The sequence below is a fragment of the Mucilaginibacter gossypii genome (assembly GCF_017569325.2).
In the GTDB taxonomy this organism is placed as follows: Bacteria; Bacteroidota; Bacteroidia; order Sphingobacteriales; family Sphingobacteriaceae; genus Mucilaginibacter; species Mucilaginibacter gossypii.
Window position 1 is genome coordinate 4,379,692 of the sequence record NZ_CP071878.2, and the last position, 115,343, is coordinate 4,495,034.

The window sequence follows — 115,343 nt, forward strand, 5'->3', positions numbered from 1 at the left end:
TGGCGCAGGAAAAAGCGCCGGCGCAGGTATGGTCGCAGGAGAAGGCAAAAACATGGTATGCGCAGCAGCAATGGCTGGTTGGTGCCGATTTTATTCCAAGTACGGCCATCAATCAGTTGGAAATGTGGCAGGCCGATACTTTCGATCCAAAAACGATAGATAGAGAATTAGGCTATGCGCAAGGGATTGGTATGAATGTAATGCGCGTTTTCCTGCACCATTTAGCCTGGAAACAGGATCCGGAAGGTTTCAAAAAACGCATGGACGAATACCTGACTATTTCAAGTAAACACGGCGTAAAAACCATGTTTGTATTTTTTGATGACTGCTGGAATAAAGTACCTAAAATAGGTAAACAACCAGAGCCAAAACCGGGTATTCACAATTCGGGATGGATGCAGGATCCGGGACAGCCTGCATCTGATAACGCAGCCAACTCTCCTGTGCTTGAAAAATATGTAAAGGATGTATTGAAGCGCTTCGCTAATGATAAACGCATTTTGCTTTGGGACCTGTACAACGAACCGGGCAACTCGGATAAAGGGAACAAAACCTTACCGTTACTTAAAAGTGTGTTTAAATGGGCAAGACAGGTAAATCCGAGTCAACCAATTAGTGCCGGTGTTTGGCGTTGGGACCTGGAGGATTTGAACAAGTTTCAGATAGCTAATTCGGATGTTGTAACCTATCATGATTATACGCCTGAAGGTGATCATCTGAAAACAGTACAATTTTTGAAAATGAACGGTCGCCCTTTAATTTGTACCGAATATATGGCCCGTCCGCGCAATAGTCTGTTTGGCACAGTATTACCAATGCTAAAAAAAGAAAATGTGGGTGCTATAAACTGGGGTTTTGTAAGCGGTAAAACCAATACTATTTACGCCTGGGATACCCCAATGCCTGATGGCAAAGAACCTAAACTCTGGTTCCATGATATTTTCCGTAAGGATGGTACTGCCTACATCCCGGAGGAAACAAACCTAATCAAGAAATTGACCGAAAGATAGTTTCAGATGTGCGAATTTCACATGTGCGGATATGCAGATGATTTCCGAATGCTGAAACCACCGTTTTAAATATAGACGCATCCATTCCTGTTCGTCTCCCGCGTTAACCTATCACACAAATCTGCTTATCACCTGAAATGCAGGTTTATTACAGACTTACGAAGTTTTAAAAACTTCGTAAGTCTTGGTCCGAGTTATAAACCAATGACACCTATGAAGAAGTTTTTTAATTATCTGATGCTGGGCATGCTCGGCACTATGACCGCCTGCCGCAGCCATGCTCAGCAAGTTGAGCCAGCTAAGCAGTCAGCACCCTATAGCGGCCTTATCCACGTTGTGCTTGACAGGGATTTCCCCGATCCTACAGTGATCAGTCACAATGGCAAGTATTATGCCTACGCAACCCAATCGCCGGGTGGTGATGGAAAGATGATCAATATCCAGGTGGCCTGGTCAACCGATCATGAACACTGGACATATGCGGGTGACGCTTTGCCTCAAAAACCTTCATGGGCTTCTAATACCCAAAACTTTTGGGCACCGGATGTTTTCTTCGATGCCAAACTCAACAAATTCGTCATGTTCTTTTCCGCCGATCCCAATGAGTTGACCGGCAAATGGATGGGGATAGCCTATGCTGATAACCCGCTTGGCCCGTTCACTGACCGGGGTACACCATTTATGAAAGGCCCGAGTTTTCACTGTATTGATCCAAAAGCTTTTGTTGACCTTAAAACCGGGAAACATTTTCTTTACTGGGGATCGGACTTCCAGCCTTTGAGGGTACAGGAAATGAAAGATGACTGGTCGGACTTTAAAGAAGGTTCACAGCCAACAGTTGTGGTTGAGCCGGGCAAGGATAAAAGTTACAGCAATTTGGTTGAAGGATCATGGCTTGATTATGATAACGGGACCTATTACCTGTATTATTCGGGCGATAATTGTTGTGGTGCCGGTGCCAATTACGCGGTTATGATAGCGAAGGCCGATAATCCGCTTGGCCCGTTTTTAAGGTTGGGTGAAAGTGATAAAACCCTCAATAGCGCTATATTGGTTAAAGATGCTGTTTACACGGCTCCTGGTCATAATTCTATTTTTACCGACGAAAAGGGAAACAAATTTATAGCTTATCATGCAATTGAAATAGCCCATAAGGAAAAGGGAAGGGTAATGTGTACCAGCCCTATCAAATATCAAAACGGCTGGCCGGTAGTAACTAAATAAATACAACATGGTTCATCAATTAAAACATCTTGCACTTTGCGGATTACTGTCGCTGGCTTTTTTTAAAGTTCAGGCGCAGGTATCAGGTAATAAAAACTTTAAACCGGCAGCCGGCGTAAGTGTAATGGCAAATACCGCAAACGTAACGGTAACCTGGCCGGCAGGGATTAACAGCAAGGCTAAACTTGTTTTAAATTTAAAAAATGGCCAACCGCTATTTACCAGCGTACAGTTAAGTAAAAGAGGTATTTACAAGCCGATAATTGAAAATATCGATCCGCAGTTTATCCTTACAGAAGGTAAGCGTGACCTCATCTCTCAAAACGGCTGGAACATCTTTTTTGATAAAGTACCGCTGAAACCTCACCATTCATACAAAATAGATTTTCATAAAAAGGGCATCAGCGTAAGCAACAAAGGCACCCGAACAGTAATTACCATACCCGGATTAGAAGCCCCCAATTTTAAGGGCGATCTGGAAATTACACTTTACAACGGGCAACCCTTATTTAACGTTGCAGCAGTTGTATCAACCCAAATTGATTCGACAGCTATTTTGTATGATGCCGGCTTGGTAGCGAAAACCAACCCGGTTAAAGCTGTCAATTACAGTGACGTGTATGAACACCTGCAAACAGAAGATGTCAGTAAGCCTGATACTGCTAAAAATCTTGCTGTAAAATACCGTACTATCATCGGGAGCAACGATAAGGGCAGCATAGCCGTGTTTCCCGCGCCGCACCAGTATTTTTATCCTTTGGATGAAGCCTTTAATCTCAAATTTGTATGGTATGGCAGTAATTATCGCAACCTGCTTCCGGGTTTTGGCCTTGGTATCCGGCAGGAGTTACAGGGTGATAAACGTTTTGTGCCCTGGTTTAATGCCCCTCCGGGAACCAAACAACGGCTCAACTTTTTTTGTCTGTTAGGAACTGATGGCCCAGATGCTTTGCTGACGAATGTTAAGCAATTTACCCATGATGACAGTTACAAACCTTTGCCGGGTTATAAAACCATGGCCAGCCATTTTCATAACGAGTTTATCATGAGCGTTGTACTGGCGGGTAAGCCTGTGCCTGATAGCCCATCGTTTGTAAAAGTATTAAAGCGTCAAGGCATCAACATAGTTCATTTGGCTGAGTTTCATTACACAGCGCACCCTAAAGGACCGGATGAGCAGCGCCTTAAAGAATTAAAAGCGCTGTTTGATCAGTGTAACCGCTTGTCTGATTCTAATTTTTTGCTGCTGCCCGGCGAGGAGCCTAATGAGTTTTTCGGCGGGCATTGGCTGGCATTTTTCCCTAAGCCGGTTTACTGGATCATGTCGCGCAAGGCGGGTACGCCTTTTGAAAGTACCGATGCCGAACATAGCAAAGTTTACCACATTGGTGACAAAGCCGATATGCTGAACCTGCTTAAAGCCGAAAATGGTTTGGCGTGGACAGCGCATGCCCGTACAAAGGGATCAACCGGTTTCCCGGATGCTTATAAGAAGGAAGATTTTTACCTGTCCGACAGATTTTTGGGCGCAGCCTGGAAAGCCTTACCGGCCGATCTGTCCGAACCGCGTTTGGGTAAACGGGTATTTGACCTGATGGATGATATGAATAATTGGGGGCTGAAAAAGAAAATACTTTCCGAAGCAGACTTGTTCAGCATCGAACCTGAAAACGAAATGTACGCACATCTCAATGTAAACTACCTGAAACTTGCCAAACAGCCGCAATATAAAAATGGCTGGCAGCCGGTGCTTGATGTTTTGGAGCAAGGCAAATTTTTCTCTACCACCGGCGAAGTTTTAATCGAAGATTTTACAGTGAATGGCCATTCATCAGGCGAAACCATTACTCTTCCGGCTGATGGCAAATGCACTGTGAGTTTTAAAACCAGCTGGACATTCCCGCTCAACTTTGCTGAAATCATTTCAGGTGATGGTAAAAAGGTTTACCGTGAGCGGATCGATTTAACCTCAACCCAGGCCTTCCGCACAAAAACTTTTAACAAAGTGTTGAACATGAAAGGCCGCAAATGGGCACGATTGGAAGTTTGGGATGCCGCCGTTGATGGTGCTTACACGCAAACGGTTTGGTTGAAGTAAAGAATCAGATAAAAAATGTCATTATAAGCACAGCGTGGCAATCTCGTAGCCATGCGTATCCGATCTGTATAGCTACGAGATTGCCACGTCGCCCCAGATGCTCTTTACCCATGCGGCGCCTCGCAATGACATCGCTTTTATAGTCTACGCCGTTGTTGGTGTTGTCACCAACAACTCTGCGCCATGCAATTATTGCGTTGCATGGGCAAATAATAATTTCGTGATTATAAGGGTAACCGGGCATGAAAAGTTGTTGGTGACAACACCAACAACGGCATAACGGCATAGCTACAAGATTGCCGCGTCGCGCCCGATGCTCTCACCCATGCGGCTCCTCGCAATGACATAATTTTATTTTACAGGGACTTTAACCAACGCCCGTTCTGTAAAGAAACTTTTAAGGGCGGCAATTTTCCCGGTGCGGATTAGATAGCTGATGAATAAGGCAATTAACATAAATTTTTACTTAACAATACTTGCAAAACGTTGATAAAAGGCGGTAGGGCTGTCGGCATGCTTTGGCTCATATTTGCCTGCAATAATGGGGATATATATTACCCTGCGGCGGCTTGCTTCACCAATTACGGTTGACTGGGCTACGCGGTGCCACAAGCGGCCATCATGTATGGTCAGGTCGCCCGCAGTGGGGATAATAGCTACCTCATTTTCGTCGGTATCATGGTCAAGGAAATACTTTTTACGGAAAAGCATCTGGTAAAGGTTTTGCTTATGTGTACCGGGCAGGATGCGTAAACCGCCATTCTCCGGTTTTAAAGTGCTCAGGTGAATCCCAACATTCAGCATCGGGTTTAACTTTTGGCCGTGAAAAATATCGCGCAGGCCATCGGTATGCCATCCCATTTTGGTAAAACTGCTTTCGGGGCCGTTAACGTAGTGGTTAAAAACCATGCCGTCTTTTTCATCAGTTCCCAGCCGGGATCCTTCACCTATCAGGTTAAGTAATACCTCGAAACGCGGATCTTTGGTGAATTCATTTAACAGGTTATGGTGCTGATTAATAAAAGCAAAACGCTGCACAATAGGCGACCCGTCAAGGTCTTTACCATATTTAATGGGTACACCATTAACCTTTTCGGTGTTATTATTTATCCAGGTGTTTTCAACCTGTTTTGATGCATTGATGATGTCGGTAACAGTTTCGGGCTTGATGAAATTCTTGAAATGGATAAAGCCGTGCTGATTAAAAAAAGCCTTTTGTTCGGGCGTAATTGTTGAGCCTAAGGTGAATTTTTGATATGACGCTGCCATGTGGTGGAAAGATATTATTGTAACCTAAAAATGGATTTGTAAACGCTGTTACCGCTTAAGCGGCAGGGTAAGAAAGGAGCCGGTCCTTTTAAGGGAAATTAACAACAACAGCTGCACATGACCCTTGTTATGAAGGGCATTCGCATTGAGGATGCAAATAATATGTTGCGCGTATTGTTCAATGTATATTAAATCTATCTTTTTAGTAGATTAATACAAATGTAAACAAATTGTTAATCACTCCAAATATTTATGAAAATATTTTTTAATGCTTGTAAAGCCCTGCTGTTACATGTTCAATCAGATTTTTAGGGCCATGTGTTGCCGCTACGGCCGAAAGCTTGTTTAAAAATCCGGGTACTATTTCGGCCTTCTTTTTCAGCATTCCCTTGATGCCGATAGCGGCTACCTCATCAGCTGTCATATTGAATTTTGCAGCAAGCTCAGCAAGGGCATCCATACCGGCACTGTGGGCAAAGCCTGTGTCTGTAGGGCCGGGGCAAAGGCAGCTTACTGATACCGGCGTTTCCTTAAGCTCATATCTTAAAGCCCGGCTAAATGATAAAACAAACGCTTTGGTGGCTGCATATACAGCCAGCGTTGGTACAGCCTGGTAAGCCGCGGTGCTGGATATATTGAGGATAAAAGCCCGCTGCTGCAATTTTAAAAGCGGGATAAAATGATAGGAGAGCTCGGTAAGGGCATTCATATTGACCTGCATCATCCGGGTTTGTGCGCTCAGATCCAGCTCATCGAAATTTCCCCACGCACCATGCCCCGCGTTATTTATTAATATCGATACAGGTACATCTAAGTTTTTAGCCCAGTCAAAGACCCGGAGGGCCGCACCTGCACCGGAAAGATCAATCGCGAGATAATGAGTCTGAACATAAAAGTCGGCTTTTATTTGGGCAGATAAAGCAATGAGGTCATTTTCTGACCGGGAAACCAGCAGTAGGTTATATCCTTTTTGAGCCAGCGATATAGCCATTGACCGCCCAATGCCTTTACCTGCTCCCGTAACTAAAGCGTACTGATCCATTATTTTTATGAGTTATATCTGCGATGCAAGTTTAAATAAAATAGTCTACTAAACTTGTAGACTATTTAAAATATTGTTACGTTTGTATTGATATGAAAACTATACTGCCCCGTTTTCGTTTTTTAAGCTATAACCAGCAAGGTTATTGTTGTTGCCGGTAAATCGTAACCGCTCCCCTACCCGTTATTATATCTGTAACACAACAATTATCACAAGCTTAAAATTGATCATGACCGCTTATCGTACAAAATATTTATTCAGCGCCTTTGTAGTCATTGGTTCTATGTTATCTGTACTTCCTGCATCGGCCCAGTTCTCGGCTTCGGTAAGATATAAGCTCAACCTGCGGCCCGATACATCTGCCCATAGTATAATTGATGACAGTTATTCGTCCAAACTGCTTGCGGGGGTATCAAACAAATCTGTTATTGATAAAGCCAATGCGGTTTTTGAAACTGATCTGGAAAGTGAGCTGGATACCCATGCCGGTCGCAAAAAGGTTTTGAGCTATTTAAAAGAGCTATCGGCCAACAATACCGGCGAAAGTAATTATAACCAGGCCAAAGTTAAATCATATTATAAGCTTGCCAATGTATTTGCCAGGCTGCATTTGTATCCTTTGGCCATGAAGTGCTTTTTTAAGGCGATGGTATCCAAAAAAGCGGGGAGTGATCTTGTACCCGCTGCGCCGGATTCTGTTATTGCTGATACAACCAGCCGGCAGTTACATTTAAACAGCGGATTGTTGGCTATCAGTGCAAATGACGATTCGGTATTTGTAAACACGCCGGTTCAATTAAAAGATAAAAAAGAAAAAAAGAGCAAGTCTATCACTTATAACCGCATCCTGAACACATTTAATGATGGTAAAAAAGCGGCTGCTTACGCATTGTTATTTCATGTAAAACAACCAAAACCGGGTAAACCGACTGTATTTGTACGGACCAACACCGGTCATACTTTTATCACCCTCATCAAGTACAACGCCGATTCAAGCTCGGTTTCTGTTTCCTTCGGATTTTATCCTAAAAAGGACAATATATTTTCAGCCACTCCATGGGAGCCGGAAACCTCGGGCACTTTTAAAAACGACGAGGCGCACAAGTGGGATGAAGTAATGGGCAAGTTTATAACCGAGCGCCGGTTTAAAAGGATCCTGAAACTAACCCGCTTATATGACGGATTGGAGTATCATCTGTCAAAAAATAACTGTACCGATTTTGCATTGCAGGCAGCTTCCTATGCCGGATTTGGGGTTACCAACTCAAAAGGCTCATGGCCGCTGGGCCAGGGAAACAATCCCGGAACAACCGGGCAAAGCATTATAGCAGGTGGTATTTATGATAATGATAAAGCCGATCTGTTTATTGATTTTGATGAAAATCTGAAATAAAGGTTAAACAGATTTAAGCACACTTCCTTCCGTTCCAACCTCAAGTATGTGCCTTAACCCGCATGTAAGGGCGAAATTGTTTCTTTGATGACCCACCGGAAAATCAAAGCAAACTGGATAGTCATAGTCTTTTACTTTTTCGGTAACGATATCATAAATGCTGTGGCCAAATTCTTCGCCTTCAATATCGGGCGTTAGTTGAAAGCCTCCTATAATTAGCCCGGCCAGGTGCGAAAGTTTACCGCATTGCTTTAGGTTCCAGAACATGCGGTCGATATTGTAAAGGCGTTCATGGGTATCTTCAACAAATAAGATTTTTCCATTCGTATCAAGGTCAGACGGCGTACCCGAAAGCGTCGCGATCAGGCTCAGGTTACCGCCAACCAATAGGGCTTCGGTTTTTCCGGAGCGGTTTTGGGGGCAAGCAGGTGACGAATAATTAAGGCTTTCGCCGGTAAGCGCCTGCCTTATGGATTGAATAGTGGCTATCTGCATAGCATCGGCCTTTGCCCAGTCATCAGGAAAACTGTTGCACATTTTTGAATGCAGTGTTGCAATACCAAAATTCCGGTTGATATGGCAATGCAGGGCAGTAATGTCGCTGAAGCCGATAATCCATTTAGGATTTTTCTTAAACTGTTTGAAATTGAGTCGGTCAATGATCCTCACCAATCCGTAACCCCCTCTTGCACACATAATGGCTTTAATCTCGGGGTTATCCAGCATCTGCTGCAGGTCTGCCACGCGTTCTTCATCTGTTCCTCCGTATATAAAATCCTTTTTGCCGGTGTTATCGCCAATCTGCACCTTAAAGCCCCAGTTTTGTATAAGTTGTACAGCCGGCATAAGGTCGGCCAGGCTCATATATCCCGATGGACTAATAATGCCTATGGTATCTCCGGGTTGCAAATAAGGAGGGATTTTGTGACGGGCTTTAGTATAGGGATTTGTTGGAGTAACCGACCATGCCCCTGAGGTTGATAAAGCGGCGCCGGCCGTGACTAAGGAGGATATGAAGCGTTTTCGGTTCATTTTAATAAGTCCGAATAAAATGATAGTAGATGGCGTATAAAAGTATAAAAATGGACAGTTAATTATGCCAACCTTGCTATTATAATTAAGAGGTTTTTTATATTTAACGAGTCGGGATATAAGTTGCCTGGACTTAAATATATCACGTTTGATCAATGACTGCCAATATAAAAACCTACACCGCAATCACATTGCTGAATGAAGTTTTTGAGTTTATTGAAATGACGCCCAATTCAAATGATTGGAATTTAAGATCGTTACAGGCTAACCCGTCCCGTTTTTTAAGATTCAGGAAAATCGAATCTTTGTTGCATGCGTTTGGTATTGCAAACATCTATCCTGGCCTGCTTAATAGAATAAAATCTAGGTTTTTTTATGATCGCAAAACACCTATCGAAGCTCTTTTGCACGGCGATTTTATCAAACAAAGGGAAATAGATGAGTATGCGGTTGTTATTGATTATATCGATAATTTCATAAAAGCGAATGGTATCCAAATTGAATCGGCGAGGAGTATCCATGTGCATGACCTTGCTTTTATCTATCCTAAGTTAATCAGTTTTAAGAAAAAACTTCATAGTATCCTTACGCATAATTCGGGATGGCTGGAGGCAGGGTCTAAAACATCAGTTTTTTCTATTGGCGTTACAGAAGCAATATCGAAAAATCTTATAGGGAAATATCAAGATCTAGACTGCACTATCGAATTGTTTATTAATCCGCGAGGGCTATCCTTTACCGAAATTGAACTCATTGAAAAATATAATTTTCCAGTTAGGGATTTGAGTAAGGAAAATTCGGATTTTGTTTGAAAGACGGGAATCGATGACGTAAATTTTCGATTTGGAAAGCGTGTTCTACCAAAGTATCCACATGCTTTATTTTAAAGATCATTAAGTTTGTTTTTGATGAAAACTAAGCTCAGCCTATTTCGCCCAGTTACTCTACTGAAAATATCAGCCATTTCATTATTGCCCTTTGTTTTTGAAGGCTGCAACACCGCAGAGCACAAGAACGCAACCGATAGTACAAGCTCAAGGCCCGCGGCAAATGCCTCTGCCACCGGATTTAAAGTTAAAGCGGCCATTTCCTGTACCAAAAACGGGATGATCAGGGAAGACAGCATTTTATACATGCAGCAAGGCGGGGAGGCATTTAAACCCACAATAGTTAACTTGAACGGTACATCTGCCAATAAAGCTGATCAGGATATGGCATGGATTCCTGGTGGTACCTTTAGCATGGATGGGGTTAATCCAAGGGGTATGACCGATGGCGGTATGGAAGCCATGGACGATGCCAGGCCTGTTCACCAGGTATTTGTTGATGGTTTTTACATGGATAAAACCGAGGTAACCAATAACCAGTTTGCCAAATTTGTAAAAGCTACCGGCTATATAACCGTGGCTGAACAAAAACCCACCGAGGCAGAATTTCCCGGGGTTCCGGCCGAAAAACTGGTTGCCGGATCGGTTGTTTTTACGCCTCCGCATCAAAAAGTGCAATTAGATGATATTTCGCACTGGTGGTCGTACCAAAACGGGGCCGACTGGAAACACCCGCTTGGACCGGGTTCTGACTTGATAGGTAAAGAAGATTACCCGGTAGTACAGGTAGCCTGGGAAGATGCTGCTGCCTATGCCAAATGGGCCGGAAAACGCCTGCCCACAGAGGCCGAATGGGAGTTTGCAGCAAGAGGAGGTAAAGCCGGTGAACTATATCCCTGGGGCAACCAGTTAAAACAGAACGGACGCTGGATGGCCAACACATTCCAGGGATCTTTTCCTGATCATGATAATGCCGAAGATGGTGAAACCGGCCTGGGGCCGGTAAAAAAATACCCGGCGAATGCTTACGGTTTGTATGATATGGCCGGCAACGCATGGGAATGGTGTGCTGACTGGTACCGAAATGATTATTATAATAGTTTTAATCCTAATATGGTTGCGCGCAATCCTAAAGGGCCTTCTGATTCTTCAGATCCGCAGGAGCCGGGGCAAAAAAAGAAGGTTCAAAGAGGCGGCTCATTTTTATGTACCGACCAGTACTGCACCCGCTATATGGTAGGCTCGAGAGGTAAAGGCGAATATCGCTCGGCAACAAACCACGTTGGCTTTAGATGTGTAAAGGATGTTAAGCATGGTAATAATACGACACAGGACACCCAAAAAGCACTTTAATATTTTTCGTGATATTTATATATAAGAATTTATCGGGAACAATGGGTAACAAGTTCAAAAGCTTTCTGCTTTAAGTATTCCGCCTTCCGCTTCAAAAAGGGCATAAAAAAAAGAAGCACTCCTGATGGGCAGGAATGCGTTCTAACCAATTATAAACCTAAATTATGAGAAGAGATGTAAACCCGGAGTCGAACCGGTGGCGCTGCCTGTCAGCCATTCACATGATGTTACAAATATACGTGTAATCTTTACATTTATTGTCATCTTAATATGAAAATTTTATTTTCATTGGTATATTTTTATAGATAACGATTGGTTTATAGATAATTGGCAATGAATTGCAATAATTTAAAAACTGCCGGTTTTTTTGCAAAATATAGTATAGCTCTAACGTCTCTTCCGCTTAGTCAGTAAGACAATGCTGCTAAATTTAAGTGACAGGTGGCTGTACCCCTCCTGGCTATTGAGTTCGTCTAATAAAAACAATTGTCATTTCGAAACAAGGAACGAGTGAGAAATCTTATACGAGCTATAAACTTTGCATGGCAGCTTAGCACAATGTAGAAGATTTCTCCTCACTCTTGCGCGCTGCCCCACCCGTGTTCGCTCGAAACGACATCTTCTTCGATTCTCAATTAATATTTAAAAGATATACATACATCAACTGATTCTAAAGAGGGTTTCCTGGTTCTATGTCACTGCCAATAAGTATTCAGGATCAGGTCCTGCGGCTTTCAACAGTGTATACGAAGCTTTCGGCCTTGTAATAGCCAAGGTTATACTCCATGGGGCGCTCGCCCTGATCGTAAACAAATCTTTTTCTGAATAATACGGGGCTGCCGGTTTCAATTTCAAGCTTGCCGGCTATGAACTTATTAGCTTCCAGCGCACTGATTTCTTCTTTTGACAGGTTTGCTATCGTAGAATATTCTTCCTCCAGCATTTCATAAAGCGGGCGTTTAAAATCCTCTTCGCCTGTAAGGCCTATGCGCGGGTGAAAATAAGATATGAAATAAACAAAAGGGTTGTCGCTGCTGCCCCGTAGCCGCTCCATTTTCACAATTTTTTTCTCTGTACTGATATCGAAAAAGCTGGCGGTGCTTTCATCAGGAAATACCCAGCTTACATGCAGCTCATAATTTTTTACGGTAATACCTCTCGCTTTCATTTCCTGCGAAAAACTGAGCCAGTTCATTGATTTTGAACTGATCCTGGAGTTGGCAACTTTAGTACCAAAACCCTTTTTGCGGATCAACAGTTCTTCGTAAACCAGTTTGTTAATAGCCTGGCGCAGTGTTGTGCGGGATATAGCCAACTTTTTTGCCAGCTCTACCTCGTTAGGTAATAATTTACCCGCCTGGTAAACCGGATCTTTGATCAGTTCGCGAAGCAATTGCTCGGCCTGTATATGGAGAGGAATAGGGCTTTTATGGTCGATGGCTAATTTCATAATGGCTTTTACTAACCTTAATGAGGAAATAAGTATGGCTAAAGATAGTAAAAAGGTTAATTATGTATTTACATGGTTTAAGCGTGTGTTTTAATTCGCCAAACAGGATAGTTATACATTGTATGGAACGTTAATAATTCAATGACTTTATTCTATTTCTACCAACCTAACTACGCAGCAGTTATTGGTATCGACTATTTACTTTCAGATCTTCATAACTTAAATGTTCATACAAATGGTTGCTTTATTGTTTTAATATTATAAATTGTCCCATAATTACCCCTCGACTAAAGGTTCAACTGATGGAAAATAACCTTTTAATTACTTATAAATTCGCCTTGATTATGCCTTTATGAATTTGCTAAAAAAGTTACTTCCCATACTTCCGGCTACCTCTTAGTATGTAGTTTAGTTAATGCAAATTGCCCTATCCTATCGCCCTCATCTACACCGTTAGTTATGGATGGCATATAATGGATACCACCATAAAACCTGCTGATAGCAGCCTCTTCGGCCGCGGCTTTAAAGGATTTAAAATTGCGCGCGGGGATAGCAAACTCCATTTCTGTAGAGTCAATGAACGAAAATTCATCGCCAAATAATTTGCTTAACACGGCTGCTGACGCGGTAGATACAACACTATGCCCGCTGGTATACTCGGGGAAAGGCGGCGTTTGCAGCAATGGCATCCAGCTTTGATCAATATACTGGTTAATGTAAGTTTCGGGCCTGATCACCTTGCTCCGGTATTTTTCGTCCCAGCAGTTTATAAAACTATCTGCAATAACTACAGCTATACAGGCATAAGCTTCAGCGCTTTTCACGTAACCGGCCTTAGCCTTACGACAAGCCAGCGCCGTGATATTGATCCAATGCCCTCCCGGCGAGATTTTTTTTGTGGCAAACATAGTGTGCCCGTTGATATTCACCTTAAAGGGGTTATCATCCCAAAAAGTAGCAATGGTAGCCTCATCATCGGTGAGGTGCTTGCCTGTATCATATACTTCCATAGCCAGCTTGTAAAAATTACTACCGGGAATGTTGCTGAAGGTAAACGGATGAGCTGGTTTAAATTGCTGTGCCGAATCAAGCAAAAATGGGCGGATCTCGTTCCAGTGCGGTTCAATACCTTTCATGTAGGCCGGTGGGGTGGGCTTCCAGCTTGCGTCATCTGTTTGCACATCATATTTTGATAATGAGCGGGTATGTTTATAGTTATCCTTACCCGCCCATTTTATGATCCTGTCGGCAATAAGTTTACCGTACGCTATCGAGTTATCATAAACACTATCGGGCATGCCGGTATTTTTAAACTCCTGCATCAGTTTGTCATGAAAACCCTCTATCCTGCCCTCACTCATCACCAGGATCTTGCCAACGGTTAAAATAGCATGCGATGCCGATAACGTGAAGCAATATTTTTTACCGGCTATAGGCTTAGGTACCGAGTCGAGCCCTTTCAGTTGCCCTTCAAGCGATTGGTAATGATCATCGCCATTTCGCGCAGCTTCATATGCAGCCACACTGATATAGGCATAAATACGACTGGCAACCGGCGGCGAATAAATATCATGCCTTACCACATCAGTAACATCTTTGATAGACCGGTGAATAAAATCCGGGTTTTCGGCTGGTTTTTCCCAGCTTTTTTTGCCGCATGATGAGCAAGTTATAATAACAATAAGGGCAAAATATAGTCTCTTCATCATGATGAAACAGCAAAGGCTTGATCAGTTTAATTGGTCTGCCCCTCAAATCAGGGGTTCAGATCAAAGCTAACAGTTAATCAATATTTAAGTATGGCCCGATAGTAATTAACTAACTTTTGATACAATTTGCAGAAACAGGAATTGTAAAATCCGTTTTCTTTACACTGGCTTATTGCATTATAACCAATAAGTTAAAGCTTAACCAAAGCATAAACCATCAATCAATTATTAACCATATCTGCATGATAAAAAGTTTACCCCAGGCGTTTAAACTATCTACCTTATTGTTACTTTTTTTTGGTGCCGGATGTTCAAAAAAGTCATCGGGCCCAACGCTCTTTAAACTGCTCGAGGCTTCACAAACCGGTATCGATTTTAAAAATACCATTACCGAAAGTGACAGTATCAACATCCTTAACCACCCCTACCTGTACAATGGCGCCGGTGTTGGTATCGGCGATTTTAACCGTGATGGCCTGCCCGATGTTTACTTTGCCGGCAACATGGTCGCCAATAAATTATACATTAACAAAGGCTTACTTACTTTTAAAGATGTTACCGATGCAGCTGGTGTAGCCGGTAATGGCGACTGGTACGCAGGTGTATCAGTAGTTGATATCAATAACGATGGCTGGCCGGACATATACGTCTGCTCATCGTTTAAAAGCGATCCCAACCATCGCAAAAACCTGCTTTTCATCAACCAGGCAACTAATAAAGATGGCGTGCCAACCTTCAAAGAATCGGCAGCAGCCTATGGACTGCAGGATACCGGCTACAGCACACAAGCCGTATTTTTTGATTACGATCATGACGGAGACCTTGACATGTACCTGCTCACCAACTTTTTAGGCAAAGAAACGCCGGTGGCCTATCGCCCTAAATTAACCGATGGCAGCGCACAGAATAATGACCGCCTTTACCGTAACAATGGTAATGGTACCTTCACCAATGTAACCAAAGAAGCAGGGATATTGATAGAAGGTTTTGGCAACTCCGTTTCCATATGCGATGTGAATAACGATGGCTGGCCGGATGTTTATGTTGGTAACGACTTTATATCGAACGATGTATTATGGGTGAACAATAAAAACGGCACCTTCAGCAACCGCGCGGGCGAATATTTTAAACACACGGGCTGGTCGGTAATGGGATCGGATATGGTTGATATCAACAATGATGGCAAGGCCGACCTGGTATCATTAGAGATGCTGCCCGAAGAAAACGTGCGTAAAAAAACCATGCTTGTAGGCGATAATTATATCACCTATATCAACAATAACAAATTTAAATACGAGCACCAGTACATCCGCAATGTGCTGCAGCTTAATCAGGGGCAAACACCCGCCGGCCATCCGCAATACAGCGAAATAGCTTACCAGGCCGGTGTTTATCAAACCGACTGGAGCTGGACACCTCTTGTGGCCGATTTTGATAACGACGGTTATCGTGACATGATGATCACCAACGGCTATCCCCGCGACGTTACGGACCTTGATCACGCCCTGTACAGTAACGATCAGGGCCGTACAGTTAAAGAGAATACTACTTTAGCTGCTGCCGATTCATTTCCGGTTGTAAAAACACCGAGTTATGCTTTCAGGAATGCGGGCGGGTATTTGTTTAAAGATCAATCGAAAGACTGGGGAATTGTGAAACCTACCTTTTCAACCGGCGGTGTTTACGCCGATCTGGATAATGACGGCGATCTTGACCTCGTGATCAATAATATTGATGACGATGCTTTTATTTATGAAAACACCGCTAACAGCAAAACGCAGGTAGCCAAAGATCACAACTGCCTAACTGTTGCACTACAGGGCGACAGCAAAAATATTGGAGGTATTGGTTCTACCGTCCGTATCTATTACAAAGGCAAGCAGCAGTTTTATGACCAGCAACCTTGTCGCGGTTATATGAGTACAGATGATGCCCGCGGGCATTTTGGCATAGGGGCCACTACATCTGTCGACTCATTGCGGATACGCTGGCCCGATGGTAAAACCCAGTTGCTCACCAATGTTAAGGCAAACCAAACGCTTACAATGCAATACAAAAATGCGTCGGGCTATCTTCCGACATACGCATCCGGCAAAATCATCCCGGTGTTTCAGGAGGTTAATAACCAAACAGGCATAAAATATGTGCACCAGGAAAAAGACGCTATCGATTATAATATACAGCCTACCCTGCCGCACAAGCTAAGTCAGTATGGGCCCGCTATTGCTGTTGGCGATGTGGATGGAAATGGTTACGATGACCTTTTTATAGGAGGTTCAGCAGGTAACAAAGGGGTATTTTTTATGCAGGATGCAACCGGTCATTTCGCTATGGATAACAACCGTTTTGTGCACGAAGATTTTAAAGAAGAGGAAGACATGGGTGCATTATTGTTTGATGCCAATAGCGATGGGTTCCCCGATCTGTATATCGCAAGTGGTAGTTACGAATTCCAGAAAGGGCATACCACGGCTCAGGACAGGCTTTACATCAACGATAAAAAAGGCCATTTCACCCGCGACCTTGCCGCGGTGCCCGTGGAATATGATAACGGTTCATGTGTACGTGCTGCTGATTTTGATGGCGATGGCGATTTGGACCTTTTTGTAGGTTCAAGATCGGTTTCAGGCGCTTATCCTTCATCACCCGTTAGCCATTTACTCAGGAACGATGGCGGTAAATTTACCGATGTTACCAGCCAGTTTTGCCCCGACCTGATACATGGCGGCATGATCACCGACGCGCTTTGGTCGGATTTTGACAAGGATGGCAAGGCGGACCTGGTGGTGGTTGGCGAATGGATGCCGGTTACCTTTTACAAAAACACCGGCCATGGCCTTAGCAAGATCAAATCGGGAATTGATGATCATGTGGGCTGGTGGAACAGCATAGTTGCAGGTGACTTTAACAACGATGGCAACGTTGATTACGTAGCCGGCAACCTGGGCCAAAACTCAAACTACAAAGCATCATTTGAACAGCCCATGACCATTATGGGTAAAGACCTGGATGGTAACGGCTCCTTCGATGCCATGATATTTTGCTTTTTGAAGGATGAGGACGGCTCACAGAAACCCTTCCCCATGCATACCCGCGATGACCTCATCAGCCAGGTGATCTCCATCCGCAAAAAATATCCAAGCTATCGCGGCTTTGGCCATGCGACAATGAATGATCTTTGGAGCGAAAAAGACAAAGCAGGTGCTGTGGTACTTAAAGCTACAGATATGAACACCAGCCTTATCACCGGCAAAGGCACTGGTACTTTTAGTATCAGTGCATTACCGCAAGATGCACAAATGGCCCCGGTGTACGGCATAATAGCTGAAGATGTTGACCACGATGGCAACCTCGACCTGGTAATGACTGGTAACGACTTTGGTATGGAACCTTTTACCGGGAGGCACGATGCTTTTATGGGTTTATATATGAAAGGCAATGGAAAAGGCAGCTTTGCTCCGCTATCAGTAGCTAATAGCGGTATTTATATCGCGGGCGACGGTAAAGGGCTGGCAAGTGTACAATCGGCTAAAGGAGGCAGGGTTTTAGTAGCTACCCAAAATCAGGATAGCATTAAAGTATTCCGGAAAACGGGCGCTAATTCTGCCAGGCGATATATTAAATTAAAGCCCGATGATTTTTATGCTGATATTACGCTCAAGAACGGAGGCAAAAAGCATATTGAATTTTATTATGGATCAACCTATCTATCGCAATCGTCAAGGATATTGGAATTGGATGCTAATACAGCAGAGGTAACCATAACAAATTATAACGGTAGGAAAAGGAAGGGGAGCTGATAGTTATAAATCCATTCATATCCGTTATGCCATGCTAAACCGGCGCCCGATAGCCAAAGGGAGGGATATTGGTAAGTTAAACTCCAATCTTCCTCCCTTAACCAACCAACTCACTCACAATTTTTGCCGACAGCAAACACAACGGGATCCCTCCTCCCGGGTGTACGCTTCCCCCGCAAAAATATAAACCTTTTAGTTTAGACGATTTATTGGCATGCCGTAAAAATGCTGCAAACTGGCTGTTGGAGCTGGTACCATAAAGGGAGCCCTGGTATGAGGACGTGCGGCTTTCGATACTCCGCGGATCAAGGATGCTTTCATTAGCAATAAGTTTGCGGATGTCTTTATTTAGCAAACGGCTTAACTTATTTAATACATTTTCCCTCGCCCCGGCTATCAGTGCATCCCAATCCTGCCCGGTATTAGCAGGTACGTTGATCATCACAAACCAGTTTTCGCAACTCTCGGGAGCATCGTCTGGTTTATATTTGGAGCTGATGTTAAGGTAAACGGTAGGGTCATGATAAATCTCCTTTTCCTTCCAAATGTGATTAAACTCCGCCTCATAATCAGCACTGAAAAAAATGTTATGCAGGTCAAGTTCCCTGAACTGATCCCTGATCCCCCAATAAAATATCAGGGCCGAACTGCTTCGCTCCTGGTTTAATATTTTTTGAGGATGAAGTTTGGGATAATTGCTTAGCAACTTGTGATAGGTGAACCAGATATCCATATTGGATACCACAAGATCCCCTTCAATTACTCCATCATTCGTCTTGATCCCTTTTACTTTGTGTCCTTGCAATACAATTTCTGCTACCGGGTTATTGTAGTAAAACTTTACACTTAATGATTCGGCCAGCGCCACTAAGCAAGAAGTTATGTCATACATCCCACCCTCCGGAAAATAAGCGCCGAAATGCTGCTCCAGGTGCGGGATTACGTTCAGCGTGGCCGGTGCGCTATAAGGATTTGAACCATTATAGGTTGCATACCTGTCGAAAAATTGCACTATCCTTTTATCCTTGAAAAAGACCTCATTGGCCTTGTGCATAGTGCGAAAGGCATCTATCTTACCAAACCGGAATATTGATTTGACGGTATCCCAGCGCAGATAGGTTTTAAACCGATGCAGGGAGCGCTCTAAAAAAACGTGGTTGGTAACGTTATAGACCGTACTGCTGTTATCAAGGTAATGCTTTACAGCTGCAGCAGGTTCTCCTGTCTTTTCCTGTATCTCATCACTAAACTTGCCTGCATTAGCGTAAGCGGTTAAACGCGTACCATCTTCATAAAAATATCTGCAAACAACATCGAGCTTTTGATACCTGAAATAATCAGACGGATTTCTTCCCGCCAGCTTAAAAAGCTCGTTAACATATTGCGGCATGGTAAACAGGCTCGGCCCGGCGTCAAAGCGGTAACTATCCTGCTCAAACTGGCTTAACTTACCACCGGGGTAACTATTAGCTTCATAAACTTCAACCTGATATCCTTTTACCGCCAGGCGGATAGCTGTCGCAATGCCCGCTATACCGGCACCAATAATTAAAGCTTTTTTGGGGAGAGGCATGGGGTAAAGATAACCGGGATTCGGGGGATTTTTAGGATTAACAGGATTTTTTCTGACCTGATTAGAAAAATCCAACTAATGTCAAATGTTATAAACTGCAATCACATTGATCGGATCTCTTTAAACCAGAGAAAAATCCTGTACTCCCAAAAATCCTATAAAAATCCCGGCTCAAAAACTACACATGATGAATGCCTTCGCCAATCTCTTCAATAGCTTTGCGGTTAAATGCTTCAAGGTCGTCAGGGCGGCGACTTGTTACCAGGCCATTATCAACCACCACCTCTTCATCAACCCAATCAGCACCGGCGTTTTTAAGATCGGTTTGTAAAGATGGATATGACGTTAACCTTCTGCCGTTGATCATGCCTGTTTCTATCAGCAATTGCGGGCCGTGGCATATTGCCGCTACCGGCTTGCCCTCATCCAAAAACGCAGATGCAAAGGCAACGGCATCTTTATTTTGTCTCAACTTATCGGGATTAAGCACACCGCCAGGTAAAACCAGCGCATCGTAATCATCAGGGCTTACTTCATTAAGCTGTTTATCAACATTGATTTCGATACCCCAGTTAGTTTTATCCCAGGCTTTGATTTTTCCGCTTTTGGGTGATATCACATGTACTGTTGCACCTGCCTGCTCAAGGGCTTGTTTTGGGCTCGTTAATTCAACCTGCTCAAATCCTTCTTCGGTAAGGATTGCCACCTTACGACCATTTAAACTTGCCATAATTTATAATTTATTAATTAATGATTATAAAAATTAAATACAATATAAATACAGACCAGAACAGGGATAGTTTCGGAATTTTTAAAAGAGGTTATAACAGCTTGATTAGTACCTATCTTGATTAGGCTCCATAAATTTGTTCCCGGAAACGCGAAAACACAACTTTCTTTCCTTGTGTTTTTGCGTACTTAATTATTCAGACGATCGTCCGATATGTTGCAATGCGTAGTTTATAAAATTGCTCGTCAGTCCATAATCCTCAGTCCCCTTACGGCGGATAAAAAAGAAATCACGCTTAATTTTCAAACCTTCAATTGGCACTTCAACCAAATCACCTTCGGCCAACTGCCGGATGATAGATGGGCGCGGCATAAAGCCGAGACATTGATCGGCCAGCAGGAAATTTTTCAAAGCCTCGGTACCACCAAGGCGGATCTTTACCGACAGATCGGCCGGTTTAATATGCAAAGCAGACAAGGCTTTTAATACAGCATTCAACGTGCCCGAACCTCGTTCACGCACGGCCAGAGGTGTTTTTACAAACTGCTTTAATGTTAATGACTTGCCTGCCAGCGGACTTTTAGCAGAGCAAACGGGGATCACCTCATCACTCATAAAAGGCTTGTATGATACGGTAGTGAGTTTGTTATCAACCTCAATTATACCAATATCAACCTCATGATTTAACAAAGCGTTCAGGATGTACTCGCTGTTACGGTTTACAAGCTGTACATCAACATTGGCGTACTCGCGCTGAAAGCCAGAAAGTATCGAAGGTAAAATATACAGGGCAATAGTTGTACTTGCGCCCAAACGCAAATGCCCGGCAGCCTGCGAAAGATTACTTAACACCGAAAGATCATACTCTACCTTCCGCTCTATCTCTGTTGCCTGCTGTAAATACTCATTTAGCTTATTTCCGGCTTCAGTTAATAAGATACTGTTGCCTTTACGCTCAAACAGGGGCACTTTATATTGATCTTCAAGCGCCTTCACATGCTTGCTGATGGCCGGCTGTGTAATAAACAGTACCTGGGCTGCCTTACTGAAACTCAGGTTGGCGGCAACTTCCATAAATACACGGTGGGCAAAAGAGATCATGGGGCAAAGTTAATTTTTTACCCGTTCAAAGTACTTACCTGTAAATTTATATACGATATAGTCGCGGGTAACCTCTCGGTTTGCATTAACTAACGGACTATGGATGCTTTGTGTTTTAGCATCATAATAAATAGTCGGGATCACTTTCATATTAACTACCGAAAGGAAGTTATAATCAAAATACAACTTACTATGCATGCCGGTTTGGGTTTTAACCAGTAACACGGTACCGTTTAACTTCCCGTTTTCGATAGTAAAAAACTGGATGCCCTGGGTAGCATCAACACTTGAACGTACCGAATTATATCCGGCCAGGTAATAAACTTTGTTATTGGCCTTAAGCGTATAAATTTTGGAGTACCAGTAAACCGGGTTATGCTTTTTGCCAACGGAATCCATTTTAAGCGATGACGATACTTTGCCGCTAACCTTGTATTGCAAAACATTGTCAAAATCATAGCCGGTGCTGCCCAGCCTGGTATCCCAGGAATAAGTACGGAACAAACCATCGGCAGATGTGGCTATCACAACCCGCTCTTTCACCAGTTCGGTAAAGGGATAGTTAATGGTTCCGGGATATTTGGAGGTATAGTACTTCAGCTTAAAGCCAAAGATCTTGTTCATTTTTTCTAATGAATCAATTGCTTTCCACTCTTTTTTGTGGGAGCCGTAATAGTTTACCCTTTTAAAAATCCGTAACAGATCGGCCTCAATAGCCTGCGGACTTTGAGCAAACAAATTTGCTGAGTAAAAGCAGCAGCAGAAAACAATTATTAACTTAAAGGTTTTCATCGGTAAACAAGATACACAAAAAAAGCAAATCCGGCAGACATTCTGTTACGATGATTGCCAGTTAGCTGTTTTTTAGCTTTTTATTTTTTCAAAATACCGTCCGTTGAATTTGTATTTGATAAATTTTGAAGTAACCTGTGCTTTGGCATTTACCAACGGTACATGTATAGTTTGCGTTGTTTGATCAAAAGTGATAGTCGGCCGTTTTTCAAACGGCAGATCAACCACTGATCCAAAATCATATTCATAAAAAATTTCATTATGAAAACCCGATTGCGTTTTAATGATCTTTACATCATTATTCAAAACACCGTTTTGAATGGCAAATAACCTGATCCCGGTACCGGCATATCTTGATGATTCAATAACTCCATAAATGCCAAAATAGTAAGTTTTATCGCCGGCTTTGAAAGTATATAAGTTTGAATAAAAAGGAGCGCCGCCGTCCCCTGGGTTGTTCATCAAAGATGACTTTGTTTTATCGCCGGCTTTGTATTGTAACACGTTGGCACAAATGTGCATAGTGCCTCCAGTCCATGTATCCCACGAGTAGATCCTGAACAATCCATCCGCCGAAGTGAAAATATCAAGTTGCGCTTTTTTTAGCGAGTTAAAAGGTAAGTTTATAGTATAAGGATAGGTTTCTGTATAACGTTTTAATTTATCACTAAAAGCATCATTGGCTTTAATAAGGGAATCGCCCGCATTTTCATTCCCTTTGCCTTGCTGCTCATCCCAATAGTCTATCTTTTTAAATGATTTGAGTAAGTCGGCTTCAATAACTTGCGGTGTTTGCGCGAAGAGTTTAACCGATGTGATAAAACAGAAAATAACAATCAGGTTCAAGGCTTTCATACCCAAATATTACAGCATAAAAATAGGGATAATCAAACGACTATCCCTATCCTATAATTTATTGATAATATCTTCTTTATTAATTTTCAGCTGTTCCGCAACGTCATTGATGATCGCCATAAGTGTTCCTAACTTTATAGGATCGTGATTTGGGATGGTAATATTCTTTACGCCATCATTAAGCGTAATCGATAACCTGATATGGCTTCCGGTTTGTCTTATAACCTCGTAACCATATTTCAATAAAACTTTGATCAGATCTTTTCCTGAAACATCACGGGGAGCTCTTGGAGACATAGCTATTTTCAGAAAAATTAAACGGTTATCACTTCCTCCTTAACCAAATGGAGCCGAATGATTTTAGGAAGCTTATCTTCATCAAAATGACAATGGACAGCATCGCGAATATTGGCTTTTAGCTCATCAAGCGTATCTCCTTCTGTAAAAATCGACTCGCCGATTGCCCTCGCGTTATAACCGCCCTCTATCGCTTCTTCAACAAGGAAAAATATTTCGTTCATATTCAAATTTAAGAAATATTCTTCACAAAAAAACCCCATAGCATATGTGCTATGGGGCCTATATTTTCTCATTTACTTATGCCTCAACCGGCTGGCCAATCAAGTGCTGAGCAGCAAGGTACTCGGCAATTTGCACGGCATTGGTAGCTGCACCTTTACGCAGGTTGTCAGATACTATCCAGCAGTTAAGTGTATTGTCCTGGGTTTCGTCACGACGGATACGGCCTACAAATACCTCATCTTTATCATGCGCGTCGAGCGGCATAGGGTATTTCAGGTTAGCAGTATCGTCAACCACAACAATGCCGGGAGCATTAGCTAATAATTCACGAACTTCCGCCAGGTCAAAATCATTTGCAAACTCAATGTTAACCGACTCCGAGTGGCCACCCATAACCGGGATCCGCACGGTGGTAGCAGTTACTTTAATGCTATCATCGCCCATGATCTTTTTGGTTTCGAGGATCATTTTCATTTCCTCTTTAGTATAACCGTTTTCGGTAAATACATCAATCTGCGGGATCACGTTTAAATCGATAGTGTAAGGGTAAACTTTCGGTCCGTCAATACCTTTACGCTCGTTAAATAACTGGTCAACAGCTTTAACACCGGTACCGGTAACCGACTGGTAGGTTGAAACTACCACCCTTTTAATTTTATATTTATCGTGCAATGGTTTTAAAGCCACTACCATTTGTATGGTTGAACAATTTGGATTGGCGATGATCTTATCTTCGGCTGTAAGTACATCAGCATTTACTTCGGGTACAACCAATTTTTTTGTTGGGTCCATGCGCCATGCCGATGAGTTATCAATAACAGTTGTACCAGCAGCTGCAAATAAAGGAGCCTGCTGTAATGAAGTGCTTCCGCCGGCCGAGAAAATTGCTACGTCCGGCTTCATCTTAATCGCATCCTCAACAGAAACCACCTTAAACTGCTTACCCTTAAAAGTAATTTCTTTACCAATACTTTTTTCTGAAGCTACGGGAATTAATTCTGTAACGGGGAAGTTGCGTTCTGCAAGAACCTGCAACATTTTGGTGCCTACTAATCCTGTAGCACCTACTACTGCGACTTTCATTTTTTAAATTGTTTTTGAAATGTATCAGGCTGCTTCACAGCGCCTGTTTTTAATTAATTATGTGTTTTAAAAGTTAAACCCTCAAATATGCACATTTTTTTGGTATCCTGAAAATATTAAGTCTATGGTTTTTATCGGGTTTCTTTTGGGGTGAGTGGTTGATTGGGTTGATGAAGTGAGTGGTTTGTTTGTCTGAATCAAAATTTTCCCTTACTGGCGCAAGTCTTGAGCGAAGGCCTAATGGGTGGCTGACTTGTGACTTCTAAAAAACGATTAATTTGTCTGAACCGGAATTTTTAGAATTAAGTGAATACCCTGCAAAATTTCAGAAATTCAAACAATTCGTTTAATTGGAGTTTCAGACAACATCCTGACAATCCTTAAATCGTAAAAATCCAGGTTCAGAATAATGGCGTTGCCTTCGGCCCGCGCTATACGCTCATACGCCTTTAGGCCTTATTCACAGGCCGGTATCCGCTACTATCGCTAACGCAGCACCCGTAACCATTCAAGCAACAGCCAAACAAAAAAATCTACGTAATCAATCCCCTAATCGGCGTAATCTCTAAAAACAAAACAACCACTCACCTAATCAACTCAATTAACCACTCACCTAAAAACCCTACCTTTGCGCGGTAAACTCAATATTGCATGAGCGAAAAGATCTTAGTGATAGGCGCTAACGGCCAGATCGGTACCGAACTGGTAATGGCTTTGAGAAATATCCACGGGGCCGAAACGGTTATAGCTTCGGATATTAACAGCCCAACATATGCTATGCGTGGCAGCAGCGGACCATTTGAATTAATCAATGTACTTGATAAAGACAACCTGCACCACATATTTGATAAGCACCGCCCAACACAAGTTTACCTGCTGGCTGCCATTCTTTCGGCAGTAGGCGAGCAAAAACCCAAAATGGCCTGGGACCTGAATATGACCGGCTTGCTGCATGTGCTTGATTTTGCAGTTGAGTTTAAAGTAAGTAAAGTTTTTTGGCCAAGCTCAATAGCGGTTTTCGGTCCGCATTCGCCGCAGTATAATACACCGCAGTATTGTGTAATGGATCCTAACACGGTTTATGGTTTTAGTAAATTGGCCGGCGAGCGCTGGTGCGAATATTATTTTAATAAATACGGTCTTGATGTACGCAGTATCCGTTACCCGGGCCTGATCGGCTGGAAAGCCAATCCGGGCGGCGGCACTACCGATTATGCCGTACATATATTTCACCAGGCATTAAAAACGGGCGGCTATGAAAGCTTTCTGGCAGAAGGGACTGCCCTGCCCATGATGTATATGGATGATGCCATCAGGGCTACCATCAGTTTGATGGATGCACCTGCCGAACAGATCAGCATCCGCTCATCATATAACCTGGCCGGCATTAGCTTTACGCCCGAACAACTGGCGGCTGAAATCAAAAAACTGATCCCTAAATTTGAAATCAGTTACAGTAATAACGACCCGCGACAAGCCATCGCCGATAGCTGGCCAAAGTCAATAGATGACAGTTACGCGCAAAACGACTGGGGCTGGAAACTGGAATATGACCTACCAAAAATGGTGGCCGACATGTTGACCAATTTGAAAACGATAATTTAAGGTTAAAGGCGAAAGGATAAAGGTTTTTATCCGTCATTATATAAACAAATATTATATTTACCGCCTTGTCTTTATAAGGCAAAGCTTTGTAATACAACAAGGTTGATCTATCACTATCAACCATGAACAATGAACTAAAAAAACATGGGAAGAGCATTTGAATTCCGCAAAGAAAGAAAGTTTAAGCGCTGGGCCAAAATGGCAGTGCAGTTTACCCGTTTAGGTAAGGAAATTGTAATGGCTGTAAAAGCCGGCGGCGGCGATGTTAACACCAACTCACGCTTACGTACCGCGGTACAAAACGCCAAGGCTGTAAACATGCCTAAAGACCGTGTTGAAGCCGCCATTAAACGCGCCAGCAGCCGCGACGAAAAAGATTACGAAGAGCTTGTTTACGAAGGTTACGCGCCTTACGGGGTTGCCGTGTTGGTTGAAACCGCTACCGATAATACTAACCGTACTGTTGCCAACGTACGCAGCTACTTTACCAAGTACGGTGGCTCATTAGGCAAAACCGGCTCGCTTGATTTTATCTTTACCCGTAAATCAGTTTTCACTTTTGAGCCGGGCGACCGCGACCTGGAAGAGCTTGAACTTGAATTGATAGACGCAGGTTTGGAAGAAATATTTGTTGAAGCCGATGAAAATGGCAACGATATTGCGGTAATCCATACAGCTTTTGAAGATTTTGGTAAAATGCAAAAAGCGTTAGAAGAGATGGGTATCGAAGTAAAATCGGCCAAGCTGGAGCGTATCCCGCAATCATTCCATGCTGTAAGCGAAGAGCAGGTTCCTGAAATTATGAAACTGATTGACCGTTTGGAAGAAGACGACGACGTGCAGGCTGTTTACCATAATATGGCGGAGTAATTCTGGTATCGGATTTGAGAATTTCGATTTCGGATTTAGTTCCACTCAAACAATAAACACCATGTAATTGCGAGCGATAGCGTGGCAATCGCACAGAAGCATCATCGCTCTGTACAGCATGCGATTGCTTCGTCGTTCCTCCTCGCAATGACATAAAGAAGAAACATCATGCCACTATTCAACACACGTAAAGGAGAGAAAAAAGTAAAGGTTACCTTTGCCAACGGCCTTCTTTTTGTGGAAACTGATGGTGGCAAACCACAGGCTTTCCCGTTGGAATGGTTTCCACAGTTATTAAACGCTACCGATGAGGAGCGTGAAGACTGGAGCCAAACCGAAAAAGGCATCCGTTTTAACAAGCTGGGTGTGGATGTAAAACTATAAGATTTGAGATATGAGACGTGAGATATGAGACAAGGCTCTAAACCTTCAATTATCTCAAATCTCATATCTAACATCTCATATCTAAACAAAAATGGTTTTTGAAGAATTTTTAAAGAAGAAAAGAATTGACCTTGTAGCGCTTGAACAGGGCGAACCGGCATTGTTTTCTGAATTTAAAGACCATTTTGAACAAATGGGCGAAAAAAGTTTTGACCATACCAAAAAATACTGGTTTAATAAACTAAGGCGGCGGTTCCCGGTTCCGCTTGAAGTTAAAACCGAAAAAGCACATATCAAAAACGCGCTTGCCGAACAAACCATAACCGAAAGTTTAACAGAACCCGCTACGCCGGGCAAAGTTGGCTTTACGCCGAAGTTCCGTCCGGCTGCACCAAAACCTGCAGCTCCAGTCGAAGAATCTATACAACGGGCAGTTGAACCCCCAACGTCAGAAGCTTCATCCCCTGAAACTGCCCCCAAACCAACGTTCAAGCCTCGCTTTAACCCGGCTATGGCAAAAGCTAAACCAGCAGTAAGCGAAGCATCACCTGAAAACGAAAAGGAACAACAAGCTGGGGCTCCTGCTACAGAAACACCTGCACCAACTGCCAAACCGGGCTTTAAACCACGTTTCAACGCTGCCATGGTAAAACCCAAACCAGCTGAAACAGAAACACAGGCAGAAGACAAAAAGGAAGACACTCCGACAACTCCACCTGCGGATGCACCAGCAGCTAAAATGGGATTTAAACCACGCTTTAATGCCGGTATGGTAAAACCCAAACCGGTAGAAAATGAAGCGCCTGCTGAAGAGACAAAAGAGGATGCTCCGCCTGAAGAGCTTCAAACGCCGGTAACCGAAGCACCTGCCCCTAAAGTGGGATTCAAGCCACGCTTCAACGCCGCTATGATGAACCCTAAACCGGCTGAATCGGAACAACCAGTTGAGGAGGCAAAACCATCAGCCGAGATTCCGCAACCAACGATTGAAGAAGTAAAACCGGGTTCTGAACCTCCCGCACCAAAGCTTGGCTTTAAACCACGCTTTAATGCAGCTGCAATGAAGCCGACAGTTCCTGAAGCCGAAGCATCCGCAGAAGATAAAAAAGAGGATACGCCAACTGAAGAACCTCAGTCGCCGGCTAAAGAAACTCCGGCACCTAAATTGGGATTCAAGCCACGCTTTAACGCCAAAAATCTTCCCAAGAAATCAGAAGGGGACGAATAGGTCGATAACTTTCAACAAATTTATTGTCATTTCGAGCGAGGAGCGAGTGAGAAATCTTATACTCCCTGCTGAGCAAACATGCTTATCGGACTTGCGTGGTATATAAGATTTCTCTTTCGCCCCAGCGCTATTGCCAACCTCTGCTCAATCGAAAGGACATTTTTTTTAAAGCAATTTTCATTTTGTTTAGCGTGACCGCCCTGTATAGCATGCGATTGCTTCGTCTTCCCTCCTCAATGATATGATTTTTATGTTACCCGCCTCTACTTACTATGCGAAAACAACCAATGCAACAGATCAGGCTCGTTGAACGCGTTGTCCCAACTATTGTGCCCTACACCTGGATAAAGCGTAAACCGCGGCTTGCCTCCCGCCTCTTTAATAGCATCAACCATTACCTGCGAATGATCAGCAGGTACTACCGGGTCATTATTACCGTGAAAGATCCAGAGCGGAACTTTTTTAGCGTATTTCTTCGCGTTCAGCGTATTATCGCCGCCGCAAATGGCAAAGGCTGCTGCAAATACTTTAGGTTCACGGCCAATGATTTCAAATGTCCCCATACCACCCATGCTCAGGCCCCCCACATAAACTTTATGCTTATCAACAAATGGTTTCTCCAAAAACTGGTCTACAAGCCCCATGAGCATGATCATGGCCATTGTTGGCGGTGCATCTTCCTGAAAAATGAATTTGCGCTTATTGGTTGCCGAATCCGTAACCTGCTTTACATTGCTCCAATAACTTTTTGCCGGGCATTGCGGAAAAACAACGATGGACTCGTATAACTCCCTGCAGCTGTCCTGCAAAAACCGTTGTGCCCCATAAGCCAGTTGCGACTCATTATTGTTTCCCCGTTCGCCCGAACCGTGTAATACAAACAATAAAGGGTACTTTTGACCCGGATTAAAATGCTTTGGAAATAAAATTCGGTATGGTAGTGTGTCTACTTTAAAAATAAAGCTGCCCCTATCAAACGAGGTCAAATTTTGGGACTTGGCTAAAAAAGAGAATGCTAAGAGTAAGCTTAGCATTCCTGTAATTCGTATTGTTTTGATCATGGGTTAAATACTTCTTTGTTTTACAACCGGCGTAATTACCGCCGTTGACTTAAAACAAATTTAACCTCTTTAACGGCCTTTTGTTTATTTTTTATGCCGAATTAATTTTTCACGATAGCGGGGCTTTCAAAACCCAGTTTTTTCAAACCACCCTGAACCTCGGGGCAGCTCATGAAAAGTTTCCAGAGCAAACCTGTCCGGTAGTTTTCAATCATCACAATGATCGGGCCCTGGTCGATGGCCAAATAGGATTTCGCGTACCAGTTATGCGATTCGCTGAAGGCATCGGTAAAGCCATACTCGCCCCAGATCTTATCGCCCAGGTCATAATAAAAATGGCGCAACGCTTTCATCGAATATTCCGGGGTGTATGGGAATGCGGATAGCGCGGCCGTAGGCGTAATTACGCCGAGGTCGTTAGTTGGCGAATGTGCATTGTACCCCTCAAAGTTATCGCTGGCAGTTAATCCCCAGCAATTTTCACCGTAGCCCTTAAATTTTTTAGGATTATCAACACAGTAAGCGTGATTGATCAGGGTGTGATTTTTGTTTTGTTCCCAGTAGTCGGCATATTCGTCCTTTAATCCCTTAGGATTAAGGCCGAGGAAAGAATATTGCGAGAAGAATAGCGGACCTCCATAATCAAAACCAAGCGGCAATTTAAAGCCATAAAAATTTCTGCCGTTTTTAAAGAAATCGCTTTGCGCCCAACCATTATGGTAAACATTGGCACTAACGGGGTAACGTTCGGCAGATGCGGCAAGCACGTAAGTGATCAAACATTCGTTAAAACCGTGGATCGGGAAGTTCATGGCCCAGCCATTGTTCGGACTCCAGTGCCAGTAAAGGTAGTCGCGGCCATCGCGGGTAAACCAGTTCCATTCCATTTCGCCCCACATCCAGTTAATCACATCGCGGATTCGGCGTTCTTTCGGATCATCGGCAGTAAAATACTGCCTCGCGCACAATAAACCCTGAAAAAGATAAGCCGATTCCACAATGTCAGCCCCATCATCTTTACGGCCAAAGCGGATCACTTTACCGGTTTCGCCGTTTAACCAGTGCGGGAAAGCGCCGTGAAAAGCATCGGCCTTGTATAAAAAGTTAACGATCTTAACCATACGGTCAACCGCCTGCTCATGGGTGATCCATTTGCGGCTATCAGCCACAATAAGCGACATAATACCGAAGCCCGAACCACCGGTAGTTACCACCTCGTTACCGTAATCAAAAGAAGTATTACTGCGCTCACGGGCAAGGCCGCTAACCGGGTGGCCAAAATCCCAGAAATAACGGAATGTTTGGCGCTGCACCACATCAAGCAAAGCACTATCCGTAAGGTTTTTGATAATACCTACAGGCTTAATGCCGTCTTCTGTTTTTTTTGTTTGCTTTTGGGCGAAGGCGCTCAGTACAAGCATCATTAACAAGGAGGATAATATTAGTTTTTTCATTTAATATATCATTAATCACATTATAAGTTTGGTCCGCTAAAGCCTAAATTCTTCATTCCCGTTTTTATTTCCGGCGCGCTCATGAAAAGTCTCCAGAGTAACCCGCTTCTGTAGTTTTCGGTCATAACCACGATAGGACCCTGGTCAATAGCCAGGTACGAATTGGCAAACCAGGGGTTGGTTAAGTTAAAAGCATCATAAAAGCCATATTGGCCCCATAACTTATCACCAAGGGTATAATAAAAAAAGCGTAAGGCAGCCATCGATTGGGTTGGCGTATAAGGCAATGACGCAATTGCGGCAGTTGGCGCTATAACCCCTACATCATTAGTTGGTGAGCTTGCCGTATACCCTCCGTCAATATCGCTCGCTGTTAATCCCCAGCAGTTGGCGCTATAACCGCCATTACCCAGGGGATTAGCCACACAATAGTTGTAATTGATCATGGCGTGAGCTTTGGTTTGCGTTTCGTAGTTGGCATAAGCATCTGTTAAACCTGTTGGGTTAATACCCAAAAATGAGTAATGCTCAAAAAACAATGGTCCTCCCCTGTCAGGCCCAAGCGGAAGGGTTACGCCATAAAAGGTTTTACCATTTTTAATACTGCCGCTACCTGCCCATCCCTGGTCATAAACTGTCTTTGGGATGTTGTGTGTTGTTGACGACGCTCCGAGTACATAAACAATAAGAGCCTCATTCCAACCGGTTATTTTCATGTTGATGGCCCAGCCCTGATCTGGGCTCCAATGCCAGTACAGCGCATTCTGATCATTTTGCCTAAACCAATCCCACTCCACACCATTCCATAAAGTATTGATGTCTGCACGCAATTGAGTTTCGGCTGCATTGGCCGAGCTGAAATATTGTCGGGCAGTGATTAATCCCTGCATCAGGTATGATGTTTCAACCAGGTCGGCCCCGTTATCCTGCGTGCTGAATGGCACTATCGCACCTGTAGCGCCGTTTAGCCAATGCGGAAACGCGCCATGAAACTTTTGAGCTTTGGTATTTAAAAAGCTTACTATTTTCTGCATCCGGGCCAGGCCGTCGGCGTAAGAGATATAGCCGCGGCTTATACCTGCAACAATAGCCATAATGCCAAAACCCGACCCTCCCGAAGTAACTACATCGCCCGATGAGTTACGTTCGCGGGCAAGGCCGCTGGTGGGATGGCCAAAATCATAAAAATATTTAAGTGTTTGCCTTTCAACCAGATCAAGCAATTGTTCATCGGTTATGGTCGGAAACTTTGCAGTACTGTCTATTGCGGTAGTAAGCTGTACCTCAAGTGCCGATTGCAGATTACTGCCTTTTGCAGATTTTAAAGCCGTTGAAACTTTAAGTGAGTATTGCGTAATGGGCAAAAGCCCCGTAGGTGTTATCACAACGGTACTATCATGATGCTGAAAAGCCACACTATACGCTGCAGCTGCTCCGGCTTTAGTAGCAAGACTAACACTCCCCGTTACTGAAGCCTGGCCAAGCGGGGTTGAAAATGAAATAGCTATAGCCGGCTTTGCATTTACGTTTGTATAACTGAAACCGCTGGCCTGTCCATTAACTTTAAGTGCGCTGAAAGTAAATGACGATGACACAGGGGTAACCGGATCGGGGTTGCTTTTTGAGCTTTTACCGCAGGCAAAAAACAAAACGATGGCTCCAAATACCAAATTGCTTTTAGTATTCATCATTGTAGAGAGGGTGTAAAAAGGTTGCCTGCCCCCAGGCAGGACAACCCAAATCAATCAACTGTGTGTTATCTTCCGGCAGCTTCGAGGTTGTACAGGGCCGAAACCTGCGATGCTGTAAGCGCTTTATTATAAAACCTGATATTATCTAAAGTGCCTGTAACATAGCCTGCCCAACCCTGCGCGCCTGTATTTGCGGTAAGCGAAGGCGTGGTTTGAAACTGTAAAGTACCGAATACCATTTTCGCAGCCTTGCTCCAATCCATCGGTGCAAAACCGGTAACTGTGTTTTTACCAGCCTGCGCGCCGTTGTAATAAACATAAATGGTTGAGCTTGCCGCATCAAACGAAACGGTTACGTTGATCCATTTATTCCATGGATCATCTACGCTGTAGCCACCCTCCCAGCCATCAACACCGGCCGAGCTGCCTGCTACGTTAAAGGCATGCACCTTAAGTACACCTTTTGATGCCGAGCCGCCATTATCGAAAAATATGGCGAGGCTGCCCCAAAAACCGGCACCGCCGGGCTGATCATTTTGAATATCCATTAAACCTATGGCGGCGTTGTTCTGAGGCATATTCACCCAGATACTGGCAGTAAAACTTTTCAACGCTTTAATGCCGGCAGGGGTATCATAAAGCGCGTAAGCGCTGGCTGCTCCTTTTAAGCCGTTACCGTTTAAACCTTTGGCAAAACTGGTTCCGGTGGCTACACCGGTACCACCTGCAATGCTATCGGCCAGGTTGGTTGTGAATGGGTAATATGCCACAAGGCTGGCCGGCTCGATATCTTTACTGCTGCTGTAACCGCCATAAGTTGGCAACGGTTTTGACGGCGCGTACGATTTAGCGTCGAAGCTTTTTTGGCACGATGTAATCCCGGCACACGCTACAGCACCGGCCAGCAGAATTGCTTTTATTTTATTGTTAAGTAGTAATTTCATTGTTGCTGAATTTTTGATGATCAATAACCCGGATTTTGTGTTAAGGTGCCGCCACTAATGTCAATTTCATTTTGCGGCACAGGCCATACCTCATTTTTGCCAGCCTTCCAGCCTCGTGAACCAAATACGGCAGCGCCTCGTCCCTGGCGGATCACGTCAAAATAGCGGTCAAACTCCATAGCAAATTCAACACGGCGCTCTTTGTAAATAGCGGCGCGTAAATCGGCCTGTCCTGTAACTGTTACCTTAGGCAATATAGCCGCGTTGCCGGCCCTTGCGCGGGCGCGAACCAACTCAAGCGATGCTAAGGCAGGTGCTGAGTTACCTAACTCATTATTGGCTTCGGCATTCATCAGCAACACATCAGCATAGCGCAAAACAATTTTATTTTGCTGACAGCCTTCGTTAAAACCAGATACATACAGGCTAAATGGCACATACGATTTCTGATTGTACATCGGGTTATCGCCATCGGCCGGGATCTTATCACCTTCGGGCGTAGTTTCACCGCGGAAGATGATGGTAGCATCACGGCGTGGATCGCCTGTTTCATAGGCAGCCGCCAGATCGGCAGTTGGTACATTAAAGCCCCAGCCGCCGCCTGTTGAGCCACGTACGCCTTGTACCTGCGAATACTGAGAATTAGAAGCATCCGGGTTATTAGGTACCAGCATGCACTGTACCTCGAAAATAGATTCCTGGTTATTTTTATGCGTAGTGCGGAACAACTGCTCATAATCAGGATACAGCGAATAACCCAATCCCATTACCTGGGTAGTATAGGTAACCACATCGGTCCATTTTTTTTGATACAGGGCTGCTTTTGCATGTAAAGCAAGCGCGGCGCCTTTGGTAGCATGTCCTATATCGGCCGAAGCGTATGATTGCGGTAAAACCGATGCCGCATCATTCAAATCGCTTTCAATAGCTGCCCAAACCTGCGCCTTTGCAGTACGTGGAAGGTTGTAATCAGATGCATTTTTGGGTAACGATAAACGCAGCGGCACATCACCGAAAGCGCGTACCAGCCTGAAATAAGCATAAGCGCGGATAAATTTGGCTTCGGCAAGGTATCTTGCTTTCAGGCCCTGATCCATAGTTATGCCGGGCACGTTGCCCAGTATTTGGTTGGCGAAGTTGATGGTTTGATACTGACCTGCCCAAAAATCGGAAACCTGGCCTTCGCCCGCTGTAACCGTAAAATTGTGAAAGTTGTTCATAAAGGTAGCATCGGTAGGGCTGCTGCCTTTTTCTGCATCGTCCGATCCCATGCTTTCAACAGCTATCGGGGCAAAGGCGATGTTTTTCCACTCGCGCAGGTTTGCGTACATGGCATTTACGGCCTTGGTAGCATCATCCTGTGTTTTCCAAAACTGTGTGGCAGATTGATTACCCGCCGGGGCCACATTTAAGAAGCTCTTTTTACAAGCCTGAAATGATATTGCGGATGCAACGAGGCCTAAAATAACAGCCTTTTGCAATAAAGTTTTTTTACTGTTTTTCATCTTTATATTGATTAAAAAGTAACGTTAACACCAAAATTGTAGGTTGCGTATAATGGATATACATTAGCATCGATACCCATATTGCCTATAGAGCCGCCAACTTCGGGGCTGAAGCCTTTGTAGCCGAAAAAGTTAAGGGCGTTTTGAGCGTTGGCAAACAGCCTGACTTTTTGAATTTTCCATTTGCTTAAGATGCTGCCCGGCAAGGTATAACCCAACTGCGCATTTCTGAGCCTGAAGTAGGCACCGCTTTCTACATAAAATGAGTTAGGTTTTGCATTGTCTGTCGAGCCCACGTTTACTGATGGATAGGTATTTGAAGTACCCGGGCCATGCCAGCGATGATCAAAAAAATCTTTGGTGAAGTTTTCGTTACCAAAACGGTAAGCAATATTGGCGTTATAAACACTTACATCGGCAGTACCCTGAAAATCCAGAGCCAGGTCAAAGTTTCGGTAAGTGAACGAGGTATTGATACCGTAGTTATATTTTGGCAGCGGGCTACCTAAAACTACGCGGTCTTTGCTATCAATTACACCATCATTATTGGTGTCCTGGTATTTAAAGTCGCCAGGTTTGGCGCTGGTTTGTTTTGATGCCGCAACTTCCTGTGGCGTTTGGAAAATACCGGTTACCTGGTAACCATAAAACTCGCCGATGGGCTGACCAACCACAGTACGGGTAGCCAACTGACCATTGGCAATGCCATTACCGCCCTGGTAAATAGGAATATTTCCTGATAATACATTTAACACTTTATTGGTGTTAATGCCAAGGTTAGCGCTGATGCTGTAATAAAAATCCTTGGTAGCCTGGTCTTTCCAGCTTAACAAGAACTCGACGCCGCGGTTTTGGATGGTAGCCTGGTTGCCAAGCACTACGCCGCCATTTGTACCCAACGATCCAAGTATTGGAAGAGGATAGATGGCATCTTTGGTTTTACGATCATAATAATCAGCCTCAAACGATAATTTGCTATTAAGAATCGCACCCTCTATACCAAAATCGGTCGATTGGGTTTTTTCCCAAAATATAGTTGGCGGTACTACTGTGTTAACGCTTGCACCAGGGAACGTTGTTTGAGGTGTGCCAAATATCGCTGTTAAGTAAGGATCGGCAGATACGGTTAGGATGCTCGGGTTAATAGGTACACCTGAGTTACCTACTTTACCCCAGCTGGCACGTAATTTTAAAGTGTTAAACACCTTCTGATCTTTCATAAAATCCTCGTTGGTGATAACCCAGCCACCGCCTACCGACGGAAAGTACCCGTAGGTATGGTCGCCGTAAAACTGCGATGCACCATCGCGGCGTATAGAGGCGTTTAAGAGATATTTATCTTTAAACGAATAGTTAACACGCGCAAATTGCGACAAAGCGCGGGTATATACCTGCGAGCCCGGAGTAGCGTAATAAGTTACCTTAGCCGTATCAGGGAACGAACCGCGCTGGCTGCCGCTACCAACGTAAGGTACATTTTGCGCATGCGCATCTAACTGTTTGGTACGATAATTTTGCGCGCTGTAACCTAATAAAGCGGTTATTTTATGATCCTTGATTTTCACATCGTAGGTAAGTGTGTTTTCCCAGATCCAGTTACGGGTTTCGCTGTGGTTAACATCCAGGTTTGATACAAGGCTTTTTTGTGCAAATGTGGCGGCATAAACCGGAGTGTATCCTCTAACTTCGGCCTGACCTATATCGCCGCCAAAGCTTGTTTTAAATTTAAAGTTTTTGAGAAAAGATACTTCACCATACCCATTGTAAGTAAAGCGCATGTTTCTTGATTTCTGATTGAAAAAATCAAGTGTAGCCTGCGGGTTATAGTTATTACCATCACCTGTATGGTAATCGTTAGGATCGCCATAAGCACCATCTTTATAATAAACAGGTAAGGTTGGGGCCACACCAAACAACTGATGGAAAATTCCGCCGTTTACATCGGCCGATTTCCCGGATAAACCACTTAATGTATATCCCAATTTAAGCCCTTTTACAGGTTTAAAATCGTTTGATAAGTGAAGTGTGTAACGCCTGTAATTGTTTGTTTTAGCCAAACCATCCTGGTCAAGGTAACCGAATGAAAGGTGGTATGTTACCTTTTCGGTGCCTCCGCTTACTGAAAGTTCATGATTTGTTACGAAAGCATTGCGTAAGATTTGCCCATACCAATCAGTACCTTTTCCGTAGCTTGCCGGATCGCTGAATAATACCGGGCTTACGTTATTAGAAGTATAAAGCTCATTAATAGCCGTTGCGTACTCGGTAGCATTAGCCATTTTTACCTGGTTGGTAACCGACTGCCAGCCTGCATAACCGTTATAATTAATAACAGGTTTGCCTTTGACCCCGCGCTTGGTTGTAACCAGTACAACACCGTTGGCTGCACGGATACCATAAATAGCAGTACTTGAGGCATCTTTTAAAATAGAGATATTCTCGATATCCTGCGGGTTAAGAAAACTGATATCATCATACCAAACCCCGTCAACCACAAACAATGGGCTTACATTACCAAATACAGTACCTAAACCGCGAATACTTACCGCAGGTGAAGCGCCCGGAGAACCGCTGTTGGTGATCTGCACACCGGCAACCTTACCCTGTAAACCGCTTATTGGGTTTACCGAAGCCTGTTTTGAAATTTCGGTACCTTTTACCGATGCTACCGAACCGGTAACATCAAGCTTACGCTGAGTGCCGTAACCAACCACAACAACCTGTGCCAATTCGTTTGCTTGTGCCTGCAGCGTTACATTCAATGTGGTCTGTTCGTTTACCGGTACAGACTTGGTTGCATAACCGATATAAGTAATGGTTAAGATTCCATTTTTTGATGCCTTAATTGAGTAAAGGCCGTTAACATCTGTTTGGGTCCCGTTAGTTGTTCCTTTTTCTTGTACCGATACGCCTATCAAGGCTTCGCCGGTAGCAGCGTCGGTTATTTTTCCTTTTACTGTAACGTTTTGTGCAAACGCAGCGTCAAAAGAAAAAAGAAGCAATAACATCAACCCTGAAATAGTAAAAATTCTTTTCATAGTGGTTAATTAAATAAAAAGCGGATTAGAAATAATTGGTTTATTATTCTACAAAGCTGAACAGATAATGTTTTCTTAACAAATATTGATACTCAACATTAATACATCATCATAAAAATACTTTCTCAAGAGCAATTTTATTAATCTGTAATGAACTGACAATTAAATATATACATACAAAAAGCATATACCATACATACTACACAACCGGCTACACCGGATTGATGTATTAAAGACACGATGAGAGGTAATGATGTAGTATTAAAGCTCAATGAGAAACTCGGTTAGGTTTTTATCATGCTCCAGATTGAGCTTTTTGCGCAGCCGGTAACGACGAATTTCGACACCCCGCAAAGAGATGTTGAGCAGTGACGCTATCTCCTTACTATTCATATTCATGCGCAGGTACGCGCATAGCTTAAGGTCATTTGGCACCAGGTCGGGGTGACCGGCTTTTAATTTTTTAAAGAAATTTTCGTGCGCTTCGTTAAAACTGGTTTCAAAAATGTTCCAGTCACGCTCATCGCTCATGCCTTCATCAATCACTTTTTGGATACGGCGCAATTGCTCGTCGGCAAGCTTCTTACCGTCGCCCCCCTTGAGGTGGGTTAACTCGTCGCTTATTTTTTGCAGCAATTCATTTTTATAAACTATGTTCATGGCCGAATTTGCGAGTTCACGGCTTTTACTGGCCAGGTCGGCTTGCAACTGCTCGTTCTTTATATTGATGATGTGCTGCTCATTTGCAATAGCTTCCTGCTTCAAAAATTCTTCCTTCTCTTTCTGCAGCTTTTGTTGAATCTGCTGCTGATGTTTTTTCAATTTAAGCCCGTAGTAATACCTGATCACATAAAATAGCAATACAGCCAGCAATACATAAAACACCAGCGCTATTTTGCCGGCATACCATGGCGGCAATACTGTAAAAGTTATTGTTGAAACGGCAGATTGGTACTGATCATTGATCTTAGCCCTCACCTTAAAATTATAAGTACCCTGGTTAAGATTCGTAAACTCCTTTTGGCTTTGCGGCATCCACTCACTCCATTGATGCGAATAGCCTTCCAGATAATACTGAAACCTGATTTTAGCCTGGGTATAATAAGGCAGAGAATAACTTATACGGATGTTATTTTCGGCGTAAGGTATTTCAATGTTATTGTTCTGTTCTGCTGCTTCAGTTATCAACGATACCTTATCGGTAACATTCTCTATCCTCCTGATCAAAACATCAGGTATTTTGATCCTATTGGGCAGTTGAGCATCTGCATCGTTTAATATCACAAACCCATCATCAACACTTATCAAATAGGTTGAGTTGTTGATACGGTTAATGGTTTCATAATGCTGTACCATCTGTCCGTTCAGGATTGAAAACCTGTTGGTATCGATGGTTAGCTTCCCGGTAACAGACATATCGGCCAAACCAACCCTGCCCTGGTTAATGAACCAGTATTTTTTGCCTATGGCCTTAATGATCTTACTTGAGGTAGCAAATGTGCCCAGTTTGCTATTAAGCTGCTGATATTTATAAAACCTGTCGGTAATATCATCATACACATAAAAACCCAAATCTGACGAGAAAACCGTGCGGTTGTCGAGATCAAATACATTAATGTTGTAACTACCCGGCAAACCATGTTTTTGGTCGTAATAAACGTGCGATACCACAGTGCGCTGATCGGCGCTTAAAGTGAGCTTATAAATACCCTTATAAGCGTGGCTTACCCAAATTTGACCTTTGGCATCACGTTCAACATAGCGTGAAGGTTCACTGAAACCCGCTAATTTATGGCTGAATTGCCAGTTGCCAGCGGCATCTTTCCGGTAGATCACCAGGCCGGTATAAGTGCCCTGCATGAGCATATCGGGGGCCATTTTCTTAATGGTCCAACCGCCTGTTACATCCGAGATCTTTTTTAACGAAGCTCCGTTTACCTGGTAGGTTCCGTCGTTATGGCCGCAAAGTAACCTATTATCCTGTAAGGACAAATCCCACACCTGCCCCTGCGAACCGGGGATCAGTTTAAAGTCGAATGTTTGAAAGGGGCTGTTATGATTATCGGGCAGCCAATCGCTATAAAATAGTCCCTGATTAGTGCCGAGATATATCTTTTTATCAAAAATGATACTTGAATAAACCGTACCGAATTTGCCGGTTTTGTCGAAATAAAAATACAAAGGCGAGTTAACCTCAATTCTATCGATACCATTATCCAGTCCGGCCCAAAGGTTTTGGCTGGCATCGGTATAAAGGCTTAACACCGTATTGTTTTGCATACCGCTTGCTTTATTGATATGCTGCACTACACGACCGGCAGTATCAACGATCACAATACCATTAAGAATGGTACCATAGGCGAAATACTTATCGGCAGTGGCCGCGCCATTATTCAGCTGGTAGGTTTTTAAAAAATCATTTGCCTGGCTCACCCATGGCTTAACTGTTTTACCATCGTAGATAAATAAACCATTTTTTGCCGTACCGATGAGATATTTACCGTGTTGAAATGGCAAAATAGATAACACACCACTTGCACCTAAAATATTGCTGCCTTCAATATATTCAAGCTTTAAACCTTTAAGCTCAAAAAGCCCTTTTGTTAATTGCTCTACAAAAAAGCGGCTACCACATTTAAAAAGGAACAAATACGGCTCATGCGCTTTTACAACTTCAATTTTACCAGCCGAATAAATATAGATAGCCCCGAATGATTGGAAAAGCACCCTGTTGTTATCGCAATATATTTTCCAGATCTCTTCGGTTACCGGTAAAAAGTTTTTCGGTACCAGGTTAACGAGTGAGGTATATTTTAAAATGCCCTTACCATCGTTATGCCAATAGCCAAATTCACCGTATCCACCGGCATACACCCTGCCCTTGCCATCAGCACTAACTGAGCGTACAATTAAGCCATTGGGCATGTGGTACTGCTGCCAGTATTTACCATCAAAGGTGAGCAGGCCTTCGGCATTACCAAAGTACATGATATCGTGCTCATCGCGCGTTACCGACCAGTTTTGGTTACCAAACTGGTAAAGGGCCTTTGTATAATTTTGCACATACGGAACACCTACGCTCTTAATATCTACCGACCACGCGGGCCAAACCGATATAAAAGCAAGAACGATAATAATAAACAGGGTTTTACGCATAGGATGTAGCGGCTCAATTTGCTAAAGTAGTGTTTGTACCCGACAAAATAAAAAAGCCTACCCTTGAGGGTAAGCTTTATATAATTAATTGTGCCACAGCTGTTATGCTATTGGCTGCAGTTTGTTTTTACTCAAATTACCGGTTGAGGTACTTTTACATAATACCCGGTACCATCATAAACCCGTTTACGCGGATGCTCTTTACAAGCATCGCTGCAGCAGCCGTCCATAGCGGTTCCGCATTCATCGCACTGGGTAAAATGCTCGTTGCACTCGGGATTGGCGCAATTGATCATTTTTGGTGTGGTTTTGCCGCAATTTAAACAGGTTGAAATAACAACCGGGTTCACGCTGTTTACATCAACCGAAAGGCGGTTATCAAATACATAGCATTTGCCCTCAAAATCCTCGCCGCCGGCTTCCTTACCATATTTAATGATACCACCATGCAACTGGTACACTTCCGGGAACCCCTCGTGCAACAATAAGGCCGATGCTTTTTCGCATTTGATGCCACCGGTGCAATAAGTCAGGATCTTTTTATCCTTGTACTTGGCCAGCTCATTGATCATGGCCGGAAAATCACGGAAGTTTTCAATATCAAGGGTTACCGCGTTTTTGAATTTGCCTAATGAGTGCTCATAGTTTGAACGTACGTCAAGCACAACTACATCGTCCCTGTCTTTCATCGCCAAAAACTCTTTCGGCTCCAGGTGTTTCCCTGTTTTTTGTTTCGGGTCGATCAGATTCGGATCACGAAGACCTGAATGTACAATCTCTGATTTATAACGCACATGCATTTTTACAAAGGAAGGCGTATCTACTTCATCAATTTTAAAGTCGATACCGGCAAAACGCTCGTCGGCGTGTACGGTATCTATATAGGTTTTACATGCCTCAACAGTACCAGAAACAGTACCGTTAAGCCCTTCATCGGCCACAATAATGCGCCCGGTTAAACCTAAACTTTTACAAAATTTTAAATGATCGGCAGCAAATTGCTCCGCATTAGCTATTGTTGAATAACAATAGTATAGTAGGGTATTATACATTTTCATAAAATCATTGATACTGCTGCAAACAGTGTTAAATGAGCGGCGCAAAGATACGTTTTTGAGCTGAAAGCTCAAAATGAGGCGAAAGGTAAAAGGTTAAAGGCGAAAGGTAGCTGCAATATTTTAGGCGAAAGGCAGCTAGGACTTTCTGCCTTAGGCAAAAAACCTTTTACCTTTCGCCTTTAACCTTTTACCTTAAAAACTTATCTTATCCCATAAAAGATCCTGAAGCCCTGGATGTATTTTTTATCGCCGGCGTAGGAGATACCGTAGTCAACACGGAAAATTAGGCGCTGTACACCTACGTAAAACTCGCGGTAATTGCGGTTATTTTTCGTGGTGAGGTAGTTGGCACCGATAATTTCTTCAAGCTTCCACTTTCTTAACAACGGGATATGATTAAATAGTGAACCTGCAAAATTATGTTGGTAATGCGCCTCTAAAAACGCACCGTTGGTACTGTAGGTATAAAAAGGCAGGAAGTGGAAACTACCTACATAGGTAGGATCAAAAGTGGTACCCTGGTTACCTAAAAAGTGGTTATAATCCATGTAGTACAGGTTGTTGTTATTAAAAAAGCCTCCGCCCGATACTTTAAATGATGAATAGCCCGAAAGGCCTACGCGGATATGGTCTTGTGAAAGATCAACCGAAGCAAAATCGTAATCTACATCCGAGCCAATAATATTTTTAAATCCCTTGCGGTAGTTTACCGTTAAGGTTGGATATTTTGAAGGCAGATTAAACTTGCCGGTGGGCCGTGTTTCATACCGCTGATCAAAAGTAAAAGTAGCCGACGCGTTAAATACAAGCGCCTGATTATCCGGAAACAAAAAAGAATGGTCATCAGCCGGAGTACCCGGCGGGGCTAATGGGTTATTTGATGTAAACTGGCGGTCCTTAATGTCCTTTATCTTACTAAAAGACGTATTATACAACTGTGAACGACTTGAATACGACAAACCTCCTTTTAAAAACACGCCGTTTAGCACTTCGCGCTGGTAGCCAAAATCGCCATAATGGCTTCGGTAATATTTGACATAGTTATTTTCGCTCAGAAGCGTACTCAGCGTGTTGAAATATAACGAACGCGTGCCTACATTGTTAAGATCAAGCACATCACTCCCAAAATCAGCATAAAACTTAGCGTTATGGAAAGGATCGTTCTTATACTCAAAACCCATATTAGCGCTAAAGGTCTTATTGGAGAAACCGTAGCGAACAGCCGGTGTAACGGTTAATGAATGAAAATCATCAATTGTACGGATATAGCTTACCTTTGCGTTAATGCCAAAGCCCTCAACCGTGTTGTAGTAAAAGGTTTGTATAAATGGGAAGATGTATAATGAATCCCTGTTGCTTTTATTGCTGGCCGCATAACCAAAAATCAGATAACCCGGGTAATTAATATGATTTTTATGATGCTGAAGCGAATCCAGGTAGGCGTCCGTCTTTTTATATTCTTCAAAGGCATCCTTTTTTTTGTAATCACGATCCTCAAAAGCGGTTAAAGGTATGGGCCTTGCATCGGCCCAGTAGCCCGGCTTTTTACTATTAGCTACCGTATCAATTTTCAGAATCTCACCGGTAAAAAAGTTATCAGGAAATGTCGGGTTGATTTTGTAGTTATTATAAACAGCGGCGTAATATCCGCCAAATTTAAATCCGAAAACGGCCCCTTTAAAACTGTATTGGGTTGATGCAGGCATCCATACGCTATCGGTTATGGCTACGTATTGCTGCCTGATCTTTAATGTATCAACCAGATTGAGGTTGCTCGTTTTATTTTCAACAAACAGGTCAACGCTGTAAATGCGCCAGTCGCCGTCAACAATATAAATATCGCCCTGAAAATACTGACCATGCCCGCGTTTCGGAATCACCTGGATTTTGTGGATGGTATGGCCATTTTCTACAGAAGTTCCCAGCAATTTATAATTATAAAACCTGGGACCATATGAAGCAACCGGAGAAACAAAGCCACGGGTAGCTAACCCGTTTATAGTAAATACATTCTGGTAAAAATCAGCCTGTAGATCAGATGCCTTTTTGTAGCCAAATGCTGTATTCTGGCCAGCCATCCGGTTGGCGATAGTAATCTCCCGTACTTTGTTTGGTTTTTGAAAATTGTATTCAGATATTGATTCGGACTGGTAGAGTATCCCCCTACCGTTTGTATCCAGATCGAGCGTTTTCCTTACCTCCTGCCCCAACAATGATTTAGGTACGCTCAGTAATTTTTGCACTCCTTTGATGTAAACCGCGCAGGAGTACGAAGTAGCTTCCTCAATATAGTACTTGCGTTTTTTTAGCACCTGTTTCATGATGGTATCGGCAGCATCCCGGTTTTTACGATAGGTTTCGGCTACCCTGTTGGTGGCAAATACTTCATCGGCCATTTGTACATTATGCTCCTGGTCATGATCAGCTATGGTAACCTCTTCAATCTTTTCAGTATAACCAACATAACGATATATGACGTTATAGGTACCGGGGGCAAGTTTAAACTGGTAAATTCCGTTTTCGTTGGCCGTTGTACCATAGGTGGAATTGCGGATATAAATAGAAACAAATGGAATAACCTGTCCATTTTTATCGGTTATCTTCCCTGTTAAAAGTGATTGCTGTGCGGAGGCCCTTATTACGCAAAAAGCAGTGATTAATAGTAGTATATATTTTCTCATATGTTACTTATGGGTAATGTGTTATGGCTTAAAAATGTTTTATTATTCAGTTAATAATTATTTAAGGTTTAATAAACCCTATCAAATGCCCGCGAATGCTTAATTTTGCCCTCTTTAAAACACGCATGCTATGTACAATACACTAAAGCCGGTTTTACAACAGGAGTTAACCGAAATTGAAAACGCCGGGTTATACAAAAAGGAACGGATCATTACTTCGCCCCAGGGCGCCGATATTACTGTTCAGGGCGGTGCCGAAGTAATTAACTTTTGCGCCAATAACTACCTCGGCCTATCGGGTAATGCCAAAGTAGTACAGGCCGCCAAAGATGCCATGGATACGCATGGTTACGGTTTATCGTCTGTACGGTTTATATGTGGTACACAGGACATACACAAAGAGCTTGAAAAAAAGATAGCTGAATTTTTGGGCACTGAAGATACCATACTTTACGCTGCGGCTTTTGATGCCAACGGCGGCGTGTTTGAACCTTTATTTAACGATCAGGACGCTATTATATCTGACGAACTGAACCATGCTTCGATCATTGACGGCGTGCGCCTTTGCAAGGCCCAACGCTACCGTTACAAACACGATGATATGGCCGACCTGGAAGAAAAATTAAAAGCTACACAGGAACTGCGTCACCGAATCATCGTTACCGATGGCGCTTTCAGCATGGACGGCACCATTGCCCAGTTAGATAAAATCTGCGACCTGGCCGATAAGTACAACGCGCTGGTCATGATAGATGAGAGCCATTGTTCGGGCTTTATGGGCAAAAATGGCCGCGGTACGCATGAACATCATAATGTGATGGGCAGGATTGATATCATCACCGGTACATTAGGTAAAGCTTTGGGTGGCGCATCGGGTGGTTTTACATCTGGTCGTAAAGAAATTATTGATATGCTGCGCCAGCGCTCGCGCCCGTATTTGTTTTCAAATACTTTGGCGCCAGCAATTACCGGTGCTTCAATTGCGGTACTGGATATGTTAAGCGAAACCACAGAGCTTCGCGACAAACTGGAAAGCAATACGCAATACTTCCGTCAAAAAATGACCGAAGCTGGTTTTGACATTAAACCCGGCGTGCATCCTATAGTCCCGGTTATGTTATATGATGCCAAGCTGGCCCAGGAGTTTGCAGCCAAAATGCTTGACGAAGGTATTTATGTAATAGGCTTTTACTATCCGGTTGTACCGCAGGGTAAAGCAAGGATCAGGGTACAGATCTCGGCAGCGCATGATATGCACCACCTTGATAAAGCTATCGCAGCGTTTACTAAGGTGGGTAAGGAACTGGGAGTGCTTAAATAACACGCGTAGTTTTTTTATATTTGTAGATATAATTCCTTTTTATGGAAAGTACAAAGTTAACTTTGAGTGTCAAGGCCGATTCGCTGTCTCTTGTTAAGGAGTATGCAAAACGGCAACACACCAGTGTATCCAAACTGGTGCAGGAGTTTCTTGATGGCATAGCAGAGCAGGAAAAAAAGGACGATCCGATAAAAGAGAAGTATAAAAATGTGGAAATACCTGAATGGATCAAACAACTTACAGGTATAGTGAAGGATCCTAATCCGGATATGAGCTACGATGATATGAAACACGAATATTTCAAAGAGAAATATGGCATATAAACGCCTCTTTCTGGATAGCGATGTTTTACTGGACATGTTTTTGAAAAGGGAACCTTTTTTCTTTCACACTCAGATACTGCTAATTGAGTGCATAAAAAGAAATATCGAATTGCGAACCTCCTCATTGGTGATAGCAAACATAGTTTACGTGTTGAGGAAACAGGTTGGGATATTGAAAGCCAAGGAGAATTTAAAGAATCTGTTTAATTCTGCAAAAGTGTTGCCTTTTGAATTCGATGCAATAGAAACAGCTATATCAAGTGATATCACGGATTTTGAAGACGCTATTCAATTTCACATCGCCCAAAAAGATAATTGCGACGCCATCATCACCCGAAATATAAAAGACTATAAAAACTCAACCATACCGGTTTTAACAGCCGAACAATTTTTAAATACATTATAATGCAAGCTCAGATAGACCAATATACCGCCGAGATCAATGCTTTTTCGCCAGCTAATGCCGACGAACTGGAAGCGTTCCGTATTAAATTTTTAGGCACCAAGGGTATTATTAAAGACCTTTTTGAGCAGTTTAAAAGCGTTAGTCCGGAAGAGAAACGCACTTTCGGCAAGGTACTTAACGAGTTTAAACAACTGGCCGAAACTAAATATAACGAACTGAAGGAAAATTTAACATCCGACGTCCAAAATTCGAAATCCGAAATCGATCTTACTTTACCCGGCGATGGCTTTACTGTTGGCTCACGCCATCCGTTATCATTGGTGCGTAACGAGATCATCGATATCTTTAAGCGCTTAGGTTTCGTTGTTGCCGAAGGCCCTGAAATTGAAGACGACTGGCATAACTTCTCGGCCCTGAACTTCCCGGAAGAGCACCCGGCACGTGACATGCAGGATACCTTCTTTATTAAAAAGAATAATGGTAAAGATGATATTGCGCTGCGTACCCACACCTCATCGGTACAGGTACGGATGATGGAAGCCGGCAAACCACCGTTCCGTGCAATTATGCCGGGCAGGGTTTACCGTAACGAGGCAATTTCAGCCCGTGCACATTGCTTTTTCCACCAGGTTGAAGGTTTGTATGTTGATGAGAATGTATCTTTCTCTGATCTGAAACAAACGCTTTATCACTTTGTACAGGAGCTTTATGGCGAAGGTACAAGGGTACGCTTCCGTCCGTCATACTTCCCGTTCACCGAGCCATCAGCCGAAATGGATATTTCGTGTACCATTTGCGGTGGTGCCGGTTGCAACATGTGTAAACACAGCGGTTGGGTAGAGATTTTAGGCTGCGGTATGGTTGACCCTAACGTTTTGGAAAATTGCGGTATCGACAGTAAAAAATATACAGGCTTTGCCTTTGGTATGGGTATGGAGCGTATTGCCAATCTTAAATATGTGATCCGCGACCTGCGCCTGTTTTCAGAAAACGACGTACGTTTCCTCAAACAGTTCCAAACTGAAATTTTATGAGGAAACTCACTATAATATTATTGGTAGTTATCGGTTGCTTTTCGTGCGGAAAAGCAACCGATAATGTCCCGAGCGTACCTGTTAATTTCCAGGCCGCGTTGGGCACACCGGCATTGAGCCCCCTTAACGTTGCGGGCGGCGCGGTGGCCATTAATGGTTATGGTGTGTCCGGATTGATCATTTACCGTAAAGTGAACGGCACTTATGCCGCCTACGACCGATGTAGCAGCTATCAGCCCGAAAAAAAATGCGCCGTAACAATTGACAATACAGGCTTTACGGTAACCGATCCCTGCAGCGGTTCAAAGTTTAGCCTTGAAGATGGCACTCCGGTAAAAGCCCCGGCAACAAAGGCATTAAGAACCTATAGGGTAGCTGTTACCCAGTTTGAAATTCAAGTAACTAATTAATGGAAGCCGACAAAATAAAAGATAGTATTAAGCGGGCGGCACAGGAACTTTTCCGCAAATTCGGGTACCATAAAACCAGTGTTAATGAGATTGCAAAAAAGGCAAAAATTGCCAAGGCAACCATCTATAAATACTTCGATAGCAAAGAGGCCGTATTGCACGTACTGCTGATGGACTACATCAAAGCCAGTGTTGACGACCTGGTACAAAGCAATTGGAATGATATTGATGAAGAGGTTTATCTCAATAACCTCATCATGAAAACCTGCCGCCTCTCCTACACCGTTTGTAACGAGTTTATTGGCTGGGATTTTATCCGCGAATCAACCAATTCCCAGGATTTTTTAAAAAATCTCTCTAATGAGCTGGAAGAATTGCTTATGGCATCATTTATCCAATTGCCAGGTATCCGCAAGCACGAAACTTATCAGCAGCGCTTACGCTTTCTGATCAAGTGCAGCAAAAGCATCGTGTTCAGCTTCGCCTTTACCTCGGTAAGTGATTCGGACGTGCGCAAGAATTTTGTTTCTTTCCAGAAAGACATCCTGCCTTATCTGGTTAAGGCTGCGGTTTCGGTTTAAGAATACCTTTCAATTAAAAACTACCTAAAGAACGACCTACTTATTGCCGTTGACTAAAGTCAACGGATTAAAGGAGTAAATAGCCGGGCTTCAGCCCAAATCCAAGGTGTATTTCGGCTAAAGCCTTCTGTCTTTCGCAATAATTCCGTCGACTAAAGTCAACGGCAATGAATTTATTTGATAGCTATCTGACCGGCCTTTAAACAGTTTTTGACTATTTGAGTAAAAATTTCTATTTTTTACTTTGAAATACAAAGTACTTTACGCTATATTTGTTTTGGGTTTAACAACGAGCCCCTTCTTTTTAATTATACACTTTGAAATACAAAGTACTTTATATCTAAACAATCATGATAGAGGAACAATCACCAAAACAAACAACATTGGGCTGGCTCAGGGAGTCGGCAACATTTAAATTGATCTTTATCGGGCTATTGGCGCTTTTACTCTTAATTCCATCAGCCTTCGTCCAAAACCTGGTAACCGAACGTGCAGCCAGACAGGGTGAAACGGCCAAAGAGGTATCAGATAGCTGGTCGGCCAGTCAGATCATTAAAGGTCCAATATTGGTTATCCCTTATAAAAAAGGAATAAATATGCCCGACACCGCTAAGCAGGCGCCTATAGAAAACCTGTACATTTTGCCCGACAACCTTCACATTAAGGCAGGCCTTACAACACAGCTTAGGCACCGGGGCATTTTTGACGTGGCGGTATACAATACGCAGGTAAAAGTAAGCGGTAATTTTGCCAGGCTTGATCTCTCCTCACTCGGTATAAATATAAACCAGCTCCTTTTAAACAAAGCAAGATTTGAATTTAGTGTGAGCGACCTGAAAGGTTTGAAAAGCAACCCGGTTATAAAAACAACTCAACCCATACTTGACGCCGAACCGTCATTTGAATCCGTATTTGGCAATGGTTTGCAAGCCGGTGTTGATCTTTCAGCAATAAACAATAACGAAATTCCATTTGATTTCACGCTTGATTTGAAAGGCAGTGAAGGATTGAGCTTTTTACAAATGGGTAAAACTACCGATGTGCGGGTAAATAGCAACTGGAGCAGCCCGAGCTTTGATGGCAATTTCCTCCCCGATGACGCTAAAGTTGATACCAGCGGCTTTAGCGCCAGCTGGCGTATGATGTATTATAACCGGCCATTCCCACAACAGTGGACCGGTCAGCAAAAAACGTTGGATAACGACAAAAAACTTAAAGATGCCACCTTTGGGGTAAAACTCCGTCTCCCGGTTGATCAGTACCAAAAAACCACGCGTACCAGCAAGTATGCGATATTCATTATCCTGCTCACCTTTATCTCCTTGTTTTTAACCGAGGTTATCCGCAAGCAACCGATACATTTGTTCAATTACATACTGATTGGTGCGGCTATGGTTATTTACTACACACTGCTATTATCGTTTTCAGAGCAGGTTGGCTATAATTTTGCTTACCTAATTGCATCTGTATCAACCATAGCACTTATATCCATATTTATATCATCCCTGTTCAAAAACGGCAAGGCGGCGTTACTGTTCGCCTTTATTTTAGCGGTGTTTTATGCCTTCATCTTTGTGATCATTCAACTCGAAGATCTCGCTTTAATGGTTGGCAGCATCGCATTGTTTATTATAATAGCTGTACTAATGTATTTTTCGCGCAAGATAAACTGGGATAAAAATTAAGCATTGCATATACCAATCAGCAAAGATTTATGAAATCTTTGCTGATTATAAATTAAACCTTATACCGATTTGGTTTTTAGTTTAAAAATTACTATGTTAGCATAGTAATTTTTTATTTTATGAGCCGCGAACTAACAGAACTTTCCGACCTGATTGATGAGCAATTTGAGATAGAAGATATTACCGTTGACGATAATGTGGTTAACTATCTGCTAAGTTTATTTGCTTAGAGATCCTGCTTTAAGATCGCAACGTCTTTTAAAGGCGACCGGCTTTCTTTTGTCTCTCTCCTCCCATTTTCAGGATTAAATAAATAGGGTTAACTTTGCAGCCTGATGAGTAAAGCTAACAAACCAAAGTTTTTTGAGAACGTACAGATCATTGACATTGCCGAAGAAGGCAAAGGCGTAGGCAAGGCAGATGATTTTGTTCTTTTTGTAGATAAGGCCGTACCCGGCGATATTGCCGACGTACAAGTGTACCGGAGTAAGAAAAACTTCGGCGAGGGGAAAATCACCGAATTAAAACAAGCTTCAGAATACCGCACACAAGCTTTTTGTGAACACTTTGGCACCTGCGGTGGCTGCAAATGGCAGCACATGACCTATGAGGCTCAGCTTAAATTCAAACAAAAATCGGTTGTCGATGCTTTAAGTCGCCTGGCCAAGATCAACGTTGATGGCATAATGCCTATCGTCCCATCTCCTGCCGACAGGTATTACCGCAACAAACTTGAATTTACATTCTCCAACAAACGCTGGCTTTACGATGGCGAAAACAAGGAGGACGGTACATTAAATATGAATGCCCTGGGCTTTCACATCCCTGGTCGTTTTGATAAGATATTGGATGTAAACCACTGCTACCTGCAAGCCGAACCATCAAACAACCTGCGGAACGAAATTCGTGATTTTACCATTCAACAGGGTTATACGTATTACGATCTGCGTAATCACAGCGGTATGCTCCGCAATTTGGTTGTACGCACCTCATCAACCGGTGAGATCATGGTTATTGTGGTTTTCGCTTACGCGGAACAAAGCGAGATCGATAACCTGATGAGCCATATTGACGCCCGTTTCCCGGAAATAACTTCATTGTTATATATCGTAAATCAGAAAAAGAACGATACTATTTTTGACCAGGATGTTGTAGCCTTTAAAGGCCCCGAATATATCCACGAGGAAATGAATGGCATCAAGTTCCGTATAGGGCCTAAGTCATTTTACCAGACCAACTCTGTACAGGCACTCCGTCTGTATGAAATAACCCGCGATTTCGCGGGTTTTAAAGGCGATGAACTGGTTTATGACCTTTACACGGGCGCCGGCACCATTGCCAACTTTGTTGCCGGTCACGTGCGTGAAGTTGTTGGTGTTGAGTATGTACCAGCTGCTATTGAAGATGCTAAGGTAAATTCGGCCATTAACAATATCACCAACACCAAGTTTTATGCGGGTGATATGAAAGATGTATTGGTGGCCGATTTCGTGGCTGAGCATGGCAAACCGGATGTGATCATTACCGACCCACCACGTGCAGGCATGCACCCTGATGTAGTAGCCCGCTTAATGGAAATTGAAGCCCCTAAAATTGTTTATGTAAGCTGCAATGCCGCCACCCAGGCCCGTGACCTGTTGGTGCTAAAAGAAAAATATGATACGGTTAAAATTCAGCCGGTAGATATGTTTCCGCATACCCAGCACGTGGAGAATGTGGTGTTGCTTGTTTTGAGAAGTATATAGTTCATGGTTGATGGTTCATAGTTATCGGCTTGCTGATAATAGAATCTTAATCAAAAAATCGGTGTAATCCCCTAAAAAAATCAGCGTAATCAAAAAAATCAACGGTCATGAACCCTGAAGAACTGCTTAACGAAGGAAATGAACGCAACAAACCGGCGGCCGATAGTCCACTGATAAGTTTGGAGCGCGACCTAAAATATTTTAACGAGTCAATTAAAGAGGTATCTGAGGAGATCATGAACGAAGGTCTTTCTTCCTACCCTATTTTTATAGCTCATCAGCACGAACTTAGTTTAGGCGAATTAATCCTTGATCGTCATGATTTAAACTCGGAATGGAGTATTCATGCTTCTACATTGGAAGAATTTGTAGAACGAGACGTTATAAAGCCTGTACTGAAAGAACGCTTTATTAACAGCTACAAAGATCCGTACCAATTTATGTGCGTATTTGTAGTGGTTCCCGAAGGCGCAAACTTTGTGTTTTTCCCTTACGCTAAGTAAGTTTTATTTATATAAATTTGAGACGTGCGGCCCCTTCTCCCGAAGACGCAATATGGAATGGACTATTTTAGTTGAATCCTGCTTCCGCATAAAAGCTCCTTTAAAAAGAGCAATAAATAATGCTGATAAAAATGCCTGAAAAAAAGCTTCTCATACTAAATAAGCAACAGATCCAGCAAAAGCTCGACAGGATGGCCTACCAGATACTGGAGGATAATTTTGACGAGAATGAAATACTGATAGCCGGTATCCTGCCGCGTGGCAACCACATTGCCGAGCGCCTGAAAACCATCCTCGATGGCATTGCGCCTTTCAAAAGCCGCCTGCTTACTATCGAACTTGAAAAACAAAGCAGCAGCTTAAGCGCCAATATTGATTTTGAGGTAGAAGAATGCAGTAATAAAGTGGTGATACTGGTTGATGATGTGCTGAACAGCGGTAAAACCCTTGCTTATGGCTTTGGTGTGTTTTTAGATGTTCCGCTCAAGAAACTTCGTACCGCGGTATTGGTTGACCGTAATCATAAAAGTTTCCCTATCACTACGGATTTTGCCGGTGTGGCCCTTTCAACCGTTATTAAAGAACATGTTGATGTAGTGCTTGATGAAGAAGATGGCGAAGAGGATGCGGTTTATTTGAGGTAGGATGAATTCTGTCTTATTCAACTGGTTTTTATTCAATAAATCATTTTATAGAGATCGTCATTGCTGTAAGAAATACGAAGCAATCCGGCATAAGCAGAGCAGCAACGCAAAGGTTATGACACTTTCCTCTTCTTGGTTTTTATAATTTAAAAATGGCAGAAAAGATTAATTATACAAGAGACTGGTGGGAAAATTTATCTGAAGCTGAAAAACGGCATATTGATGCAGGTATAGCCGATGCCGAAAATGGCAGAACTGTTTCTGCAGAAGAGTTCTGGGATAAATTAAAAGGACAAAATGAAGATTTATATTCTTAATTTTGGGCGTTCCTTCGGCCGGGCTTTGCACTCATACTGCACAGGCATTAGCCACTTGGCCGGTATCCGTTTCAATCCCTAACGCAAAAAGAAGGCTCTTTAAATACTCGCCCCCAGCGCCTCTTCCAGCTTCTCAACCGACATATCAATCCCTTCAACAATATTTGTTGCCTGCAGGTAGAAACCTTCACGTTCGGCCAGTTTGCCTGTTATAAATTCAATCAGTTCATCACCTTTTTTCCCTTGCAATACCGGACGTATTGTTTTGCTGTTCTCCAGCCTGTCGGCCAGGGTTTTGGGAGATAATTTGATGTAGAGCGTTTTGCCGTTGGTGTTCATCCAATCCATATTATCGAAAAAACAGGGCAATCCACCGCCTGTTGATACTACGGCATTCTCAGCGTATTCAGTTTCCTTAAGTACCTCCGATTCCAGCTTACGGAAGGCATCCTCGCCAAAAGATGAGAAATATTCGGCTATGCTCATGCCTGCTTTGGCTTCAAGCACATGGTCAAGATCAACAAATTCGTAGCCCCATTTGGCGGCCAGTTTGCGGCTCCATGTTGTTTTGCCACAGCCCATAAAGCCCACAATAAAATATTTCATAAAAATTTCTTCAGCTTAATTTTACCCGAGGGTCAATCCAAACATAGATAACATCCACCAGGATACTGATCACTACAAATATAAACGCGATAAACAATATAGAGCCCATCACCACCGGAAAATCCGACATTTCCAAAGCATCAACAGTAGCTTTACCTAATCCGTTATAACCAAAAATGTATTCCACAAAAAACGAACCTGCCAAAAGCGACGCAAACCAGTTGGCAATGGCGGTAATTACCGGGTTCATGGCATTTTTAAGTGCATGACGGTAAATAATCGTCCGGTTACTTAATCCTTTCGCTTTGGCAGTTCGGATGTAATCCTGCCCCAAAACATCAAGCATCGCATTACGGGTAAGCTGCACAATAATAGCCAATGGGCGCAAACCCAAAGTAATTACCGGCAGTACCAGATTTTTCAGCGTAATCACCTCCCCTTTAAAAGGATCATAGCTATATAAACTGCCCGACATATTTAAATGCGTGTAATTACTTAGCACAAAACCAAAGATCCAGGCAATGATAATCCCGGCAAAAAAAGAAGGGGCAGAAATGCCCAGTGTTGAAAAACTAATAGCCAGTTTATCAATCCAGGTATCTTTATTCACCGCGCTTGCCACGCCCAAAAAAACACCGATAATGATAGCGAAGATCATAGCGGCAGCTGCAAGCACCAATGTATTCGGGATCACTTCCATCAATAACGAGGCTACATCCTTACGGGTTTGGTACGAACGTCTCAGGTAAGGCCATTTCAGTGCAAGTACTTTACTCTTGCTCACCGGGAATAGTTTTACATAGCCGTAACGCTGTTGCTCGTCAGCCGTATTAAGATGGATACCTAATGGGGAAAGATCATTCAGATAATAGGCAAATTGCACCGGGACCGGTTTATCCAGCCCAAACTCTTTGCGTACGGCCTGAAGCGATTGTACGTCGGCACGCTGCCCTTGGGTCATACGGGCAGGGTCGACAGGTAAAATATTGAACAGGAAAAAAACAACAAACACTACCCCCAGCATTACTGCCAGCCCGTACATTAATTTGCGGAGCAGGTAGGGGATCATTTTGTTATTTCTGTAAGTATTCCTTTACTATGTCTTCGTATTTAGGCACCGAATGATAATGCCACTTATTAATAACGGTGCCATTCTTAATTAACAAAACGCCCGGATTGGAACGCACCATTGATTTCAGCGGAACACCGTCTGCATAAAAGATTTCGCTGATCAGCTTATGCTCTTTGGCAAACGCTTTGGCATCGGCTGCGGAATTTGAGGTGAGCAGTACAGTACGGATATTATAATTATCAGTCAAATTAATGGCCAATGCGTTTAAGCGATTGATCGCATCTTTATTTGTTTCGCTCAAATCATAAGCTACAATGAACAGGCTATAAAAAGGGCTCGAAAGTAATTCTTTGGTATAATCGTTCCGCTGTTCATCCTGGATAGCCAGGTCACGAATTTTAGGCTCATATCCCTTTTTTACCAGCCGGTTTTCCGGGTCACCGACAACTTCCCAACTGGCGTCCTTCCAGATATTGCTTTTAAGGTATTCCTTATCGTTCATCACCCTGGTAGCGCCAGTCTTTTTGTTTTTGAGGTGATAGGTAAGTTCAAACTCGTCAAGAGGTGCACCGGGCGGAATCTTCATTTCATCGGGTAGGTTAGCACCTATTTTGTATGGCAAAAAATCAATGACCGGCGAAAAGTTGTAGGTGTATACGCCGAAGCCAACCGAAACTACGGCAGCGCAGATCAGCCACTTATCGCCAACCTTCGCGCTAAATAATGGCTTAATTTCTTTGCGCTTTACAAACAATACCAGCACCAAAGCAAGCAAAACCATATCCTTACTGAAGGACTGCCATGGTGTTAAGGGAATGGCATCGCCAAAGCAGCCGCAGGTTTGCACCACTTTAAAAAAAGCCGAATAAAATGTAAGGAAGCCAAAAAAGATGATCAGCAATAACAATCCCCAGGCAACTTTAACAGCGCGGGCACCAATGAGCAAGGCGAAACCCAGCAACATTTCAAGCGCGCATAACACAATGGCCATCGTAAGCGCTAGCCCATTGAGGAAAGTTATATGAAAAACCTCAAAATACTCAACCAGCTTATACGAAAAGCCCAGCGGATCATTGGCTTTGATCGCTCCCGAAAATATAAACAACAAGCCCACCAATAAGCGTGGGATCCATATTACAGCGCTATTTGATGATGTATTTTTCATAAGCTTTATTTGCCCAGATGTATATTAAGCTTGATCAGCGCGAAAACGGCATAGTTCAGCATATCCTGGTAGTTGGCTTTTACACCTTCTGAAGCTTCTGTAAGGCCCTGATTATCTTCTATCTGTTTTACGCGGAGCAGTTTCATCAGTATCAGATCTGTCAATGAACTGATGCGCATATCGCGCCATGCTTCGCCGTAATCATGATTTTTGGCAAACATCAATTCTTTGGTTTCATTCACCTTCTCGTCAAACATCTGGCTCACATGATCAGGGTTAAGCTCGGTCGACATTTCGGGGCCGCATTCCAGCTGCATCATGGCTATCACACAATAGTTAACAATACCGATGTATTCGCCGGTGATATCATCGCCCACTTTTGAAATTTTCTTCTCTTCTAAAGTGCGGATTCGCTGGGCCTTAATAAAAATCTGATCGGTAATGGATTGCGGACGGAGGATACGCCATGCGGTGCCGTAGTCGCGGGTCTTTTTCATGAAAAGGCCTTTACATATATTAATTACGCCTTCGTATTCTGCTGCTGTATTAGTCAAAAGATGATGTGTTTTGTTTGTTGTAATGTTGTAAAGCTTAAATGTTGGGAGGTTTTGAAGCCTGCGCCTGTAAAGTTAGTTAACTTTGCCGTATTATAACTTTGCAACACTTAACTAACCGTGACTAAAAATACATTTTTCCGTAAAAAAGTTACACTTAATGCCGGGGGCCGATTGATTGATCTTTCATCGCCAAAAGTGATGGGCATTATCAATATCACACCCGACTCCTTTTTTGCCGATAGCCGCAAACCCGGCGTTGATGAAGCCCTATTTCAGGCGCAAAAAATGCTCGCTGATGGTGCAACGTTTTTAGACATTGGCGCGTATTCATCACGCCCCGGAGCGGTTGATATTTCGGTTCAGGAAGAAACGGACAGGTTATTGCCTGTTGTTGAAGCTATTGCTGCCCAATTCCCGGAGGCTATTATGTCGATAGATACCTTCCGGGCAAAGGTTGCCGAAGCGGCTGTAAAAGGCGGCGCACATATTATCAATGATATATCAGGCGGCATGCTTGATGGTGATATGTTTGCTACTGTTGCCCGCCTGCAGGTGCCTTATATCTTGATGCATATGAAAGGCACTCCGCAAACCATGAACCAACTGGCCGAATATGACGATGTATTTGGTGAGGTGTTTGATTATTTTATCTCGAAATACAGCGAATTAAAACGCCTTGGGGTACATGATGTGATCCTTGACCCAGGTTTCGGCTTTGCTAAAAAAGCGGAGCATAGTTATGAACTGATGAGCCGGATGAATGAGTTTAATATGTTGGGTTTACCTGTGCTTACTGGTATCTCCCGTAAAAGGATGATCTACGGTTTATTGGGGAATACGGCGAAAGAGGCGTTGAATGGTACTACAGCTTTAAATACTATTGCATTGACGAAAGGTACCAATATTTTGAGGGTACATGATGTGAAAGAGGCCGTGGAGGCGGTGAAGATTTGGGAGGCTTGTAAAAGTTAAAATTCGGCGGCCGGGAGGCCGCTTGATAGTTTGGCACTCGGCGAGAGCCGAGCGCCGGCCTTTTTTATTTTAATTTTTTATCAACTTAACGCTGACGCTCGGCTCCTGCCGAGTGTCGACTATTTCGCGGCCTCCCGGCCGCCGCAGCCCAAACAATTAACTGCTACTCGTCAACCTTAAACACAGAATCAGGGTTAGCGCTACTATACACATAAGCTACAGGATCGTTCACAATCATAGCTTCAACAGGATTATTGTGAATATAATCTGCCTTCTGATCAAACACTTTTACTGTTATCAGCTCGGTAGGATGCGTTGTCTTTTGCCAAAACTGATATTCACTATTTTGCTGAGTAGCATTTGCATAATATCTGAACATATAATGCAGCCATTCTTTTCTGCTTTCCGTATGGCTATCAGTTATCAATGCTATAATACGCTTAGCTGTATAACTTTTGAGGTCTCTTATAATTTGCGGAAGTTTTGCTTCCTCAGATTCAACTATGAGATGAATATGGCTAACCATTATACAATAAGCATACACCTTTAAGCCCTTGTTTTTTCTGCAAAATTCCAGGTTATTTAAAAACTCTTCGCAATATTCAGACCGGGTGAAAACATCTATCCAGCCAACTACCGTGAGGGTTACAAAAAACGGGCGATCTGTATTGGCTTTTCTGAATTCTGACATGATTTAGGCTTATTTGCGCTACGGCGGCCGGGAGGCCGCTTGATAGTCGACACTCGGCTGGAGCCGAGCGTCAGCGTGTTTGTTTATTTATTTTATTTCTATTTTCCCGCCACCGCTCGGCTCCAGCCGAGTGGTAACTATTCCCAGGCCTCCGGCCTGCGTTAACCTTTTTCTTTTTGCTTCTTAATTCTTAAAGTCCTGATTCTGAAAAGCCCCTTCCATCGTTTTCAAAATAGCATCAACATATTCCCGGTCATTAGCCAGGCGTGGTACCTTATGCTGGCCGCCTAATTTTCCTTTTTCCCTCATCCAGTTAAAGAAAGTACCATCAGGTGCGCGACGAACTATCGGGCGGCGAAGGGCAAGGTCTTTAAAACGTTTGGCGTCATAGTCGGAGTTGATGCGGCGCAGGGTTTCATCCAACAGGTCAACAAAACGCTCAAACTCGGCCGGTTTCTTTTCAAATTCAATAATCCACTCATGGGCACCGCATTCATTGCCGTTAAAATATACGGGAGCTGCGGTGTATTCCCTGATAATGGCGCCTGTTTGCGAGCAGGCTTCGTCCAATGCACGTTCGGCATTGTCAATGATTACCTCCTCGCCAAAGGCATTGATAAAATGTTTGGTACGACCCGTGATCTGGATCCTGAATGGCGAAAGCGACGAAAACTTAATGGTATCCCCTATCATGTAGCGCCACAGGCCCGCATTGGTTGATATGATGAGCGCGTAGTTTTTGTTTAGTTCCACCTCATCAAGAGTAAGTGTTTCAGGGTTTTCATCGTGAAGGTTTTCGATGGGTAAAAACTCGTAAAAAACACCGTAATCAAGCATCAGCAGCATATCGCCGGGCTCTTTGGTATCTTGTATGCCAAAGAAGCCTTCGGAAGCGTTATAATTTTCGAGGTAATACATATCCTCATGAGGGATAAGCTTTTTAAACTGCTCGCGGTAAGGTGTAAAATTCACCGCGCCATGGAAATACATTTCCAGGTTGGGCCAAATTTCAAGCAGGTTATTTTTGCCGGTGATCTCCAGGATGCGTTTAAACAACACCAGGTTCCAGGTGGGTACGCCGCTGATACTGGTAACATTAACATCCTTAGTAGCATGGGCTATCTTCTCAATCTTTTCCTCAAAATTTTCGAGCAGGGCAATGTCTAAATGCGGTGTACGGTGAAACTCGGCCCACATGGGCAGGTTTTTCATGATCACCGCCGAAAGATCTCCAAAGGAAGTATCCGGACTTAGCTGACTGATCTGGTGACTGCCCCCGAGCGTCAGGATTTTCCCCGTAAACATACGGGCGTTAGGCTGATTATTGAAATAAATGGTGAGCAGGTCCTTGCCACCTTTAAAGTGGCATTCTTCCAACGCTTCTTCACTTACCGGGATAAATTTGCTCCTGTCGCTGGTAGTACCCGATGATTTCGCAAACCAGCGGATCTCTGAAGGCCACAGCACATTTTTTTCGCCTTTAAGCATCCGCTCAATGTAAGGCTTTAACGTATCGTAATTTTGTATGGGGACGCGCTCCTTAAACTGGCCCAGATTTTCGATACTTTTATAATGGTGTTTTTTGCCCCACTCCGTGTTTTCAGCAACCGATACAAGTTGCTCAAACCATTCTTCCTGCACTTCATTAGGGTACTTCATAAAAAGCTCTATCTGGTGGATACGCTTTTTCATGAACCAGGTAAATACGGAGTTAAAGAGGGTCATAGGGTTATTATTGAGGAAAAACCTTTCTTTTAAGCACAAAGTTTGCCCCAAGATACACTTTCCTCACCATTTCATTCTCAGCCAATACCTCGGGCACGCCTGATTCTAATATTTTACCTTCAAAAAGCAGGTATGCGCGGTCGGTGATCGATAGCGTTTCCTGCACGTTGTGGTCGGTTATTAATATACCGATGTTGCGGGTACGCAGTTTGGCCACCATCGCCTGGATCTCCTCTACCGCAATCGGGTCAACCCCTGCAAAAGGCTCATCCAACAGGATAAAGTTTGGCTCGGCAGCAAGCGCGCGGGCAATTTCTGTGCGACGGCGCTCACCGCCCGATAACAGGTCGCCCCGGTTTTTACGCACTTTGTGCAAGCTAAACTCATCGATCAGCTCTTCCAGCTTATCTTTTTGCTTTTCTTTAGACATATCGCCCATTTCAAGCACCGCCTTAATATTATCCTCAACCGAAAGCTTCCTGAATACCGAGGCTTCCTGCGCCAGGTAGCCTATCCCTTTTTGGGCACGGCGGTACATCGGATCTTGCGTTATGTCCTGATTATCCAGGTGAATAGTACCTTCATTAGGTTTTATCAAACCTACTATCATATAAAATGATGTGGTTTTACCTGCGCCATTAGGCCCAAGTAAACCAACAATTTCACCTTGTGCCACATCAAAAGACACGTCGTTAACAACGGTACGCTGCTTGTATTTCTTAACTAAATTATCTGCTCTTAGTATCATTTTTTGTCTGAACCATGATTTCCGGGATTCATGGATTACCCTGATTACCTCACCCAACCCTCTCCTAGGGAGAGGGCTTTAATTTAAAAGTCTCGCCCTTTGGGGGAGATTTAGAGGGGGTTAAACCTTATCCCCTTCACATTCAACTGTATCGTTCTTCTTTCGCGCCAAACATTTTCTTCTATCGAATAGCACATTTCGAACGGAACACCCGGCCTTAATTGTTCCAGGTACTGGCCGTGGTTAAAGGCTATGCAATCAAATGCTGCCGATCCTTCCTGCATTACGCTCATTTTAATGTGTGAGCCGCCAACCAAACCGGCGTTACCACTAACATACACATTTTTACTTATGAAAACCGGCGCCATATTTTCAGGCCCGAAAGGAGCAAATTGACTCAGGATCCTGAAAAATTTCGGCTCTATCTGGCTTAAACGTAATTCGGCGTCAATTTGTATTTGCTGAATCAATTGTTCGGGTTTTATGGTAGAGCTTACCACCTCTTCAAACCTTTCAATAAAAGCTTCAAGGTTTTCGGGGGCCATGGTAAGGCCGGCCGCATACTTATGCCCTCCAAACTGGATCAGCAGATCTTTGCAGCCACAAAGCGCTTCGTACAGATCATATCCTAAAACCGAACGTGCCGACCCGGCTACATGCCCATTTGAACGGGTAAGCACAATGGTTGGTCGGTAGTATTTTTCAGTAAGTCGCGACGCCACAATACCTATTACCCCTTTATGCCAATCTTCATTAAAAACCACCGTCGATTTACGGGCAATCAACACCTCGTCATTTTCTATCATGCCAAGCGCTTCGTCGGTAATGGTAAGATCATGCCCCTTGCGTTCGGTGTTACGCACATTGATCATGGCGCTTTTTTCTTTGGCAATATCTTTATCAGTGGCTATCAGTAATTCAACCGCATGTTTGGCGTCGTCTATCCTGCCGGCGGCATTAATCCGCGGGCCCAGCGAAAATACTACATCTGATATAGTATATGTCCCTGTCTTGCCCGCTATCTCCATCAAGGCTTTAACGCCTATACATGGGTCAGTATTTATTTTTTGCAGGCCGAAGTGTGCGAGCACCCTATTCTCTCCTGTGATATGAACAATATCACAGGATATGCTGATCACCACCAGGTCGAGATAGCAGTTTACTTCTTCAATTGGGATATTATTTTTTTCGGCATAGGCCTGGATCAGCTTGAAGCCAATGCCGCAGCCGGATAATTCCTTATATGGATATTCACAATCTTCGCGTTTAGGGTCAAGCACTGCCACCGCATTCGGGATAGATGTGCCTGGTAAGTGGTGATCACAGATAATAAAATCAATGCCTCTTTCATTGGCATAGTCAATTTTATCAACTGATTTAATGCCGCAGTCCAGCGCTATGATCAGGGTGATTCCGTGCTCAGCAGCATAGTCAATTCCCTGGGTAGAGATCCCATAACCTTCTTTGTAGCGGTCGGGGATATAATATTCAATATTGGTATACAGCTTTTTGAAAAAACTGTAGGTTAGCGCGACAGCTGTGGTGCCATCCACATCGTAATCACCGTAGATCATGATCTTTTCGCCTGCTGCTATGGCTTGCTCAATACGGAGGATGGCCTTTTCCATATCCTTCATCAGGAATGGATCGTGCAGATGCCGGTGATCGGGCCTGAAAAAATAGCGGGCATCTTCAAAGGTGGTAATACCACGCTGCACAAGCATAGCGCTTAGTACGGTATCAATGTTGAGTTGGGCTGCTAATTTTATTACATCATCATGGTTTGTATTATCCTTTAGCGCCCAACGTTTATTCATATCTTTGCAGCTTGAAACAGTAAATATACTTATGCTCTGTTAAAGAGCCAAAGGTACATTCAAAATCTGAGACTACGTTTACTATGGAATTTTTTGCTTTAGGTGAGGGCTCATATTCGGTTGATGCAACCAAGAAATTTATCCCATTCAACCCGGAAACTGATAACCCCAAAGACCGCCCGGCTTCGTTGTTCATTCACGTTAACCCCTTCCTAATCAAAACAAAAACCGATCTGATTGTATTGGATACCGGCCTTGGCTTTAAAGATACCCGCGACGAGCTCATGCTGCACCAAAACATCCGTAATGCGGGTTTCGATCCGGATGATGTAACCCTGGTGATGATGTCTCACCTGCATTATGACCACTCAGGCGGTTTGGTAGTTGAACGGAATGGTAAATTAGTACCCAGCTTTCCGCAGGCCGAGCACGTGATCAATAAACAGGAATGGGAGTTTGGGATCAGCGGCAAAGGCTCATCGTACCATGTTGAAATATTTGAAGCGTTACAGGCCGAAGGAGCTAAGATAACTTTAGTTGAAGGCAGCGGTGAGTTTAAACCGGGCATCAGGTATGAACATTCGGGTGGTCATTGCCCGGCGCATCAGGTATTTTGGTTTGATATAGAAGGCGAAAAAGTATTTTTTGGCGGTGATGAGCTTCCCGAACCAGAGCAACTGTTGAGGAAATTCATAGCCAAATACGATATGGACGGCCGCAAGGCTATGATGCTGCGCGAAGAATATGGTAAAAAGGCTGCCGCCGAAGGATGGAAATGCCTGTTTTACCATGCTAAATCGTTCACTATCGGAACCGTTGAAACAGAAGGAGACCATTTTAAGGTTAAACCGGTTTAATTTTCGGCAGCTACCTCAAAAAGTTCTTTTATCTTTTCAACGTTGAGCGGCTTGGAGATAAAATCTTTAACCAACGGATATGAACGCGCTTTGTTAATATCGTTGCTAAAAACGGATGATGAAATAATATAGATCTTGCTTTTGCCCAGGGGATCAAGGTTGAGGCGCTTATACTCATCCAAAAATTCCCAGCCATTCATAATGGGCATATTAATATCAAGCAAAATATAATCGGGCAGTTTATTAGGGTCTTTTCTCTGGATATCAGAAAGTTGCTCAATCGCATATTTTCCGTTCAGACAGGCCATAATTTCTGTATTAAGTAAAGCTTTCTTTATCAGTTTTATGGAGATAAAGTTATTTATCTCATCATCATCAACCAGTAATACACTTATGGCTTTATTGTTAATATTCATATCTAAAATTTAAGCGCGTTGTTTTATACGAGACCACGATTCAAAAAGTTATATTCCTTATAGTTGTAAATTATAAAAAACAATACATTTAAACGGCTCCGCAGCGTGAATATTTCATTTGATCTGGCCACTTAAATAAAGTTCAAAAAAATACAGGACAGAAATTAGCCATTGAATTTAAAAGGCGTAGTCATGCTCCACCCGGCAAATGCGTACTTTATAATTCAGGTACCATTTATCGCGCCCCTGCTGCTGGGCAAACAGGTGCCGGGCATTAGCTTTCCAATTCTTAATAGCTTCAACCGACTGCCAATAAGACACCGTAATTCCAACATTGTTACGCGCCGATTCAACGCCCAGAAAACCTTCCTGCTGCCGCGCCAGTTCAACCATTTCATTAGCCATATCGCCATAGCCTTCCTCTACACCGGTACGTACCGATGTGAATATTACCGCATAATAAGGCGGCTGTGGTGTTTGGGCGATAAGCCCCTCTAAATCTCCCCTAAAGGGGGAGACTTTTGAATTACCTTCGGGATTAGCTGAACTCATAATATATATTTGTGCGAAAAATAAAAACCCTCCTTGTTTAGGGGAGGGTTGATTTAAAATCTATTCAATCACGCTTTCTTCAAACTCATACTCTTCGAGCGGAGGGCATGAGCAGATCAGCGTTCTGTCGCCATAAGTGTCATTAACCCTGCCCACCGAAGGCCAGAATTTGTTGGCAGCAACATAAGGCAGCGGGAATGCCGCTTTTTGACGGGTATAAGGATGCTCCCACTCGTTGCCGGTAATTACAGCTACAGTATGTGGCGCATTTTTTAACGGATTGTTTGTTTTATCAGATAAACCATCAACCACATCGGCAATTTCATGGCGGATGGAGATCATGGCATCGCAAAAACGGTCGAGCTCATGCTTAGGCTCTGATTCGGTTGGCTCAACCATTACCGTACCCGCAACCGGGAACGAAACAGTTGGCGCATGGAAACCATAATCCATTAAACGCTTGGCAATATCCGTAACCTCAATACCTGCCGATTTAAATGAGCGGCAATCCAGGATCATTTCATGCGCACAACGGCCATTAGCACCAGCATATAGTACAGGGTAATGCTCCTGTAACCTGGCTTTAATGTAGTTGGCATTCAGGATAGCATAACGGGTAGCGTTAGTCAAGCCTTCGGCACCCATCATGGCAATGTAAGCATGTGATATGATGAGTATAGATGCAGAGCCCCATGGCGCTGCAGATACTGCATGGATTGATTTCCCCCTGTCGATATCAACTACAGCATGACCAGGCAAGTAAGGAACCAAATGTTTAGCAACACCAATTGGGCCCATGCCTGGGCCACCGCCACCGTGAGGGATACAGAATGTTTTATGCAGGTTAAGGTGACAAACGTCGGCACCGATATTGGCCGGACTGGTTAAACCTACCTGTGCGTTCATGTTAGCACCGTCCATATAAACCTGGCCGCCGTTTTCATGAATAATTTCGCAAATTTCAATAATGCTTTCTTCAAATACGCCGTGAGTTGATGGATAAGTAACCATCAGGCATGAAAGCTCGTTTTTGTATTGCTCAGCTTTGGCGCGCATGTCTGCAACGTCAATGTTTCCGTTATCATCGCACTTAACCACCACTATCTTCATGCCAGCCATAGCTGCAGATGCAGGGTTGGTACCGTGTGCCGATGAAGGGATCAGAGCAATATTACGGTGGCTATCGCCCCTGTCATTGTGATAAGCGCGGATTACCATTAAACCGGCATACTCGCCTTGCGCACCGGCATTTGGCTGCAGGCTCATGGCTGCAAAACCAGTGATCTCGCTTAGCCAATTGTTGATCTCATCAAACAACTGCATATAACCGCCAACCTGGTCGGTTGGGGCAAATGGATGGATTTTACTGAACTCGGCCCAGGTAACAGGTACCATTTCGGTGGTAGCGTTCAGTTTCATGGTACAAGAGCCTAAAGCTATCATAGAGTGGCAAAGCGAAAGATCTTTCGCTTCCAGTGATTTGATATAACGCAGCATTTCATGTTCAGACCGGTGGGTATTGAACAGGCTGTGCGTTAAATATGCAGAGGTACGCTGAAGTTCTGTAGGAATAACCGTTTCAAGGCTTGCATTAACGCCATCGAAATCAACATCGTTAAATGTTTTACCTTTAACTTTGGCAAAGAACCTTACTATGGTTTTGATATCCTCAACCGAAGTTGTTTCATCGATAGAGATAGTAACTATTGAACCTTCATAGTTTAGGTTCATTTCGTTATTCAACGCTTCAGAATGAATAGGGCCTGCAAGATGTGCTACATCAAACTTGACAGTATCAAAGTACGCTTCGTTAAGCTGCTCATAACCAAGCTGTCCTAAAGTTTTAGCTGTTAATACGGCTAAACCGTGGATCCTTTCGGCAATCGCTTTAATCCCATCCGGACCATGATATACGGCGTACATACCAGCCATAATAGCTAACAGTGCCTGTGCGGTGCAGATATTTGAGGTAGCTTTATCGCGGCGAATGTGCTGCTCGCGGGTTTGCAGGGCCATGCGCAGGGCATAATTATTGGCGCTGTCGATAGTAACACCGATGATGCGGCCCGGGATAGAACGTTTATACTCTTCTTTAGTAGCGAAGAAAGCGGCATGAGGGCCGCCAAAACCCATCGGTACACCAAAACGTTGTGATGAACCAACTACAATATCGGCGCCCCATTCGCCCGGAGGGGTTAATAGCGCAAGGCTCATGATATCGGCAACAACGGTAAGCTTAATCCCTTTTTCATGACCTTTTGCAGCAAAATCGGCGTAGTTATAAACCGCGCCATTACCTGCAGGGTATTGTACAATAGCGCCAAACATATCGTCGGTTAACTCAACCGTACGATGGTCGCCTATTTTTAGCTCAATGCCATAAGGCTCTGAACGGGTTTTTAAGATATCAATAGTTTGCGGGAACACTTCTTCAGAAAGGAAGAAAACGTTGGCGTTGTTATTTTTACGCAAGGTATATTGCATAAACATAGCCTCGGCAGCGGCAGTACCTTCATCAAGCAATGAAGCATTGGCAATTTCCATACCGGTAAGGTCAATAACCATGGTTTGGAAATTTAGCAAAGCCTGCAGGCGGCCTTGTGCAATTTCGGCCTGGTATGGGGTGTACTGCGTGTACCATCCGGGGTTTTCAAGAATATTGCGCTGAATAACGCCCGGTACAATTACATCATAGTAACCTTTGCCGATGAATGACTTGAAAACTTTGTTTTTTGAAGCCGTTTGCTTTAAGGTGTTCAGGTAATCGAACTCGCTTTTTGCCGCGGGCAGGTTAAGCGGTTTGGCAAGCCTGATCTTTTGCGGTATGGTTTGCTCTATTAATTCATCAAGCGTACTTACACCGATGGTTTTTAACATTTTGGCCGTGTCGGCCGCGCTTGGAGCAATGTGCCTCGACTGAAACTGCTCCTGATAGGTTGTATTCAACTTCATGAATTAATCGTCCCTCTTAAATTTACCGCAAAGGTACGATTTTGCAACATGAGTAACAATTAGCTAATATGATATTGACAATGCATTTACAGGAAAAAAATGTAATTTGGCTCTTGAATACCTAAACATGACGGGCAGGCGAGTTTTACTCTTTATCACTATTTTTCTTTTCATCAGCTTTAAAAGCTTTTCAGCTGTTTTTACGGTAACCAGCAATGCCGATTCGGGGCCGGGTACCTTGCGCGAAGCATTAACCTTAGCCGCGGCTAATGGCAGTGCGGAAAAAGATTACATTTATTTTAATTTACTGGATTTGAGCGAAGCGGGAAGGACGATCTCGTTAGCAACAAAGTTGCCCCCAATGACATCTAACCTGGTCATTGACGGCAGTACGCAGCCAGGTACTAAATTTGGCATCAGTGACGCTAAGGTTCAGATCACCTTTAAATTTGTATATCCAGATCAGCTAAGTGTATTGAGTAGTGATGGCGCAGGTTTCCTCGAGATTTATGGCCTATGGATAAATTGCGACTCGACTGGATGGGGAGGTGCCGGCATAGGAATAAGCAATTTTAATAAAGTTATCGTAGGAGCACCCACAAAGGGCAATATTATAAATGGTGCAAATGTTGGTATACACACTGGTAAAGTATGTATTTATCAAAATAACAATTCTGGAACAGACATAACCGGAGAACAAGCAGGAGGAGGCCATGTGGGGATTTCTTGCGACGATGTAACGGTTGGCGGATCGCCCACTACTGGCAATATTTTTTTTAAAATGGATGTGAGCTTTGAAAATCCCTCAAACAACCAATTAATTTTAAGCTACAATAAATTCGGAACAAATTACACTGGAACAAAACGAGTACCTCTAAATCTTTTCTCGCAAATTACACGCTTGGTAGTGCAAGGGGTCATTTCTCCCGGCAACGAGATTCCGGTTAACGCAGTGATAAACAATAATATTTTTGTAGATGAATATGCTGGTATTTTATTAAGTGTAACAGACTTGAGTGGCCAGGTTACGATACAGGGCAATTCATTTAACACCGATCCTACGGGAACGATAAATTATCTCGCTAACACAAATACCATAGCATCTATGCGCGATATTCTTTTAAGAGCTAGTGCCAATATTTTAGTTGGGGGCGACGATCCTGCTCAAAAAAATCTGATTGCTTATGGCGGATTGGGAATTGATTATGGCTCATATGGTAAATATGCTTTTAAACGTAATAGTATATTTTGTGTGGATGAGATAACAGGTACGAGTTACAACCGAGATAAGCTTCCACTGGTTAAGATTACTTCTGTATCAGATAACCAGGTAGCCGGTACAGCCACACCCAATGCGGATATTGAGCTGTTTAATAGCGATTGTAGCTGCAACTTGCCAAATCCAAAAAAATATTTCACAACGGTTAAGGCAGATGCGAATGGCAAGTGGACGTTTAACGGACCTGTAAATGGCTATGTTATGGCTTCGGCAACTTTTAATAATTTAACAGGATTATTTACCGGGCTGGAGATTGACGACTCGAAAGCGATAATCACCAACTTCACTTGTACAGCCAAAGGATCTATCACCGGAATCAAAACGCCTTATACCACGGGCATTAGCTGGTATAACGAACAAAACCAACCAGTTGGCAACTCAATTGATTTGAAAGATGTTCCCGCTGGAAATTACACACTGAAAATAAACACAGGTACCCCATGCCAACTTACAAAGCAGTATCAAATAGTAGATAAGTCGCTGGTTGTTGATGCAAGCAATATTTACATCAAGCCTGCATCCTGTGGTTCGTCTAATGGATTAATTTGGGGTATAAAGACTAATGTACCTGCTATCCTTACCTGGCATGGCGCAAATATGGGCGGCACAGTATATGGTACAGAGGTTTCAAATGTACCTGCAGGAAATTACACATTTACTTTTACAAACTTAGATGGCAGCTGCCCGCAAACCATTTCTCCTATAATTGTTAAAAGTGTTGATGGCCCCAATATCGATCAATCGCATCCCGATATCCGATCAACCTCCTGTGGCCAATCTACAGGTTCCATTAAAAACATTATTGTCACAGGTGCCGGCAATATAAAATACAGCTGGCTCAATGCCCAACATCAGGAAGTTGCCAACACCAATGACCTGACTGGCCAACCTGCCGGGGTATATACATTAAAAGTAACCGACGACAGTCAATGCGGAGAGATATATTCTTCTGAGATCAACATACCCGAAACCAACGGCATAACGCTTAACGAAAACAGTGTCACACGCGTCCCTGCCACTTGTAGCCAAAACAACGGCAGTATTAAAGGAATAACCGCTCCCGGAGCAACGCATTATAAATGGATCAATACTGCTACCAATAACCAAGCCGGTTCAAGCCCCGATCTGGCAGATGCCGCCGCGGGCAGTTATCAGCTTATAGCAAGCAATGATTTTGGATGCAGCAAACCAAGCCAGGTTTATACTATCGATGCTATTCCTGTTACTGTTTATCCAAATTATGCGGCTAACGTTACTAACAGTTGTTCCGGCCAAAATAGTGGTTCCATCACCCTTACAACTGATCCCCTGGTTAAAACCATGCGCTGGATTGATGGCAACGGCCAACCCGCGGGCACAGATGCAAATCCGCACGGCCTTAAACCCGGCACTTATAAAGTTTACTTTACCGATGCCAGCGGCTGCGAAACACTTTATCCGCATGATTTTACCGTTAACGAAATTGATCCCCTGCAAATAGTGGCAAACTCAGAAACCCGTACCGATGATCAATGCGGATTAAATACGGGGGGTATAAAAAACATTCAGGTTAAAGGCGGCACACAACCCTACACCTATTTATGGCTTAATGTAGCCGGTGAGCATTTGGTTACGTCGCAAGATCTTACAGACGTCGGTGCCGGGGATTACACGCTGCAGGTTCAGGACGCCAGCGGTTGCGGCGTTATGGCAAGTCGCATTTATACTGTTTTAAATGAAAACAGCAGCATGGATGCGCCGGTAATTGCCCCTTTGCAATTATGCGCCCCGGGCGAAGCTTTGCTATCCGTCAGTTCTCCATCTGCCGGGAATACCTATCGTCTTTATGATTCGCAAACAAGCACTCAATACCAGGATGAACAAACCAATGGCATCTTCAAAATCAAAGCAAATCCCAATAGCACTTATTATATAAGCCAGGTTAGCGGCCAGTGCGAAAGCGAACGAACCCAGGCGCAAATAACCATCAGCTTATCTGCTATTGATATCCCAAACGCGTTCACACCTAATGGAGACGGCAAAAATGACTACTGGAAAATAAACAATGCTCAAAATTATCCGCAGGCAATAGTCCAGATATTTACCAGGTACGGGCAAAAAGTATTTGAATCAAAAGGGTATAGCGTACCGTTTGACGGGACTTATAATGGCACCAAACTTCCTTCGGGAGTGTACTATTATATTTTAAATCTCGGTAAAAGCTGCAATTTGCTCTCAGGCAGTTTGTCAATCATCAGGTAACTATACAGCATTTCACCATTTTGATGTTATTTATTGTATAATAACCATCTGATCAATATAATATTCACAGTGTACTTACAGCAAAAAAGTGTATTTTGCAGCTGATTACCTAAATCAATGTTTATCAAAAAATTATCACTCTTAGTACTACTCATATCGATCTTGTGTTTCAATGTGGCCCTCGGTGCTACATTTATAGTAACCAGCAATATAGATGCCGGTCCCGGAACACTTCGCGAAGCCTTAACAAATGCAGCAGCTAACGGTACCGCAACACAGGACATCATCCAGTTTAAATTACCGGGAACACTCGTATCTGATAGAACCATCAGGCTAAGAAGCCAGTTGCCTGCCATTACATCTAACGTTGTTATTGATGGCACAAGTCAAGCTGGCATAGCTTTTGGCGTATCTGATGCACGGGTTATCATTGAGCCTGAAATAACACCTGTAAATTTCAGCGGTCTTTTTATTAACGGCGATCCAAACTCGGGAGGGGCGGTAGCAAAAAGCATTGAGATCTACGGCCTGTATATCCGCAACTTTGCCAAGATCACCAACTTCTCCAATCCCGATTTTAACCAGGGTTCGGGTATTTATATTTTAGGTGATGCCTCAAATATCATAATAGGCGCGCCGGGCAAAGGCAACGTTATATGCGGAAACCTTAATGGTATTGTTAATTATTCAAACTACTATAACGTTAACGGCCTTGCCGATGCAAGCATTCAAAGCAATATAATCGGTTTACTTGACGACGGCTATACAGCCGCCAGCAATTTTGACGGATTGAACCTTTTCATCAGCAAAACTGTTAACATAGGTGGTGCAAATGCCAATATGGGCAACATCATATCGGCCAACGCTGTAAACATCGGTATCGGCAACACGTCCAATTTTACTGTGGTGCCAGGGACTATCAATATTCAAAATAACAAAATAGGCACTGATTATACCGGCAAAAAGGATTTTAAAAACATCCCGATATTTCAGCAGAACGCGTTTATGAAGGCTTATGGCATCAGTATCAATGCTACTAATACTACGGCTAATATCAGCGCCAATATTATTTCGGGGCAACGTTTTGCAGGGATCGCTATTGAGCAGGCTACATTTAATATTACAGGTAATAAGATAGGTACTGATATAACCGGCACGGCCGATCTGGGAAACGGCGAAGGCATCAGGGTTGGCGAAAGTTCGTCGGGCACCATTGGAGGGCCGAATGCAGCAAATAAAAACTACATTGGTTATAATCAGTATGGCATTGAATCCCTTAACAGCAGGCATACACTCATAACCCGGAACAGCATTTTTTGTAATAAAGATTATGGCATAAGCATCATGAGTAATTATTACACCGTTCCTTTTGTGCAGGTGCTCAATTTTGGCAGTACAGCGGTATCGGGAGTAGCTACACCAAACTCGGCTATCGAACTTTTCTTCTCAGACGATTGCGGAACTATATGTCAGGGCAAAACCTATATTACCACCGTTCAGTCGGATGCGAGCGGCAAATGGACATATTCAGGCAGTATCGCCAAAGCAGTAATAGCCACTGCTACCGATGGTAGTAACAACACTTCTCCGTTTTCATCGTTGGTAATACGTGATGATGATATAGTTGTTAAACATTATACCTGTACCCCCGGCAGCATCACCATAAAGCAAGACAGAAGCGGGTTATTATTTCACTGGGATAAAAAGGAGCAGAACGGCAGCCTTACAGCAATAAAAGATGGTCAGAATGTTTCGGGCCTTTTACCCGGCACCTATCAGCTCACGGTTCAATACCCGGGTGGCTGCCAGAAGGTAACACAACTTTTTGAAATAAAAGATCTTCGGATCAAGATCCAAAACGTAATTGTTCCGGTTCCGGAATGCCGCCAAAAACTGTTCCCTTTTAACGTAAACTTTACCGGTGGTGCAGGCAATCTCACTTTTACATGGAAGGACAAGAACGGCAACGTAGTGGCCAATACCCAGGCCCCCTACCTACCCGAAGGCTCATTTACTGTAACTATTCAGGACGAGGCCGGCTGTTCGGCAACATCAACCCTTACGCCACCTATAAAAGCCAAACCGGGCCCCGATTATGACCTCTCGACCATTTCGGTAAAATCTGCTCAATGCGGGGTTGCCGACGGCGCCATAAAAAACATTACACCCATCCCCTCAGGGATAGGTACACTTACCTACAAATGGCTGGATGCCACGGGCAAAACCGTTAGTACTTCAAAAGATCTGGTAGGAGTCAAAGGCGGTACCTATACCCTCGTACTGATGGATCAAAGTGAGTGCAGTCCTTATTCTACCCCGCCGATCCCTATTTCAGAAACAAATTCGGTAATCTTTTATGGCGGGGCTATAACCCCAGCGAAATGCGGTGAAAATAACGGTGCTATAACCGGGGTTTCAGCACCAAACGCCGATAAATTTCAATGGTACGATCCACAAGGTAACCCAATGCCTACCAACCCTGCAAACCTGGATATTTCTCCCCTCCCCGACGGCACATACCGGCTGAACGCGTTAAATACTCATACGCAATGCAGCAACGACGCCTATTTTACAGTTAACCGTTTGGCACCCGAGGTATTTACCATTAAAAACCTTATTAACACACCTACTACCTGCGGGCTCAACAATGGCAGCCTGCATATTGATTTTGAGGGAAGTATAAAGCCAAGTTCTTATCAATGGGTTGATGCAGCCGGTACAACAGTAAGTTACGGTACCGATGTTCCAAACGCCGCCCCCGGTTCATATACGCTTCATGTAACCGATAAAAATGGATGTGCTTCTGTATTGGGTACCTGGGTAATACAGGCAACCCCTTTGCTACAATTTTCGGCGAATAATGCCCCGGTAGCCAAGCCCGATGAGTGCGACCAGCTATTGGGCAGCATTACGGGCATTGATGTTTCCGGCGGTGTGCCTCCATATAAATTTATCTGGACCGACGCCACCGGCAATACCGTGGGGAACGATAAAGATTTAATAAATGTTGGCAAAGGCACTTATTCATTGACAGTTACTGATAACACTACCTGTGCAATTCCGTTACCATTCAGCAAGGAGGTTGGCAACCAAAAATTTATCCCAGACGCACCGGTATTAAACGACCAACGGATCTGCCTGCCCGGAAAAGTGGGCCTGTCTGTTTTAAACAAAACTACAGGCATGTATAATTTATATGCCGATGCTACATCAACAACACCGCTTCAAACCAGTAATACCGGCAATTTTGAAGTATTAATAACCGAAACCAGTGATTATTATATCTCATACAGCATAGGGTCATGCGAAAGCCCGCGCACCAAAACACATATTGAAGTTGTATTGGTCGATGTAAAATTCTCCAATACCATAACCCCCAACGGCGATGGTATAAACGATTACTGGAAGATAGAAGGCCTTGAAAAATTCCCCGGCACTTTAGTTCAGATCTTTAACCGTTACGGAAAAAGGGTGTTCGAATCAAAAGAGTACGCCACGCCATTTTCAGGGCAGTTTAATGGCTGGCTGCTGCCTTCGGGGGTGTATTATTACATCATTAACCTCAATACTCCTTGTAAGCTGCTATCTGGCAACCTTACATTGATCAGGTAAATTTTAACAACATCATGACTAACCTGCCGCTTCTTTTGCGGCGGGTATATTATATTATAAAGGATATTAAACAAAAACCGTAACTTACTGGCAGGCAATATCAACCAATACTAACAAACCAGTTTATTGCCCAAATCAATTTATAAACTAACATTCAGATTAGGTTGCAGCCATGAAACACAAGTTGTTTCTGTTTACGCTATTTTTATTGCTGACCTGTTTAAATGCAGAGGCCTCGGTATTTACCGTTACGAGTAATGCCGATGCAGGAACGGGCACACTGCGCGAGGCCCTTACTAAGGCAGCCGCCAATGGCACAATTCAGCAGGATGTTATTAATTTTAACCTGCCGGGCAGCGTGACCATCACACTTTTTACGCAGCTCCCCGAGGTTACCTCTAATTTAATTATCGACGGCAGCACACAGCCAACACCCAAACTCGGCAGAAGTGACGCCAGGGTTTATATCATACCCGATATAAGCTATACTTTTCCGGGGACTAAGGCAGCAGCCCTGTTGATGACCGAAGTTACCAATGTGGAAATATATGGCTTATGCATAAAAGGTTACAGCAGCAAACTCATAAACTTTAACGGCAACCTGCTTTTCACCGCTGTATCGGCTTACGATTGTACCAATATTACCATAGGCGCACCGGATAAAGGAAATGTTTTTTGCGATAACATCTACGGTGTGTATTGCGGCACCAACTCACTAACCGACTCAAAGAATAATGATAATATCAATATCCAATCAAATTTTATTGGTTATGACGAATCGGGAACAAATGTTGTTGAATTAGGGTATGCACTTGATATAACCGCCGATAACTCATTAGTGGGTGGCCCTACCTCCAAAGAAAGAAACTATTTTGCTACCGCGATAGCCCTAAATGGAACCGATAATAAATTTATCAACAACTCGCTTTCACTTGATGTGAACGGGCAGGACAACCGCGTAAACGGGGCATCCATACTTGTACGGTTTCAGGGAAGCAATACGCAGGTAGCCGACAATGATTTTTGTTCTACACAATTTCAGTTTATATCTGTAAACAGCTTCACTTTTATGCGTAATAAGCAAAGCAGTATACCGGGTAATTCGGGTATGTACTTATTTAAATGCAATAATGCTTTTATTGGCGATGATAATGATAACGATATCAATATCTTTAGTAATGACGGCGGCGCTTTCTATGCGGTCGAATCAAACAATATTACTATAGCCAAAAACAGTATTTCCTGCAATACAACACCATACCTGATATCAAGTGGCACAGCCATTCCCAACATTAATATAGTTGTAAACAGTGCTGCAGAATTTTCAGGAACGGCATCGCCGGGAGCTGCTATTTACATTTATAACGACAACACAGATTGCTCTGTTTGTAACCCGGTACAATACCTGGTTACGGTTGTTGCAGACGCAGCGGGTAATTGGAAGTTTACTGGCGATTTTCACAATAAAAAGCTGGTGGCAAATGCTACGCTTAACAATAGCTCATCCGAATTTACCCAACCGGTGATTTCGACGTCGGCCGCCGATTATGTGAAGGTTAATCCTACTTGTTTTAAAAACAACGGATCAATCACCCTGCAAAACTTAAAGAACGTTATCGGGGTTGACTGGTATAATGACCAGGATCAATTAGTACAATCCGGCGGCCCAAAACTGGAGGGTGTTGGCGTTGGCACCTATTACGCCAAATGCTATAACGGAAATTGTTTTGCCAAATCTATCCCCATAACCTTAACCAGTTCAAATCCCGGCATTGATGATTCAGGGCTTCAAAAAGTGAATGCTTCCTGCGATGCAGCAAATGGCAGCATCAGTAATTTAAAGCTTATCAATACAAACGGCGGTACACCACCATTAAGGTGGACAAATGAAGCCGGAGATGTAATACGCAACACACTGGATATCGACGGGCTTCCCGGCGGAACATATACACTAACCATCGATCCGGACGGTTGCGCTGTGCCCTATCACATTACCCTGCTTAACCAGGAGCTTGTTATCGATCCGCCTGTAATAAGCAGCTTTCAATTGTGCGGTCCGGGCGAAACCGTTATACCTGTTAGCAATCCGGCAACAACGTCAACCTACAGGCTCTATGATAGTGAAACCAGTACTACTCCACTTGATGAGGAACCCAATGGCAAATTTAAAGTAAACGTTACCGCCAACCGGAGTTATTATATAAGCCGTTTTAGCAACGCTTGTGAAAGCACCCGCACAAAGGTTGATGTAAGTGTAGGCCTTTCAAACCTTAATATTGCCAATGTAATTACTCCCAATAATGATGGTATCAATGATTACTGGCAGATAGCAGGAATGGAAAACTATCCATCGGCCACCGTAAAAATATTTAACCGTTATGGCAAAAATATTTTTAACTCCATAGGATACAGCCACCCGTTTAACGGCACCTATAATGGCAAACCATTACCTACGGGCAGCTATTATTATATCATTAACCTCAGCTCGGGCTGTGGCTTATTATCGGGCAGTTTAAGCATTATCCGTTAGCGATAATTGCCTCAGGTACATTTGGATAGTGTTTTCCAAACCATAATACAAGGCATCGCTTACCAGGGCGTGCCCAATGCTTACCTCAAGCAGGCCGGGTATATTTTCTGCAAAATATTTCAGGTTATGTAAATCCAGATCGTGACCGGCGTTAAGACCCAGACCAGCCTGCTGAGCCGCTTTTGCTGCCTCGATATAAGGAGCAATAGCAAGTTCTTTCCCCTGCGGAAAATGAGTAGCATAGCCTTCGGTATAAAGTTCTACACGGTCGGTACCGGTTTTGGCTGCGCCCTCAACCATTGCAGGTATTGGATCAACAAAAATAGATACACGGATCCCGGCTTCTTTAAATACCGCTATCATATCTTTTAAATAATGATAGTTGGTGATGGTATCCCAGCCATGATTTGAAGTGATCTGCCCTAAAACATCAGGTACCAGGGTAACCTGCTCGGGTTTATTGGCAAGCACCAGGTCGATAAATTTTTGTTCCTGGCAATTGCCTTCAATATTAAATTCTGTAGTAACAATTTTCTTAAGTTCGAACACATCGTTATAACGAATGTGGCGCTCATCGGGCCGGGGGTGCACCGTTATTCCCTGCGCGCCAAAACGTTCACAGTCTTTAGCAACCTGGATCAGGTCGGGATTATTGCCCCCCCGCGAATTACGAAGGGTGGCTATTTTGTTGATGTTGACAGATAGACGGGTCATACTTCAAAGTTATAGATCATTTAGATAAATTGGCGGATATATTTAACTTTAAACCATGAAGCCTAAACAATTTATCACCGAGCTGATCGTATTGATAATACTGTATTTATTTATTGCATTTGGTATACGCTTTTTGCTGGGTATTTTTTGGGGAAATTCAAGTTTCGACATAGCGCTGCATGACACCTATTTCACACTTCCATTCAACTGGATAGATTTTACTTTATTTCCGTTTCTATTGCTTACAGCTATCGTTTATTTGATCCGGTCATTAACCAGTCGTTTTAAAAAGCAACACATAAATATCATCCTGATAATAAGCAATTTGTCTTTAATACTTTCAACTTTTAATATTTACAAAACAGTTCTGTTTTTTGAACAGCATACAACTCATGCGGGGGATGGATGGACAGTTTATCCTCCCCTTTCTGCGCTTGACCGACAACAACCGGGGCCACTGCCTTCAGAACGCCTGCTTTTCGATCATTATGTACTGACTTTTATTATCATTTTTATGCTGATATTAGTTGTCAGTACCTTTGTTGCCGGCAAAAACTGGGATGCAAAACCTCATGAACAAAACATTCACTAATTTAATATTCGCGCTATTTTGCACTTCTACCATTTTTATTGAGCAAACATCAGCGCAAACCGTTTACCGCAAAATCGGGAACTACAAGGTTTACTATGGCTGGGCGCATAATTATCCGCAAGACTGGATGATCCTTCGCCGCTTTGATAATGAGGGGCGCAATTACCTGTTGATGGTGAACCCGCAAACCCTCGAAACCAAAATAAACGAAAGCAGCTTTTATCAGATCAAACCCATGACGATGGAGCAGGCGCGTGAGTTTTTTAAAAGCACGCCCTATCAAAAGGCATTGGCAAAAGCCGAAAAGCAATCCATCAACATCCAGGACGCAGGCATCGAAAGCGGAATCCCCAAACAAACCGGCATCAGCCTTACCGCCGACCTTTGCCCATCGCACCGCCCGTTGGATAAACGCATCTTCACCGACATTTTCACCGAATTTAAAAAAGTAGAGCGCCCTGTACCAATAGCGCTTTCCATAACCGGCATCTGGATGCGCCAGCACCCGCAGGACCTGGCCTGGCTAAAACAAATGCAGGCTAACCGTGAGATCTACATCACCTGGATCAATCATTCCTTCAATCACCGGGTTAGCCTGAAAGCTCCGCTTAAAGAAAACTTTTTACTTGAACCAGGAACAGATATTAGTTATGAAGTACTGGAAACAGAACAGGCCATGCTGCGTAATGGGCTATTACCATCTGTATTTTTCCGCTTCCCGGGCCTGGTATCTGATCAGCAACTGGTATACCGAATTACCGGTTTCGGCTTGATCCCGGTTGGTACCGATGCATGGCTGGCTAAAGGCCAACAACCCCAAAATGGCAGTATTGTGCTCATACACGGAAACGGCAATGAACCTGTAGGCGTTAACGATTTCATTAAACTACTGCAGTCAAAAACACGATCAATTGCCGGTAAGCAATGGTTACTGTATGATTTACGCGAAAGTGTGGATGAAGAGTTTAGTGAAACGCCATGAGGAAAAGCCAGCAGTGCACAGTGGCAATTAGCAGTGCAAACGCGCAGACTTACGAAGTTTAGTTTTAAAGTTTTTTGAGTATGACTTAAAATAAAAGCCCCATAGCACTCGCTGCATGGGGCTTTAAACCTAAACCTTATCACAAATCCGGGTTTGGATACCCGTAATTGAATTGTAAATATAAACATGATTTTAATAATTTCATGGGCTTTGTTACAATTTAATTCTTTTGCACCATATAACATCCATTTATATAAATCTCATATTTTTTTCACCTTAATTTAACAGTATATTCAGAATGGTGTCTGCATCGTTTTATCCGGATGCTAAAAACAGATGTCTCATGACTTTCTCTCAAGACTTTACGCTACGAGAAGCAGCAATGCCTTAAAATTATTTACTCATTCAACATAAACTTATCAACTCCGTGTGCCGGTTGCCATTTATCTCCAGGTTCAAAATAATGCCAAAGCAGGGCCGATACTTTTTTGATCAGCAATCCAGCCTCATTGTCGGGTGTCCAACTGGTATCTTTGTTATGATTAGTAATGATCGAAAACACATAATCTCCATGCGGGGCATTCACCAGCACGGTTTCTGACCTTGATTCATCAACCGCTCCCTGTTTGGAAATAGTATGTATATAAGGCGGAATTTGCGACAACGCGTGCTCATCCCAGTAAACGCGGCCCATGTTACGGTACATCCGCTCGCTGGCTGCCGGGCTTACCGCCTTACCTTCGCGTATCATGGCAAACAGGCGGCACATTTCGCGGGGGGTGCTTACTCCCCAACCATAGATCTTGCGGATAGCTTCCCTGCCCGGCACACGTGAATTTACCCGCATTACCTTAAAGTCATTTTGATTGAGCCAGTTGTTGATATATTCGCCGCCCACCAGCTTTTGCAGCCACAAACTTGCGGTATTATCGCTCATGGTGATCATGAGCATAGCCACTTTACTCAATTGTACAGTGTCTTTATCTTTGAACGAGCCCAGCAAATCTTCACCTGCATAAAGCAATGAGTCTCGGTAAACTAATTTTTGATTATACTTCAGCTCACCTTTTTCTATCTTATCCATCACCCCGCATTGAATGCTCACTTTGATCATACTGGCTGTAGGGAACAGCGTATCTGCATTGATCTCCGCCGTTTTGCCGTTTTTTAAATTATGTACATAAATGCCAACCTGGCCCTGAAAATCTTTGACAGCTTCATTCAATTTAGCGGTGAGTTTACTGTCGGTTTGTGCAAATGCCGGTGCTGCTAACAATGTCAACAACAGTAAGGTAAGTTTATGTTTCATGTGATAGCAATTTAAAAAATGAAAATACAAATTTTAATATAACAGGCAATCACTCGTTTATATTTGCTAAAACATCCGTTAGCCCATGAACCATTTTGTTGATATTACCAACCGCAAAGTGCTGTACCGCTTAATGCTCAACCTGCGGCCCGAAGCAGCGCCACTTTGGGGCAAAATGAAACCGCAGCAAATGATTGAACACCTTATTGACCAGGTTCAGTATACCAACGGTGTAAAAATACCAGCCTGGGATGGCCCGGATGATAATACAGCTGCACGTAAACACGCCGCCATTTATACCGATGCAGAAATACCCCGTAATATTTTTTTGGAAGAATTGGCGGATACCTTAATCTACCCCAATTTGGAAACAGCTATTAATCAGCTAATGAAAGAACTTGACACGTTCGACAGGTATTTTAATACCTCCGATGTTAAAGTGATCCACGGCGCCTTTGGCCCTATGGATTATTATGAGTGGATCATATGGCACGGAAAGCATTTTACACATCATTTGAAGCAGTTTGGCGTGATAGCGTAGGGGACTTTCTCATCGTGCAACCGGCTACCTTACCCGCTCAACATTGACATCAAACTCACCTCCAGGATAGACCCTAACGATGCAATTATAATCTACTACTAAAGGCTGTCCGTTATCTATTCCGGGCTTCCATTTTCTGGATTTCTTGATAAGTCTGACCAGTTGCCTATCCACATTATTATTCCCTTCGATTACGAGTTTAACATTAACAGGTGTACCATCTTTTTCGATGCTAAATCTGACAACTGTACTTTGCTCTTTACTAACTGATACAGCGTCTAAGTTGTTTTTAAGGTAATCATAAAAGCGGGACATACCGCCAACGTATTCTGGCGGTAACCGTACAAATCCCACAGCAGTAATTGGTTGTTTTATGGAGTCGACGGTAGCTTGGTGTTTTATCCTGGTTGTATCACCGGCCGATGCTCTAACTTTTTCCTGAGCAAAAACATCTCTATTTAACGTAGTCAACCCTAATGCAATTAGTCCGACAGAAAGCCACCGTTGCCATTGTGGTTGCGGCGTATAAGTTATACTTTGTTTATCAAATACCCCACAGTGTATTTTATCTCCATTGTTTACAGACCCGAGAATATTGACACCGCCCACTCCCCTATGATCGTTTATTATCTTGTTGCACCCGGCAGAATATCTATCGCTGTTACAGGCAGTAAGATCGTCTATTGTTTTTGTACATTTAAATATGATCTGAATATCTTGAGCCTGCTTCATAAGGTAAAGGAAATTTTGGTGTATAAACGAATCCAATGTACTTGTCATTATATCAGTCTGAAAAAATTGTAGTTCTACAATTCATATGTAACTTCTATAAATCAGCTTCAAATAGTAACTTTGTTGTTCTTCAAAAATAAACGAAGTAAACGTCATTGCAAAACACAAAATAATCGCAAACTATACAAAGCGGTCTTACAAACCCGTGATTGCTTCGTTCTTTACAATGACGGGTTGAGAAATACTATATGAAATTCCTCCGCTGGCTTTTAATCCCGTTTTCGCTGATCTATGCCCTGGCTGTGGCTATTCGCAACTGGTGTTATGACCGGGGAATTTTCAAAAGCACTGGTTTTGACATGCCGCTGATCGTAGTCGGCAACCTGGATGTTGGCGGCGCCGGTAAAAGCCCCATGACCGAATATCTGATCAGACTGTTGAAGGACAATTATAAAATTGCCACGCTTAGCCGGGGCTACGGTCGTATTACCAAAGGTTTTTTGCTGGCATCTGGCGAAAGCAAAGCCTCGGATATCGGTGACGAACCTGCACAGTTCAAACATAAATTCCCGGATCTTGATGTTGCCGTTTGCGAAAAGCGGGTTGATGGCGTTGAGCAGTTAAAAGACGATCATGATGTTATTATTTTAGATGATGCCTACCAGCACCGTGCGCTTGAACCGGGCATGAGCATTTTGCTTTTTGATTACAGCCGTGTTAACGAACCCCATTTTCTGCTCCCGGCGGGTAACCTGCGCGAGCCATTCGGCGGGCGCAAAAGGGCGGATGTCATCATCATCAGTAAATGTCCGGCTTCGCTTACCGATCTGGAACAAGCCCGCGTGATTAAACGGATCAAACCGTATCCGCACCAGTCGCTATTTTTTACCACCATAAACTATCTGCCAGCCCAAACTCTCTATGGGGCCCCGGTTACAAATGCCATCGACGATCAAACCACGGTTTTCCTGCTTACGGGAATAGCTAATCCAAAACCGTTATTGTCGCATCTGAAAAAGCAAACACCCCTGGTTGTTCATCATAATTATCCCGACCATCACCGTTTTAGCTTAAAAAATATCAGTAAACTTGCCGATGAATTTTCGGCCTGTGCATCACAAAAAAAAGTGATCATCACAACAGAAAAGGATGCACAGCGTTTAGGGGAACAGGACCTGCTTGCGATGGTTAAAAAACTGCCCATTTTGGTGCTGCCCATAGGCATTAGTTTTTTAAATAACGGGCAACAACAATTTGACGAATTAGTACAAACATATGTTAGACAATATTGAAGGCACCGCCCGGTATATCAAAAACCGGATAGGCGATTTTGAACCCGAAGTGGGTATAATTTTAGGTACCGGCCTTGGTGGTCTGGTAAAAGAAATTGAGGTTGAAAAACAACTCATGTATTCCAACATTCCTGATTTCCCTATCTCAACACTGGAGTTTCACTCGGGTAAGCTGATTTTTGGTACCCTTGCAGGCGTTAAAGTGGTGGCCATGCAGGGCCGTTTGCATTATTACGAAGGTTACAATATGCAGCAGATCACCTTCCCGGTTAGGGTGATGAAATACCTGGGCATTAAAACGCTGTATGTATCAAACGCCAGCGGCTCGCTTAACCCCGATTTTAAAAAGGGCGACCTGATGATCATTGAAGATCATATTAACCTGCAGCCTCAAAACCCGCTGGTTGGCCGCAATTATGAAGAGCTTGGCCCACGGTTTCCGGATATGAGCGAACCTTACCGTCATGATATGATCGAAAAGGGTTTAGCCATCGCTCAAAAAAATAACATTACCTGCCATAAAGGAGTATATGTAGCCGTAACCGGCCCTAACCTGGAAACCCGTGCCGAATACAAATACCTGCGTATCATTGGCGGCGATGCCGTTGGCATGAGCACCGTGCCCGAGGTTATTGTTGCTAACCACATGGGGATCCCGACGTTCGCTATTTCGGTATTAACAGATGAAGGCTTCCCGGAAGTGCTTAAGCCCATAACATTGGAAGAGATTATTGCTATTGCGCAGGAAGCCGAACCCAAAATGACCCAGATACTTAAAGAACTGATAGCCGGTAATTAATGCACCAAAAGCTCAAATATATTTTTTTATTGCTGATGTGCCTGTCGGTACAGGCTGCTTTTGCGCAGTACGGAAACCGAACTAACCCGCGCAACTTGCCTACCCGTGATACTGCCCGCAAGCAGGAAAAACAAATGACCGACGACCAGCTTCTGGACAGTTTGCGCCGTAAAGAGGAAAACAAAAAGGACTCGGTAGTTTTCAGTTCCAAATTTATCCGCGTTACTAACGAGCGTTTGCTGAACGATAGTACACAATTGTTTCCGATTGATACCGGGATCACCAACTTTGAGATCTATAGTCCGCTTATTGATCCCCGCAGTCCCCGTATTCATTTGGGTAATATTGGTTTGTCACAACGGCCTCTGCTTTTTGAGCCCAGCAGGACCATAGGCTTTGACCTGGGCTTGCATGCGCTTGATATTTACGCATTAAAGCCCCAGGATATCAATTACTATAACACACGCGTACCCTATACCAAGCTTACCTTGTACAACGCCTTTGGTGGTTCGGCCATTCAACTGTTCAATATCATCCATACCCAAAATATAAAGCCTAACTGGAACATTGGTTTTAACCTCAATTTCAACGGATCAAGAGGTTTCTACAATTTTAACAACGTGCTTGGCCAAAACGTGAGCGATTTGAATGCTTCTATTTTTACCTGGTACGAATCAAAAAGCAAACGATATAACCTGCTGGCCAACCTTTTGTTTAACAACCTTAAAGCCCCCGAAACGGGCAGCATTCTCAACGATTCGGTGTTTACGAGTACCAATGTAAATAACGCCTTTTCAAAAGACAGGGCAGCGGTACGTTTACCGTATAGTTATGAAAACTGGAACGATAAGGGCCTTTACATTAAACAGTTTTATTATTTAGGCCGGATAGATAGTTTGAATAAGGGGAAAGACAATTCAAAGATCCTCCCTACCCAACGTGTATCGCATACCCTTCATGTATCAAACAGCAGGTACCTGTATAAGCAAAGCGGTGTTGATACCTATAATGTGTTCCCCGATTATTATTACAGCAATAACCGGTCAAGGGATTCAACAGTCGTCACGCATATTCAAAATGAGTTTTCGTATAGCTTTTATCTGCGAAGTAAATCGGTAAAATTTGTAAAGAACGAGCTTAAGCTTGACTTAGGGCTTGTACACGATTTTTATTCGTATAACCAATATGTTAGCGATACCACCCTAAACGAGTATGGTGTAAAATACGTTCACCAGGACAAGGTACAGCACAACACTTTCCAGGATATTACGCTGAAAGCCAAACTGGGTTATCGCTTTAGCGACCGCATTGCGCTCGACGCCGATTTCAGGCAGATTGCCCAGGGCCGCGATTTTGGTAATTACTTATATGATGCCAAACTTACCCTGGCAGGCGGCAAAAAAACCGGCAAGATCGTTTTAGAAGCCTATTCACAAAACAGCTCGCCTCCGCTGGTTTATAATAACTGGATCTCTAATCATTATATTTTTCATAATGATTTCAGTAATCAAAAAACAACCAGCGCTTCGTTCAACTACATTAACAATGCCCTGCAAATTGATTTAAAAGCCGAATACTTTTTGATCAGCAATTACCTGTATTTTACAGCCCAGGATGGCGGTACCGATGCGCGCCCGGCTCAGCTTAACAACTCTATCAACCTGTTAAAAGTAAGTTTGGGTAAAAACTTCACTTACCGGAGCCTGCACTTTGATAATTACGTGGTATACCAAAAAACCGATTATCAAAACACGCTTCGTACCCCGGAAGTATATGCTTACAGCAGCTTATATGTTAATAGGGTTTTGCTTAATGTGCTGCATGCCAGTATGGGTATAAATGGAAGGTATAATACAGAATATGTTGCCCCTTCATATGCCCCGGGATTGGGCCAGTTTTATAACGGCGCGAACGTAACGTTTTCATCCTATCCGATATTTGGTGTATTTTTCAAAGCAACCCTGCAGCGTACCAACCTGTTTGTTGCTTATGATTACATCAACCAGCGGGCCTGGAGTAAAGGCTATTACACAGTTAACCGTTACCCACAACAGGATGCCATCCTGAAGTTCGGCGTTTCATGGACGTTTTATAATTAATAAAGATCCTCATTTTCTGGCGCAAGTCTTGTGTGGCTGGCATGAGGGTGGATGACTTGTGCCTTCTGGAACTAATAATATCAATGTGCTACTTCAACTTCCCCCAAAATGCCGCCCTTTTCTTCATAATTAGCGGCGCTACTATAAACATATGCTGAAGGTTCGTTAACCCATCCTGCTTTAACAGGGTTTTGGTGAATATAATTCAACTTTTGATCAAACATATTTGAGTGTGGTTCAATTTCTATCGGATGATTTTGTTGTTGCCATAACTGATAGTGGGTATTATTTGTATTTGCTTTTCCTGTGTCAGCAAAGAGTTTAAGCATCCAGAGTTTTCGGCTCTCTGCCGGGTTTTCTATAATTTCCCTGATGATTTTAACAGATGAAAACTTTTTCATATCCCGCATAATGGCTGATAGACTTTGATCCCCTTTTTTGCCTATGACCAAATGAACATGATTGCTCATAATAACAAACCCATAAATAATTAAACCCTTTTCCTTTATACAGTAACGAAAACTATCAAGTAAGATATCACGATAAATGTTTCTTGTAAAAACATCGACCCAATGAACAACGGCGAAAGTCACGAAGTATATCCCCTCCGGATTAGCGAATTTATATTTTGTACTCACGCACTGAAAATAGTTAAATACAATTATAAAAGTATAAAGAAAGCACAAGTGAGCACCCCCTCCAGCCAACCACACAACACTTGCGCTAAAACGGTCTACACCCTGCATTTACAGCCATAGTTGTAGAGTCTGATGCAAAAGATTTCTCTTTCGCCCCACTACTCAGTCCGCCCCTGCTCTATCGAAATGACATTTTTTTTTAAAGATGTGAAGAGATCGACAGGCTTATCCCTTCAACTCCTCACTAAAAGTTAACCGGTTACCAAACGGATCATGAACAGTCATCATGATAGCCTTGTCATTCCATTCGGGTACTTCCAAACCTGGGCGGTTATATTTGTATTTTTTTGCGATGAGGTGGGCGTGGTAATCCCTTAGCTCACTAAAGTCATCGATCGCTATATGGCTGCCCGGGCTCGCATCGCCATGATGTTCGGAGAGGTAAAGCACTAAATCGCGCAGGGAAATTTGGATGTATACCGGTACACCTTCGGGTTTGTGCTCCCAATCGGTTTTAAAGCCAAGCCAGTTGATATAAAATTCAATGGCTTTATCATAATCAAAAATTCGGAGGATAGGTTTGGTTATTGACATAGGTAATTAGTTGTTAAACAAATTTAACGGAAAATGCCTCCGTTTTATACAACGAAACTGCTTGTTTTCAATTAGCTGCCTTTAAATGTTAATAGATGTTAAATATGCCTTGTGCAGCACCTGAAATTAGGGTTCCATACAACAGATACCGTACTTTCGTCGGCACATTTTGCCCCATCGTCTATTACATTGAGTGCGGGTTTAAAATGAGGCTACCTTAGCATGATATGTTTAAACGGATAAAGCCGGCGCTTATTATCGAAATTTGTATCCACCTGTTATTTTGGGCATTGATCATTTTTACGCCCATCATTTCCAGGCCGGATATGCGCGGCTTTCCGCAGCCTGCTTTTTCATCAGGGCACATTATCAGTTTTAACCTGGTGCTCGCCGCCGAATTTTACCTGAATGCGTTTTTCCTTATTCCCAGGATCTTAAAAAATAATATCTGGCTTTACTTTTTTGCTTTGCTTGCCTCCTTTGTGGTGTTCAACGTAATACTAATGGAAGTACGACATTATTTCCCTGTGCCTCATTTTCCCTGGATGGGGCATCATCGTCGCCCTCCGGGGCCGTTCCTGGTTATTTTCCCCTTATTATCTGTCACCGCCGGCAGCTTTGCTTATCACTACCTGGCCGATCAGTTTAAAGCCATCAATAAAAAAAAGGACATTGATAATGCTTCGCTGATCTCTGAACTGGCATTTTTACGTTCGCAGATCAGTCCGCATTTTATTTTTAATGTGATTAACAGTGCGGTAGCGCTTTCACGTTTAAACCCTTCGGCAGTTGAACCTACACTCATCCAGCTTTCTAAATTGCTCCGTTATATGCTTTATGTAACCGATGCCGAAAAAGTTATGCTGTGCCAAAAAGAAGACTACCTCCGCAGTTATATCGAACTCCAGCAGCTCCGTTTTCGCGACCAGGTAAAGATCAGCTTCAGCTCGGATATCAAAGCTCCCGAAAAAAGTATTGAACCCATGCTGCTGATCCCCTTTGTAGAAAATGCCTTTAAGCATGGCACGGGCGATATTGATGCGCCGGCTATAACCATCACACTTTTTACCGACGAAAAGAACCTGCGTTTCAGCGTACAAAACGTGTACAACCCAACCGAATACAGTAAGGATAACGCCTCGGGTATTGGTCTGGCTAATGTTAAACGCCGGCTTGAGCTGTTATACCCCGGCAAACACAATCTATATATCAACAAAAACGAGCAGGCTTATATAGTTATGCTGCAACTGGAACTTAAATGATGCGATGTTTAATAATTGACGATGAGCCGCTTGCGCTCGACTTGCTGGAAGACAACCTGAAGCATGTAAATACCATACAGGTAGTGGCGCGTTGCCGCAACGCGGGCGAGGCTATCATAGCCATGCAAAAGGAGCAGATAGACCTTATTTTCAGTGATATATACATGCCCGGCATCAATGGTTTACAACTCATCAGGAGCTTGACACAGAAGCCCATGGTGATATTTGTAACCGCTTATGAAAAATTTGCGGTTGAAGGTTTTGAACTTGATGTGGTTGACTACCTGGTTAAGCCTGTACCCTTAGACCGCTTTTTGAAGGCCTGCCACAAAGCGCTCGACTTATATGAGCTTCGTCGCAGTTATGTGCCGCAGCCAACCACTAAAAACTATTTCTTTTTGCATGCCGATTATAACCTCGTTAAGATCAGTTTTGATCAGGTTGAATACATTGAAGGACTTAAAGATTATATAAAAGTTCACCTCATCAATCAGCAAAAACCGGTGTTGTCCCGCATCAGCCTCAAAGCTATTGAACTGCAATTACCGCCCGACCAGTTTTTCCGGGTACATAAATCATACCTCGTTAACCTCGACCATGTATCCCAAATGCGCCGTGCCCGTATCAAACTCATCAACACCGAGATACCTTTAAGCGACGGATATCGCGATGTAATCAACAGGATGATTGGGAAGGGGTAAGCTACTTATCTTTTCCGCAGCCACTCGTTACCTACGTACAATGATTGGAAGAAAAAAAGAGGGCAGAATTGCGCGATTCCCTCCCACCGGGAGCTACTTTGTGTACACATCTTTCAACTAAAAGAAAATGTCATTTCGAACCCTTGAAGGGTGGGAAATTGCGGGGCAAGGGTGAGAAATCTTATACGATATGCAGATTTACGCGATTAAAAACAGGGCGTAGAAGATTTCTCCTCACCTGCCGACGCACACATTCCCTCATGGTTCGTTCGAAATGACATCGTTTTTCAATTAATAATAGAAGAATTAAAGATGTGTGCACACAGTGGGTGTAGGGAGGGGTTTAGGCAGCATGCAATTGTGTTAAAAGCATAAAAAACCCTCCCTGCCACTACACATTCCAGCAGCACCCCTCGCCAGGGAGGAAATTATAGTTCGCCTGCAAAACCTCACCATTCCTGCAACTGCCACTAACAACTGCTACTAAGCAAAATCCCCCTGCCACACATCCGGGCATCTGGTCTACAGAAAACCTCCCATGGTCGATTTTATTTGAGGCGCTTCAAAACATGGTGCATTTTCGGCATCGAAGAAAACATACCCCTACATGAAGAAACTTTCCCTAATGTTAATAAGCTCCCTGATTTTGTGCGGTACGGTGGCCCATAGTCAGCAAACCCAACAAAAGCTAAAAAAGATTGTAGTTAACCATTTTTTTTCGTGCCCGCTTGATGAGCTCTTTGATACACTGGCCATGAACTATAAAGTCCGCATAGTATTTGAACGGGAGCCTTTACATGAGATGGACGTTGTGGAGCACTTTTTTGAAGAACCGCTTAAAAATGTAATTGCCAAGGTTTGTAATGAAAACAACCTGCATTACTGGATAGAATCAACCGGCACTATCTACATCCTCCAAAACACCGACGATCTGGCGCGGCTGCAAAAACTCAACAAGTTGTCACTGCAGGCATCTAACGCGGTAAAGGCTAAAGAAATTGAAGCGCCCAAAGCCAAACCCAAACATTTTTTGGTGAGTATTAACGGGCGGGTAATTGATCAGCAAACAGGCGAGTCGCTGCCATCGGCTACGGTGAAGATCAGGGGGACCGACCTCAACGTTATGACCAATGCCGATGGTTATTTTACCATGTTCAGGGTACCTTCAGATACATCGGTAGTGGAGGTCTCCTATACAGGTTACCAAACGGACTATTTTAGGCTGAGTAGCGAAAAGCTGAATTCGCCGCTGATCTGTGGGTTATATTCATCGCTCAACAGCTTAAACGAGGTTACTATTACGGGTAAAAAAAGCGGCGTTATGAATACCGATAGCAGGCAGGTTGGCGTGTTACAGCTTTCGCCGGCCAATTTAGATAAGCTGCCAACCATGGGCGATAAGGATGTGCTGCGGGCTTTCCAGCTGATGCCCGGCGTAAGCGGTACCAACGAGTCATCATCAGGTGCATATGTACGCGGCGGCACACCCGACCAGAATTTGGTTGTACTGGATGGTTTTACCATTTACCAGGTTGATCACCTGTATGGCTTTTTCAGTGCTTTCAATGCCAGTGCCATTAAGGATGTGCAATTATATAAAGGCGGCTTTACGGCCAAATATGGCGGCAGGCTTTCGAGCGTTACCGAACTCAACGGAAAAGAGGGTAACAAGAACGAAACCAACATCGGTACCGATTTGAGTTTGCTGAGCGCAAGCGGTTACCTGGAAACGCCGCTTTCTGATAAATCGACCTTGCTGTTAGCAGTAAGGCGCTCATACCAGGGGCCGTTTTACAACAAGATATTTAACCAGTTTAATCAAACATCAACCACGCAGGGCGGCGGTCCGGGTGGTGGTGGCCGGGGAGGCTTTGGCGGCGGCGGTTTTGCTAACCAGATTACCCCAAGCTCCTACTTTTATGATTTTGATGCCAAGTACACGTACAGCATCAATCAAAAAGATAAAGTATCATGGACTTTGTACACAGGTACCGATAAAACAGATAACAGCAGGGAACTGGGCCTGCCATCGTTCCTGTCGTCGGGCAGCAGCGGTATCAACATAACCGATTATACCAAATACGGCAACCTGGGCAGCAGTATCAAATGGTTCAGGCAATGGAATAAGAAACTATACTCCAACAACTACATCACCTACTCATCCTATTTCAACGACAGGAACCGCAGTACTTCGGGCTTTTCACAAATCGATACCAACGGCATCTCACATACGCTGAGCAATGGCACGCTTGAAACCAACAACCTGAAGGATGTAAGCTATAAATCTGAGTGGGAATGGACAGTTAGCAACAAGTATAAGCTGCTCTTCGGGGGTTTTGCGTCCTATAAAAAAATAGATTATGAGTATACCCAAAACGATACAAGCAAACTCATCAACCAGCATAACAATGCCATGTTAGCGGGTTTCTACACCGAGCTGGCTATCGACCCAAACAATAAATTTCATATTCAGCCTGGTTTACGGGCCAGTTATTTCGGCCCTACATCCAAACCGTACTTTGAGCCCCGGCTGTCGGCAAGTTATAGCCTTACCGATAAATTTACCATAAAAGGCGCAACCGGGCAGTTTTACCAGTTTGAAAACCAGGTGATCCGCGAGGATATTTTAGCCGGGAACCGTAATTTCTGGGTACTATCAAACAACAGCAATATCCCCGTTGGCAGGTCAAGACATTTCATATTGGGCACCAGCTACGAAACAGACGAGCTTTTATTCAGCGTTGAAGGATACTACAAAACATTGAGCGGCCTTACCCAGTACACTGTAAGGCAAACACAGCCAGCGGGCGGCGGTTTCAGGATAGAGGCTAACCAAAATCAAACGCAAACCGTTACTGAAAACTTTTATGAGGGAACCGGTCGTGCCAAAGGCGTTGAATTTTTGGTGCAGAAAAAAATGGGGCGTTATACCGGGTGGATCAGCTATACCCTTGCCCAGGCCCAGAATAAATTCTCGGCTTTTGGCAATGATTATTATGCTGCCGACCAGGATGTGCGCCATGAGTTTAAATCCATCAACATGTACCATTACGAGCGCTGGAATTTTGCTGCCACTTTCCTGTTCAGTACCGGACATCCTTACACCGCCCCCCTATCCAGCTATACCATTAAAACCGTTGACGGCAACAGCATCACTTACCTCAACATCAGCGATAAAAATGCCGAACGTTTGCCGGCTTATCACCGGCTGGACATGTCAGTGTCATATGATCTGTTGAAGATAGACGGGCATAAAATAGGCTCTATAGGCTTGTCGCTGTTTAACGTTTACAATCATACCAACACCTGGTACCGCGAATACCAAATGCAGAACAACCAGGTTATCACTACCGATGTTAACTACCTCGGCTTTACCCCTAACGTTACATTAAGCTTAAGATGGAAATAAAAACATACATACGATATACATTTTTTGCACTAATAGCCGGCTGCCTGATGATGGCATCGGCCTGCAAAAAAAATTCTTCTGATACTGATGCGGTAAACAAACCGGTTGTTGAAGCTTACCTGGTTGCCGGCCAACCGCTTTCGGTAAAAGTTTACCAGCAAAAAGACCTGACGGATACTGCTACTTATGGATCGGCCATTACCGGGCTGACAATTGATGTAAGCAATGGTACACAGACGGTAAAACTTACCGAAGGAACAAACGGAACTTACACTTACAGCGATGCCTCGTTCGTAACTGCCGGTAAAACTTACTCCATGCAGTTTACTTATAATAATGTGGCTGTGAGCGCGTCAACAGTGATGCCGGGCAAACCAGTTGGATTTAAACTAACCGACAGTGTATTCCATGAGCCTAATACGCTTGATCAGGCTTATAACGATAAGGTGCGTGCTACAATTACCTGGACAAACCCCGATTCGTTACAGCATATGCTGCTTTTCAAAAACACCGATAGTAATCCTTTTGAAATCATTGCAGTGCGGAACAATAGGAACCCAAGTTTCGAAATCAATACCGAACGTGCCTCTACATACAGCATAACGCAAACCACTTTCAAATACTACGGGGTTTATAAAGTAATATTGCTAAGGGTAAACGACGAATACATTAATATATTAACCAGCAATACCCGCGGCAGCTCACAAAACCTGGTAAATACCCCAACCAATGTTGTTAACGGCCTCGGTATTTTTACCGCTATGCAAGCCGACACCTTGAATTTGAGGGTAACGACAGAGTAAAATCTGATAATTGGTATTGAATCATCTGCTGGCACAAGTTGTCCCGGTCCTGGCTTACTTGTGCCTTTCCTAAAAAACGGTGTTGAATCCAGATTTACGAAGTTTCAAAACTTCGTAAATCTTCCCTAAGTTTTATCACTCCTAATTGACATGGTTTTTATATCGTTGTCACCTCATTGCAAATCCCTCTTTTTAATCCCCCATTGTAAAATCCCCGGTTACATCATAATAGTGTAACTTATACATTACAAATGCACTATTTGTAAAAAAATAAAAATTCAGCATGTAACATTTAAAGTATTTTCGCCTCCAATTACCAAAATAATACTAAATGAAACGTTTTTACATACTTATTGCATTATTCTGCTTCGCGTTATCGGCTCAGGCCCAGTTTGGTGTGGGCGGCGGCGGACCTACAACAACAGGCAGAATATCAGGCACTATCATTGATTCGCTAACCAAAAAACCAATGGACTACGCCTCGGTTGGTTTATATCGCAGCGGAGGCAAATCGCCAATTACCGGTGTTGTAACCGATGAAAAAGGTAACTTTAAATTGGACAATATAAAGCCGGGCGTATATAAGCTGGCTATCTCTTTTATAGGTTACCCAACTAAATATATTGACCAGGTAACCACTACCCCATCAAAACCAGATGCTAAGCTTGGCCAGGTACTGTTGGCCCCAAGCTCACACGCGCTTAAAGAAGTTTCGGTAGTTGGCCAGGCCGCATTAATCGAAAACAAGATCGATAAGATAGTTTATAACGCGGAGAAAGATCTTACTGCCGCTGGCGGCAACGCTACCGATGTGTTACAGAAAGTGCCTTTGGTTGCTGTCGACTTAAATGGTAACGTATCCATCCGCGGCGACCAGAACGTACGTGTATTGATCAATGGCAAGCCATCCGGTGCTACATCTGCCAGCCTATCGGATGTGTTGAAAACCATCCCCGCCGACCAGATCAAGAGTATCGAAGTGGTAACTTCGCCATCGGCAAAATATGATGCAGAAGGTTCGGCCGGTATTTTGAACATAATTACCAAGCAAAAAAATGTTTCAGGTATCAGCGGTTCAATCAGCGGTGGTGTTGGTACACGTCAAAACAACGGCAACGCCAATATCAACTATAACCACAACAGGTTTAGTTTATCGGCAAACGCCGGTGGTAACGCAACATGGCCTCAAACCTCGCTTACCTCAAGCGATCAGAATTTTAATTACAGTGACCCTACCAAACACTATGAGCAAACATCTACAGGAACCAGCCGCGTTAAACGTCACGGCGTAATAGGCTCTGTTTCGGCTGGCTATGATTTTAACGCGTACAACAACTTACGTACTTCTATCCGTTTAAATCAGGGTGGTTTTGATCCGCATTCGCTGTCAACCACAAATCAAACTTATTATTTTGATCACACCAAAGATCAGTCTTACACTTCTGATGGTCGCGGTCACAATAGTTTTGGTGGCTTTGACTGGAACATTGATTACACACACAAATTTAAAAAAGAAGGTCATGAATTGGACCTGTCTGCACAATGGAGCCATAGCAAAATTGTTACCGATTATACTAACTTGTATTCGGCGGTGTTTGATTCCCTTGAAAACAATATTAATGGTAAAAACAACGAGTATACTATACAAGCCGACTATACTTTACCTGTAAGCAAACTGCTTAAGCTGGAAGCCGGTGGTAAAAACATCATCAGGAGGATAAAAAGTATTTCGGATTATTTTGTACCGGACGGAAACGGCGGTTTTGTATTCAGCGATCCAAACTCAAACAGGTATAATTATAATCAAACAGTTTGGGCCGGTTACACCGTATTAACTTTCTCTCTGCCTAAAGGCTACTCCATTATGACAGGTGCAAGGCTTGAAAATACGGATATTCACGGCGAGCCAATCAATAGTGCTCAAAATCTTAGCCCTTTTGATCAAAACTATAATACGTTTATACCAAGCTTAACTTTTCAAAAGGCACTTACACCTACTCAAACTATCAAATTATCATATAGCAAGCGTATAACACGCCCAAGCTTACAGTTTTTGAACCCGTTTGTTAACAGGAGCAATATTACAGCACAAACAGTTGGTAACCCCGACTTAGCGCCCGAAATATCGCAAACAGTTGAATTGGGTTACAACACATTCATAAAATCGTCTGTGATCAACCTGTCTGCTTATTATAAGCATACATCAGGCTTAATTGAAGGTATAGTTGAAAACCTGCCACCTAATGGTGATCAGAACGCTACTTTAACTACCTATCAAAACATTGGCGTAAATAACTCATATGGCGCAAGCTTTTTTGGTTCGGTAACCCCGTTCAAGATCCTAACCATACGCGGGCAAATCAACGCTTACACCTATAAGCCAACCGCTATTGACCAGTTTACGCACCAGCAAACACAAACCAATACTTATGTGCAGTACAACGCATTTTTAAGTGCTCAGCTTACACTGCCAAACAACTTTATAGCTGAGGCATTTGCTGTTGAAAATTCGGCACGCCGCACCATTCAGGGCTCAAACCCATCGTTCAGCATTATGGGCTTTGGCTTTAAAAAACAGTTTATGCAAAAGAAACTTGCATTGGGTATTAATGCCATTGAGCCATTCAATACTTACAAAAACTTTAATACCGACATAAAAACGCCAACATTTACACAAAGCAGCAAATTTGCGTTCCCATTCCGTTCGTTTGGTGTAACGTTTAGCTACAGCTTCGGTAAATTAAGCTTCAGCAATCCTAATCAACAGAAAAAAGGCATCAACAATGATGACATGAAACAAGGCGACCAGGGTGCCGGCGGTTCACCGACAGGAGGCCGATAATCTTTAAGAGTCAAGACTGTTAGAGTCAGAATATAAGAAAAAACTAAAGAGCCGGAAGCGTAAATGCTTCCGGCTCTTTTTCTGAACCAGGATTGTCTGAACTCGAATTTGTTGAATTCATTGAATTGACAGAATTTTAAAATTCGATAAATTCTTAAAATTCGTTTAATTCGAGTTCAGACAAAATCCCGGTTCTATTCCGCGTCCACCTCAATCCCTATCTGTTTAAGCAATAGTGAGGCGTTAAAAGTTTTGCATTCACCGTGCTTGATCTTGTAATCAAACAGCATTTCGCCGTTCACTACCTGGATATCAAAATAAAAATTACGTACGTAATCAGGATATTTGGTTTCGAGATGGGCTATCTGTAAATCGTGAGTAGCTACCATACCCACCGCATTTTTGCGGATGAGTTGCTCGATAACCGCCTTTGAGCCGAGGTACTTATCAACCGAATTGGTACCGCGCAGCATTTCATCTATCAGGAAAAACACCTTCGGCTCATTTTCGACCGCGGCCAGCAGCATCTGCAGACGGTCGAGCTCGGCCTTAAAAGTCGATGTGCTTTCATTGAGCGAATCTTTGATGCGCATATAACTGATCATGGTGATCACCGAAACCTGCATGCTTTTGGCACAAACCGGTGCACCGCTTAAGGCCAACACGGTATTAATGCCCACGGTACGCAAAAAGGTACTCTTGCCGGCCATATTTGATCCGGTGATGATGTCAACTTTAAAGGTATTATCCAGTTCGTAATCATTTTCGATACGTTTGGCTACATCAATAAGCGGATGGGCAATGGCTTTAGCTGTAAGGGTATAGCCCTGCCTGTCGTCAATAACAGGAAAGCACCAGTCCGGGTAATTTACAGCCAAACCGGCCAGGCTCAATAGTGATTCAAAATCGGCAATGACATCAAAGGCGGCTTCAAGGCTGTCTTGGTTTTGCCGTTTCCAGTTTTCAATGGCGATGATCTGGCGGATATCCCACAAAAAAAACAGGTTGAGTACAAAGCCAATTAATAGGTTAAGGTGATAATTAAGCTTATTGATCAGCTCTCCCAGCTCTTTTATTTTAGCCGATGTTTTATCTGTTTTAAGCTGTTGTGCTAATATATTGTTATAGGGAGCTTGCCATTGCTGGTCTTCAATGCACTTAAATACATTTGCATAGTTGGATAAAGTATCACCTATTTTACCGGCAATAAGATCGGCTTTGCTGATGTAGGCTGCTTTTGAAAACACCACCCCCATATTAAACAAGCCAACCACGATGGCCGCAAGCTTAGCCGGCGAATAAAAATAAGCGACTACCAGCAACGCCGTAAACAGGTAAGGCGCTATTTTGGTATAAGCGGCAAGCCATTTTTCGCCTGGCATATCGAGCGGAATGTGCAGGTATTTGAAAAGGTTTTTAAGCTGGTTTACATCCTGCTTTATGGCAAATATAACGCGCGTTTGCAGGTCGAGCTTCCAGCTGTTCTTAGCGGCTATTTCTTTAACGGCTTCCTGTCGTTGCGATACTGTTTGCTTGCTTGCCGGAGCATTGAGCCAACCCGCCAGTTTACTATTACCCGGCGTGGTTGCGGTGCGGTTGATGAGTTGGTATAAGGAGGCATTGCCGTAAATATCCAGGTCGGAAGTGTAGAAGTGTTTATCGTTAGCGTAGCGTGCGCCATCGTTGTAGATATTGCCGTGCGTTTGGATACTGCCTATCTCGTTTTCATTTACCTGCTGCAGATCGTCATAATACTGTTTCTGCTTTTCAAACGCACTTTGTCGCGCTACCAGCCAGGCAAAGGCAAAAACCAGCAATACAAAGGCTATGGCGATAATACTAAAATTATCGAAGTGAATGGCAAAGGCTATAGTTACAGCCACCATGGCAAAAATGCCGAGCCTCAGCAGTGAATAGGTATTGGCAAGCTTCTTATATTTGGCCGCTTCTGCAGCGGCGAGGCTTGCCCTTTGCGTATAATCGTTTATAATTGTTTGTTCCATGTGCAGATAAATTCAACCAAAATAAACACATATATTTTAAATAAACGTTTATTTGTTGCAGATATGAAGATCACGTTCCTTACGGTTGGAAAAACAGAGGATGCCTATTTAAAGGAAGGCATTGATAAATATGTAAAACGGCTAAAACACTATACCAAACTGGAGCTTGCCGAAATCCCCGAGTTGAAGAACACCAAAGCCCTGAGCCCCGAGCAGCAAAAGGCCAAAGAAGCCGAGCTGATCCTTAAAAAAATAACGCCATTGGATTTTGTGATCCTGATGGATGAGAAAGGTTCTGAATTTACCTCAACCCAGTTTGCGGCTTATATCAATAAAAAAGAAGTTACCACATCTGCCAATTTAATATTCATCATCGGCGGGCCTTATGGCTTTGATACCTCCGTTTACCAGCGGGCTAACGACAAGATCTCTCTTTCGCGCATGACATTTTCACACCAGATGGTACGCCTGTTTTTTGTGGAGCAACTGTACAGGGCTTATACCATTATGAAGGGTGAGCCTTATCATCATGAGTAGGACTGAACCATGATTTATAGGATTTTAGGATTTCATGAATTGGCCTGATAATTTATATTCATAGCCCAATTCATGAAATCCTAAAATCAAGTTAATCAAGGTTCAAAAATGAACAACACATGAATCTGCACATCCATAATCTGCACATCTGCACATCTTTCCCTACCTTTGCTAAATGTCAGCAGGTCACGATCATTCACACTCACATTCGCACGGGCACCATCATCACGACCATGCCCCTAAACTTGATCATTTAAATTCGGCATTTATTTGGGGCATAGTGCTTAACTCGGTGTTTGTGGTGGTTGAGGCAATTACAGGTTTTATTACACACTCGTTGTCCCTGTTAACCGACGCCGGCCATAACCTGAGCGATGTGGCCTCCCTCGCGTTAGCCTTGCTTGCTTTTAAACTCACCAAAGTAAGCGCTAACAGTAAGTATACCTACGGCTATAAGCGGTCGACCATCATCGTATCTTTTTTTAACGCGGTAATATTATTTGCAGCCGTTGGTTTTATTATTTATGAAGCGGTTACGCGCTTCATGAACCCCGAAACAGTATCGGGCGGCACCATGGCCTGGGTTGCTTTTATAGGCATTGGCATTAACGCTTTTACAGCCTGGCTGTTTGTTAAAGATAAAGATACCGACCTCAATATTAAAGGCGCTTACCTGCACATGGCCGTTGATGCCATAGTATCCTTTGGTGTGGTGATATCTGGTATTATCATATACTTTACCAAACTGTACTGGATTGACAGCGCAGTGAGCCTGATAATAGGTTTTGTGATATTACGCGGCACCTGGAGCCTGCTTACGGCCAGCCTCCGTTTGGAAATGGACGGCGTACCTGCCGAAATGGACCTTGATAAGATCAAAGCCGAACTTAAAAAAGCCAAAGGTGTGGTTGATGTTCACCATATGCACGTTTGGGCGCTCAGCACTACCGAAAACGCACTTACTGCCCACCTGGTGATCAAGCCTGAAGCTATGGCCGATTTTGATAATATCAAGCATGACCTTCGTCACCGTTTGGAACATCTGGATATCAGCCACAGCACTTTTGAACCCGAATTTTCGGAAGAAGGGTGTAAGCAGCCGGAGTGTTTGTAGGTTAGTTTTTCCTATTTCATAAAATTCCTCATTTTCTTATTTTTAAGGTAAACAATTACCTTAAAATGAGCAAAGCCCAAACCTTAAAAGTACTATCCGTTATCACCTTTCTTGAAATCGTCGGGATGGTAATATGGCCAATTATATTGGGCTGGGGCCAGCTTATGAGCTCGGCGGGACTACTGCTTTCCATTATATTCGTTTTTCCGATTATTTACTACATCATTTTTATGATATTCCTGTCCCGTTATGCGCAAAGAGATGTGCAGAATCAGAACATCGGGCTTGTAATATTTTTAAATGTGCTGCCTGTTATTGTGCTGCTTTATATTTTGGATGTGTTTTGATTGAAACAACTTATAAACGTTTTTAAATAATTCTTACTACCTTGAAAGCGATTATTTAACCTGTCATGAAATCAACCCGAAGAAAATTCATAACCACAACAGCGGCACTGGCTGCAGGTACAGTTACAGCATCGGCAATATCGCTGAAAGAGCAAAAAGAGGAATGGCCAATAGTTCACCATGTATTTTTCTGGCTTAAAAATCCGGGATCAACAGAAGATCGCGATAAACTGGTAGCGGGTGTTAAAACCCTTGCCAAAATTGAAACCGTGCGTAAGCTCCGCGTAGGTATTGTAGCCAGTACCGAAAAACGCGACGTAGTAGATAACTCCTGGGCGGTATCCGAGCTGATGTTTTTCAGCGACCTGGCCGGACAGGCAACCTATCAAACTCACCCTATCCACCTGGAGTTTATTAAAAACTGCAGCCATCTTTGGGAAAAGGTAATTGTTTATGATGCGATGGATGTATAATTTCAAAAACCTATTTACCGCGAAACAAGTCTGCGCCGACATTGCTACTCCAGAGGAAACACCACTTTTAAAAAGAAGGCCAGCACCCGGCGCTATAAAAGAAGCGTTGAATCATGCTAACGGTTGGGTGTATGAAATAGACGCCACATTTGAGCATGATGTAAACGTGCCGCCGCAAGCTATCAAAGGCGCCTGGAAAGTGGATTCAAGTGGAATAATTGAAGGAGATTTTATCCCCAATCCTAATTATTTAGCTAAGAAGTAAAATATATCTTAAACAAAAAAAGCCGGTTATTCGGCTTTTTTTATGCAATCCCAATTAATTCGTCATCCCCTTTAGTTGATATTTTGATGAGCTGCTCTTTTCGATGGAGTGCAAAATTCATCGCCATTTTAACAAACTCATTTAATGTGATGTTGTTGATTGCCGCAAATGTTGAAGCCTCTTTATGCAGGGCAGAAGGGACACGAACATTAAATGTACCCTTGTATGTTTTATCCGGCGATTTACCAATTTCGTTACAGGTATCAATGTAGTCTTCAACGGCTTCCTCAAATGCAGCTTTAAGTTCTTTCACCGATGTCCCTTCAAAATTAACCAGGTCATTGATGCCTAAAACTTTACCGTGGAAAACTTCATCGGAAGCGCTGAAATGCACCGATCCATAATAGTTCTTATATTGCAAGATATCATTCATCTTTTAAGTATCCTTTTAATCTCAGAATTTCAATAACGTCTTTTATTGCGTATTCTTTTAGTACATTGGCAGGATGGGGTTTGTGAAGGTTGATAATATTTTTATCTGCATCAACAAACTTTCTTCTTGATCCTCCTGTTTTCCCACCTTTTAACTCCTCAAAGCCAAATGTGCTTAGTATTTTGATTAGCTCATCCCAGGTAAAATCTTTGGGAATAGATAGCATACGAGCTATTAGTTTTTCTTGCCTTGACATTTTTTGATATTTCCGTACTTATCATAATTAAAATTCCTTTCTACAGATCTACGGGTAAGTTCTTCAACCAATTAATTGACTTAAGTACAAACTTAATAAAAACGCCGCCCATTTGCAACTAAAAATTAGTTACAATAGACGGCGCCACTAAGCCACAAAAAAAGCCGATTATTCGGCTTTTTTTGTGGCTTTTTTAGCTTTTGCTTTTGGAGCTGTTGGTTCGGCTTCCGGTTCAGCAGTTACTGCCTCGGCAACCGGCTCTTCTGCAACCGGGGCAGGTGCCTGGGTTGGATCGGCCTCTTCAAAAATTGGAAGCGGTTTTAATATCTGGAACCAGGCTATTACCTTTTTAATGTCTGATGAGTAAACTTTTTCCTCATCATGATCAGGCGCTACTTCATAAAAGAAGGTACGTAATGCTTTGCCGTCGGCTTTAACATCAGGTATGTTTGATGCTGATTTCATGCGCTCAAGCACATCAGTTAACCTGATATCGTCTTCAACACCAAAAATGGTGATCTCGCTTAAAGCAGCTAATTTAGCTGTAGAAAGGTTAGCTATCAGCTTTGTTTTTTGTGCATCTAAACTCTCCAGTACGTAGCCGGTTTTATTTTGTGCCAAAGCTTTCCATAAACCCGGTTTTCCTGATACCGATACAATTCCCTGTAAATTCATATATTTTTTGTTGGTGCTGCTTGGATGAGTAGTTTATTATGTTTAGCTAATAAACTACTCACCTCATCAACTACTCACTTAATCTTCAATAACTTCGATTCCTAAAATTTTATCTCCCTGGCGAATAGCGTCAACAACGTCAACATTTTCAATCACCTTACCAAAAACGGTATGGTTACGGTCAAGGTGGGCAGTATTTGTGCGATTGTGGCAGATGAAAAACTGTGAACCACCAGTGTTGCGGCCTGCATGTGCCATTGAAAGCACACCACGGTCATGGTATTGGTTGTTGCCGGTAAGCTCGCAATCAATTTTGTAGCCTGGGCCACCAGCACCTGTACCGGTTGGATCGCCGCCCTGAATCATAAAATTAGGGATAACACGGTGAAATATCACGTTATCATAAAAGTTTGATTTTGCTAATTTTTTAAAGTTAGCAACGGTATTAGGGGCATCCTGATCGTAAAACTCTACGGTCATGTCGCCTTTTTCGGTTTTGATTATTGCTTTGCTCATGTTTTTGTTTTTTTGAAAACAGTTGGCAAAGGTAATAAAATTGAGGATTAAAGAAAAAGGTTAAAGGACGAAAGACCTTGAATGTAAATCATCTTTATAACTCAATATCATTAGTTAAATTGAGAAGATATTTTACCTTTTCAATAATCATGTCAGCCATCCGGCCATCAAGAATTGCCTGCCAAGCTTCTAATTCATTCCAATTATTATATGGAGAATCAAGTTTTCTAAACCAAGGACACCAATCACTCTCTTTTAAGTAACCGCTGAATACCTTTTTTATTTTTGACCTGAGTGCGTCGTGAATAGGAAATTTTATAGGATCTTGCTTCGCAAAAAGGCCATAAATCATATCTTTATCATAGTACTGAAATTGAAATCCGATATTCAGATATTCCCAATCTGGCTTCCAAATCCAAATACCGCTATTACGCTTTTCAAAATTAATATCGTAATGACTTTCCACACCTAACTTGTGTAACTCGCTTTCAACTTTCTTACCAAAATCTTCTGAAACTTTTTGACATGCTTTATCTAAATTTTTTGATATAGCCCATGAAGTTTCAATATGAAGCTTTAATAAATCGCTTAGTTCCTCTTGCATATTTTGATTTTGGGTTTGTTCTGTTAAATGCCTAATTAAATTAATATAATGTGTTATGGCTTCCCTTACTATCGGGTAGACCGAAACTTCTTTGCGGCATTGTTCTAACCAAATTATTACATCTTGTTTATAAGAGTAGGACTTATAATGTATCCCTTCTTCCAATTGCCCCTTACTACTTTCAGAAGGAAGTTTCCCATCTAAAGTAAGATAAACGATGTCAGCATCAATTGAATAATTAAAATAGCGTGTAAGTTGAAATTTCTGATCGCTTGCATAAATCTTATTTTCGATTATTATTTGGTGATTATACTTATCAGTAATTGAGATATCTATTCTACCACCTTCGGTACCATCGTCACTTATTTTTCCAATATTATCTTCTACTTTAACCTTACACGACATGCTGTCTAAAAGATTGCCTTTGAAACAAAATAAATTTATAAATAGCTTTAAAAAAGTATCCTTTTGCCCATGACTTCCTTTTGGATTTAATAGTTCTGCAATAAAGGCCGAATGCATTCTAACCTCAGAAGACTCAAGCTTTAATATTCTAAAAACGTTAAAGCTCTCTCCAGTCAGTTCATCGATCTTTTTATATCGGGTGGCAATCGCCTCAACTTGATTGAGCAGATTTTTGTATTTCGATAGTTCCATTTTTTGCAGTAAGGTTATCCTATTATAAAAATATAATAGATATGCTTTTCAATCAACATGAAATCTCCGCAGATAATTCGAGCAGATACCAATTTAGCTTACCAGGGTGTAAAAGTCATGGTAAGTACTTTTTCTTTTGGCGAATAACTAATCTCGCCTTTTCTTTTTGAATCAAACATTTTAATTTCCGAAAGCGGCTTTTTATAATCTTTACCCAATTCGGCCAATTGGGCAAAAAACCAGTCGAGTCCTTCCTGATCACCTAAAGTATTAGCAAACCAGGCCAGTTTTTGCAGTTCGGCAAGGTTCACTTTTTCGTCGGCAGTAAAAACGTAAGTCCATTTTACTATCATCAGCTCATCGGGCTTACCGATTAATTGAGCCCTGCTTCCGTTGGCATCGACAGCAACAAAATTGGGCAGCAGGCTGATATCTGTATCTTGTTTAAATACAAGGTCTTTATCAGCCTCGGTTAGCCTTTTTATTAGCACATCACGATTAAGCCTCATTCCTGCACCACTGCCTTGAGCATGTGCAGGTAAAAAGCACGTTAACAAAACAGCTACAAGGAAATTATTTCTAACGATGACAGCTAAACTCATTTAAGGCCCGGATTTAACAACGCCATAAAACTAAAACAACATGCATAAAGCCAGAAGCCCTTATGTGTTAAAAATGGTTAAAATACATTAGCCCTTTATTCGTTACATTTGATAACCCGGCAGTAAACAAATCAACAAGGATCGTGAATAATTCATCAGGCAATAACTTTTCACCTCTTACATTTCGTCTTTTACTTATAAAGCTAAAGTTCCTTTTACCTTTCGCCTTTTACCTTTTACCTTTAACGTCAAAGGCCGCTTCTATCTTAATCCCTATGGATGATGAGCAAAAAGATCATCTCAAATCGTACGGGATAGCTTTCTGGGTGCTCAAAAACGGCGAAGAAGTCGACTGGCTGCTCAACTATCGTGGTGGCAGTTTCATGATGAAGTACGGCCAAAAAGTTGAGGAAGAGTGCAAGATCCGCGGGGTGAGCTACGAAGTTATTGCCGACGCCAAAGCAAACGAAATTATTACCGAAGTAAGCGATCCATCGGTAAATATGGACCTGGTTAAACTCGAGAAAGCGCCCCGAATGGCGGTTTATTCGCCAAAAAACAAACTGCCCTGGGATGATGCCGTTACCCTCGTTTTAAAATATGCCGAAATTCCGTACGACGTAGTTTACGATGAAGAGGTGATCCACGGCGAACTGCCTAAGTATGATTGGCTGCACCTGCACCACGAGGATTTTACAGGGCAATACAGCAAGTTTTATGGCGCCTTCCGTTACGCGCAATGGTATACCGATGATATCAAAATCCAGGAGGCCATGGCCCATAAACTGGGCTTTAGCAAGGTATCAAAAATGAAGCTGGCCGTAGCCCAAAACATCCGAGATTTTTGCGCAGGCGGCGGCTTCCTGTTTGCCATGTGCTCAGGTACCGATACTTTTGACATTGCACTATCGGCTGCTAATACAGATATCTGCGAACGTATGTTCGACGGTGATGCTGCCGACCAGGACGCGCAATCCAAACTCGATTTTAGTCAAACGTTCGCCTTTCAGAATTTTACGCTGGATATGAACCCCATTTCGCATTCCTTCAGCAATATCGACGTTACCACCACCCGCCAGGTTGATCGTACCCGGGATTTCTTTACGTTGTTTGATTTTTCGGCCAAATGGGATGTTGTGCCGAGCATGCTTACGCAGGATCATGACAAAGTAATAAAAGGTTTTATGGGCTTAACCACGGCCTACAACAAAAGCATGCTCAAACCCGGCGTTACCATTATGGGCGAAATGAAAACCGCCAACGAAGCCCGTTACATTCACGGCGAATACGGCAAAGGCCAATGGACATTTTACGGCGGCCACGACCCTGAAGATTATCAGCACGCTGTAAATGATCCGCCGACAGATTTGAAACTACACCCCAATTCCCCCGGCTACAGGCTGATATTAAACAATGTGCTGTTCCCGGCGGCGAAGAAGAAAAAGCAGAAAACGTGATTTTTTTTGCTGTAAGCAAAATGCTCAAAGCCGAAAGCAACTTGGTAAACCAGTGTAACTATGCAACCCGCCCGCATTTACAACGAGCTTAAATTTAAACGACCGAATTAAGTACAAGCTATTGCACAATGTCAAAATGAAACTCCTGCACCAATGGTGGGTTTTCGGGTGTAAGTGTAAAACTCACTTTGATATTTCCAGTTTCACATTTGATAATAAAATAGCCACGTAATTGATTTTCGGGCACCACATTGCCTGTGCTTATTATTCTGCCTGTTTTTGCAAAAGCTTCAGTTGCGGCTGCTTGAAGTTTATCGGGGAAATAATCCATAAAAAAGTTATCAGCAAAAATGCCGCTTTCTTTAGCCTTGCTCCAATCAGCGATGGCCTTAAGCAGATCATTTTTACGTTGCTCTAATATGGCTGATGCCGGCAATTGCCGTGGTTTTATACCAGAAAGAGCCAGTAAAGTATCCAGAGCCTGGTTATTGGGATAACCAGCACGGGCATAGGTCAGGTTGGCAAATGAAACAACGCCCACACCGTACTCCGGCAAGATATTCCACTGACTGCCGAAACCCGGTAAGCCCCCTGTATGACCAATGTACACGCGGTTATCACAATCCTTTGCCCAACGTAAACCGTAGGCATAGGCACTGACATTGGGGCATGGTCTGCCCGTGGTTGTTTTGGCATTTACAGTTAAATAATTCACATCCCAGGGGTACTGCATTTCCCGGATAGAACTACGTTTTACAGGCAGGGCTTCGACATCATCGCGCGGAGGCCAGGCATCCATATGTACAGCCATGTATTTGCTAAAATCCTCAATAGTGGTGATCAGGCCGCCCATCGCACCGTAAGCCCCGTCATGCAACAAAGGTTGTTCAACCCATTTACCATCGAGCCAGCGGTAACCATGCGCCAGTTTATCTTTGGGCACTTTGGTATATTCCCAATAGGTATGTGTCATACCTAACGGTTTAAGGATATTATCTGTGATGTATTGCTCGTAAGTTTTGCCCGATACTTTTTTGATGATATATCCCAGCGTAGCAAACCCAAGGTTGCTGTACTCATAGCCCTGACCAGGATTATTGGAAAATGAAATGCCTTTTTTGTATAGCGCCAGGAGTTCTTCATCGCTAACTGCAAGTTGCCTGTCGCCCCATGGGTTATCTTCCGGGTAACCTGCTGTATGCGTAAGCAGATGCCTTACGGTTACAGGGACAGCATCTTTGGTCAAATATTTCAACCTCTTCATCTCGGGGATATAAATATAAGCCGGATCATCCAGTTTTAGCTTGCCCTCATCCCTGAGTTTTAGGATAGCCATAGCGGTAAGGCTTTTGGTCATGGAGGCGATCCGAAAATCCGACGATGAATCAGCCTTGATCCTGGCATCAATATCGGTATACCCTAAACCACCGCTGTGCACCAGTTTACCATCAACCACAATGCCATACACCAATCCCGGCCAGTGATTATCTTCAGCATATTTTTTATAAAGCTGATCGATGACAGGGAAAGTAGCCTGGATCTTTTTTAACCTGTCGGGATCAGTAAACATTGCGGGCTTGTAGGGTTGGGCCATAGATGAGTAGCTCGCCGCAGCTAACGAAATGAATAAGACTGACTTAAGTAGATTTTTGACCATATACATAGATACGGAAAAATTGTCTGAATCTGAATTGCAGAATCCTATCGCTTTGAGCTATTTCATCCATTTGAATACTGTTAATAAAATATATCATTGCAAACGCAGCGTGGCTAGGCATAACCGCCCTGTATAGCATGCGATTGCTTCGTCGTTCCTCCTCGCAATGACATGTTTTTTGAGATTTAAGAAGTAATCATCTTAAACTAAAAAATCCCGGCCAAATCATGACCGGGATCTTCAATATTAAAAAGCTTTTCGCTTTCGGCTTTGCGCCTTAAGCATTAAGCTAACTTAGCCAATTCTTCTGCCATGGCAGCGCCAATTTCAGCCGGCGACTCAACCACACGGATACCGCACTCGGCCATGATCTTCATTTTAGCAGCAGCAGTATCATCGGCACCACCTACTATAGCACCCGCGTGGCCCATACGGCGGCCCGGAGGCGCAGTTTGACCTGCGATGAAACCAACTACAGGTTTAGTCCCGTTTGCTTTGATCCAGCGGGCAGCATCAGCTTCCATGTTTCCGCCAATTTCACCAATCATAATGATACCATGAGTTTCCGGATCGTTCATTAATAATTCAACAGCTTCTTTGGTTGGCGTACCAATAATTGGGTCGCCACCGATACCGATAGCTGTAGTGATACCCAAACCGGCTTTAACCACCTGGTCAACCGCTTCATAAGTTAAAGTACCTGATTTTGAAACCACACCAACGTTACCTTTTTTGAAAATAAAGCCCGGCATGATACCAATTTTGCTCTCATCGGCAGTGATGATGCCCGGACAGTTAGGACCAATCAGGCGCGCGTCCTTATCGGTAAGATATTCTTTTACCGCGATCATATCCTTTGTAGGGATACCTTCAGTGATACAAACAATAACCTTAATGCCGGCTTCAGCAGCTTCCATAATGGCATCTGCACCAAAAGCAGGAGGTACAAAAATGATGGATACATCGGCACCGGTTGCAACAACGGCATCTTTAACCGTGTTAAAAACCGGCCTGTCTAAATGGGTCTGACCACCTTTACCTGGTGTAACACCACCAACTAACTGAGTGCCATAAGCAATCATTTGCTCAGCGTGGTATGAACCCTCTTTACCGGTGAAACCTTGTACAATAACTTTTGAATCTTTATTTACGAGTACACTCATTGGTTTTTTCGTTTTAGTACGGCAAAGCTAAAGTTTTTGCCCGAATGTCAAACCCTATTGTAATCTAAATTTATATGTTAACATAAAAGTGACTTTTAAAGGCCGGGGTACGATATTCAGTTGTGTCACGCAAAGGCGCTAAGACTCAAATGTGGTTAGTTTCAGTACAATTGAAGTTTAGCATATCTGCATAAAATTACTTAATTACCTGTCGCTAGTTTCCGTCCATGGATTTGTGAGTATTCCAAAGTTATCCTTAAGCGCCTCTTCGGCCTGCTTTGTTTTAAGAAACCATAAATGATCGGTAGTTTGATCGTCCTTATCTATAAACTCAAGCCATACGGTTTTGCTATTTTCCATGCTGATCCACTTCACTATTACCGGATGATACATAATTGTTGCTTCCTGAACAGCACCATAGCCATCCTCAGTAACCATCACCCTGCCTGCATGTCTGATTTTATAGTGTTCGATAGCTTCTTTATTTAATGCCATTGAACGTATACTAACCTCAGATTTTTTAAATAGATCCAGATAGCAAAAAAACTCTTCAAAGCATTTTTTATCATTATCTGGATTTCGGTTATTGATTTGCCAATACCATCCCCCACCCTCTCCAAAATGTTTCTTTAAATGACCTAAAAGCCAGGTGCTGAAATAAGTAAATCGGGGTAAATTATCTTTTCGTAATTGTTCTTCTCTTGCAGCGATTGTATAACCGGTAACAAAACTATCAAGCGATTGAAACGTATGTTCATTCCCTAAAAACATCGCCCTCCGCAGTTTTAAATGACCAAGCACATCATAAATATCATTCAACAGGTATCCAGACATAAATAGTAGGTAAGTATTATATAAAAATCAATATGGGCGTTGCCTGCGGCCCAGGCTATACGCTCATACGCCTGCAGGCATTACGCTCATTGGCCGGTATCCGTTACTATCCAACGCATTTGTCTGAACCTGGATTCATGCGATTCAATGGATTACAGGATTTAAACAATCAGGACGAGAAATCCCGGAAATCAAAAAAATCCTATAAATCCCGGTTCAGACAAAATCCGAAATCATTACACTGCCATCCTTAACGCGGACAAATACTAATTAAATGCAATCAAAAATTCAACCGCTGTAATTAAAACGAACACCAAAAACGTAGTAAGAAATATAATCCCGGCTTTTTTAAGTTTCACTTTATCGCCAGAAATACCCGGGATAAAATTGATCGCAGTAAATGTCAAACCAGTTAACAATACCAGCACTTTCAAAATTGTTAATAATATATATGTCCGATTTATTCATTCACTCCCCTTTCAGCGGGCTGGGCAACAAACTCCCCTTCACTCTTCGCAATCACAATTGTCGCCACACCATTGCCAATCACATTGGTAATGGCCCGCGCTTCCGACATAAACCTGTCGACCCCTATTAATATCGCCAGCCCTTCAACCGGGATTATTTTGATGGCTGTGAGCGTGCTGGTGAGCACAATAAAACCGCTTCCGGTTACACCTGCTGCTCCTTTGGAAGTGATCATCAGGATCCCGATAATCGTTAACTCCTGCCCTAATGAAAGCGGGATATTAAACACCTGCGCCAGGAATATCACGCACATGGACAAGTAAATCGTAGTGCCATCCAAATTAAAAGAATACCCCGTGGGGATCACCAAACCAACAACCGATTTTGAACAGCCAAACTTCTCCATTTTCTCCATCATAGCAGGTAAAGCAGATTCGGATGAGGATGTACCAAGCACGATCAGGATCTCTTGCCTGATGTATTTCAGATATTCCCAAAGGCTGAACTTAAACAGCCGGCAAATAATATTCAATACCACAAATATGAACAGGAACATGGTCAGATAAACCGAGCCCATCAACAGAGCCAATGGTTTCAGTGTTTGGATGCCATATTTGCTCACCGTAAAGGCCATCCCTGCAAAAGCCCCTATCGGCGCCACCTTCATCACTATCTTCATGATATTAAAAAACACTTTCGAAAGCTTATCAAATAGCTGAATAACCGCTTCGCCACTTTTACCCATCCGGCTTAACCCAAAACCAAACAGTATCGCAAAAAACAGGATCTGCAAAATATCGCCTTCAGCAAAAGCTTTAAACATATTTGAGGGGACTATATGGGCAATAAAATCGCCCCAGTGCATTTCGGCGGCAGCTTTTTCGTAAACGGCTAATTTGCCGGTATCCATTTTTGCAGCATGGTTTTCAAAACCTGCACCAGGCTTAATAATATTGGCTACGGTAACGCCGATGACAAGCGCGAAGGTGGTTACGATCTCGAAATATAACAAAGCTTTACCACCTACCCTGCCCACCTTTTTCATATCGCTCATGCCGGCAATGCCCAGCACAATGGTTAAAAATATGATAGGCGCAATCAGCATGGTGATGAGACTGATGAACGTTTTGCTGATGAGTTCGGCAGTCGGGGCAAAACCTTTAACATATAAGCCGGCCGCTACCCCAAGGGCAATGGCAATAAGTACCTGGAAAGTTAGGTTTGATAAGAGGCGTTTCATGATTGATCCCCCGGCGCCCTAAAGGGGGAGCAACAGGATGAGACGGCAATATAATAAGTTATTGTTTCAGGCACAAAAAAGCCCCGTACCGGAAACCGGCACAGGGCATAATTGATTGATTGAAAGATTGTGATTATGCAGGTGTTGATTTACCGGTTAGTAAATCAATTAAGAAAATTTTATTAAGGAAAGTTAGCTTTGCCTTGTGGTTGCCCAGGAAAACAATGGTGCCGCTATAATCCCAGCCGCCGCCGTTTGTTTTTCCTTCCGAACGGAAAGCAGCTGTGCCGCTGCTGATATCAAACTTATCGTTGCCATGTACATACAGGTTAGTGAACACGTAGGTATTATGCACCCTGCTAAACGTTTTGTATTTGGTGTATTCGTTATCAACATAGGCTTTCATAGGGCCATCAAGCGAGAAGTTTGAGTTATTGGTGTTAAGTCCCCTAACCTTATATTTCTGCACAATATTGTAAACGAATGAATAACCCGGGCCACTGCCTACCGTATTTAATGAATCAACCGAATCGTAACCGACAGTTTTGTTGCCGTCACAAATAAAATAATATTTGGTACCGCCTGTTTTGGTTGCTTTTAAAGTATCACCTTGGTTAAATACTCGATTCAGGCTGGTATCAATATAAAAACCGCAACTATATGTACTCTGTACTTTAAGCTTTGATGAGGCATTGGTTGAGGGGGTAACACCGTCGTTAAGGCTGGCCCCTCCAAATGAACCGGCCAATGATTTTGCCAGGTTATCTGCAATTGCCGAACTGGCTACATTATCGCTTGCTTTTACAGTTGATGGATCAGGTTTTACATTAATTCCTGTTTTTGTACAGGCCGAATAAAGAATAGCCACACCTGTTAATAAAGGTAATACACTGCGTAGATTTAGTTTCATAAACGTATAAGATAAAGTTTAGATCTCTTTGCCTCATTTGGCAATAAGCATACCACCAGGTAAAAAATTCGCAAAAAAAACGGCCGGGATATGTGTTTTTAGGCTCATTTTCCTTTTTTATAAAACAGTTAAAGATTTATACTGCTGATAGCAACGGAACACAAAACACACCCACTACCTGATTTCCCCGCTTCGGGGAAAAATACGTAGAAAATATTACCCGTTTTTTTATCAAATACACAGGTGATAAAAAGCATGCCGTTTTGAAAAACCATAGCATACAAAAAGCCCTGCCTCCTGTTAGGGAGCAGGGCTCTACATATATTTAAAAACGATTTAATTAACTTCGCCGGTCATCAGATCGGCATTATAAACGGTACCGTCGATAGTGATCTTAGCTTTGTGTCCCCCTAAAAATGTTATCGTCCCTTTATAGTTCCAGACATTTTTTCCAATACTTCCTTTACTCGAAAAGGTAGCACTTCCGCTTAAAATAAAATCTGGGTCTTTTGTTGGATCAACAACAATTGATTTAAAATTGTAGTTAAACGTGCCTTCAACATTTGGCTGGTCTGTTGTAGGTTTGGTGTAGTTAACCCTGGCATAATAATTCACAGGGCCATCAAAAGAGTATTGCGCGTGTTCAACACCCGGATTAAGGCTTCTGAGTATCAGGTTTTCACCCATTTTTAAAACCATTGTAAAACCGCTGCCTGCCATAGTCATATTTAAACTATCATTAGCGGTAACCCCTGAAGGCACTCCATTAGTACAGGTAAGCTCATATTTAACCTTAGCCCAGATATCAATTTTTGAGGTATCGCTTTGATCTAAATTAAATGCTATCGTAGTATCCATTTTGGCGCCGCACTGTGGCTGAGGGTCAATAGATTGTACTTTGATCTTACCTTTTTTGTTCAGGGATAGATCGGTTGGCATACTTAAACCGCTCTTAAAATCAAACCCGCCGTTTTCGGGGTTAAAAATGCCAACAAGGCTTTGCGCAATTTGCACACTCGCTTCTTTTTTACTTACTGTACTTTGATTATTAGGCGCCATGTTAAGCTTATGGCACGAAGTGTAAATGGCAGTAATACCGGCAAGCAGCAATACTATAATTTTGTACTTGTGTTTCATGTTTAGGATTTTAATTCCGCGCAAATTTAACTTATTATCAATTAATTAAAGAAATTTTGAAAATATTTAGGAGCAGAAAAACTATAATATTGTTCATACCCATTTTGAACGATGAGTAAGGGCAAAAGGTTAGCCAATGTTTCGTCCACAATTAGCAGACTCCGCTGGAGCCTGCCATTCTTTAAATTTTCTATAACTATCATACCTCTCTGAGGCCGAATGGCAGGCCAGCCTGTTTAGAGCGCCTGAGCCCCTCTCCCGCCGCGTATTACAAACCATAAGACTGGCTCGATCACTGCTCAAAGAAATGAAACAACAATTATAATTTCACTTCAATCTCTCCGCTTTTATTCTCTATTATTTCTTCCTGAAGCTTAACCCCATCAA

The 115,343-nt window shown here is 43.1% G+C and carries 96 protein-coding genes (2 of these 96 only partly in view); 44 read left to right on the forward strand and 52 right to left on the reverse strand.

Annotated elements, in window-relative coordinates:
- From J3L18_RS18255 to J3L18_RS18265, 3 genes are all read left to right on the forward strand, one after another.
- A protein-coding gene (locus tag J3L18_RS18255; protein WP_208102418.1) for a cellulase family glycosylhydrolase crosses the window boundary here: on the forward strand, positions 1-1,010 show its 3' portion. 61 nt of this gene lie to the left of the window's left edge; only the last 1,010 of its 1,071 coding nucleotides appear in the window; its start codon lies off the left edge, out of view; its stop codon occupies positions 1,008-1,010.
- A gap of 213 nt (positions 1,011-1,223) precedes the next feature.
- A complete protein-coding gene (locus J3L18_RS18260; RefSeq protein ID WP_189549099.1) occupies positions 1,224-2,234 on the forward strand; it encodes a glycoside hydrolase family 43 protein in 1,011 nt (336 codons plus the stop codon).
- 7 nt (positions 2,235-2,241) lie between these two features.
- Entirely contained in the window at positions 2,242-4,332 is a 2,091-nt protein-coding gene (locus J3L18_RS18265; protein WP_129568452.1) for a CehA/McbA family metallohydrolase domain-containing protein, read from the forward strand.
- 462 nt (positions 4,333-4,794) lie between these two features.
- On the opposite strand, the gene J3L18_RS18270 is transcribed toward J3L18_RS18265, so the two are convergent.
- Positions 4,795-5,601 carry a phytanoyl-CoA dioxygenase family protein gene (locus J3L18_RS18270; protein WP_129568451.1) on the reverse strand — a complete coding sequence of 269 codons (807 nt, stop codon included), beginning with the start codon at positions 5,599-5,601 and terminating at the stop codon, positions 4,795-4,797.
- A gap of 265 nt (positions 5,602-5,866) precedes the next feature.
- Positions 5,867-6,643, reverse strand: a complete 777-nt coding sequence (locus J3L18_RS18275) for an SDR family NAD(P)-dependent oxidoreductase (RefSeq protein WP_129568450.1) — start codon at positions 6,641-6,643, stop codon at positions 5,867-5,869.
- A gap of 229 nt (positions 6,644-6,872) precedes the next feature.
- On the opposite strand from J3L18_RS18275, the gene J3L18_RS18280 reads away from it, so the two are divergent.
- Positions 6,873-8,036: a hypothetical protein gene (locus J3L18_RS18280; protein WP_129568449.1), complete on the forward strand. Its 1,164-nt coding sequence runs from the start codon at positions 6,873-6,875 to the stop codon at positions 8,034-8,036.
- 3 nt (positions 8,037-8,039) lie between these two features.
- Here the strand turns inward: J3L18_RS18280 and J3L18_RS18285 are convergent, their stop codons facing one another.
- Positions 8,040-9,068 (reverse strand): S66 peptidase family protein, encoded by a 1,029-nt coding sequence (locus J3L18_RS18285; RefSeq protein WP_129568448.1) that lies wholly within the window; start codon positions 9,066-9,068, stop codon positions 8,040-8,042.
- Positions 9,069-9,223: 155 nt separating this feature from the next.
- On the opposite strand from J3L18_RS18285, the gene J3L18_RS18290 reads away from it, so the two are divergent.
- Positions 9,224-9,880, forward strand: a complete 657-nt coding sequence (locus tag J3L18_RS18290; RefSeq protein WP_129568447.1) for a hypothetical protein — start codon at positions 9,224-9,226, stop codon at positions 9,878-9,880.
- A 96-nt stretch (positions 9,881-9,976) separates the two neighbouring features.
- The gene (locus J3L18_RS18295) at positions 9,977-11,248 is read left to right on the forward strand and encodes a formylglycine-generating enzyme family protein (protein WP_129568446.1); all 1,272 of its coding nucleotides are present in this window, start codon (positions 9,977-9,979) and stop codon (positions 11,246-11,248) included.
- Positions 11,249-11,966: 718 nt separating this feature from the next.
- Here J3L18_RS18295 and J3L18_RS18300 read toward each other — a convergent pair.
- Together J3L18_RS18300 and J3L18_RS18305 are read right to left on the reverse strand one after the other, a co-directional pair.
- Positions 11,967-12,698 carry a GntR family transcriptional regulator gene (locus J3L18_RS18300; protein WP_091172222.1) on the reverse strand — a complete coding sequence of 244 codons (732 nt, stop codon included), beginning with the start codon at positions 12,696-12,698 and terminating at the stop codon, positions 11,967-11,969.
- A 389-nt stretch (positions 12,699-13,087) separates the two neighbouring features.
- Positions 13,088-14,407, reverse strand: a complete 1,320-nt coding sequence (locus J3L18_RS18305) for a vanadium-dependent haloperoxidase (protein ID WP_208102417.1) — start codon at positions 14,405-14,407, stop codon at positions 13,088-13,090.
- A gap of 242 nt (positions 14,408-14,649) precedes the next feature.
- Between J3L18_RS18305 and J3L18_RS18310 the strand changes: the two genes are divergently transcribed.
- The gene (locus J3L18_RS18310) at positions 14,650-18,207 is read left to right on the forward strand and encodes a VCBS repeat-containing protein (protein WP_129568445.1); all 3,558 of its coding nucleotides are present in this window, start codon (positions 14,650-14,652) and stop codon (positions 18,205-18,207) included.
- A gap of 97 nt (positions 18,208-18,304) precedes the next feature.
- Here J3L18_RS18310 and crtD read toward each other — a convergent pair whose 3' ends face one another.
- The 8 genes from crtD to J3L18_RS18350 all read right to left on the reverse strand — a co-directional run bounded on the left by crtD (position 18,305) and on the right by J3L18_RS18350 (position 24,863).
- Complete coding sequence (crtD, locus tag J3L18_RS18315) at positions 18,305-19,780, reverse strand: 1-hydroxycarotenoid 3,4-desaturase CrtD (RefSeq protein ID WP_129568444.1); 1,476 nt, start codon at positions 19,778-19,780, stop codon at positions 18,305-18,307.
- Between the two features lie 178 nt (positions 19,781-19,958).
- Positions 19,959-20,510, reverse strand: a complete 552-nt coding sequence (locus J3L18_RS18320) for a type 1 glutamine amidotransferase domain-containing protein (protein WP_129568443.1) — start codon at positions 20,508-20,510, stop codon at positions 19,959-19,961.
- Between the two features lie 192 nt (positions 20,511-20,702).
- A complete protein-coding gene (locus J3L18_RS18325) occupies positions 20,703-21,611 on the reverse strand; it encodes a LysR substrate-binding domain-containing protein (protein WP_129568442.1) in 909 nt (302 codons plus the stop codon).
- 9 nt (positions 21,612-21,620) lie between these two features.
- A complete protein-coding gene (locus J3L18_RS18330; protein WP_129568441.1) occupies positions 21,621-22,403 on the reverse strand; it encodes a hypothetical protein in 783 nt (260 codons plus the stop codon).
- A gap of 72 nt (positions 22,404-22,475) precedes the next feature.
- Positions 22,476-23,258, reverse strand: coding sequence for a hypothetical protein (locus J3L18_RS18335; RefSeq protein ID WP_129568440.1), 783 nt, complete (start codon positions 23,256-23,258; stop codon positions 22,476-22,478).
- 51 nt (positions 23,259-23,309) lie between these two features.
- Positions 23,310-23,555 carry a type II toxin-antitoxin system HicA family toxin gene (locus tag J3L18_RS18340; protein WP_091172203.1) on the reverse strand — a complete coding sequence of 82 codons (246 nt, stop codon included), beginning with the start codon at positions 23,553-23,555 and terminating at the stop codon, positions 23,310-23,312.
- 17 nt (positions 23,556-23,572) lie between these two features.
- Positions 23,573-23,779: a 2-oxoisovalerate dehydrogenase gene (locus J3L18_RS18345; RefSeq protein WP_091172201.1), complete on the reverse strand. Its 207-nt coding sequence runs from the start codon at positions 23,777-23,779 to the stop codon at positions 23,573-23,575.
- A 76-nt stretch (positions 23,780-23,855) separates the two neighbouring features.
- Positions 23,856-24,863, reverse strand: coding sequence for an aspartate-semialdehyde dehydrogenase (locus tag J3L18_RS18350; RefSeq protein WP_090534105.1), 1,008 nt, complete (start codon positions 24,861-24,863; stop codon positions 23,856-23,858).
- Between the two features lie 651 nt (positions 24,864-25,514).
- On the opposite strand from J3L18_RS18350, the gene J3L18_RS18355 reads away from it, so the two are divergent.
- The 4 genes from J3L18_RS18355 to J3L18_RS18370 all read left to right on the forward strand — a co-directional run bounded on the left by J3L18_RS18355 (position 25,515) and on the right by J3L18_RS18370 (position 28,950).
- Positions 25,515-26,468, forward strand: coding sequence for an NAD-dependent epimerase/dehydratase family protein (locus J3L18_RS18355; RefSeq protein ID WP_129568439.1), 954 nt, complete (start codon positions 25,515-25,517; stop codon positions 26,466-26,468).
- Positions 26,469-26,612: 144 nt separating this feature from the next.
- Positions 26,613-27,338: a YebC/PmpR family DNA-binding transcriptional regulator gene (locus tag J3L18_RS18360; protein WP_091172198.1), complete on the forward strand. Its 726-nt coding sequence runs from the start codon at positions 26,613-26,615 to the stop codon at positions 27,336-27,338.
- Positions 27,339-27,506: 168 nt separating this feature from the next.
- Entirely contained in the window at positions 27,507-27,722 is a 216-nt protein-coding gene (locus J3L18_RS18365; RefSeq protein ID WP_129568438.1) for a DUF2442 domain-containing protein, read from the forward strand.
- A 91-nt stretch (positions 27,723-27,813) separates the two neighbouring features.
- Positions 27,814-28,950: a hypothetical protein gene (locus tag J3L18_RS18370; RefSeq protein ID WP_129568437.1), complete on the forward strand. Its 1,137-nt coding sequence runs from the start codon at positions 27,814-27,816 to the stop codon at positions 28,948-28,950.
- 263 nt (positions 28,951-29,213) lie between these two features.
- On the opposite strand, the gene J3L18_RS18375 is transcribed toward J3L18_RS18370, so the two are convergent.
- The 9 genes from J3L18_RS18375 to J3L18_RS18415 form a co-directional block, all read right to left on the reverse strand.
- On the reverse strand, positions 29,214-30,011 hold the full coding sequence (locus J3L18_RS18375) for a carboxylesterase family protein (protein WP_129568436.1): 798 nt from the start codon (positions 30,009-30,011) through the stop codon (positions 29,214-29,216).
- A gap of 101 nt (positions 30,012-30,112) precedes the next feature.
- Positions 30,113-31,465 carry a glucoamylase family protein gene (locus J3L18_RS18380; RefSeq protein ID WP_208102416.1) on the reverse strand — a complete coding sequence of 451 codons (1,353 nt, stop codon included), beginning with the start codon at positions 31,463-31,465 and terminating at the stop codon, positions 30,113-30,115.
- A gap of 20 nt (positions 31,466-31,485) precedes the next feature.
- Positions 31,486-33,156, reverse strand: coding sequence for a glucoamylase family protein (locus tag J3L18_RS18385; RefSeq protein WP_129568435.1), 1,671 nt, complete (start codon positions 33,154-33,156; stop codon positions 31,486-31,488).
- Between the two features lie 65 nt (positions 33,157-33,221).
- Positions 33,222-34,100, reverse strand: coding sequence for a LamG-like jellyroll fold domain-containing protein (locus tag J3L18_RS18390; RefSeq protein ID WP_112652670.1), 879 nt, complete (start codon positions 34,098-34,100; stop codon positions 33,222-33,224).
- Positions 34,101-34,120: 20 nt separating this feature from the next.
- Positions 34,121-35,605, reverse strand: coding sequence for a RagB/SusD family nutrient uptake outer membrane protein (locus tag J3L18_RS18395; protein WP_129568434.1), 1,485 nt, complete (start codon positions 35,603-35,605; stop codon positions 34,121-34,123).
- A gap of 11 nt (positions 35,606-35,616) precedes the next feature.
- On the reverse strand, positions 35,617-38,643 hold the full coding sequence (locus J3L18_RS18400; protein ID WP_091172180.1) for a SusC/RagA family TonB-linked outer membrane protein: 3,027 nt from the start codon (positions 38,641-38,643) through the stop codon (positions 35,617-35,619).
- Between the two features lie 261 nt (positions 38,644-38,904).
- On the reverse strand, positions 38,905-41,799 hold the full coding sequence (locus tag J3L18_RS18405; protein WP_129568433.1) for a triple tyrosine motif-containing protein: 2,895 nt from the start codon (positions 41,797-41,799) through the stop codon (positions 38,905-38,907).
- A 131-nt stretch (positions 41,800-41,930) separates the two neighbouring features.
- On the reverse strand, positions 41,931-42,857 hold the full coding sequence (trhO, locus tag J3L18_RS18410; RefSeq protein WP_129568432.1) for an oxygen-dependent tRNA uridine(34) hydroxylase TrhO: 927 nt from the start codon (positions 42,855-42,857) through the stop codon (positions 41,931-41,933).
- A 200-nt stretch (positions 42,858-43,057) separates the two neighbouring features.
- Positions 43,058-45,538 (reverse strand): DUF5686 and carboxypeptidase regulatory-like domain-containing protein, encoded by a 2,481-nt coding sequence (locus tag J3L18_RS18415; protein WP_129568431.1) that lies wholly within the window; start codon positions 45,536-45,538, stop codon positions 43,058-43,060.
- Positions 45,539-45,668: 130 nt separating this feature from the next.
- Here J3L18_RS18415 and kbl point away from each other — a divergent pair, with 130 nt between their 5' ends.
- The 11 genes from kbl to J3L18_RS18470 all read left to right on the forward strand — a co-directional run bounded on the left by kbl (position 45,669) and on the right by J3L18_RS18470 (position 54,507).
- A complete protein-coding gene (kbl, locus tag J3L18_RS18420) occupies positions 45,669-46,859 on the forward strand; it encodes a glycine C-acetyltransferase (protein ID WP_091172173.1) in 1,191 nt (396 codons plus the stop codon).
- A 41-nt stretch (positions 46,860-46,900) separates the two neighbouring features.
- Entirely contained in the window at positions 46,901-47,182 is a 282-nt protein-coding gene (locus J3L18_RS18425; RefSeq protein ID WP_091172171.1) for a DUF6364 family protein, read from the forward strand.
- Positions 47,172-47,588: a type II toxin-antitoxin system VapC family toxin gene (locus J3L18_RS18430; RefSeq protein ID WP_129568430.1), complete on the forward strand. Its 417-nt coding sequence runs from the start codon at positions 47,172-47,174 to the stop codon at positions 47,586-47,588. The genes J3L18_RS18425 and J3L18_RS18430 overlap by 11 nt, the downstream gene beginning before the upstream one ends.
- Entirely contained in the window at positions 47,588-48,622 is a 1,035-nt protein-coding gene (gene pheS / locus J3L18_RS18435; RefSeq protein WP_189549097.1) for a phenylalanine--tRNA ligase subunit alpha, read from the forward strand. Before J3L18_RS18430 ends, pheS begins: the two co-directional genes overlap by 1 nt.
- On the forward strand, positions 48,619-49,032 hold the full coding sequence (locus tag J3L18_RS18440; RefSeq protein ID WP_091172165.1) for a Rieske (2Fe-2S) protein: 414 nt from the start codon (positions 48,619-48,621) through the stop codon (positions 49,030-49,032). Before pheS ends, J3L18_RS18440 begins: the two co-directional genes overlap by 4 nt.
- The gene (locus J3L18_RS18445; RefSeq protein ID WP_129568428.1) at positions 49,032-49,613 is read left to right on the forward strand and encodes a TetR/AcrR family transcriptional regulator; all 582 of its coding nucleotides are present in this window, start codon (positions 49,032-49,034) and stop codon (positions 49,611-49,613) included. The genes J3L18_RS18440 and J3L18_RS18445 overlap by 1 nt, the downstream gene beginning before the upstream one ends.
- A gap of 350 nt (positions 49,614-49,963) precedes the next feature.
- Positions 49,964-51,298, forward strand: a complete 1,335-nt coding sequence (gene creD, locus J3L18_RS18450) for a cell envelope integrity protein CreD (protein WP_129568427.1) — start codon at positions 49,964-49,966, stop codon at positions 51,296-51,298.
- 335 nt (positions 51,299-51,633) lie between these two features.
- Positions 51,634-53,043 (forward strand): 23S rRNA (uracil(1939)-C(5))-methyltransferase RlmD, encoded by a 1,410-nt coding sequence (gene rlmD / locus J3L18_RS18455; protein WP_129568426.1) that lies wholly within the window; start codon positions 51,634-51,636, stop codon positions 53,041-53,043.
- 107 nt (positions 53,044-53,150) lie between these two features.
- Positions 53,151-53,546: a hypothetical protein gene (locus J3L18_RS18460; protein ID WP_091172158.1), complete on the forward strand. Its 396-nt coding sequence runs from the start codon at positions 53,151-53,153 to the stop codon at positions 53,544-53,546.
- 131 nt (positions 53,547-53,677) lie between these two features.
- Positions 53,678-54,190, forward strand: a complete 513-nt coding sequence (locus J3L18_RS18465; RefSeq protein WP_129568425.1) for a phosphoribosyltransferase family protein — start codon at positions 53,678-53,680, stop codon at positions 54,188-54,190.
- Positions 54,191-54,342: 152 nt separating this feature from the next.
- Positions 54,343-54,507 (forward strand): hypothetical protein, encoded by a 165-nt coding sequence (locus tag J3L18_RS18470; RefSeq protein ID WP_188834612.1) that lies wholly within the window; start codon positions 54,343-54,345, stop codon positions 54,505-54,507.
- A 99-nt stretch (positions 54,508-54,606) separates the two neighbouring features.
- Here the strand turns inward: J3L18_RS18470 and J3L18_RS18475 are convergent, their stop codons facing one another.
- The 4 genes from J3L18_RS18475 to J3L18_RS18490 are packed head-to-tail and all read right to left on the reverse strand — an operon-like array spanning position 54,607 to position 57,847.
- A complete protein-coding gene (locus tag J3L18_RS18475; RefSeq protein WP_129568424.1) occupies positions 54,607-55,113 on the reverse strand; it encodes a shikimate kinase in 507 nt (168 codons plus the stop codon).
- A 10-nt stretch (positions 55,114-55,123) separates the two neighbouring features.
- Positions 55,124-56,182 carry an ABC transporter permease gene (locus J3L18_RS18480; protein ID WP_091172149.1) on the reverse strand — a complete coding sequence of 353 codons (1,059 nt, stop codon included), beginning with the start codon at positions 56,180-56,182 and terminating at the stop codon, positions 55,124-55,126.
- Positions 56,183-56,186: 4 nt separating this feature from the next.
- Positions 56,187-57,350: a BT_3928 family protein gene (locus J3L18_RS18485; RefSeq protein ID WP_129568423.1), complete on the reverse strand. Its 1,164-nt coding sequence runs from the start codon at positions 57,348-57,350 to the stop codon at positions 56,187-56,189.
- Between the two features lie 5 nt (positions 57,351-57,355).
- Complete coding sequence (locus tag J3L18_RS18490; protein ID WP_090534301.1) at positions 57,356-57,847, reverse strand: DUF1599 domain-containing protein; 492 nt, start codon at positions 57,845-57,847, stop codon at positions 57,356-57,358.
- A 177-nt stretch (positions 57,848-58,024) separates the two neighbouring features.
- Between J3L18_RS18490 and folP the strand changes: the two genes are divergently transcribed.
- Positions 58,025-58,879 (forward strand): dihydropteroate synthase, encoded by an 855-nt coding sequence (gene folP / locus J3L18_RS18495; protein WP_091172145.1) that lies wholly within the window; start codon positions 58,025-58,027, stop codon positions 58,877-58,879.
- Positions 58,880-59,042: 163 nt separating this feature from the next.
- Here folP and J3L18_RS18500 read toward each other — a convergent pair whose 3' ends face one another.
- From J3L18_RS18500 to recJ, 4 genes are all read right to left on the reverse strand, one after another.
- Positions 59,043-59,570, reverse strand: a complete 528-nt coding sequence (locus tag J3L18_RS18500; RefSeq protein ID WP_091172143.1) for an REP-associated tyrosine transposase — start codon at positions 59,568-59,570, stop codon at positions 59,043-59,045.
- A 183-nt stretch (positions 59,571-59,753) separates the two neighbouring features.
- On the reverse strand, positions 59,754-61,295 hold the full coding sequence (locus tag J3L18_RS18505) for a GH3 auxin-responsive promoter family protein (RefSeq protein ID WP_129568422.1): 1,542 nt from the start codon (positions 61,293-61,295) through the stop codon (positions 59,754-59,756).
- A 7-nt stretch (positions 61,296-61,302) separates the two neighbouring features.
- Positions 61,303-62,043 carry an LPS export ABC transporter ATP-binding protein gene (gene lptB, locus J3L18_RS18510; protein ID WP_091172299.1) on the reverse strand — a complete coding sequence of 247 codons (741 nt, stop codon included), beginning with the start codon at positions 62,041-62,043 and terminating at the stop codon, positions 61,303-61,305.
- Positions 62,044-62,153: 110 nt separating this feature from the next.
- Positions 62,154-63,860: a single-stranded-DNA-specific exonuclease RecJ gene (gene recJ / locus J3L18_RS18515; RefSeq protein WP_129568421.1), complete on the reverse strand. Its 1,707-nt coding sequence runs from the start codon at positions 63,858-63,860 to the stop codon at positions 62,154-62,156.
- Between the two features lie 83 nt (positions 63,861-63,943).
- Here recJ and J3L18_RS18520 point away from each other — a divergent pair, with 83 nt between their 5' ends.
- Positions 63,944-64,717: an MBL fold metallo-hydrolase gene (locus tag J3L18_RS18520; protein WP_091172137.1), complete on the forward strand. Its 774-nt coding sequence runs from the start codon at positions 63,944-63,946 to the stop codon at positions 64,715-64,717.
- On the opposite strand, the gene J3L18_RS18525 is transcribed toward J3L18_RS18520, so the two are convergent.
- The 3 genes from J3L18_RS18525 to gcvP all read right to left on the reverse strand — a co-directional run bounded on the left by J3L18_RS18525 (position 64,714) and on the right by gcvP (position 68,637).
- Positions 64,714-65,133, reverse strand: a complete 420-nt coding sequence (locus J3L18_RS18525; protein WP_091172136.1) for a response regulator — start codon at positions 65,131-65,133, stop codon at positions 64,714-64,716. The two genes, J3L18_RS18520 and J3L18_RS18525, sit on opposite strands and share 4 nt — an antisense overlap.
- A gap of 177 nt (positions 65,134-65,310) precedes the next feature.
- On the reverse strand, positions 65,311-65,685 hold the full coding sequence (locus tag J3L18_RS18530; RefSeq protein WP_091172134.1) for an antibiotic biosynthesis monooxygenase family protein: 375 nt from the start codon (positions 65,683-65,685) through the stop codon (positions 65,311-65,313).
- A gap of 60 nt (positions 65,686-65,745) precedes the next feature.
- Positions 65,746-68,637, reverse strand: coding sequence for an aminomethyl-transferring glycine dehydrogenase (gene gcvP, locus J3L18_RS18535; protein WP_129568420.1), 2,892 nt, complete (start codon positions 68,635-68,637; stop codon positions 65,746-65,748).
- Positions 68,638-68,764: 127 nt separating this feature from the next.
- On the opposite strand from gcvP, the gene J3L18_RS18540 reads away from it, so the two are divergent.
- The 3 genes from J3L18_RS18540 (at position 68,765) to J3L18_RS18550 (ending at position 78,299) form a co-directional block, all read left to right on the forward strand.
- On the forward strand, positions 68,765-72,157 hold the full coding sequence (locus J3L18_RS18540) for a T9SS type B sorting domain-containing protein (RefSeq protein ID WP_129568419.1): 3,393 nt from the start codon (positions 68,765-68,767) through the stop codon (positions 72,155-72,157).
- Between the two features lie 117 nt (positions 72,158-72,274).
- A complete protein-coding gene (locus J3L18_RS18545) occupies positions 72,275-75,769 on the forward strand; it encodes a T9SS type B sorting domain-containing protein (protein ID WP_129568418.1) in 3,495 nt (1,164 codons plus the stop codon).
- A 172-nt stretch (positions 75,770-75,941) separates the two neighbouring features.
- Positions 75,942-78,299, forward strand: a complete 2,358-nt coding sequence (locus J3L18_RS18550; protein ID WP_129568417.1) for a T9SS type B sorting domain-containing protein — start codon at positions 75,942-75,944, stop codon at positions 78,297-78,299.
- Here J3L18_RS18550 and J3L18_RS18555 read toward each other — a convergent pair.
- Positions 78,282-79,013 (reverse strand): pyridoxine 5'-phosphate synthase, encoded by a 732-nt coding sequence (locus J3L18_RS18555; RefSeq protein WP_091172124.1) that lies wholly within the window; start codon positions 79,011-79,013, stop codon positions 78,282-78,284. The genes J3L18_RS18550 and J3L18_RS18555 overlap by 18 nt on opposite strands.
- Positions 79,014-79,068: 55 nt before the next feature.
- Between J3L18_RS18555 and J3L18_RS18560 the strand changes: the two genes are divergently transcribed.
- Together J3L18_RS18560 and J3L18_RS18565 are read left to right on the forward strand one after the other, a co-directional pair.
- A complete protein-coding gene (locus J3L18_RS18560) occupies positions 79,069-79,605 on the forward strand; it encodes a hypothetical protein (RefSeq protein WP_091172122.1) in 537 nt (178 codons plus the stop codon).
- Positions 79,586-80,587, forward strand: a complete 1,002-nt coding sequence (locus tag J3L18_RS18565) for a polysaccharide deacetylase family protein (RefSeq protein ID WP_129568416.1) — start codon at positions 79,586-79,588, stop codon at positions 80,585-80,587. The genes J3L18_RS18560 and J3L18_RS18565 overlap by 20 nt, the downstream gene beginning before the upstream one ends.
- 397 nt (positions 80,588-80,984) lie before the next feature.
- On the opposite strand, the gene J3L18_RS18570 is transcribed toward J3L18_RS18565, so the two are convergent.
- Positions 80,985-81,896, reverse strand: coding sequence for a serine hydrolase (locus J3L18_RS18570; protein ID WP_129568415.1), 912 nt, complete (start codon positions 81,894-81,896; stop codon positions 80,985-80,987).
- A gap of 85 nt (positions 81,897-81,981) precedes the next feature.
- Here J3L18_RS18570 and J3L18_RS18575 point away from each other — a divergent pair, with 85 nt between their 5' ends.
- A complete protein-coding gene (locus tag J3L18_RS18575; RefSeq protein ID WP_129568414.1) occupies positions 81,982-82,437 on the forward strand; it encodes a hypothetical protein in 456 nt (151 codons plus the stop codon).
- 24 nt (positions 82,438-82,461) lie between these two features.
- Here J3L18_RS18575 and J3L18_RS18580 read toward each other — a convergent pair whose 3' ends face one another.
- Positions 82,462-83,169: an energy transducer TonB gene (locus J3L18_RS18580; protein WP_189549094.1), complete on the reverse strand. Its 708-nt coding sequence runs from the start codon at positions 83,167-83,169 to the stop codon at positions 82,462-82,464.
- A 248-nt stretch (positions 83,170-83,417) separates the two neighbouring features.
- On the opposite strand from J3L18_RS18580, the gene lpxK reads away from it, so the two are divergent.
- From lpxK to J3L18_RS18595, 3 genes are read left to right on the forward strand one after another with little or no spacing between them, the layout of a single operon-like run.
- On the forward strand, positions 83,418-84,461 hold the full coding sequence (gene lpxK / locus J3L18_RS18585) for a tetraacyldisaccharide 4'-kinase (protein ID WP_129568412.1): 1,044 nt from the start codon (positions 83,418-83,420) through the stop codon (positions 84,459-84,461).
- Positions 84,445-85,260 (forward strand): purine-nucleoside phosphorylase, encoded by an 816-nt coding sequence (locus J3L18_RS18590; protein ID WP_129568411.1) that lies wholly within the window; start codon positions 84,445-84,447, stop codon positions 85,258-85,260. Before lpxK ends, J3L18_RS18590 begins: the two co-directional genes overlap by 17 nt.
- Positions 85,260-87,359, forward strand: a complete 2,100-nt coding sequence (locus J3L18_RS18595; protein WP_223266111.1) for a putative porin — start codon at positions 85,260-85,262, stop codon at positions 87,357-87,359. Before J3L18_RS18590 ends, J3L18_RS18595 begins: the two co-directional genes overlap by 1 nt.
- A gap of 80 nt (positions 87,360-87,439) precedes the next feature.
- Here J3L18_RS18595 and J3L18_RS18600 read toward each other — a convergent pair whose 3' ends face one another.
- Entirely contained in the window at positions 87,440-87,997 is a 558-nt protein-coding gene (locus J3L18_RS18600) for an REP-associated tyrosine transposase (RefSeq protein ID WP_129568410.1), read from the reverse strand.
- Positions 87,998-88,222: 225 nt separating this feature from the next.
- A complete protein-coding gene (locus tag J3L18_RS18605; RefSeq protein WP_091172111.1) occupies positions 88,223-88,591 on the reverse strand; it encodes a glyoxalase superfamily protein in 369 nt (122 codons plus the stop codon).
- 227 nt (positions 88,592-88,818) lie between these two features.
- Between J3L18_RS18605 and J3L18_RS18610 the strand changes: the two genes are divergently transcribed.
- From J3L18_RS18610 to J3L18_RS18630, 5 genes are all read left to right on the forward strand, one after another.
- Positions 88,819-89,853, forward strand: a complete 1,035-nt coding sequence (locus tag J3L18_RS18610) for a sensor histidine kinase (RefSeq protein WP_091172108.1) — start codon at positions 88,819-88,821, stop codon at positions 89,851-89,853.
- A complete protein-coding gene (locus J3L18_RS18615; protein ID WP_243771452.1) occupies positions 89,850-90,554 on the forward strand; it encodes a LytR/AlgR family response regulator transcription factor in 705 nt (234 codons plus the stop codon). The genes J3L18_RS18610 and J3L18_RS18615 overlap by 4 nt, the downstream gene beginning before the upstream one ends.
- A gap of 607 nt (positions 90,555-91,161) precedes the next feature.
- Positions 91,162-93,963 (forward strand): TonB-dependent receptor, encoded by a 2,802-nt coding sequence (locus tag J3L18_RS18620; RefSeq protein ID WP_129568408.1) that lies wholly within the window; start codon positions 91,162-91,164, stop codon positions 93,961-93,963.
- Entirely contained in the window at positions 93,954-94,766 is an 813-nt protein-coding gene (locus tag J3L18_RS18625) for a DUF4249 domain-containing protein (protein ID WP_129568407.1), read from the forward strand. Before J3L18_RS18620 ends, J3L18_RS18625 begins: the two co-directional genes overlap by 10 nt.
- A 331-nt stretch (positions 94,767-95,097) precedes the next feature.
- Complete coding sequence (locus tag J3L18_RS18630) at positions 95,098-97,608, forward strand: TonB-dependent receptor (protein ID WP_129568406.1); 2,511 nt, start codon at positions 95,098-95,100, stop codon at positions 97,606-97,608.
- A gap of 194 nt (positions 97,609-97,802) precedes the next feature.
- On the opposite strand, the gene J3L18_RS18635 is transcribed toward J3L18_RS18630, so the two are convergent.
- Entirely contained in the window at positions 97,803-99,611 is a 1,809-nt protein-coding gene (locus tag J3L18_RS18635; protein ID WP_129568405.1) for a MutS-related protein, read from the reverse strand.
- Positions 99,612-99,674: 63 nt separating this feature from the next.
- On the opposite strand from J3L18_RS18635, the gene rlmH reads away from it, so the two are divergent.
- From rlmH to J3L18_RS18660, 5 genes are all read left to right on the forward strand, one after another.
- Positions 99,675-100,148, forward strand: a complete 474-nt coding sequence (gene rlmH / locus J3L18_RS18640; RefSeq protein ID WP_129568404.1) for a 23S rRNA (pseudouridine(1915)-N(3))-methyltransferase RlmH — start codon at positions 99,675-99,677, stop codon at positions 100,146-100,148.
- A 175-nt stretch (positions 100,149-100,323) separates the two neighbouring features.
- Positions 100,324-101,262 carry a cation diffusion facilitator family transporter gene (locus J3L18_RS18645; protein WP_129568403.1) on the forward strand — a complete coding sequence of 313 codons (939 nt, stop codon included), beginning with the start codon at positions 100,324-100,326 and terminating at the stop codon, positions 101,260-101,262.
- A 65-nt stretch (positions 101,263-101,327) separates the two neighbouring features.
- The gene (locus J3L18_RS18650) at positions 101,328-101,609 is read left to right on the forward strand and encodes a hypothetical protein (RefSeq protein ID WP_129568402.1); all 282 of its coding nucleotides are present in this window, start codon (positions 101,328-101,330) and stop codon (positions 101,607-101,609) included.
- Between the two features lie 65 nt (positions 101,610-101,674).
- Complete coding sequence (locus J3L18_RS18655; protein ID WP_091172094.1) at positions 101,675-102,082, forward strand: Dabb family protein; 408 nt, start codon at positions 101,675-101,677, stop codon at positions 102,080-102,082.
- Positions 102,075-102,347 (forward strand): hypothetical protein, encoded by a 273-nt coding sequence (locus J3L18_RS18660; RefSeq protein ID WP_208102415.1) that lies wholly within the window; start codon positions 102,075-102,077, stop codon positions 102,345-102,347. The genes J3L18_RS18655 and J3L18_RS18660 overlap by 8 nt, the downstream gene beginning before the upstream one ends.
- Positions 102,348-102,387: 40 nt before the next feature.
- Here J3L18_RS18660 and J3L18_RS18665 read toward each other — a convergent pair whose 3' ends face one another.
- The 6 genes from J3L18_RS18665 to J3L18_RS18690 all read right to left on the reverse strand — a co-directional run bounded on the left by J3L18_RS18665 (position 102,388) and on the right by J3L18_RS18690 (position 106,090).
- A complete protein-coding gene (locus J3L18_RS18665) occupies positions 102,388-102,780 on the reverse strand; it encodes a type II toxin-antitoxin system HicB family antitoxin (RefSeq protein ID WP_129568401.1) in 393 nt (130 codons plus the stop codon).
- Positions 102,773-103,036: a type II toxin-antitoxin system HicA family toxin gene (locus J3L18_RS18670; protein WP_129568400.1), complete on the reverse strand. Its 264-nt coding sequence runs from the start codon at positions 103,034-103,036 to the stop codon at positions 102,773-102,775. The genes J3L18_RS18665 and J3L18_RS18670 overlap by 8 nt, the downstream gene beginning before the upstream one ends.
- A gap of 168 nt (positions 103,037-103,204) precedes the next feature.
- Complete coding sequence (locus J3L18_RS18675; protein WP_129568399.1) at positions 103,205-103,711, reverse strand: DUF5606 family protein; 507 nt, start codon at positions 103,709-103,711, stop codon at positions 103,205-103,207.
- 78 nt (positions 103,712-103,789) lie between these two features.
- Positions 103,790-104,227, reverse strand: a complete 438-nt coding sequence (locus J3L18_RS18680) for a peptidylprolyl isomerase (protein ID WP_090534226.1) — start codon at positions 104,225-104,227, stop codon at positions 103,790-103,792.
- A gap of 94 nt (positions 104,228-104,321) precedes the next feature.
- Complete coding sequence (locus J3L18_RS18685) at positions 104,322-105,488, reverse strand: PDDEXK-like family protein (protein ID WP_129568398.1); 1,167 nt, start codon at positions 105,486-105,488, stop codon at positions 104,322-104,324.
- A 98-nt stretch (positions 105,489-105,586) separates the two neighbouring features.
- Positions 105,587-106,090: a hypothetical protein gene (locus J3L18_RS18690; RefSeq protein ID WP_129568397.1), complete on the reverse strand. Its 504-nt coding sequence runs from the start codon at positions 106,088-106,090 to the stop codon at positions 105,587-105,589.
- Positions 106,091-106,365: 275 nt separating this feature from the next.
- Between J3L18_RS18690 and J3L18_RS18695 the strand changes: the two genes are divergently transcribed.
- Positions 106,366-107,547, forward strand: a complete 1,182-nt coding sequence (locus J3L18_RS18695) for an asparagine synthetase B (RefSeq protein WP_208102414.1) — start codon at positions 106,366-106,368, stop codon at positions 107,545-107,547.
- Between the two features lie 118 nt (positions 107,548-107,665).
- On the opposite strand, the gene J3L18_RS18700 is transcribed toward J3L18_RS18695, so the two are convergent.
- The 7 genes from J3L18_RS18700 to J3L18_RS18730 form a co-directional block, all read right to left on the reverse strand.
- Complete coding sequence (locus J3L18_RS18700) at positions 107,666-109,117, reverse strand: serine hydrolase domain-containing protein (protein WP_311084054.1); 1,452 nt, start codon at positions 109,115-109,117, stop codon at positions 107,666-107,668.
- A gap of 371 nt (positions 109,118-109,488) precedes the next feature.
- Positions 109,489-110,367: a succinate--CoA ligase subunit alpha gene (gene sucD, locus J3L18_RS18705; RefSeq protein ID WP_090534235.1), complete on the reverse strand. Its 879-nt coding sequence runs from the start codon at positions 110,365-110,367 to the stop codon at positions 109,489-109,491.
- 204 nt (positions 110,368-110,571) lie between these two features.
- Positions 110,572-111,201 (reverse strand): hypothetical protein, encoded by a 630-nt coding sequence (locus J3L18_RS18710; protein WP_129568395.1) that lies wholly within the window; start codon positions 111,199-111,201, stop codon positions 110,572-110,574.
- Between the two features lie 460 nt (positions 111,202-111,661).
- Positions 111,662-112,909 (reverse strand): C4-dicarboxylate transporter DctA, encoded by a 1,248-nt coding sequence (gene dctA, locus J3L18_RS18715; RefSeq protein WP_129568394.1) that lies wholly within the window; start codon positions 112,907-112,909, stop codon positions 111,662-111,664.
- A gap of 133 nt (positions 112,910-113,042) precedes the next feature.
- A complete protein-coding gene (locus tag J3L18_RS18720) occupies positions 113,043-113,819 on the reverse strand; it encodes a hypothetical protein (protein WP_129568393.1) in 777 nt (258 codons plus the stop codon).
- 336 nt (positions 113,820-114,155) lie between these two features.
- Positions 114,156-114,956: a hypothetical protein gene (locus tag J3L18_RS18725; protein ID WP_129568392.1), complete on the reverse strand. Its 801-nt coding sequence runs from the start codon at positions 114,954-114,956 to the stop codon at positions 114,156-114,158.
- A 319-nt stretch (positions 114,957-115,275) separates the two neighbouring features.
- Positions 115,276-115,343, reverse strand: the 3' portion of a protein-coding gene (locus tag J3L18_RS18730; protein WP_129568391.1) for a glycoside hydrolase family 31 protein. 2,197 nt of this gene lie beyond the right edge of the window; the window shows 68 of its 2,265 coding nt (coding positions 2,198-2,265); its start codon lies off the right edge, out of view; its stop codon occupies positions 115,276-115,278.

Bases quoted from the DNA above. Each gene is read 5' to 3' on its own strand.
- J3L18_RS18260 (WP_189549099.1), top strand. From the start codon at position 1,224: ATGAAGAAGTTTTTTAATTATCTGATGCTGGGCATGCTCGGCACTATG.
- J3L18_RS18265 (WP_129568452.1), top strand. From the start codon at position 2,242: ATGGTTCATCAATTAAAACATCTTGCACTTTGCGGATTACTGTCGCTG.
- J3L18_RS18270 (WP_129568451.1), bottom strand. From the start codon at position 5,601: ATGGCAGCGTCATATCAAAAATTCACCTTAGGCTCAACAATTACGCCC.
- J3L18_RS18275 (WP_129568450.1), bottom strand. From the start codon at position 6,643: ATGGATCAGTACGCTTTAGTTACGGGAGCAGGTAAAGGCATTGGGCGG.
- J3L18_RS18280 (WP_129568449.1), top strand. From the start codon at position 6,873: ATGACCGCTTATCGTACAAAATATTTATTCAGCGCCTTTGTAGTCATT.
- J3L18_RS18285 (WP_129568448.1), bottom strand. From the start codon at position 9,068: ATGAACCGAAAACGCTTCATATCCTCCTTAGTCACGGCCGGCGCCGCT.
- J3L18_RS18290 (WP_129568447.1), top strand. From the start codon at position 9,224: ATGACTGCCAATATAAAAACCTACACCGCAATCACATTGCTGAATGAA.
- J3L18_RS18295 (WP_129568446.1), top strand. From the start codon at position 9,977: ATGAAAACTAAGCTCAGCCTATTTCGCCCAGTTACTCTACTGAAAATA.
- J3L18_RS18300 (WP_091172222.1), bottom strand. From the start codon at position 12,698: ATGAAATTAGCCATCGACCATAAAAGCCCTATTCCTCTCCATATACAG.
- J3L18_RS18305 (WP_208102417.1), bottom strand. From the start codon at position 14,407: ATGATGAAGAGACTATATTTTGCCCTTATTGTTATTATAACTTGCTCA.
- J3L18_RS18310 (WP_129568445.1), top strand. From the start codon at position 14,650: ATGATAAAAAGTTTACCCCAGGCGTTTAAACTATCTACCTTATTGTTA.
- crtD (WP_129568444.1), bottom strand. From the start codon at position 19,780: ATGCCTCTCCCCAAAAAAGCTTTAATTATTGGTGCCGGTATAGCGGGC.
- J3L18_RS18320 (WP_129568443.1), bottom strand. From the start codon at position 20,510: ATGGCAAGTTTAAATGGTCGTAAGGTGGCAATCCTTACCGAAGAAGGA.
- J3L18_RS18325 (WP_129568442.1), bottom strand. From the start codon at position 21,611: ATGATCTCTTTTGCCCACCGTGTATTTATGGAAGTTGCCGCCAACCTG.
- J3L18_RS18330 (WP_129568441.1), bottom strand. From the start codon at position 22,403: ATGAAAACCTTTAAGTTAATAATTGTTTTCTGCTGCTGCTTTTACTCA.
- J3L18_RS18335 (WP_129568440.1), bottom strand. From the start codon at position 23,258: ATGAAAGCCTTGAACCTGATTGTTATTTTCTGTTTTATCACATCGGTT.
- J3L18_RS18340 (WP_091172203.1), bottom strand. From the start codon at position 23,555: ATGTCTCCAAGAGCTCCCCGTGATGTTTCAGGAAAAGATCTGATCAAA.
- J3L18_RS18345 (WP_091172201.1), bottom strand. From the start codon at position 23,779: ATGAACGAAATATTTTTCCTTGTTGAAGAAGCGATAGAGGGCGGTTAT.
- J3L18_RS18350 (WP_090534105.1), bottom strand. From the start codon at position 24,863: ATGAAAGTCGCAGTAGTAGGTGCTACAGGATTAGTAGGCACCAAAATG.
- J3L18_RS18355 (WP_129568439.1), top strand. From the start codon at position 25,515: ATGAGCGAAAAGATCTTAGTGATAGGCGCTAACGGCCAGATCGGTACC.
- J3L18_RS18360 (WP_091172198.1), top strand. From the start codon at position 26,613: ATGGGAAGAGCATTTGAATTCCGCAAAGAAAGAAAGTTTAAGCGCTGG.
- J3L18_RS18365 (WP_129568438.1), top strand. From the start codon at position 27,507: ATGCCACTATTCAACACACGTAAAGGAGAGAAAAAAGTAAAGGTTACC.
- J3L18_RS18370 (WP_129568437.1), top strand. From the start codon at position 27,814: ATGGTTTTTGAAGAATTTTTAAAGAAGAAAAGAATTGACCTTGTAGCG.
- J3L18_RS18375 (WP_129568436.1), bottom strand. From the start codon at position 30,011: ATGATCAAAACAATACGAATTACAGGAATGCTAAGCTTACTCTTAGCA.
- J3L18_RS18380 (WP_208102416.1), bottom strand. From the start codon at position 31,465: ATGAAAAAACTAATATTATCCTCCTTGTTAATGATGCTTGTACTGAGC.
- J3L18_RS18385 (WP_129568435.1), bottom strand. From the start codon at position 33,156: ATGATGAATACTAAAAGCAATTTGGTATTTGGAGCCATCGTTTTGTTT.
- J3L18_RS18390 (WP_112652670.1), bottom strand. From the start codon at position 34,100: ATGAAATTACTACTTAACAATAAAATAAAAGCAATTCTGCTGGCCGGT.
- J3L18_RS18395 (WP_129568434.1), bottom strand. From the start codon at position 35,605: ATGAAAAACAGTAAAAAAACTTTATTGCAAAAGGCTGTTATTTTAGGC.
- J3L18_RS18400 (WP_091172180.1), bottom strand. From the start codon at position 38,643: ATGAAAAGAATTTTTACTATTTCAGGGTTGATGTTATTGCTTCTTTTT.
- J3L18_RS18405 (WP_129568433.1), bottom strand. From the start codon at position 41,799: ATGCGTAAAACCCTGTTTATTATTATCGTTCTTGCTTTTATATCGGTT.
- trhO (WP_129568432.1), bottom strand. From the start codon at position 42,857: ATGAAAATGTATAATACCCTACTATACTATTGTTATTCAACAATAGCT.
- J3L18_RS18415 (WP_129568431.1), bottom strand. From the start codon at position 45,538: ATGAGAAAATATATACTACTATTAATCACTGCTTTTTGCGTAATAAGG.
- kbl (WP_091172173.1), top strand. From the start codon at position 45,669: ATGTACAATACACTAAAGCCGGTTTTACAACAGGAGTTAACCGAAATT.
- J3L18_RS18425 (WP_091172171.1), top strand. From the start codon at position 46,901: ATGGAAAGTACAAAGTTAACTTTGAGTGTCAAGGCCGATTCGCTGTCT.
- J3L18_RS18430 (WP_129568430.1), top strand. From the start codon at position 47,172: ATGGCATATAAACGCCTCTTTCTGGATAGCGATGTTTTACTGGACATG.
- pheS (WP_189549097.1), top strand. From the start codon at position 47,588: ATGCAAGCTCAGATAGACCAATATACCGCCGAGATCAATGCTTTTTCG.
- J3L18_RS18440 (WP_091172165.1), top strand. From the start codon at position 48,619: ATGAGGAAACTCACTATAATATTATTGGTAGTTATCGGTTGCTTTTCG.
- J3L18_RS18445 (WP_129568428.1), top strand. From the start codon at position 49,032: ATGGAAGCCGACAAAATAAAAGATAGTATTAAGCGGGCGGCACAGGAA.
- creD (WP_129568427.1), top strand. From the start codon at position 49,964: ATGATAGAGGAACAATCACCAAAACAAACAACATTGGGCTGGCTCAGG.
- rlmD (WP_129568426.1), top strand. From the start codon at position 51,634: ATGAGTAAAGCTAACAAACCAAAGTTTTTTGAGAACGTACAGATCATT.
- J3L18_RS18460 (WP_091172158.1), top strand. From the start codon at position 53,151: ATGAACCCTGAAGAACTGCTTAACGAAGGAAATGAACGCAACAAACCG.
- J3L18_RS18465 (WP_129568425.1), top strand. From the start codon at position 53,678: ATGCCTGAAAAAAAGCTTCTCATACTAAATAAGCAACAGATCCAGCAA.
- J3L18_RS18470 (WP_188834612.1), top strand. From the start codon at position 54,343: ATGGCAGAAAAGATTAATTATACAAGAGACTGGTGGGAAAATTTATCT.
- J3L18_RS18475 (WP_129568424.1), bottom strand. From the start codon at position 55,113: ATGAAATATTTTATTGTGGGCTTTATGGGCTGTGGCAAAACAACATGG.
- J3L18_RS18480 (WP_091172149.1), bottom strand. From the start codon at position 56,182: ATGATCCCCTACCTGCTCCGCAAATTAATGTACGGGCTGGCAGTAATG.
- J3L18_RS18485 (WP_129568423.1), bottom strand. From the start codon at position 57,350: ATGAAAAATACATCATCAAATAGCGCTGTAATATGGATCCCACGCTTA.
- J3L18_RS18490 (WP_090534301.1), bottom strand. From the start codon at position 57,847: ATGAAAAAGACCCGCGACTACGGCACCGCATGGCGTATCCTCCGTCCG.
- J3L18_RS18500 (WP_091172143.1), bottom strand. From the start codon at position 59,570: ATGTCAGAATTCAGAAAAGCCAATACAGATCGCCCGTTTTTTGTAACC.
- J3L18_RS18505 (WP_129568422.1), bottom strand. From the start codon at position 61,295: ATGACCCTCTTTAACTCCGTATTTACCTGGTTCATGAAAAAGCGTATC.
- lptB (WP_091172299.1), bottom strand. From the start codon at position 62,043: ATGATACTAAGAGCAGATAATTTAGTTAAGAAATACAAGCAGCGTACC.
- recJ (WP_129568421.1), bottom strand. From the start codon at position 63,860: ATGAATAAACGTTGGGCGCTAAAGGATAATACAAACCATGATGATGTA.
- J3L18_RS18520 (WP_091172137.1), top strand. From the start codon at position 63,944: ATGGAATTTTTTGCTTTAGGTGAGGGCTCATATTCGGTTGATGCAACC.
- J3L18_RS18525 (WP_091172136.1), bottom strand. From the start codon at position 65,133: ATGAATATTAACAATAAAGCCATAAGTGTATTACTGGTTGATGATGAT.
- J3L18_RS18530 (WP_091172134.1), bottom strand. From the start codon at position 65,685: ATGAGTTCAGCTAATCCCGAAGGTAATTCAAAAGTCTCCCCCTTTAGG.
- gcvP (WP_129568420.1), bottom strand. From the start codon at position 68,637: ATGAAGTTGAATACAACCTATCAGGAGCAGTTTCAGTCGAGGCACATT.
- J3L18_RS18540 (WP_129568419.1), top strand. From the start codon at position 68,765: ATGACGGGCAGGCGAGTTTTACTCTTTATCACTATTTTTCTTTTCATC.
- J3L18_RS18545 (WP_129568418.1), top strand. From the start codon at position 72,275: ATGTTTATCAAAAAATTATCACTCTTAGTACTACTCATATCGATCTTG.
- J3L18_RS18550 (WP_129568417.1), top strand. From the start codon at position 75,942: ATGAAACACAAGTTGTTTCTGTTTACGCTATTTTTATTGCTGACCTGT.
- J3L18_RS18555 (WP_091172124.1), bottom strand. From the start codon at position 79,013: ATGACCCGTCTATCTGTCAACATCAACAAAATAGCCACCCTTCGTAAT.
- J3L18_RS18560 (WP_091172122.1), top strand. From the start codon at position 79,069: ATGAAGCCTAAACAATTTATCACCGAGCTGATCGTATTGATAATACTG.
- J3L18_RS18565 (WP_129568416.1), top strand. From the start codon at position 79,586: ATGAACAAAACATTCACTAATTTAATATTCGCGCTATTTTGCACTTCT.
- J3L18_RS18570 (WP_129568415.1), bottom strand. From the start codon at position 81,896: ATGAAACATAAACTTACCTTACTGTTGTTGACATTGTTAGCAGCACCG.
- J3L18_RS18575 (WP_129568414.1), top strand. From the start codon at position 81,982: ATGAACCATTTTGTTGATATTACCAACCGCAAAGTGCTGTACCGCTTA.
- J3L18_RS18580 (WP_189549094.1), bottom strand. From the start codon at position 83,169: ATGAAGCAGGCTCAAGATATTCAGATCATATTTAAATGTACAAAAACA.
- lpxK (WP_129568412.1), top strand. From the start codon at position 83,418: ATGAAATTCCTCCGCTGGCTTTTAATCCCGTTTTCGCTGATCTATGCC.
- J3L18_RS18590 (WP_129568411.1), top strand. From the start codon at position 84,445: ATGTTAGACAATATTGAAGGCACCGCCCGGTATATCAAAAACCGGATA.
- J3L18_RS18595 (WP_223266111.1), top strand. From the start codon at position 85,260: ATGCACCAAAAGCTCAAATATATTTTTTTATTGCTGATGTGCCTGTCG.
- J3L18_RS18605 (WP_091172111.1), bottom strand. From the start codon at position 88,591: ATGTCAATAACCAAACCTATCCTCCGAATTTTTGATTATGATAAAGCC.
- J3L18_RS18610 (WP_091172108.1), top strand. From the start codon at position 88,819: ATGTTTAAACGGATAAAGCCGGCGCTTATTATCGAAATTTGTATCCAC.
- J3L18_RS18615 (WP_243771452.1), top strand. From the start codon at position 89,850: ATGATGCGATGTTTAATAATTGACGATGAGCCGCTTGCGCTCGACTTG.
- J3L18_RS18620 (WP_129568408.1), top strand. From the start codon at position 91,162: ATGAAGAAACTTTCCCTAATGTTAATAAGCTCCCTGATTTTGTGCGGT.
- J3L18_RS18625 (WP_129568407.1), top strand. From the start codon at position 93,954: ATGGAAATAAAAACATACATACGATATACATTTTTTGCACTAATAGCC.
- J3L18_RS18630 (WP_129568406.1), top strand. From the start codon at position 95,098: ATGAAACGTTTTTACATACTTATTGCATTATTCTGCTTCGCGTTATCG.
- J3L18_RS18635 (WP_129568405.1), bottom strand. From the start codon at position 99,611: ATGGAACAAACAATTATAAACGATTATACGCAAAGGGCAAGCCTCGCC.
- rlmH (WP_129568404.1), top strand. From the start codon at position 99,675: ATGAAGATCACGTTCCTTACGGTTGGAAAAACAGAGGATGCCTATTTA.
- J3L18_RS18645 (WP_129568403.1), top strand. From the start codon at position 100,324: ATGTCAGCAGGTCACGATCATTCACACTCACATTCGCACGGGCACCAT.
- J3L18_RS18650 (WP_129568402.1), top strand. From the start codon at position 101,328: ATGAGCAAAGCCCAAACCTTAAAAGTACTATCCGTTATCACCTTTCTT.
- J3L18_RS18655 (WP_091172094.1), top strand. From the start codon at position 101,675: ATGAAATCAACCCGAAGAAAATTCATAACCACAACAGCGGCACTGGCT.
- J3L18_RS18660 (WP_208102415.1), top strand. From the start codon at position 102,075: ATGTATAATTTCAAAAACCTATTTACCGCGAAACAAGTCTGCGCCGAC.
- J3L18_RS18665 (WP_129568401.1), bottom strand. From the start codon at position 102,780: ATGAATGATATCTTGCAATATAAGAACTATTATGGATCGGTGCATTTC.
- J3L18_RS18670 (WP_129568400.1), bottom strand. From the start codon at position 103,036: ATGTCAAGGCAAGAAAAACTAATAGCTCGTATGCTATCTATTCCCAAA.
- J3L18_RS18675 (WP_129568399.1), bottom strand. From the start codon at position 103,711: ATGAATTTACAGGGAATTGTATCGGTATCAGGAAAACCGGGTTTATGG.
- J3L18_RS18680 (WP_090534226.1), bottom strand. From the start codon at position 104,227: ATGAGCAAAGCAATAATCAAAACCGAAAAAGGCGACATGACCGTAGAG.
- J3L18_RS18685 (WP_129568398.1), bottom strand. From the start codon at position 105,488: ATGGAACTATCGAAATACAAAAATCTGCTCAATCAAGTTGAGGCGATT.
- J3L18_RS18690 (WP_129568397.1), bottom strand. From the start codon at position 106,090: ATGAGTTTAGCTGTCATCGTTAGAAATAATTTCCTTGTAGCTGTTTTG.
- J3L18_RS18695 (WP_208102414.1), top strand. From the start codon at position 106,366: ATGGATGATGAGCAAAAAGATCATCTCAAATCGTACGGGATAGCTTTC.
- J3L18_RS18700 (WP_311084054.1), bottom strand. From the start codon at position 109,117: ATGTTTACTGATCCCGACAGGTTAAAAAAGATCCAGGCTACTTTCCCT.
- sucD (WP_090534235.1), bottom strand. From the start codon at position 110,367: ATGAGTGTACTCGTAAATAAAGATTCAAAAGTTATTGTACAAGGTTTC.
- J3L18_RS18710 (WP_129568395.1), bottom strand. From the start codon at position 111,201: ATGTCTGGATACCTGTTGAATGATATTTATGATGTGCTTGGTCATTTA.
- dctA (WP_129568394.1), bottom strand. From the start codon at position 112,909: ATGAAACGCCTCTTATCAAACCTAACTTTCCAGGTACTTATTGCCATT.
- J3L18_RS18720 (WP_129568393.1), bottom strand. From the start codon at position 113,819: ATGAAACTAAATCTACGCAGTGTATTACCTTTATTAACAGGTGTGGCT.
- J3L18_RS18725 (WP_129568392.1), bottom strand. From the start codon at position 114,956: ATGAAACACAAGTACAAAATTATAGTATTGCTGCTTGCCGGTATTACT.